Annotated in this window: 91 protein-coding genes and 1 tRNA gene (1 of these 92 cut by a window edge); 53 read left to right on the top strand and 39 right to left on the bottom strand. The window is 51.5% G+C overall.

Going from position 1 to position 115343, the window contains the following annotated elements; all coding sequences use genetic code 11:
• Nucleotides 1-15: 15 nt before the first annotated feature.
• From ABXS88_RS08120 to ABXS88_RS08130, 3 genes are all read left to right on the top strand, one after another.
• Nucleotides 16-600: a DUF3611 family protein gene (locus ABXS88_RS08120; RefSeq protein WP_353674672.1), complete on the top strand. Its 585-nt coding sequence runs from the start codon at nt 16-18 to the stop codon at nt 598-600.
• 11 nt (nt 601-611) lie between these two features.
• Nucleotides 612-950 carry a DUF565 domain-containing protein gene (locus ABXS88_RS08125; RefSeq protein WP_353674673.1) on the top strand — a complete coding sequence of 113 codons (339 nt, stop codon included), beginning with the start codon at nt 612-614 and terminating at the stop codon, nt 948-950.
• A gap of 86 nt (nt 951-1036) precedes the next feature.
• Nucleotides 1037-1654 (top strand): DedA family protein, encoded by a 618-nt coding sequence (locus tag ABXS88_RS08130; RefSeq protein ID WP_353674674.1) that lies wholly within the window; start codon nt 1037-1039, stop codon nt 1652-1654.
• A 2-nt stretch (nt 1655-1656) separates the two neighbouring features.
• Here the strand turns inward: ABXS88_RS08130 and ABXS88_RS08135 are convergent, their stop codons facing one another.
• From ABXS88_RS08135 to ABXS88_RS08145, 3 genes are all read right to left on the bottom strand, one after another.
• Nucleotides 1657-2598: a bestrophin family ion channel gene (locus ABXS88_RS08135; protein WP_353674675.1), complete on the bottom strand. Its 942-nt coding sequence runs from the start codon at nt 2596-2598 to the stop codon at nt 1657-1659.
• 80 nt (nt 2599-2678) lie between these two features.
• On the bottom strand, nt 2679-4385 hold the full coding sequence (locus tag ABXS88_RS08140; RefSeq protein WP_353674796.1) for an ATP-binding protein: 1707 nt from the start codon (nt 4383-4385) through the stop codon (nt 2679-2681).
• A 50-nt stretch (nt 4386-4435) separates the two neighbouring features.
• The gene (locus tag ABXS88_RS08145; RefSeq protein ID WP_353674676.1) at nt 4436-6976 is read right to left on the bottom strand and encodes an O-antigen ligase family protein; all 2541 of its coding nucleotides are present in this window, start codon (nt 6974-6976) and stop codon (nt 4436-4438) included.
• Between the two features lie 70 nt (nt 6977-7046).
• Between ABXS88_RS08145 and ABXS88_RS08150 the strand changes: the two genes are divergently transcribed.
• Together ABXS88_RS08150 and recF are read left to right on the top strand one after the other, a co-directional pair.
• Nucleotides 7047-8090: a thiamine phosphate synthase gene (locus ABXS88_RS08150; RefSeq protein WP_353674677.1), complete on the top strand. Its 1044-nt coding sequence runs from the start codon at nt 7047-7049 to the stop codon at nt 8088-8090.
• Nucleotides 8091-8106: 16 nt separating this feature from the next.
• Nucleotides 8107-9234: a DNA replication/repair protein RecF gene (gene recF, locus ABXS88_RS08155; RefSeq protein WP_353674678.1), complete on the top strand. Its 1128-nt coding sequence runs from the start codon at nt 8107-8109 to the stop codon at nt 9232-9234.
• Here the strand turns inward: recF and ABXS88_RS08160 are convergent.
• Entirely contained in the window at nt 9227-10813 is a 1587-nt protein-coding gene (locus ABXS88_RS08160; protein ID WP_353674679.1) for a glycoside hydrolase family 3 N-terminal domain-containing protein, read from the bottom strand. The two genes, recF and ABXS88_RS08160, sit on opposite strands and share 8 nt — an antisense overlap.
• A 336-nt stretch (nt 10814-11149) precedes the next feature.
• On the opposite strand from ABXS88_RS08160, the gene ABXS88_RS08165 reads away from it, so the two are divergent.
• Complete coding sequence (locus tag ABXS88_RS08165; RefSeq protein WP_353674680.1) at nt 11150-11422, top strand: hypothetical protein; 273 nt, start codon at nt 11150-11152, stop codon at nt 11420-11422.
• Here ABXS88_RS08165 and ABXS88_RS08170 read toward each other — a convergent pair.
• The 3 genes from ABXS88_RS08170 to pds form a co-directional block, all read right to left on the bottom strand.
• Entirely contained in the window at nt 11419-12726 is a 1308-nt protein-coding gene (locus ABXS88_RS08170; RefSeq protein ID WP_353674681.1) for a HAMP domain-containing sensor histidine kinase, read from the bottom strand. The genes ABXS88_RS08165 and ABXS88_RS08170 overlap by 4 nt on opposite strands.
• Nucleotides 12727-12814: 88 nt before the next feature.
• Nucleotides 12815-13744 (bottom strand): 15-cis-phytoene synthase CrtB, encoded by a 930-nt coding sequence (gene crtB, locus ABXS88_RS08175; RefSeq protein WP_353674682.1) that lies wholly within the window; start codon nt 13742-13744, stop codon nt 12815-12817.
• 153 nt (nt 13745-13897) lie between these two features.
• Nucleotides 13898-15316, bottom strand: coding sequence for a 15-cis-phytoene desaturase (pds, locus tag ABXS88_RS08180; RefSeq protein ID WP_353674683.1), 1419 nt, complete (start codon nt 15314-15316; stop codon nt 13898-13900).
• A gap of 417 nt (nt 15317-15733) precedes the next feature.
• Between pds and ABXS88_RS08185 the strand changes: the two genes are divergently transcribed.
• Nucleotides 15734-15886 carry a hypothetical protein gene (locus ABXS88_RS08185; RefSeq protein WP_353674684.1) on the top strand — a complete coding sequence of 51 codons (153 nt, stop codon included), beginning with the start codon at nt 15734-15736 and terminating at the stop codon, nt 15884-15886.
• Nucleotides 15887-15979: 93 nt separating this feature from the next.
• Here ABXS88_RS08185 and ABXS88_RS08190 read toward each other — a convergent pair whose 3' ends face one another.
• Nucleotides 15980-16942, bottom strand: coding sequence for an ABC transporter permease (locus ABXS88_RS08190; protein ID WP_353674685.1), 963 nt, complete (start codon nt 16940-16942; stop codon nt 15980-15982).
• 118 nt (nt 16943-17060) lie between these two features.
• Here ABXS88_RS08190 and cysE point away from each other — a divergent pair, with 118 nt between their 5' ends.
• Together cysE and ABXS88_RS08200 are read left to right on the top strand one after the other, a co-directional pair.
• Nucleotides 17061-17816 (top strand): serine O-acetyltransferase, encoded by a 756-nt coding sequence (gene cysE / locus ABXS88_RS08195; RefSeq protein ID WP_353674686.1) that lies wholly within the window; start codon nt 17061-17063, stop codon nt 17814-17816.
• Nucleotides 17817-17852: 36 nt separating this feature from the next.
• The gene (locus ABXS88_RS08200) at nt 17853-19502 is read left to right on the top strand and encodes a glycosyltransferase family 39 protein (RefSeq protein WP_353674687.1); all 1650 of its coding nucleotides are present in this window, start codon (nt 17853-17855) and stop codon (nt 19500-19502) included.
• A 53-nt stretch (nt 19503-19555) separates the two neighbouring features.
• On the opposite strand, the gene ABXS88_RS08205 is transcribed toward ABXS88_RS08200, so the two are convergent.
• Nucleotides 19556-20191 carry a peroxiredoxin gene (locus ABXS88_RS08205; protein WP_353674688.1) on the bottom strand — a complete coding sequence of 212 codons (636 nt, stop codon included), beginning with the start codon at nt 20189-20191 and terminating at the stop codon, nt 19556-19558.
• A gap of 171 nt (nt 20192-20362) precedes the next feature.
• On the bottom strand, nt 20363-21610 hold the full coding sequence (locus tag ABXS88_RS08210) for a competence/damage-inducible protein A (protein WP_353674689.1): 1248 nt from the start codon (nt 21608-21610) through the stop codon (nt 20363-20365).
• 204 nt (nt 21611-21814) lie between these two features.
• On the opposite strand from ABXS88_RS08210, the gene speA reads away from it, so the two are divergent.
• Complete coding sequence (speA, locus tag ABXS88_RS08215; RefSeq protein WP_353674690.1) at nt 21815-23833, top strand: biosynthetic arginine decarboxylase; 2019 nt, start codon at nt 21815-21817, stop codon at nt 23831-23833.
• Here the strand turns inward: speA and ABXS88_RS08220 are convergent.
• Nucleotides 23828-24463, bottom strand: coding sequence for a M23 family metallopeptidase (locus tag ABXS88_RS08220; RefSeq protein ID WP_353674691.1), 636 nt, complete (start codon nt 24461-24463; stop codon nt 23828-23830). The two genes, speA and ABXS88_RS08220, sit on opposite strands and share 6 nt — an antisense overlap.
• A 206-nt stretch (nt 24464-24669) precedes the next feature.
• On the opposite strand from ABXS88_RS08220, the gene thrC reads away from it, so the two are divergent.
• Nucleotides 24670-25770, top strand: a complete 1101-nt coding sequence (thrC, locus tag ABXS88_RS08225; RefSeq protein ID WP_353674692.1) for a threonine synthase — start codon at nt 24670-24672, stop codon at nt 25768-25770.
• A 5-nt stretch (nt 25771-25775) separates the two neighbouring features.
• On the top strand, nt 25776-26216 hold the full coding sequence (locus ABXS88_RS08230; RefSeq protein ID WP_353674693.1) for a cupin domain-containing protein: 441 nt from the start codon (nt 25776-25778) through the stop codon (nt 26214-26216).
• Nucleotides 26217-26227: 11 nt separating this feature from the next.
• Here ABXS88_RS08230 and ABXS88_RS08235 read toward each other — a convergent pair whose 3' ends face one another.
• A complete protein-coding gene (locus tag ABXS88_RS08235; RefSeq protein ID WP_353674694.1) occupies nt 26228-27355 on the bottom strand; it encodes a quinone-dependent dihydroorotate dehydrogenase in 1128 nt (375 codons plus the stop codon).
• A gap of 7 nt (nt 27356-27362) precedes the next feature.
• Complete coding sequence (locus ABXS88_RS08240; protein ID WP_353674695.1) at nt 27363-27647, bottom strand: DUF2470 domain-containing protein; 285 nt, start codon at nt 27645-27647, stop codon at nt 27363-27365.
• Between the two features lie 244 nt (nt 27648-27891).
• Here ABXS88_RS08240 and ABXS88_RS08245 point away from each other — a divergent pair, with 244 nt between their 5' ends.
• Both ABXS88_RS08245 and ABXS88_RS08250 read left to right on the top strand, forming a co-directional pair.
• Nucleotides 27892-28209: a DUF3067 family protein gene (locus ABXS88_RS08245; RefSeq protein WP_353674696.1), complete on the top strand. Its 318-nt coding sequence runs from the start codon at nt 27892-27894 to the stop codon at nt 28207-28209.
• 28 nt (nt 28210-28237) lie between these two features.
• Nucleotides 28238-28903: a response regulator transcription factor gene (locus tag ABXS88_RS08250; RefSeq protein ID WP_353674697.1), complete on the top strand. Its 666-nt coding sequence runs from the start codon at nt 28238-28240 to the stop codon at nt 28901-28903.
• Nucleotides 28904-28908: 5 nt separating this feature from the next.
• Here ABXS88_RS08250 and ABXS88_RS08255 read toward each other — a convergent pair whose 3' ends face one another.
• A complete protein-coding gene (locus ABXS88_RS08255) occupies nt 28909-29634 on the bottom strand; it encodes an ABC transporter permease (protein ID WP_353674797.1) in 726 nt (241 codons plus the stop codon).
• Nucleotides 29635-29890: 256 nt separating this feature from the next.
• On the opposite strand from ABXS88_RS08255, the gene ABXS88_RS08260 reads away from it, so the two are divergent.
• Nucleotides 29891-30202, top strand: a complete 312-nt coding sequence (locus tag ABXS88_RS08260; protein ID WP_353674698.1) for an RNA-binding protein — start codon at nt 29891-29893, stop codon at nt 30200-30202.
• Nucleotides 30203-30338: 136 nt separating this feature from the next.
• Here the strand turns inward: ABXS88_RS08260 and ABXS88_RS08265 are convergent, their stop codons facing one another.
• Complete coding sequence (locus ABXS88_RS08265; RefSeq protein ID WP_353674699.1) at nt 30339-31265, bottom strand: LD-carboxypeptidase; 927 nt, start codon at nt 31263-31265, stop codon at nt 30339-30341.
• Nucleotides 31246-32469, bottom strand: coding sequence for a bifunctional sterol desaturase/short chain dehydrogenase (locus tag ABXS88_RS08270; protein ID WP_353674700.1), 1224 nt, complete (start codon nt 32467-32469; stop codon nt 31246-31248). The genes ABXS88_RS08265 and ABXS88_RS08270 overlap by 20 nt, the downstream gene beginning before the upstream one ends.
• 203 nt (nt 32470-32672) lie before the next feature.
• On the opposite strand from ABXS88_RS08270, the gene ABXS88_RS08275 reads away from it, so the two are divergent.
• From ABXS88_RS08275 to ABXS88_RS08300, 6 genes are all read left to right on the top strand, one after another.
• Nucleotides 32673-34109, top strand: a complete 1437-nt coding sequence (locus tag ABXS88_RS08275; RefSeq protein ID WP_353674701.1) for a glycosyltransferase family 2 protein — start codon at nt 32673-32675, stop codon at nt 34107-34109.
• A gap of 151 nt (nt 34110-34260) precedes the next feature.
• A complete protein-coding gene (locus tag ABXS88_RS08280; RefSeq protein ID WP_353674702.1) occupies nt 34261-35247 on the top strand; it encodes a cytochrome c oxidase subunit II in 987 nt (328 codons plus the stop codon).
• Nucleotides 35248-35308: 61 nt separating this feature from the next.
• Nucleotides 35309-36970 carry a cytochrome c oxidase subunit I gene (gene ctaD, locus ABXS88_RS08285; protein WP_353674703.1) on the top strand — a complete coding sequence of 554 codons (1662 nt, stop codon included), beginning with the start codon at nt 35309-35311 and terminating at the stop codon, nt 36968-36970.
• Between the two features lie 87 nt (nt 36971-37057).
• Nucleotides 37058-37672: a heme-copper oxidase subunit III gene (locus ABXS88_RS08290; RefSeq protein ID WP_353674704.1), complete on the top strand. Its 615-nt coding sequence runs from the start codon at nt 37058-37060 to the stop codon at nt 37670-37672.
• Between the two features lie 58 nt (nt 37673-37730).
• Nucleotides 37731-38525 carry an MlaE family lipid ABC transporter permease subunit gene (locus ABXS88_RS08295; protein WP_353674705.1) on the top strand — a complete coding sequence of 265 codons (795 nt, stop codon included), beginning with the start codon at nt 37731-37733 and terminating at the stop codon, nt 38523-38525.
• Between the two features lie 18 nt (nt 38526-38543).
• Nucleotides 38544-39008 (top strand): ferredoxin, encoded by a 465-nt coding sequence (locus tag ABXS88_RS08300; RefSeq protein ID WP_353674706.1) that lies wholly within the window; start codon nt 38544-38546, stop codon nt 39006-39008.
• On the opposite strand, the gene ABXS88_RS08305 is transcribed toward ABXS88_RS08300, so the two are convergent.
• The 8 genes from ABXS88_RS08305 to ABXS88_RS08340 form a co-directional block, all read right to left on the bottom strand.
• Nucleotides 38944-39588, bottom strand: coding sequence for a DUF4335 domain-containing protein (locus ABXS88_RS08305; RefSeq protein ID WP_353674707.1), 645 nt, complete (start codon nt 39586-39588; stop codon nt 38944-38946). The genes ABXS88_RS08300 and ABXS88_RS08305 overlap by 65 nt on opposite strands.
• Nucleotides 39585-40193, bottom strand: coding sequence for a DUF3038 domain-containing protein (locus tag ABXS88_RS08310; RefSeq protein ID WP_353674708.1), 609 nt, complete (start codon nt 40191-40193; stop codon nt 39585-39587). Before ABXS88_RS08310 ends, ABXS88_RS08305 begins: the two co-directional genes overlap by 4 nt.
• A 483-nt stretch (nt 40194-40676) precedes the next feature.
• Entirely contained in the window at nt 40677-41006 is a 330-nt protein-coding gene (locus ABXS88_RS08315; RefSeq protein WP_353674709.1) for a DUF5615 family PIN-like protein, read from the bottom strand.
• On the bottom strand, nt 41003-41224 hold the full coding sequence (locus ABXS88_RS08320) for a DUF433 domain-containing protein (RefSeq protein ID WP_353674710.1): 222 nt from the start codon (nt 41222-41224) through the stop codon (nt 41003-41005). Before ABXS88_RS08320 ends, ABXS88_RS08315 begins: the two co-directional genes overlap by 4 nt.
• A 709-nt stretch (nt 41225-41933) precedes the next feature.
• Nucleotides 41934-42356, bottom strand: a complete 423-nt coding sequence (locus ABXS88_RS08325; RefSeq protein ID WP_353674711.1) for a FlgT C-terminal domain-containing protein — start codon at nt 42354-42356, stop codon at nt 41934-41936.
• A 23-nt stretch (nt 42357-42379) separates the two neighbouring features.
• Nucleotides 42380-42904: a hypothetical protein gene (locus tag ABXS88_RS08330; RefSeq protein WP_353674712.1), complete on the bottom strand. Its 525-nt coding sequence runs from the start codon at nt 42902-42904 to the stop codon at nt 42380-42382.
• Between the two features lie 60 nt (nt 42905-42964).
• Complete coding sequence (locus ABXS88_RS08335) at nt 42965-46957, bottom strand: magnesium chelatase subunit H (RefSeq protein WP_353674713.1); 3993 nt, start codon at nt 46955-46957, stop codon at nt 42965-42967.
• Between the two features lie 336 nt (nt 46958-47293).
• Nucleotides 47294-48676, bottom strand: a complete 1383-nt coding sequence (locus tag ABXS88_RS08340; RefSeq protein ID WP_353674714.1) for a cytochrome c biogenesis protein — start codon at nt 48674-48676, stop codon at nt 47294-47296.
• Between the two features lie 409 nt (nt 48677-49085).
• On the opposite strand from ABXS88_RS08340, the gene ABXS88_RS08345 reads away from it, so the two are divergent.
• A complete protein-coding gene (locus tag ABXS88_RS08345) occupies nt 49086-50513 on the top strand; it encodes a DNA cytosine methyltransferase (RefSeq protein ID WP_353674715.1) in 1428 nt (475 codons plus the stop codon).
• Here ABXS88_RS08345 and ABXS88_RS08350 read toward each other — a convergent pair.
• Together ABXS88_RS08350 and ABXS88_RS08355 are read right to left on the bottom strand one after the other, a co-directional pair.
• Nucleotides 50505-51257, bottom strand: coding sequence for a SinI family restriction endonuclease (locus ABXS88_RS08350; RefSeq protein WP_353674716.1), 753 nt, complete (start codon nt 51255-51257; stop codon nt 50505-50507). The two genes, ABXS88_RS08345 and ABXS88_RS08350, sit on opposite strands and share 9 nt — an antisense overlap.
• A 438-nt stretch (nt 51258-51695) precedes the next feature.
• Nucleotides 51696-52988 carry a CCA tRNA nucleotidyltransferase gene (locus ABXS88_RS08355; RefSeq protein ID WP_353674717.1) on the bottom strand — a complete coding sequence of 431 codons (1293 nt, stop codon included), beginning with the start codon at nt 52986-52988 and terminating at the stop codon, nt 51696-51698.
• Between the two features lie 48 nt (nt 52989-53036).
• Here ABXS88_RS08355 and ABXS88_RS08360 point away from each other — a divergent pair, with 48 nt between their 5' ends.
• From ABXS88_RS08360 to ABXS88_RS08385, 6 genes are all read left to right on the top strand, one after another.
• Nucleotides 53037-53285, top strand: a complete 249-nt coding sequence (locus ABXS88_RS08360) for a Ycf34 family protein (protein ID WP_353674718.1) — start codon at nt 53037-53039, stop codon at nt 53283-53285.
• Between the two features lie 9 nt (nt 53286-53294).
• Entirely contained in the window at nt 53295-55103 is a 1809-nt protein-coding gene (gene sppA / locus ABXS88_RS08365; RefSeq protein ID WP_353674719.1) for a signal peptide peptidase SppA, read from the top strand.
• A 145-nt stretch (nt 55104-55248) separates the two neighbouring features.
• Nucleotides 55249-56661, top strand: a complete 1413-nt coding sequence (locus tag ABXS88_RS08370) for an efflux RND transporter periplasmic adaptor subunit (RefSeq protein WP_353674720.1) — start codon at nt 55249-55251, stop codon at nt 56659-56661.
• A gap of 6 nt (nt 56662-56667) precedes the next feature.
• The gene (locus ABXS88_RS08375; protein WP_353674721.1) at nt 56668-59883 is read left to right on the top strand and encodes an efflux RND transporter permease subunit; all 3216 of its coding nucleotides are present in this window, start codon (nt 56668-56670) and stop codon (nt 59881-59883) included.
• The gene (locus tag ABXS88_RS08380; protein ID WP_353674722.1) at nt 59883-60056 is read left to right on the top strand and encodes a hypothetical protein; all 174 of its coding nucleotides are present in this window, start codon (nt 59883-59885) and stop codon (nt 60054-60056) included. The genes ABXS88_RS08375 and ABXS88_RS08380 overlap by 1 nt, the downstream gene beginning before the upstream one ends.
• A gap of 68 nt (nt 60057-60124) precedes the next feature.
• Nucleotides 60125-60197, top strand: a tRNA-Ala gene (locus ABXS88_RS08385).
• An 81-nt stretch (nt 60198-60278) separates the two neighbouring features.
• Here the strand turns inward: ABXS88_RS08385 and ABXS88_RS08390 are convergent.
• Nucleotides 60279-60647, bottom strand: a complete 369-nt coding sequence (locus ABXS88_RS08390; RefSeq protein ID WP_353674723.1) for a metalloregulator ArsR/SmtB family transcription factor — start codon at nt 60645-60647, stop codon at nt 60279-60281.
• Between the two features lie 14 nt (nt 60648-60661).
• Entirely contained in the window at nt 60662-61267 is a 606-nt protein-coding gene (gene pyrE / locus ABXS88_RS08395) for an orotate phosphoribosyltransferase (RefSeq protein ID WP_353674798.1), read from the bottom strand.
• 387 nt (nt 61268-61654) lie between these two features.
• Here pyrE and ABXS88_RS08400 point away from each other — a divergent pair, with 387 nt between their 5' ends.
• Entirely contained in the window at nt 61655-62290 is a 636-nt protein-coding gene (locus ABXS88_RS08400) for an iron uptake porin (protein WP_353674799.1), read from the top strand.
• Between the two features lie 74 nt (nt 62291-62364).
• Here the strand turns inward: ABXS88_RS08400 and hemN are convergent, their stop codons facing one another.
• The 3 genes from hemN to hemF form a co-directional block, all read right to left on the bottom strand.
• Nucleotides 62365-63750 (bottom strand): oxygen-independent coproporphyrinogen III oxidase, encoded by a 1386-nt coding sequence (gene hemN / locus ABXS88_RS08405; RefSeq protein ID WP_353674724.1) that lies wholly within the window; start codon nt 63748-63750, stop codon nt 62365-62367.
• Nucleotides 63751-63827: 77 nt separating this feature from the next.
• Complete coding sequence (locus ABXS88_RS08410; protein WP_353674725.1) at nt 63828-64574, bottom strand: heme oxygenase (biliverdin-producing); 747 nt, start codon at nt 64572-64574, stop codon at nt 63828-63830.
• Between the two features lie 113 nt (nt 64575-64687).
• Nucleotides 64688-65719 carry an oxygen-dependent coproporphyrinogen oxidase gene (gene hemF, locus ABXS88_RS08415; RefSeq protein ID WP_353674726.1) on the bottom strand — a complete coding sequence of 344 codons (1032 nt, stop codon included), beginning with the start codon at nt 65717-65719 and terminating at the stop codon, nt 64688-64690.
• Nucleotides 65720-65980: 261 nt separating this feature from the next.
• On the opposite strand from hemF, the gene acsF reads away from it, so the two are divergent.
• The gene (acsF, locus tag ABXS88_RS08420; protein ID WP_353674727.1) at nt 65981-67045 is read left to right on the top strand and encodes a magnesium-protoporphyrin IX monomethyl ester (oxidative) cyclase; all 1065 of its coding nucleotides are present in this window, start codon (nt 65981-65983) and stop codon (nt 67043-67045) included.
• Between the two features lie 67 nt (nt 67046-67112).
• Here the strand turns inward: acsF and ABXS88_RS08425 are convergent, their stop codons facing one another.
• Together ABXS88_RS08425 and ABXS88_RS08430 are read right to left on the bottom strand one after the other, a co-directional pair.
• A complete protein-coding gene (locus tag ABXS88_RS08425; protein WP_353674728.1) occupies nt 67113-67571 on the bottom strand; it encodes an NUDIX hydrolase in 459 nt (152 codons plus the stop codon).
• 14 nt (nt 67572-67585) lie between these two features.
• Complete coding sequence (locus ABXS88_RS08430; protein ID WP_353674729.1) at nt 67586-69154, bottom strand: diguanylate cyclase; 1569 nt, start codon at nt 69152-69154, stop codon at nt 67586-67588.
• Nucleotides 69155-69404: 250 nt separating this feature from the next.
• Here ABXS88_RS08430 and ABXS88_RS08435 point away from each other — a divergent pair, with 250 nt between their 5' ends.
• The 4 genes from ABXS88_RS08435 (at nt 69405) to ABXS88_RS08450 (ending at nt 71673) form a co-directional block, all read left to right on the top strand.
• Entirely contained in the window at nt 69405-69992 is a 588-nt protein-coding gene (locus tag ABXS88_RS08435) for a ParA family protein (protein ID WP_353674730.1), read from the top strand.
• Complete coding sequence (locus ABXS88_RS08440; RefSeq protein ID WP_353674731.1) at nt 69992-70762, top strand: TIGR00297 family protein; 771 nt, start codon at nt 69992-69994, stop codon at nt 70760-70762. The genes ABXS88_RS08435 and ABXS88_RS08440 overlap by 1 nt, the downstream gene beginning before the upstream one ends.
• A gap of 97 nt (nt 70763-70859) precedes the next feature.
• Nucleotides 70860-71393 (top strand): type II secretion system protein GspG, encoded by a 534-nt coding sequence (locus tag ABXS88_RS08445; RefSeq protein ID WP_353674732.1) that lies wholly within the window; start codon nt 70860-70862, stop codon nt 71391-71393.
• 19 nt (nt 71394-71412) lie between these two features.
• The gene (locus ABXS88_RS08450; RefSeq protein WP_353674733.1) at nt 71413-71673 is read left to right on the top strand and encodes a hypothetical protein; all 261 of its coding nucleotides are present in this window, start codon (nt 71413-71415) and stop codon (nt 71671-71673) included.
• A gap of 11 nt (nt 71674-71684) precedes the next feature.
• Here the strand turns inward: ABXS88_RS08450 and ABXS88_RS08455 are convergent, their stop codons facing one another.
• A complete protein-coding gene (locus tag ABXS88_RS08455; RefSeq protein WP_353674734.1) occupies nt 71685-77387 on the bottom strand; it encodes an Ig-like domain-containing protein in 5703 nt (1900 codons plus the stop codon).
• Nucleotides 77388-77597: 210 nt separating this feature from the next.
• Between ABXS88_RS08455 and ABXS88_RS08460 the strand changes: the two genes are divergently transcribed.
• Entirely contained in the window at nt 77598-79586 is a 1989-nt protein-coding gene (locus ABXS88_RS08460) for a DICT sensory domain-containing protein (protein ID WP_353674735.1), read from the top strand.
• A gap of 4 nt (nt 79587-79590) precedes the next feature.
• Here the strand turns inward: ABXS88_RS08460 and ABXS88_RS08465 are convergent, their stop codons facing one another.
• Complete coding sequence (locus tag ABXS88_RS08465) at nt 79591-80862, bottom strand: TonB family protein (RefSeq protein WP_353674736.1); 1272 nt, start codon at nt 80860-80862, stop codon at nt 79591-79593.
• Between the two features lie 64 nt (nt 80863-80926).
• Here ABXS88_RS08465 and hisF point away from each other — a divergent pair, with 64 nt between their 5' ends.
• The 3 genes from hisF (at nt 80927) to hisC (ending at nt 83155) form a co-directional block, all read left to right on the top strand.
• Nucleotides 80927-81697: an imidazole glycerol phosphate synthase subunit HisF gene (gene hisF / locus ABXS88_RS08470; protein ID WP_353674737.1), complete on the top strand. Its 771-nt coding sequence runs from the start codon at nt 80927-80929 to the stop codon at nt 81695-81697.
• 95 nt (nt 81698-81792) lie between these two features.
• Entirely contained in the window at nt 81793-81987 is a 195-nt protein-coding gene (locus ABXS88_RS08475) for a hypothetical protein (RefSeq protein WP_353674738.1), read from the top strand.
• A 121-nt stretch (nt 81988-82108) separates the two neighbouring features.
• Entirely contained in the window at nt 82109-83155 is a 1047-nt protein-coding gene (hisC, locus tag ABXS88_RS08480) for a histidinol-phosphate transaminase (RefSeq protein WP_353674739.1), read from the top strand.
• Here hisC and ABXS88_RS08485 read toward each other — a convergent pair.
• Together ABXS88_RS08485 and ABXS88_RS08490 are read right to left on the bottom strand one after the other, a co-directional pair.
• Entirely contained in the window at nt 83152-83727 is a 576-nt protein-coding gene (locus ABXS88_RS08485) for a glyoxalase-like domain protein (RefSeq protein WP_353674740.1), read from the bottom strand. The genes hisC and ABXS88_RS08485 overlap by 4 nt on opposite strands.
• 376 nt (nt 83728-84103) lie before the next feature.
• Nucleotides 84104-86533, bottom strand: a complete 2430-nt coding sequence (locus ABXS88_RS08490) for a phosphoketolase family protein (protein ID WP_353674741.1) — start codon at nt 86531-86533, stop codon at nt 84104-84106.
• A gap of 169 nt (nt 86534-86702) precedes the next feature.
• Between ABXS88_RS08490 and ABXS88_RS08495 the strand changes: the two genes are divergently transcribed.
• The 11 genes from ABXS88_RS08495 (at nt 86703) to uvrA (ending at nt 97643) form a co-directional block, all read left to right on the top strand.
• On the top strand, nt 86703-87098 hold the full coding sequence (locus ABXS88_RS08495) for a hypothetical protein (RefSeq protein ID WP_353674742.1): 396 nt from the start codon (nt 86703-86705) through the stop codon (nt 87096-87098).
• A 5-nt stretch (nt 87099-87103) separates the two neighbouring features.
• Nucleotides 87104-87619 (top strand): ComEA family DNA-binding protein, encoded by a 516-nt coding sequence (locus ABXS88_RS08500; RefSeq protein WP_353674743.1) that lies wholly within the window; start codon nt 87104-87106, stop codon nt 87617-87619.
• Nucleotides 87620-87718: 99 nt separating this feature from the next.
• Nucleotides 87719-88138: an STAS domain-containing protein gene (locus ABXS88_RS08505; protein WP_353674744.1), complete on the top strand. Its 420-nt coding sequence runs from the start codon at nt 87719-87721 to the stop codon at nt 88136-88138.
• A 69-nt stretch (nt 88139-88207) separates the two neighbouring features.
• On the top strand, nt 88208-88633 hold the full coding sequence (locus ABXS88_RS08510) for a ribonuclease III domain-containing protein (protein WP_353674745.1): 426 nt from the start codon (nt 88208-88210) through the stop codon (nt 88631-88633).
• Nucleotides 88634-88658: 25 nt separating this feature from the next.
• Nucleotides 88659-89600, top strand: coding sequence for a 23S rRNA (guanosine(2251)-2'-O)-methyltransferase RlmB (rlmB, locus tag ABXS88_RS08515; RefSeq protein WP_353674746.1), 942 nt, complete (start codon nt 88659-88661; stop codon nt 89598-89600).
• Between the two features lie 130 nt (nt 89601-89730).
• Nucleotides 89731-90009, top strand: a complete 279-nt coding sequence (locus tag ABXS88_RS08520) for a DUF1816 domain-containing protein (protein ID WP_353674747.1) — start codon at nt 89731-89733, stop codon at nt 90007-90009.
• Between the two features lie 189 nt (nt 90010-90198).
• On the top strand, nt 90199-92268 hold the full coding sequence (locus ABXS88_RS08525; protein WP_353674748.1) for a M3 family metallopeptidase: 2070 nt from the start codon (nt 90199-90201) through the stop codon (nt 92266-92268).
• Between the two features lie 179 nt (nt 92269-92447).
• Nucleotides 92448-92813, top strand: coding sequence for a DUF1622 domain-containing protein (locus ABXS88_RS08530; RefSeq protein ID WP_353674749.1), 366 nt, complete (start codon nt 92448-92450; stop codon nt 92811-92813).
• A 134-nt stretch (nt 92814-92947) separates the two neighbouring features.
• The gene (locus tag ABXS88_RS08535; RefSeq protein ID WP_353674750.1) at nt 92948-93193 is read left to right on the top strand and encodes a hypothetical protein; all 246 of its coding nucleotides are present in this window, start codon (nt 92948-92950) and stop codon (nt 93191-93193) included.
• A gap of 70 nt (nt 93194-93263) precedes the next feature.
• Complete coding sequence (gene accC, locus ABXS88_RS08540) at nt 93264-94619, top strand: acetyl-CoA carboxylase biotin carboxylase subunit (RefSeq protein ID WP_353674751.1); 1356 nt, start codon at nt 93264-93266, stop codon at nt 94617-94619.
• A 96-nt stretch (nt 94620-94715) separates the two neighbouring features.
• Entirely contained in the window at nt 94716-97643 is a 2928-nt protein-coding gene (gene uvrA / locus ABXS88_RS08545; protein ID WP_353674752.1) for an excinuclease ABC subunit UvrA, read from the top strand.
• A gap of 73 nt (nt 97644-97716) precedes the next feature.
• Here uvrA and ABXS88_RS08550 read toward each other — a convergent pair whose 3' ends face one another.
• Nucleotides 97717-105831, bottom strand: coding sequence for an ExeM/NucH family extracellular endonuclease (locus ABXS88_RS08550; RefSeq protein ID WP_353674753.1), 8115 nt, complete (start codon nt 105829-105831; stop codon nt 97717-97719).
• Nucleotides 105832-106467: 636 nt separating this feature from the next.
• Nucleotides 106468-106818 (bottom strand): transposase, encoded by a 351-nt coding sequence (locus ABXS88_RS08555; RefSeq protein ID WP_353674754.1) that lies wholly within the window; start codon nt 106816-106818, stop codon nt 106468-106470.
• Between the two features lie 707 nt (nt 106819-107525).
• Between ABXS88_RS08555 and ABXS88_RS08560 the strand changes: the two genes are divergently transcribed.
• The 4 genes from ABXS88_RS08560 to ABXS88_RS08575 form a co-directional block, all read left to right on the top strand.
• On the top strand, nt 107526-108611 hold the full coding sequence (locus tag ABXS88_RS08560; RefSeq protein ID WP_353674755.1) for a TIGR03032 family protein: 1086 nt from the start codon (nt 107526-107528) through the stop codon (nt 108609-108611).
• Between the two features lie 34 nt (nt 108612-108645).
• Nucleotides 108646-109749 (top strand): TIGR03032 family protein, encoded by a 1104-nt coding sequence (locus ABXS88_RS08565; RefSeq protein ID WP_353674756.1) that lies wholly within the window; start codon nt 108646-108648, stop codon nt 109747-109749.
• Between the two features lie 245 nt (nt 109750-109994).
• Entirely contained in the window at nt 109995-111599 is a 1605-nt protein-coding gene (locus ABXS88_RS08570; RefSeq protein ID WP_353674757.1) for a hypothetical protein, read from the top strand.
• Nucleotides 111600-111850: 251 nt separating this feature from the next.
• Nucleotides 111851-115343, top strand: the 5' end (the start) of a protein-coding gene (locus ABXS88_RS08575; protein WP_353674758.1) for a choice-of-anchor Q domain-containing protein. 6059 nt of this gene lie beyond the right edge of the window; only the first 3493 of its 9552 coding nucleotides appear in the window; it begins with the start codon at nt 111851-111853; the stop codon falls past the right edge of the window.

The following is a 115343-nucleotide window of genomic DNA, read 5'->3' on the forward strand; positions in this document are numbered from 1 at the left end:
CTTTTCCATGACCCTATGACTCGCAATCCCAGACGCTCAGACCTTAATGCTGACCTTGCCCCAGCGGTTCCCCAGGCCGTCCTGCGGGCCTCTACTAACCTCACGACCGTCGGTAATATCGGCTTCTGGGTACAGATCGTGGTTGGGGCCTTTGCCGTTGTGACCTTTCTCTTTGCCAGCATGGGCCTGACCTTTGGCCAAGACCGAACGACGGGCATCGAAGCAGGTATTATTTCGGCCTTTATTTCCCTGATTCTGCTCTGCGTGGGTATTTACTTTTCCGTGCGCTACCGGCAATTGGGCCGCCAACTGCAAAATGCAGACAATCATCCCCGCCGTGCCGATATCTTGCAACTCATTCGTTGGGGCCTGTTGATTAATCTAGCGGGCATGGGGATGGCCATTATTGGGGCAGCAGCCATCAGTGGCATCGTACTGGTCAAATCCTTGAGTATTCCCCAGGGCACCCTCGCCGCCAACCCCAAGCAGTTTGTCCAATCCATCGACCTCCTAGCCATCCAGGCCAACACCAATACCATCATTGCCCATTTCACCGGCCTGCTCTCCTCTCTCTGGTTGCTGGATCGTATTCACAAGTAAGGGACTAGATTATGCAACGGACTCGCCTCAATACCCTAGCAGAAATCACCAGTACCCAGGCCAGCGAATTTTTTCGCAATCCCTGGCGGCGAATCTCCCTGACTTTGTTGACTTTTTTGTTGGGCTTCTTTGTCGGGGCCGCCGTGGCCACTACTGCCGGCCAGAATGCCCAATGGGATGTGGTAGGAGCCGCCTTGATTTTGATCTTTGCAGAAGCTGTAAGTCGTTGGGTCTATGGTCGTTCTGGGAGACTGGAACAGGGGCCCTCCTTTGTCCTAGATATCCTTAACTATTTCAAGATGGGCATCCTCTACAGTCTTTTCCTAGAAGCCTTCAAACTCGGTTCCTAGGGCCATCCCTGGGCTGATTGACACCTGTCGTAACGCCACGTCAAGATAAAGGCAGATTGATTAAAAAATGTAACAAGAGTGGCGGAATGTCCTTGGAATTTTTGTCGTTAGATGACCTACAGGAATTAGCGCGTCAGTATGGCTATTGGACGGTCTTTATTGGCATTGCCCTAGAAAATACCGGGATTCCACTACCGGGGGAAACCATCACGATCATTGGGGGATTCTTGGCAGGCAGTGGCGAACTAAATTATTGGTGGGTTTTATTATCCGCTATTGCCGGGGCCGTCCTGGGGGATAATTTTGGCTACTGGATTGGCCGCTGGGGCGGTTGGCCGCTCCTCGTCAAAGTCGGCAAATTCTTTAAGATCAGCGAACACCAACTGCTGGTGGCTCGACAGCAATTTAGCAAAAATGCACCGGGCGCGGTCTTCTTTGGCCGCTTTGTGGCCCTCCTACGCATCTTTGCCGGGCCCATGGCCGGGATTGCTCAGATGCCCTACTGGCAATTTTTGGCCTGTAATTTTGGTGGGGCCACCCTCTGGGCCACGTTGATGGTGACTTTGACCTTTTTCCTGGGCCGCCTCATTCCCCTCCATCAATTAGTCTACTGGGCCACGCAATTTGGCCTGGTGGCCCTCGCCGTAGTCATCCTTGCAGTTGTTTGGTTAGTGCGCCGAGAAATCCGCAAGTTTACAACCTAGGGTTAGGCTTGGCCCCAGGGTTCTACCTGAATTAAATCCTCTAGGTTAGCCCGCATGGTGCGACAAATTTGGTCTAGCGGGAGGTCATTCGCATCATGGCCAAAGGGATTTTCAATTTCGACACCAATTTCTTCAATACCAAAGACGGTAAAGGCAATAATCCCCACCACAACAGGCGTCACCCAGTGCAAAGTATTGACCATTTGAAACGGGGTAATAAAACAATAGAGAAAAATCAACTGGCGCAGATGGATGGCATAGGCGAGGGGGATGGGGGTTTTGAGAATGCGCTCACAACTGCCTAAAACCTCTACCATCGTATCCACTAGGCGAAACATGGCGGTGAGTTGGTAGGGATTGATGTGATGCTGTTGATACTCCTGCTGTAGATAGTCGCTAATCCAAAAGGCAATTTCTAAGGGGGGATTATTCATGGTCTGGAGCTTTTGATGGCAAGAGGCGGGCATCAATTCTGCGACCTCATCGTTCAAAGGTTCCGAGCGGAGATGAAGTTTGGTGGCGACGGCGAAAGCCACCAGTAGTTTTAAAATCGCTACTTTCTCCTCGTGGGCTTGGGCCTCCTTTTCTTCTACCGCGACCCAAATAGTACGGGATAGATTACGAATGGTGTTCACTAACATCCCCCAGGCCTTGCGCCCTTCCCAAAAGCGTTCGTAGGCTGTATTCGTCCGAAATACCAGCAGTAAGCCTAAAACAATACTGGGAACAATACTTTCCTTGAGAGGGATCGAAAATTCACGCCCCCACCAATCACTCAGCGTCACCCCCAAAGCAAACAACATACAGACCAGAACCCTCGGCGCGATCGCTGGAATGACTGACCCCCGCCAGCGCAACAGAATATCTGTCCAAACCCGATAGTCTTGTTGTTTTCTGGTGGATGTATTGAGGCACCTATCTAACCACGACTGCGTAATTTTCATCAAAGTTAACGGGAGTACTTCCCCTCAGATTGGCACAGGTCGGCCCCCTTGCCCAGGATCAACGCTGGAACCAGGCCGGTCTAAAAACCCAGATCTGCTTTGGCCTGGGCGGCGGCGATCAGCACGTCTTCATCACTTTTCTCTTCCCAGGCGGAGATACCAATCTCTCGATAAAATTGCTGGTCGTAGGGCCGAGTTCTCACCACGACGGGCATCGGGACGGCATGGCCCAGAACCAGGGCCTGCTGTTTAGAATCCAATTTGGCCAGAACCGAGCGTAAATTTTGCCCCCCGGAAACCCCCGTAAAAATGGCCTCGATATCCTTCTCGTCGTTAAGCAAACAAGTAATCCGAGTACCGACCTGGGACATGACTTCGTTATCAATACCCGAGGGCCGTTGATCGACCACCAGCAGGGTCACGAAATATTTCCGCATTTCCCGCGCAATGGTGCCAAAGATGGTTTGATGAACGATGCGCGAATCGAGAAAACGATGGGCCTCTTCAATGGTGATCACCAACTGCTGGGGCCGGTCGCTGGGATTTTTGCTTTGTAGAAATCGTTCCGCTTTTTTGACGTAGGTGGCGTGGATGCGTCGGGTGATCATATTGGTGGCCAGCATGTAGGAGAGCAGATTGGATTGGGAACCAAATTCAATCACCACATTTTTGCCGGCTTCTAAACATTGCAAAACCTGATCAATATAGTTGTGGGGACAGGTTTCCCGGAGGTATTTTAGACTTTCCAGACGCTTGAGTTTCCGTTGCAAGGACATGATTGAGCCGGGATGGCCCTGCTTTTCTTCACAAAAGACTTTGATATCTTCGTTGCTCATCACCAACAGCCGTTTGATCCAATCCCGCTTATATTCCGAGTAGAGAATATTGGCATTATCCAGGGCCGCTTCCGACAGGCCCAGTTCAAAACCCACCAGCCGAATATCTTCGATCTCAATTTGCTCAAAACTGAGAAATAGCTCCTGGGAGTCTCGCACCCCCCGACGCTGGGTCGATTCTGCATCCAGGGTAAAGATTTCCACCTGGCCCGGAAAGAGTTGCCGCAGGCCTTTAACCGTGGAGACTGTCTTGCCCTCCCGCATGGCCTCCCAACCGTACTCCGAGTGCATATCAAACATCAAATTAACAGCGGCTCCTTTGCGAATAATGCCGGAAATCAGTAGGCGAGTCAGAAAGGATTTGCCGGTGCCGGATTTACCAAAAACGCCATTGCTGCGCTCCACAAAGCGATCTAGGTCTAGACAGACGGGCACTTCCATATCGAGGGGTTGACCAATGGAAAAGTTGCGCCGGGTGGGGTCGTCCTCCCAACCAAAGACCATACGAAAATCCGCTTCACTGGCCTCAAAGACTTGGCTAAAGTGGGCGGGAATGGTTTTGACGGGTTGTAACTCCAGGTCAGCACTGGTCTGGGGCGTGAAGGAGGCCAGGCCATTACTACGGGCTCCATCAGCCGGTCGGAAGGAACCCGGCTCCTTGGGAGTAAACATCAGCATCGGGGCCAATTCCAGCGTGCCGTAGGTGCCACTGCCCGCCAAAACTTCACGCATCAAATTATCCTCAACGCCCGGCGGATTGGCCAAAATGCGGGGGTTGGCTGTGCCCAGGGAGACATCGGTCAGTAGACAAAAAAAGCGGGAGCGACTGCCCTGAATAACTAAAAATTTTCCCACCCGCATTTCTTCCACGGAAACATCGGCATGAAGACGGACTTCGAGGCCCTGGCTGAGGGAACCTTGGATGACGGAACCGAGGGGAAAATCTTGCATAGTGCCCATAGCAGTACTATTGCCACTATATCGAGAAAGGACGATCTCGCCTAGGGTCGGCCTGGTGGGGAGGGTAGATTTTGTACCTGTTGCAGCAGGTGTTGCCGTTGGGGTTGCAGGGCCTGGTCTAGGGCTGGGGCCAAAATAGGGGAAGGAAGCAGGTCAGCAAACCACAGCGTCATGGGCAAATTATCCACCACCCGAAAGAAATCCTCAGGATTCGGGCCATCAATATGGCGGCTAACGATGCCATAACCTAGCCGTTGGCGTCGGTATTGCAACACGGGGGCCCCCTGCCGTAGCCATTGGGGCAAGTTCTGGGCCTGGGCCAGGGAGGTTAATAATTGCTGTTCTAAAGGTTTGGATAAGAGCGTTTGAGTCGCTTCGATCCAGGCTTGGGTTAGTAGTTGGGGTCGCTGGGCCGGAGTTTGCCAGGCCTGGAGGGCCGTCCGGGTCACTGTCGGAAGTGTGGCCAAGGTCTGAGGTGAAGGAGTCTGGTTTTGAGCCAGGGCCAGGAGAACTTGTCCCGTTGTTGTTCCGTATTGACTCAGATCAGACTGGGCTTGGGAATAGTCTCCCATCCACCAGGCCAGACCGCCCCGAATTTGATGGAGCAGGGGTTTAAGTTCGGATTCTGAGCTAGTTTTTTCCAGCAGGCGATCCAGATCTTGACGTACCTGGGTCAGCAGTTGGGGATAGAGATTAATCAGCAGAGGCGTCCGCCAGAGGGGACTGGTGATAAAAATGGGGTCGCGCAGACATTCCAAGCTAAAGGCCTGCAGGGCCAACTCCGGCTGTTGCTGAAGCAATAGGCTAAGGCCCAAACCGTAGAAGAGGCCCCGTTTAGCTGGCACGAGGGACAGGGCCTGAGCAAAGGAACGACTAGCCGCTCGGGGGTCTTGACCCAGTTGCAACCAGCCTAGATTGCTATGGGTAAATTCCTGGTAGGGAGAAACCTGAGCCGCTTTTGCGAAGGCCGTCATCGCCCGTTGTTGCAGGGCCTGCCGTTCCTGGGGATTTTCCGTCGTTAAGGCTAAATTCCCAAAATTCCAGCCCAGTTGATTGGAATAGTAGGCTTCCCAGGGGGCCAACTGCTGGGCCTGGGTGAGATATTGTTCAAAGGCCGGAATATTTTTGGCCGCCAGGGCCTGAAACCCCAGGTTGGAGAGTTGCCAGGCCCGGTGGATGGGAAATAGCCAGATACTGACGGCAAATATCAGGCCCAGACCGCCGTAGAACAGGGTAAGGGCCAAGGGATGGGTTTTGGCTTCCTGGGGAGAACAGCGACCATAACTGAGCAAAATCGCACTAACAATCACCAAAAAGCCGCTAATCCCCAGATTATCCAACTGATAATCCGTCAGGGCCATGACGACATAGGCCCAGAGTCCACTGCTAAGGCTCCAGACCCAAATAATTTCTGCCTGGGGTTTGTCGGGCTTCTGCCACCAGCGTCCGAGGCCATAGAGCAAAGCAATGATCACGGCAACCCCAAGCGCTAGGCCCCAGAGGCCCATTTCCGCAAACAGTTGGGCCGGTGTACTGTGCAATTGGTGGATCAGTTCCGATTCCCGGCCAGCCCAGATGGGTCGATAGCGTTGGTAGAGCAACGGTACACCGCCCAGGCCAACCCCCGTCCAGAGGTGGGCACTGCCCATGCGCCATCCCACCTCCATATTGAGTAAGCGATAGGTCAGTTCTCCTCCCTGACCTTGGAACAGGCCCCGCACAATGGCCTGGAAACGGTCGTTACTCGCCAGAATCAGCAATAGCAGGGCCGAGGTAGCGATCACGATGCCCAGTAACCAACGCCGGCCCAATTGGCCCCAGCGGATCAGACCCAGCAGGCCCAAAAAACAAAGAACTGCCAGGCCAAGCAGGCCCCCGCGAGAACTGGTGGTATAGAGATCCAGTAACCCCAAGCCCACTCCACTGAACCAAAACCAGCGTTTTTTACCCGACGCTGTCAGGCCTAGAGCCAAGAGTAACGGCAGAGCCAGTAGGAGATAGCCCGCTACATAATTCTGGTGGCCGATGGGGGCCCAGTTGCGCAGTTCCAGGGTGCTAAAGCTAAATTTTTCTTGGACACCGAAGCTCTGGAACTGTTGTAGTAAGTCCAATTGGGGCAGAAGGGTCTGACTGAGCCACAGGGCCAAGCTCAAGAGAATAAAGGCAGAACTTAGATACCCTTGAAACACCAAGAGGCCCTGGCGCCGGGCCGGTGTTTGTAACCAAGTATTGAGGGCATACAAAGCGCTCAGATAGCCCAAAACTGACCAGGCATACCAACGGGCTTGTTGGGGAAATTCTGCGCCCCAAGTGCTGACCACCAGGCCCAGTAAGGTGAAGCCGACCAGATAATCCCAACCCAGCCCTAATCCTTGAATCTGCCGCCGCTGGCCGATTTGCCACAGTAACCAGAGCATGGGGGCCAGTAGAGCAATTTGCCAAATAAAAACAGTGGGCCAGGCCACCATCAAACTATTGCTATTGGGCAGAAGGGTGAATAGGGCGTAGAGAGCAGCGGTTAATAGGCCGAGTAAGCGGCCTTCGTTGCTGGGCAAATCTGCCTTGGAGGAAGCAGGGGGCATCGTTTAAGATTAGAAGTCGGTTTCTCCCCAATTATGGGCTTTCTTTCGCCTGGCTCCCAAAAAATTTTCTATGACCACTGCCCCTCAATCCCCGGCCATTGCCCGTATTCTGGACGCGAATCTCAACCGCGCGCGGGAAGGCCTGAGAACGATTGAAGAATGGTGCCGCTTTGGCCTCAATTCCGCTGAATTAGCCGAGCCATGCAAAGCCATGCGCCAGGAAATCGCCCGTTGGCATCGGCCGGAATTTCGTCAAGCTCGGGATACCACGACAGACGTAGGCACTCAGTTAACCCATCCCCAGGAGGCCCAGCGGGAAAGTCTCCAGCAATTGCTCCAGGCTAATCTTGGCCGAGTACAAGAGGCCCTGCGGGTTCTAGAAGAATACGGCAAACTCCACGATCCGGCCATGGGGGCCAGTTTTAAACAACTCCGCTACCAGACCTACATCCTGGAACAGAACCTATTGGGGCAAGACCGTTTTGCCCGTCTGCGCTCGGCTCCTTTGTACCTCGTCACCTCTCCCCACGACCAACTCCTCGCCATTGTGGAAGCGGCCCTGGCGGGAGGCCTGACCCTAGTTCAGTACCGCGATAAGGACACCCCCGATGGCCAACGTTTGCCCCTGGCCCTGCAACTGCGTGATCTCTGCCATCGCTACAGGGCCTTGTTTTTAGTCAATGACCGGGTGGATCTGGCCCTGGCGGTGAAGGCGGATGGGGTCCATCTTGGGCAACAGGATTTACCCATTGCGGTAGCCCGTGAGATCCTTGGCCCTCAGGCCATTATTGGCCGTTCTACGACTAATCCCGAAGAAATGGCCAAGGCCCTGACGGAAGGAGCCGACTATCTCGGGGTAGGGCCCGTTTATGCCACCCCCACCAAGGCCGGTAAAGCAGCAACGGGCCTGGATTATGTGACCTACGCTCGGCAACATTCTCCCATCCCCTGGTTTGCCATTGGGGGAATTGAGGCTAGTAATCTCCCTGCGGTGATGCAGGCCGGGGCCGGTCAAGTGGCCGTCGTCCGGGCGATCATGGCGGCTGATAATCCCACCCAGGCCACCCAGTCCCTACTGGCGACGCTCAAAACTCCCGTCTCCCCAGGGAAATAGCGCCACTCCAGTCCCCATGCACCTGAAATCTCTCCACCTCCGCGCCTTCCGCAACTACTCCGAACAACAGCTTGAGTTTCAGGCCCCGAAAACCATTTTGGTGGGGGATAACGCCCAGGGAAAATCGAACCTCCTGGAAGCAGTGGAACTCTTGGCCTCCCTCAAAAGTCATCGCACCTTCCGCGACCGAGACCTCGTCCTAGAGGGCGCAACCAGCGCCATGATCACGGCGCAATTAGACCGTCGTTATGGCCCAGCGGAAATGAGATTACGCTTACCCGTTACCGGCCGTCGGAGTTACCAAGTCAATCAGGAAACCGTGCGCCGTCAGGCCGATTTTTTGGGGGTGCTCAATGCGGTGCAATTTTCTTGCTTGGATTTGGAGCTGGTACGGGGCGGGCCGGATAGTCGCCGTCAATGGCTGGATACCTTGCTCATTCAACTCGAACCCCTCTACGCCCATATTCTTGCCCAGTACCAACAGGTACTTAAACAGCGCAATTCCCTCCTCAAGCAGTCCCGTCAGGGCCAGGTTATTGATCCGGTGGCATTAGCACTATGGGATCAACAACTGGCGGAATTTGGAACCCATATCAGTCGCCGCCGGGCCAGGGCCCTAACCCGTTTACTCCCCTTGGCCCAGGATTGGCACCAACGCATTAGTGGCCATCAGGAAAACTTGGAAATTAACTACCAACCCAACGTTCCTTGGCAGTCGGACGACCCTGCGACTATTCAACAGGCCTTTTTAGCCAAATTTAGCCAGCGGCGCATCGCTGAACAACAATTAGGAACCTCTGTGGTCGGGCCCCACCGGGACGAAATCGTATTAACCATCAATCAAACTCCTGCCAAGGCCTACGGCTCCCAGGGCCAACAACGAACTTTGGTCTTGTCTCTCAAGCTGGCAGAATTACACCTACTGGAAACTATCATTGGGGAACCGCCCTTGCTCCTGTTGGATGACGTATTGGCGGAATTAGACCTGCATCGGCAAGGCCAATTATTGGCGGCCATTGAAGACCGTTTTCAAACCCTGATTACCACCACTCATCTCAATCGCTTTGAACCCCATTGGTTGAGGTCAGCAGAGATCTATCAAGTCCAGCAGGGCCAGTTAACACCCCTGGAATTGGCTAGATAAAAACGTCCTGACCACGCTCTAAAGAGTCAGTCATCTCCCCAAGCAGGGTATTCCAGGCCAGGGCTTGGGCCTGGGGCATCTGACCATAACTAAACACCCAGGGCAGGGCCGGATCGAGTTGGGGCAAAAACCAATCCAGAACGTAGGGACTGCCGTAGAGCAACAGGGCCTGGAGTTGGCCAGAGCGTAGAAGTTGTTTGTAGACGGCCTGGGTTGTTTCAGTGAGGCCCGCGATGCCTCGGAAGGGATTGCCTCGCACAAACAATTGCAGAATTAAAGGGCCGCTTCCCAGGGCCTCTTGTGTCAAACTGGCCTGGTCGAGCAGTCGAGGCCTCGATCCAAAACGGGCCGGTATTTTCACTGCCGGACAGGCCCGATCCAGAAAATCGCAGTTCAAGAGATCATCCACCACGATCACATGGTTGCAGGCTATTTTCTTTGACCAAGGTAGGGAGCCACCGCATCGTTGGGAGCCTTGCAAAATCTGATCAACGGTTTGTCTCGCCTCCGTCGTGGCCACCATAGCGGGAAAGGCCGGGGGATTCGGGTTAACCAGCTTGGCCTTGGCTTTTTGAATCCGCTCAAAGGACTGGTCAATTCGGTTTTCAGAAATCCGGCCCGCTAACACCGCCTGTTCAACCGCCGCAATGGTAGCAACGGGATCGGGGGGCATCAGCAAAATATCGGCCCCGGCCAATAAGGCCTGAATGGCCACTTCATCAGGGCTGGCAAACTGGGCCACCCCGCCCATAATCAGAGCATCGGTGACGATCAGGCCGGAAAAACCCAAGACTTCTCGTAATTGGCCGGTCAAAATGGCCGGGGAAAGGGTGGCGGGATGCTCTGCGTCCCAGGCCGGAACACAGATATGGGCTGTCATTACCGTATCTACATCGGTGGCAATGGCCCGTTGAAAGGGAGGTAATTCCAGGGCCTGTAAACGCTCCAGGCTATGGGAAATGATCGGCAAATGCAGGTGGGAATCGGTGCTGGTATCACCGTGGCCGGGGAAATGCTTAGCCGTCGTTAGGACAGGATAGGCCTGGGCCCCTTCAATAAACGCTTGGACTAAATGGCCGACTAACACCGGATCATCACCAAAGGCCCGGATATTAATCACCGGATTATCGGGATTGTTATTGACATCGGCAATGGGGGCCAAAATCCAATTTAAACCCAGGGCCAGGGCCTCCTGAGCGGTGAAGTAACCAAACTGTCGAGCCAGTGCCAAAGCTTCCGTTAAGTTGTGCTTAGCAATTTCGCCTAGGGCCATAGGGGGCGGAAACCAGGTGGCCCCACTGAAGCGTTGCCCCACGCCTTCTTCAATATCCGCCGCTAGGAGTAGAGGTGTTGGTGACCAGGCCTGTAACTGCTGGGTGCGCTGAACCAGGTCTGCGGCACTACCCCCCAGGAGAATCACACCGCCGAGGTTAAGGGTTTCTAGCCAATGTTGGAGAGTCTGGTTACGGGGTTCCCACTGGGGATAGCGAATCTGCTGGTCAAATAAAAACCCTGAGGCCCGAACGACAATTAACTGGCCAATTTTTTCCCGGAGGGTTGTCGGGTTTTTTCCTAGCATTTAGCTGTATTTTAACAATCAATATGAAAAGCATTGTCGCAGTTTTTTCCTTGAATTAGAAGCCCAAACCCATTGCGATTATGCTAAGGATTCAGGGGTGATTGGACAGTGCAGACCCAGCCTTTACCGTCGATGGCCGTAGACTTTCATAAGAGCACGTCTAGACTCCATAGCTACTTTTTCATATCGTTTTCCTTAGATATCGACAGCTTTCAGGCCGCTCGTTTAGTCATCAAAAAAATTAATTCTGGCCCGTCTGCCCTGAACCCCAGACAACGGTAAATCCTTATAAAATGAATAGGCGATTGCAATACACCTCCCCATTCAGGTCAGCCCATGTCCAGTCGAGAAAAAGAAGACTTTCTCTATCCTCGGAGTCGCTACCACGGCGAATTTAAGCCAGAAAAGCTCGTTTTTAATTCTAATTTGCAGGAATTTGCCCAGCGGGTCAGCTATATTTGCAACTTAGAAACGGCGGGGAAGCTAGATACCCTCGTGGCCTACGAACAAATCAAGGCCCTCTGGAAAAACCTTAAGGCCAGTAAGCATGAGCTTAAAATTGGTGAAGATCCCTTTCGGCCCGAAGATCCTCATTCCGAGGAAGATTAATCTGGAGGGCGAGCACAGGGAAGCAGGACGGTAAACTGAGTCCCCTGGCCGACGTCACTTTTAACGCTAATCTGTCCTTGGTGATGATGGGCAATGGCCTGGGCAATAGCTAATCCCAATCCCATCCCCTTATTCGCTAGAGAGGAACGAGCTGGATCTGCCCGATAGAACCGATCAAAAAGATGAGCTAACTGATCCGGGGCAATTCCCCGGCCGTTATCTGCAACGACCACCTGGAGGTAGGGTTGACGCTCCCGTTGTAGGCGCTTTAGGGTCAAACGAATCCGACTTTCTAGTGTACTCGTTTCCAGACCATGCTCTAGAGCATTGCTGATTAAATTGGTAAACAAGCGGGCCAACTGATCCCAATCCCCCATTACCGTAAATTCCGCCTCAGGTTCCTGGCAAGCAGAAGGGATTTCGAGGGATAACTGTACGCTCTGGCCGGTCGCCCCAAGTCGTTGTTCTTCCATCACTTCCAGCAATAGGGCATCTAGGGGCACGGGTTGCATTTGGGATTGGAGCGTCCCACTATCGGAGCGGGCCAAGAAAAGTAAATCATTGACTAAATTCCCTAAACGTTGGGTTAGACGCTCAATCACCTTGAGTTGTTGTTGGGTATCGCCATCGGGATAGGCCAGGGCCATTTGCACGTTGGTTTGGATCACAGCAATGGGATTACGCAGTTCGTGGGAGGCATCCGCGGTAAACTGCTTCAGACTCTGATAAGACTCCTTGATCGGCTCCATGGCTAGACCAGAAAGGAACCAACCGATGGCCCCGACGCTCCCCACCAGAAGACTTAGTCCTAAACTGAGATCAAAGAGCAATTGTTGAATCGGCTTGGTCACTTCAAACCAGGGATGGCTCACGCGCAGATAGCCTAAAATATGCTGGTTACGCTCGATGCGTTCAGTAATTTGCCGCAGGAGCCGGTCGTTGGAAAACCCAATTTTTTCCAGCTTGGGGCCTAGGGGTAAAGTAATGGGGCTGGAGTCTCCCAAGGTAGACCACAGTAGTTGGCCCTGGGGATTAAACCATTCCAGGTCGATGTGGTCGTCTTCCACCGCTTCGGCATTGGAGCGAAAACTAGCCTCGACATTCAAGCGGTAGTGGCCCTGACTCAACGGCTGGATTACCAGGGAGCGGTCGATCACCTCCACGACATGCTTGAGGGTGTCGTCGATGCGCTCCACTAGGGTATGACGGACGTAAAAATAGACCCCGCTGGCAAACAGCAACAAAAGCACCGCCGTTACTAGGGTGTACCACAGGGCCAATCGACGCCGCGTTGCTTGGAACATAGACAGGGCCTATTCTCCGTCTGAACCGGAAGCTAATACAAACTCTCTAGATTTGGGCGAGAGAATTGACTCAGACAACCCCTCGCGCTTAGAGGACTTGGGCCCGGAGCCAGGCCACGGGTAAATACAAGAGCTTTTTCGGAGTGGGAACGTAGGCCCGTTGGTTAAAGACATTGTAGTGATTGGCTTCGATCACATCCAGAATGCCTTGGTAGAGCATCAGGGCCGTCCAGACCGGCCAGCGAGAATCCCGGTTCAAGGCCCGAATGCCCCGTTCCGCATCTTCAAAGTATTGCCGAGCCCGTTGAATCTGGAATTGCATCAAGGCCCGCCAACGTTCGTCATTCACCCCGTTGAACAGATCCTGTTCACTGTAACCAAAGCGGTCTAAATCCTCTAGGGGCAAATAAACGCGGCCACGCTGAATATCTTCTCCCACATCCCGCAAAATATTGGTCAGTTGGTTGGCAATGCCGAGGGCGATGGCTTCTTCCTGGGGAATATAAACGGCATCGGGTTGCCAGGGGGGACGGCCGGCCCCCGTTTCGACCCCCAGCACTGCACTGGACATCAAGCCAACGGTACCCGCCACCCGATAACAATAGAGACTTAATTCCTCAAAGGTTTGGTAGCGGCTCCGGTAGAGATCCATCCGCTGGCCCGCGATCATATCCCGAAAGGGTTGGATATCCATCGGAAAACGTTCCAGGGTGTCCACCAGGGCCACATCGGCATCATCCAAGGGATGGCCGGCAAAAATTGACTCTAAATGTTGTTCCCACTGGTCGAGGGTTTCCGGCGTGGTTTGGCTGGCCTGGGGGCCATCCACCAATTCATCAGTGCGACGACACCAAAGGTAAATGGCCCAGATGGCCCGACGTTTAGCCGGCGGCATCAGCAACGTCCCCAGGTAAAAAGTCTTAGCGTACTGGGCCGTCACCTGACGACAAATTTCATAGGCTTCGTCAACGGAGGCCAGGGGGGAAGTGGCGGGGGTTGGCTTGGGCAGTTGTAGCATTAAAGACGGACGAGAGTCAGTCGCCAGTGACCCAGCGGAAACTGTAGTAACTGCGCGTTTAAGAGAGATTTGACCGTTAAACATTTAGCATTGTCGCATTGTAGATGCCTTTTGTCAGTGCTTGCCTGTGAGGCCATCGGAAGAAATTTTGACTTAGGCCAGGGTTGCCATGGGTGCTGGGTGTTCCTTCCGAGCCGGTTGGTAGTCTACGGCAATAGCCTGGGCACATTGTTTGCCAGAAAGAACAGCTCCTTCCATACTGCCGAGGTACTTTTGCATGGTGAAGTCCCCCGCGAGATAGAAGTTTTTAATGGACGTCCGTTGGTCGGGGCGACAGGCCTGACGGCCAGGCGTGGCTTTGTAGACAGAACGGGGGGTTTTAACAACGTGGTACTTGCGCAGTTGGGCCGGATTGTCGCCGGTAAAGTGCTGGGGGAATAATTTTTCGAGTTCTGCCATGGTGGCGGCAACGATCTCTTCCTCGGAGCGACTAATCCAATCCTGGGCGGGAGCTAAGACCAGTTCCAGCATGGAGCGGTTCGGATCACTGTACTCACGACAGGTGTTGCTCATGTCGGCGTAGACACTCAGCAGAGGAGAGCGGGAGAACAGCAGGTGGTCAATATCCGTCAGCTTGCGGTCAAACCAGAGGTGGAGGTTAATCACTGGCACTCCCTCCAGGCCTTGAATTTGCTTAAATTCCGGGAATTCACGCCAGGCGTCCGGCACCATCGTTTTTAGAGGATCCACTGGCATGGCGGAAATGTAGAGATCAGCGGTAAACACTTCATCGGGAGCGCCGTCTAGACCCCGGATCAAAAAGCCCTGTACCGTGCCATCCTCATTGAGCAAAATTTCCTTAAGGGGGGCATTGAGCCGGACTTCCCCCCCCCGTTCCGTGATGTAGTCCACGATGGGTTGGCAGAGACGTTCAGTGGGGGAGCCATCCAAAAAGGCCATTTTTGAGCCTTCTTTTTCCTGTAAAAAGCGGTTGAGGGCCGTTAACAGAATGGTGGCAGAAATTTCATCGGGATTGATGAAATTGAGGGCCTTACTCATCGCAATAAAGACCTCTTTTTCGATGCGGGGAGGAATATTTTGCTTCTGCATCCATTCCGACCAAGTGTATTGATCCATTGCTTCAACATAGCTCTGGCCCTGGATCATGGCGGGTAGGAGGCCCAGACCAAACTTGATTTTCTCCGGCCAAGTCAGCATATCGTTATTGCCTAAAATGGCCACAACGCCGTTGAGGGGGGCCGGAATATCGGGAAAATCAAAGCGAGAGTAGGTGCCGGGTTTTTCCGGTTGGTTGAAGATCATGGTGTGCTCTTTCCATTGGAGCCGGTCTTCGATGCCCAATTCTTTAAACAATTGCAACATATTGGGATAGGCCCCAAAAAAAATATGAAGGCCGGTTTCGTACCAGTCTCCTTCCTCATCTTTCCAGGCCGCCACCTTGCCCCCCAGCACGTCCCGACGTTCCAGGACTATGGGGGTAAATCCTGCATCGGCAAGGTATTTGGCACAAGCTAAGCCCGCTAATCCGGCTCCGGCGATTGCAACGCGCATGGACAACTTCTCGCTTTTGACTATCATTGATTATGGTTGCTGACATTATACTTTACAGTTCGTAATATTTTCTTAAGGATTTGTTCTCTCCCGTCACCAGAGGCTCGACGGCAAAAGCCAAAGACGGGCAATTACATTCTTTTGTATTAACTTATGCGAAGCGCTGGCAAGGCCTTGCCCCAGGGGCTAGACTGCAAAATCCGACGAGAAACTTAACAATTTGCAATAAAAAGTAACGCTATATGGGGATCAGTGCAAAGTATTGCTAAAAAGATTCACAAGATATTAATTTCCCGTTTATCCTCCTCAGATTCCTTGATAATCAGAGTAGAGGAAAAGCAGAAGTTAATCTTGATTCTTCTGAACGAATCTCTAGAAAAATACCATCATTGAGAGACAAGTAATGCGGAGGTTGGTATGAATATTCATGAGACATTACAAAATCTGGTTCAGTACTTTACAGAAGCCTTTGCTCGGATCTTTGGCCCTTCCACCGATGAATATCCCGAAGTTGGTGTTCAGCCCTTTGAAGGCGATCCCTACGCTAATGCGGCTGATGATCATCACTAGGCTGCTTTTGAAGGGAAAAATAACCCGGTTATTAGCAGCTCCAACATCAATCCTACGGTGTCATTCCCAGCGAATACACCGCTATTTTATGGCTCAATCATGATATTGAATTCTGGGATCGAGGATGCCATAGATAACATCAGCTAAGGTACTAAAAATCACGACCAAAATGGCATAAATAAAGGTGATAGCCATCACGACGGGGGTATCACTGCGATAGATAGAGTCGATCATCAAGGCCCCCATTCCCGGTACCCGGAACACCTGCTCCGTCACCAAAGCCCCAGTAAACACGGCTGGAATATCTAGAGCCACAAGCGTCACCAGCGGAATCATGGCGTTGCGCAGAAGATGCTGGCCAATTACAGCCCTGGGGGCCAGGCCCTTTGCATAGGCGGTGCGGATGTAGGGTTGGGGCAATTCTTCCAGGACAGCGGAACGGACAAACCGCAGGAGCGTAGTGCATTGGTATAATACCAGGACACTAACGGGAAGAATTAACTGTCGAATTTGCTCTCCGAGGCTAGCCGCATTCGTCACCTGGAGCGTACTGCTATAGACAAAGGGAAACCAGCGCCATTGCACCGTAAACACCCAGATGAAAATGAGGCCAGTCACGAAGGTTGGCAGAGAGAAGCCCAGTAAACTCAGGCTGGTAATACTCCGGTCTAACCAACTGTTCTGCTTAACTGCTGCCAGGATCCCCAAGGGAATCGCAATCAGGGCACTCAATAAATAGGCCGAGCCCATCAGTCCCAGGGTGGTGGATAACCGTTGAGCAATGAGATCCCTCACCGGACTACGGCTGGTAAAGGAGTAGCCCAAGTCCCCTTGCAAAAAGGCCCTGAGCCACTTCAGGTACCGGACAGGCAAGGGTTGGTCGAGGCCAAAGCTTTTGCGGAGATTTTCGCGCACGGCTTCGGGAATAGAAGGATTGGTGGCCACTTCTCCCAGGGGATTGCCCGGCGCCAGGGCCAGGAGAGTAAACAGAACCAGGCTAATGCCCAACAGGGTCAGGCCAGCAATCACTAAACGCTGAATCAGATAACGCCCCATGGAAATGTCCTAGTAAGGATTGGGTTAAGAGACGATCAACGGGGAGAGTCGCAGAAGGAAACCCCAAGGGATAGAATAATAAGGCCCACCGCCGTCTAATTAAGAGAGAATTGCTACGGTGCTATCTTCACTCCTTGCCGATTTTCGCATCATTTTTGAGCGTGACCCCGCCGCTCGCAACTGGCTAGAAGTTTTGTTCTGCTATCCTGGCCTCCAGGCCCTGCTGATCCATCGCCTCTCTCACTGGCTCCATTGCCTCCATTTACCCTTTATTCCCCGTCTACTATCCCACCTGGGTCGATTTTTGACGGGAATTGAGATCCATCCTGGGGCCCAAATTGGCCAAGGGGTTTTTATTGACCATGGCATGGGAGTCGTTATTGGTGAGACGGCGATTATTGGAGATTATGCGCTCATTTACCAAGGCGTGACCCTGGGAGGAACCGGTAAAGAAAGCGGCAAGCGTCACCCGACCTTAGGGGATAACGTAGTGGTTGGGGCCGGGGCCAAGGTGTTGGGCAATATTGAAATTGGCCATAATGTACGCATTGGAGCGGGTTCGGTCGTCCTCAGAAGTGTGCCCTCCGACTGCACGGTGGTGGGGGTGCCGGGCCGGGTTGTGCATCGTTCTGGGGTTAAGGTTAATCCCTTGGAACACGGCAACTTGCCGGATTCGGAAGCTACGGTCATTCGGTTATTGTTGGATCGGATTGAGGCCCTGGAAAACCGGGTGGAAGAACTGCAAAATTATCGCCAACGGGACTTGGATCTCCGCCGCTCTTTAGTTTGTTCAGAAATTGCCCCAGGCCGCTTGGGTCAAAGTTGTCGGCTCGGAGACCGAGAGATTGAGGAATTTTTAGGGGGAACGTTGTAGGTTCCTCTGCTCACTGACAAGGTTGTTTCCCTTGCCATGACTCAGCGGTTAACCTTGCCTCGTTTTTCTCAACTAGACCCAGTCATGCTTAAAATCCTGGGACTAGGCCTCCTGTTTCGGGCCGTTTTAGCCTATTGGGTTCCCCTGGGCTATGACGAGGGCTATTACTACCTCTATACCCAACACTTGGACTGGAGCTATTTTGATCATCCCGTCATGGTGGCCCTGACCACCGGCCTTGGCCCTTGGCTAACGGGCATTACCCATCCCTTAACTCTGCGTTTAGGGCCGCTACTTCTCTATACCGTGAGTTTAGGGTTGCTGTACCTGACCGGCTGTTACCTGTTTAATCTCAAAGTAGCCCGCTATACCCTGCTTCTGGCTTCAATTATTCCGATTTTCCAAGTTGGTTTTGGAGTGCTAACCTTACCGGACAGTCCTCTGGTCTTGTTTTGGTCGGCGACTTTGGGGTTGGCCAGCCTGGAATTTTTTCAGGCCCCCCCCTCCGACTATCGCCCCAGTTATCGCTTAGTGGGTTTAGGGTTCTTATTAGGCCTGGCTTGTCTGAGTAAGTACCATGGCTTTGTTTTGGCCCTGTCCTGCCTTGGCTTTTGTCTTACGATTTCTCCCTATCGTCGGGTCTTCTGGTCGCCCTGGGGGGGCCTGGCCCTGCTGACTTTTCTACTGACCCTTTTTCCTCTGCTCTACTGGAATAGTCAACACGATTGGATTTCCTTCCAGTTTCAATTTTTCCAACGCTTTCATCCTGTTATACCTGAGGAAAAAAGCGTCTATAACCCGCTCCAGGTACTGGCGGTTTTTGGCATGGGGGTGGGCCTGCTCTTTCCGACGTTAGGCCTGCCTCTGTGGTGGGCAATGGGCCGGAGTGTTCAGGCCCAATGGTACTTACCGAGCGCCTTGGCAAAGACTTTCACCGACATCACGGCCCTGAAAACCAAACTGGCTTTTCTGCTCTGGTTGGCCCTGCCTCTGCCCCTCGGTCTGACCCTGCTGGGGGGGAAAGAACAAATTTTAGCCACCTGGCCCATGCCAGGTTTCTGGAGCAGCACTCTTTTGCTCGGCCTCTACGCGGCCCATTGGGAACAGTTTTCTCGGCGGGGGGTCCGTCGGTGGTTGGCGGGGAGTGTCCTGGCCATTATTACTCTACTGCTTTTTTTTCTATTCCATATTCACACCGGCACCCTACTCAAAGCAGGCCAACACTCCCTGGGGGGCGGCTGGCTAGAACCGGCCCAAGATCCGGCCAGTGAACTCCTCGATATTGACCAACTCCGTCAGGGGGTAGAACGCTCACCGGCCTTGAAACAGGCCCTAGAACAGACTGACTTTATTTTTACCAATGCCTACTACCTCGGCGGGCTGATCGATCTGGCCCTAGGCCCCATTGCCCACCGTCCCGTGACCTGTTTTAGCTATGATCCCAGGGGCTTTGCTTTTTGGCCCAATTCCCAGGCCTGGCTGGGCCAAGATGCCCTTTACATCACCCTGGAACGGTTTCAACAAAATCCGGCCCTGACCCAGGAATTTAGTCAATTTTTCCGACATTTTCAAGCAATTGGTCAGGTTCCCTTAACTCGGGGTGGAGTAGTGGTCGAACGCTTCTATTTCTATCAAGCTCGACAGTTGCTCAGGCCCTATCAAGCTGGCCCTGATTCCATTCGTTAAAAAAAAGCCAGCAAGTTAGACTAGCTGGCTCAGGAATAAAGAAGCTCCAAGGCCTACTTATTAGGTTGGGGGGTCATACGCAGATAGGGCTTGATTTCCTTAACCCCTTTGGGGAATTTCGTTTTGGCTTCTTCCGTGGGAATGGAGGGCACCACCACGCAGTCATCCCCATCTTTCCAGTTAGCGGGGGTGGCGACTTGGTGATAGTCCGTCAGTTGCAGGGAGTCGATCACCCGCAAAATTTCGTCGAAGTTACGGCCGGTGCTGGCGGGATAGGTAAAGGTTAAGCGTAATTTTTTGTTGGGGTCGATGATAAAGACCGAGCGCACCGTGAGGCTATTGAGGGAGTTGGGGTGAATCATGCCGTAAAGGTCAGAGACTTTCCGGTCACCATCGGCCAAAATGGGATAGTTAACGGTTGTATTTTGGGTCTCGTTAATATCGCAGATCCAGCCCTTATGGGAGTCTACATCATCGACGCTGAGGGCAATGACCTTAACGTTGCGTTTATCAAATTCTGATTTCAGACTGGCCACAGTACCCAATTCAGTGGTACAAACCGGCGTGTAGTCGGCGGGGTGAGAAAAAAGGACGACCCAGCTATCACCAGCCCATTCGTGGAAAGAAATCGGGCCTTCGCTAGATTCTTGGGTAAAGTCGGGAACAACATCTCCGAGTTGGAGTGCCATAGGTATCTCCTAGTTATGAATCGTCTTGAGGATTGCCTTTCATTTTCCCATAAAACCATCGCCTTTGTGTAAATTCTTTAAGCCGGAGATGTTACGAGCCTGCTGGGTCGCTTTCAATGTGGTCACTAATTCCCGAAGAAGTCGCCAATCTTTAACAGTCTATAGGCCGATTCAGGCCAGTAATTGCCGACGCAATTGGTCTAGGGCCGTACAAGCACTTAGGTAGCGAACTGCTTCTCGGCCACGACGATCTCCAAAGTGATGGGCCTGGACTGTCGCCTTGCCATCGGGCCCAGCAATACCGAGGTAAACCAGTCCCACGGGTTTCTCAGGGCTTCCTCCCCCAGGGCCAGCAATGCCCGTTAAACTCAGGCCCCAGTCAGTGCCTAAGCGGGCCTGGACACCCAGGGCCATTTGTTCCGCCACCTCAGGACTCACTGCGCCGACATCGGCAATCAGCTCGGGATCAACCCCCAGCAGATCAATTTTGGCCGGGTTGGCATAGGCAATCACGCCACCCCAAAAATAATCGGAACTCCCGGCTACATCGGTGAAAAGAGCGCCCAGTTGTCCCCCTGTACAGGATTCCGCGACTGCAACAGTCTGTTGTTTTTCTCGTAACAAGGCCCCCACCACTGCGGCCAAACTGTCTTCGTTGCGGCCAAAGTAGTCGAGGCCGGCAATGGCCTGGATTTGCTGACAGACAGGTTCAATCACCGCGAGGGCCTCGGTCTCATTGGCCCCAGGGCTGGTGACTCGCAAGCGAACTTCCCCCAGGCTGGCGTAGGGGGCCACCGTAGGATTAGTGAGGTCAAAGAAAGGGGCCACTTTGGTTGCTAGGGCCGATTCACTAATACCCCGGAAGCGGAGGGTTTGACTGTAGAGGGCCTGTTGGCCCCAGCCCAGACTTTTCAAATAAGGGATCGCCGTATCCCGCCACATCCGTTTCATTTCCGACGGCACACCGGGAAAGGTTAGCAGACTTTTTCCGGGCTGAGGTTGCCAGAGCAGGCCTGGAGCCGTACCGGTGGGATTGGGTAGGATATCCGCTCCTTCTGGCAGGAGGGCTTGTTTGCGATTATTGGCCCCCATTTCCCGCCCCAGTTGTTGAAATTTTTCGCTGATGTCCGCGAGGATTGATGGTTGTTCCACCAGAGGGACTTGAAAAAAAGTGGCGATGGCCTCGGTGGTTAAATCGTCGGGAGTCGGGCCAAGGCCGCCGGTAAAAATGAGGATAGATGAGCGTTCCAGGGCCTGGGCCATGACCTGATGAATGCGAGCAATATTGTCCCCCACCACGGTCTGGAAATAGTGGGGAATCCCCAATTGCGCCAATTCCTGCGCCAGAAACTGAGCATTACTGTTCAAAATTTCTCCTAGGAGGAGTTCCGTACCCACGCAAATGATTTCTGCACTCATTATTTTTGAAAACTAATCCGCTAGGGGGTTGGGACGGGTCAGGAAGTTGCGACGCTGTCAGTGATTTCCCTCAATGCTGTCGTACCGAGACCCGTCAACACCCAAAGTATAAGGTTGACGTCCCCAGACCTCAAGACTTTTGCTGATACAACGATTCCACTTGCCGATAGGATAGGAAGAGCAACTTAAGTCTAGGCATCGGTCATGGGGTTAGAGTCTCTGCTGGATGAGAAAAAAGAAGGCAAAAAATTAAAAAAACTAGCGGCCAACTGGTCTATTGAAGAGAGTGAAAACTTGTACCGCATTTCCGGCTGGGGAGACCCCTACTTTGCCATCAATGCCGCCGGCCACATCACCGTTTCTCCCCATGGCGACCGGGGCGGTTCCCTCGACCTGCTGGAGTTGGTAGAATCCCTGCGCAAGCGGAAATTAGGTATGCCCTTGTTGATTCGCTTTTCGGATATTCTGGCCGACCGCCTAGAACGCTTAAACAGTTGCTTTGCCAAGGCCATTGCCCGTTATAAATATCCCGGTACGTACCAAGGCGTTTACCCAATCAAGTGCAACCAACAACGCCACCTGGTCGAGGCCCTGGTAAATTACGGCAAACCTTACCAATTTGGTCTAGAGGCCGGTTCTAAGCCGGAGTTAATGATTGCCCTGGCCACCCTGCCCCCCCAACTCGACCGTAACGAAAAGGCCTCCCGTAGTCTAATTATTTGCAATGGTTATAAAGACCGGGAGTACCTGGAAACGGCCCTTCTGGCCAAGCGTTTGGGGCACCGAGCCATTATTGTCATCGACCAACCACGAGAACTGGACTGGATTCTACACATTAGTCAACAATTGGGCATTAAACCCCTGTTGGGCATCCGGGCCAAACTCAGTACCAAAGGCGAGGGCCAGGATCGGACAGCCGTCGGTGACCGGGCTAAATTTGGCCTAACTGTACCGGAAATTTTAGCCGTGGTGAATCGCCTAGAGGCCGTTGATCGTCTGGATTGCCTCAAGTTACTGCATTTCCACGTGGGCTCCCAGATTTCCAACATCACTGTGATCAAGGAGGCCATGCGGGAGGCCAGTCAAATCTATGTGCAACTGGCCAAGCTAGGGGCCAAAATGCGTTACCTCAACGTCGGCGGGGGCCTAGCGGTAGACTACGACGGCTCCAATACCAATTTTCCAGCCTCGAAAAACTACAACATGCAGAACTACGCCAACGACATTGTGGCGGCCATTCAAGAGGCCTGCGAGCAAGCCAATGTCAATGCCCCGACTCTGATCAGTGAAAGCGGCCGGGCCATTGCGGCCCATCAATCGGTGTTGGTGTTTGATGTCCTTGGCACTAACCACATCCGCCACACCCCGCCAGAGGCCCTGGGCAAAAAAGACCATACCATTGTGCAAAACCTATGGGAGGCCTACCAAGGCATTAATCCCAGCAACTACCAAGAGGCCTACCACGATGCCGTGCAACTCAAGGAAGAAGCCATTAGCCTGTTTAATTTTGGCTATTTAAGCCTGACGGAACGGGCCAAGGTCGAGCAATTATATTGGGCTTGTTGTCGCAAAATCCTTAACATCACCCGCAACCAGGACTTTGTACCGGAGGATGTGCAAGACCTGGAAAAACTAATGGCCTCGATCTACTACGTCAATCTTTCGGTGTTTCAGTCTGCTCCGGAATCCTGGTCTTTGAACCAACTTTTTCCGATTATGCCCATTCACCGCCTCAATGAAGAACCCCGACAACGGGCCATTTTGGCGGATTTAACCTGTGACAGCGACGGTAAAATTGATCGTTTTATTGATTTGCGGGATGTCAAATCCTGTCTGGAATTACATGATTTCCGCATTCCTGAAACCCATGCCAAGACCCCCAAAACCGAGGAGATTGAGCCTTATTACTTAGGGATGTTTCTAGTGGGAGCCTACCAGGAAATTATGGGCAATCTCCATAACCTCTTTGGTGATATTAACGTCGTGCACATTGCCATGACCCCCCACGGCTATCAGATCGAATCGGTGGTTAAGGGCGACACCATGAACGAGGTACTGAGTTATGTGCAGTACGATGCCGAAGACCTACTGGAACGCATGCGACGCTACAGCGAAAAGGCCCTGGCCGATGACCACATCACCCTCGAAGAATCCCAACGTCTGCTCCAGGACTACGAGCAGAGTCTGCGGCGTTATACCTATCTGGTGGATGACGGCCTATAGGGCCGCGGGCAGGTACATGGCCTGGAGGACTCGCGCTGGGTCAATGTACTCGCCATTATGCTTTAACCCCCAGTGGAGATGGGGCCCCGTTGTGCGGCCGGTCATCCCCACCCGGCCAATGCGAGCACCGACGGGTAAATCCTGGCCCTCCTGAAGGATAATGCCGCCTTCTTGATCCAACAAAACTCGCTGGCCCTGGTAAACCTCCACCCGGCCCATCAGATGGCAGTAAATATGTTGCCACTCACCGGACTGGACACGAATCATGGTGCCACAGGCCGTATGATCCGACAGTTCCACAATGCGCCCGGCCCACCAATTGCGAATATAGCTCCCCAAGGGAGCCGCCAGGTCGAGGCCGTAGTGAAATTGACGGGTGCCATTAGTAGGAGAAGTGCGGTAGCCAAACCCAGAGGTATAGGTTTGAAAATTTTCGACGGGAAAGGAAGCGTACTGCCAGGGATTGTAGGAACGATTGGCAAGGGGCGCGTACTGGGCCTTCGATGCCAGGGTACCGCTCAGACTCAGACCCGTCCCAAGGATTAAACAGATAAAGCCAGGGATAACGCCACGTTGGGGGCCACCCAGGCCTGACTCGGTTGCACCGAGCCGTAGGGATTGCCAAAACATAGACTACTCCTCACACAGGGGCGAGACTCACGCCTCTATTTTAATGGTTCTGTCTACTTCAGGGATCCAGAAAATAGGCGAGCGAGGTGGGACGGTCATGGGTTGCCCCAATTTTTCGGTAAGATGGGAATTTACGCTTACTTAACCATTCCTTTTTCTAACTGTCCGGCCCCCTGTCTATGATGTCCCCAACCCTTGCAAGTCAGATGTCTTCCGCTGATATGAACCTTGTCTGTCCCCAGTCCTCTGCTTGTCGTTGGCGCGGCCTCATTGAAACCTATCGTCCCTACTTACCGGTGTCGGACAAGACCCCAGTGGTGACGCTCTTGGAAGGCAATACCCCCCTCATCCCAGCCCCGGCCATTGCCGCCCGTTTGGGTCGAGACATCAAAGTTTGGGTGAAGTACGATGGCTTGAATCCCACCGGCAGTTTTAAAGACCGGGGCATGACCATGGCCATTTCCAAAGCCAAGGAAGCTGGTGCCGAAGCCGTCATTTGTGCTAGCACGGGCAATACCTCCGCGGCAGCGGCGGCCTACGCGCGGCGGGCCGGAATGCGAGCCTTTGTTTTGATTCCCGATGGCTACGTGGCCCTGGGGAAATTGGGCCAGGCCCTGATCTACGGGGCCGAAGTGATTGCCATTGACGGCAACTTTGACGATGCCCTGGCCGCCGTGCGTCAACTATCGGAACAGTATCCGGTCACGTTAGTTAATTCCGTCAATCCCTACCGCCTAGAGGGCCAAAAAACTGCCGCCTTTGAAGTGGTGGATGTCCTGGGAGAGGCCCCCGATTGGCTCTGTATTCCTGTGGGCAATGCCGGCAACATTAGCGCCTATTGGATGGGCTTTTGTCAGTACAAAGAATTAGGTAAGAGTCGTCAATTGCCCAAAATGATGGGATTTCAGGCTGCCGGTGCGGCCCCCTTCATTCAAGGCCAGGCTGTCGCTCACCCGGAAACCATAGCCACGGCCATTCGCATTGGCAATCCTGCTAACTGGGACAAGGCCTGGGCCGCCTCCAAGGCCAGTCATGGCACCTTTAACGCCGTCACCGATGAAGAAATCCTAGCGGCCTATCGTCTCCTGGCAGCAGAGGAAGGGGTATTCTGTGAACCCGCCAGTGCGGCCTCTGTGGCGGGCCTGCTCAAAGTCCAAGACCAAGTTCCCGACGGGGCCAAGGTGGTGTGCGTCCTGACGGGTAATGGCCTCAAAGACCCGGATTGCGCGGTGCAAAATAGCGGCAATCAAGTCAAAGCTGGCATCAAGCCCGATTTAGCTTCCGTGGCCAGGGCCATGGGCTTTTAGGGCCAATGCAACCGATTATCAACCTTTGTCTCTGGTTGGCGGGGGCCTTTTGTAGTCCCAGTCCCTTCTATGTCCAAACCCCGCCTACCGTTATCCGGCCCGAGAGCAAACCCTGGTTTAGTCCCCCTAACAATCCTCTAGTCCAAGGGGCCTGGCTGATCGGGGCTGAAAACCAAGCGGGGCCCTACCTCCTGCGCGTGCGACTACAATCCGGGGGCCAGATTCCGCCCCATACCCATCCCGATGAACGGATCACGACGGTCCTGCAAGGAACGCTCTATGTCGGCTTTGGTCAACAATTTGAGGCGGAAAACATGATGGTGGTGCCGGCCGGTGCCGTTTATATCGCCCCTGCCAATACGTCCCATTACGTCTGGGCCAAGGAAGGAGAGGTGATTTATCAAGAAACGGGGACGGGCCCGACAGCGACTCATTTTCTCAAATAACCGGACGGCACCTAGGTCTTTTGCCCGATAACCGCTTGAATCTGCTTTAGGCCCTGTTGGTCTAACTTCCGACTCAGACCGGCCAAAATATCCTTCACGCACCAAGGGCCTTGGTAAATCCAGCCCGTATAGAATTGCAATAAACTAGCCCCAGCTTGAATCTTTTCCCAGGCATCCTCCGCAGAAAAAATGCCCCCAATGCCAATAATCGGCAACTGGCCTTGGGTTTTTTGATAGAGATAACGAATCACTTCGGTGGAGCGTTGGCGGAGGGGCTGACCGCTGATGCCCCCGGCTTCCTGCTGTAGGGAGCGCTGGGTCTCCGGCAGGATTTGGGTTTTCAGGCCAGTGCGTCCAATGGTCGTATTGGTGGCTACCAGGCCCGAAAGATGATAACGCTGGGCCAGGTTAATAATAGAGTCGAGATCGGGCCAATCCAGGTCGGGGGAAATTTTGACCAAGAGGGGTTTGGGTTGAGTATTGACGCTCTGCAGGGCCGCTAAGATTTTTGCTAATTCTTCCGTGGTCTGGAGGCTCCGCAAACCGGGCGTATTGGGAGAACTGACGTTAACCACAAAATAATCGGCAACGTTTTGCAGGGCCAGGAAGCTGGCCTGATAATCGTCAGCAGCCTGTTCCAGGGGGGTGATTTTAGACTTACAAAGATTAATGCCAATGGGAATTGAACGGGGATAATATTGCCAGGTGTCAGCCAGACGCTGGGCCAGAGCCACCGCCCCGCCATTATTGGCCCCTAAACGGTTCAAAACAGCTTGATCCGCCGGTAAGCGAAACAAACGAGGGGTGGGATTACCGGGTTGGGGATGCTGAGTCACTGCGCCGAGTTCTGCAAAGCCGAAACCCAGGGCTGGCCAGAGGGCCGCCGCTTCGCCATCCTTGTCACAGCCCGCCGCTAGGCCAAGGATGTTGGGGAAGGTCAAACCCCAGAGAGATTGACTCAGGCGAGGATCACGGTAGGAAAAAGATTGCTCTACTTGCTCTAGGAGCCAGCCGCCCCCGCCTCGGTTGAAGTGGTCGAGGCCCTGAAGGATTTGCAACAGTAGGCGATGGCCCGCCTCCGGTTGGTGACGGGTGATGCGGAGAATCCAAGGGTACAAAGGACGGGCAGAACTAAACATTGTTAACTTAAGAAATTCGAGTACGAGCCTGCTTCACCATAGCAATCAGAGTCTGGTGGGCATCTTCTGAATCCTGGAGGGGATGGTCAAAGGCAACTCGGACGGTTTGCGGTGTTCCTTCAACAACGGCTTGAAGATCCATCCCGTCGGGATCAATGGCTAGCATTTGGGCCGATTCAACGGAGGCTAACTGGGCAAAGACCCGGGCGTAGAGGGCCACCGCTTCGGCATGGTCTTCGTTCATGTGGCGACAGATACGGTCGCTAATTGCAGGGGAGAGAGGGTCGGCCATGGCGTTGGGGCAAAGATAAACGTTAAGGAACAGTTGAAGGCTGTCCTGGGGAATAAACAACCCAGGAAGTTAGATCTAGGGCTAATTCTAAGGCATCTCTTTCCGAGAAAAAACCTGGCCCGGCCCTGGGCCTTTCTCCCATTGCTGGGAAACGGGGTACAATTGCCTAGGCGAGGGGTCAGGCCCTGGCCCTCCTCCCCTCACTGTTTTCAGTCTTTTTATAGCAGTCGCCCAGGAAAACCGTATGACTGGCCCAGAACTTCGCCAACTTCTGCTCGATAAATGGGGGTACTCCTACGATATCCAACTCCGTAGAGTGAGGGGCCAAATTTTTTTACAGGTCATGTGGAAATACCTTGAACAGGCCTCCTTTCCCCTTTCGGAAGAGGATTACCTGGCCCATCTCAGTACTATTGCCGACTACCTCCAGGCCTGGGGTAGTGGCGACCAAGTCAAACGTTTCTGCCAGCAGACCAAAGAGCGACCGCGTTTGGGCAAAGCCGTTAATATTCCTTTGGATTTAGGGGGCCGGGCCGTGGAATGGATTCTAGAAGAGCGCTAGCATAGCAAGGCATCGGAAAGCAACCACAATGACGACAGAAAAAATTCGCTTAGTTCTCGTAGAAGATGATGACCTCATTTGCCTGGGCCTGCGGTCGGCCTTGGCGACCCACCCTGCCATTGAATGGTTGGCCGAGGCTCACACCGGAGAGGCCGGCCTAGCGGCCATTCAAGCCACCCAGCCCGATGTGGCCATTGTAGACATCGGCTTACCGGACATGGACGGCATTGAATTAACCAAACAGATTAAGCAACTGCCCCTGCCGGTTACGCCCAAGGTGCTGATCTTAACCCTCAACACCCAGGAAGAAGCCGTGTTAGCGGCCTTTAGCGCCGGGGCCGATTCCTACTGCATGAAGGATATTCGATTAGAGCTATTACTCGAGGCCCTCAAGGCCACCCACCTGGGGCAGGCCTGGATTGATCCCGCTATTGCTGGGGTGGTACTGGCCCAGGCCCGGAGTACCCGCCTGCCCTCCACCGATGCGGAGGTTCTTTCCTATCCCTTGACTGAGCGAGAATTAGAGGTCTTGCAGTTAATTGTGGATGGCCTGAGCAATGCCGCCATTGCCGACAAACTGTTTATTACTGTCGGCACCGTGAAAACCCACGTCCGCAATATCTTGAATAAACTTTGTGCCGATGACCGAACTCAGGCCGCCGTCCGGGCCCTGCGGGCCGGCTTAGTCGGCTAGGGGCCTTAGCTGGAGGCGCTGGTGTAGAAACGCAGGGCAAATTGCCAGAAGCGATGGGAAAACCAGAGTAAAAAGAGGGCAGCTCCTAAGGCCCCCCAAACCCAGGTCAGGGCCACGCGGCCCAACATGGCCTGGGATGGAATCGTGGTCAGGAAGGCAATGGGAACAATAAACGTAAAGAAGAAGCGATAGATGGCTGGATAAGCCACCACCGGATAGCGCCCTGCTTCCAATAGGCCCCGCAGAACTTCCGTGACGTTATAAATTTTGACGAACCAAATACTCGTGGCCCCCAGCATAAACCAGAGGCTGTACAACATTACAATCCCCACCAGCAACAGCCCGAGGCCCGCCAGGCCATTCCAGGGAGACAAATGAAGACGGTCGGCGGCATAGAAAATTAAACAAGAACCGAGGCAGAGATCCGGCAGGCCCCAGGGGGAAAGAATGCGAGCCGACAGCCAAAATTGACTGCTAATGGGTTTGAGGAGAACAAAATCCAACGTCCCCTTTTCCACATACTCGACGATGCGATTGAGGTTAGGCATAAACAAACTAGCCGAGGTGCCCTGGAGCAGGGTAAACATCCCCAATACCAGCAGGGCCTGCTCCCAACTCCAACCCTGGAATTGATAACCCGTCCGATAGAACAAAAAGAGACTAAACAGACTGCCTACCATGTTTGCCAGACTGCTAAAACTAGCCAGCACAAAATTGAGACGGTATTCCATCTCCGCCGCAATCGCAGTTTGCCAGAAAAGGCCGAGCACTTTAGTGTAAGTCGCAAGGTTGAGCAAGGTTAAGCCAAAATAAGGACAATTGTTGCCTCTCCTATGTTAGGATGTGAGGTGTAGTTTTGAGAGTTTGGTATTGGTTTCGGCATTGGTATTAAATATTGGCAGGCCTTACCCTGAACGTATTGGCTGGTGTGTTTCCGAAATTTTTCTTCCCCCCTCTCGTTGCTTTTCTTAATTTTGGAGATATCCCATGGCTATTTACGTTGGTAACCTGTTTTATGAGGTCACGCAAGAAGACCTCCGCGAAGTTTTCGCTGAATATGGCGCCGTCAAGCGCGTTTACTTGCCCACCGACCGGGAAACCGGACGGATGCGTGGTTTCGGGTTTGTGGAAATGAACACCGATGATGAAGAAGACAAAGCTATTGAAACCTTAGATGGGGCTCAATGGATGGGTCGCAATCTTAAGGTTAATAAGGCCAAGCCCCGCGAAAACAACAGCTTTGGCGATGGCAACAATAGCTTCCGCAAAAGCAATAGCAACAATTTTGCCCACCGTTAGTTTTTGCATTTTCTCTTCCTTCATTGTCGAGAAAACCTAATGATTCAGGCTCTAAGGGGCAACGATTAAGTTCCTAGAGCCAAGATAAATACTCAAGGAGGCCTAGTCAGTCTCTTTTTTTGTGCTTAAAGAACGGCTAAAGCCAGCGCAGGGTTCCGGCTTGACCGTCCAGTTCAACCTGCGCTCCAACGGGCAGGGCCAAATTCGGGCCATCGTGACCAAAGGGGAGGTCGGAGACAATGGAAAGCGTTAAATCGCCCAAACGATCCTGAAGCACCTGTTCGACGGGCCAACTCGAATATCCCGCTGGAGCCTGGCAACGACTGAACCGGCCCAGGGCAATGCCCGCCAGTTGGGATAATTGACCCGATAAGCGCCATTGAGTGAGCAGGCGGTCGATGCGGTAGGGAGCCTCGGTGACATCTTCCAAGGCCAAAATGGCCCCCTGGAGATGGGGTTGCAACGGAGTGGCCAAAAGATGGGTAGCGACAGTTAAATTGGCGGGAATCAGGGGCCCAGTGACCTTGTCGCCGCCCCAGCCTCGGCCTTGCAGAGGGGAGAGTTCCCGCCCTTCTAGACATGCAAACAGGTGTTCTAAAGAGTCTTCGGGTTCCTGGGCCAAGGTCGTAAGTACCGGGCCATGGAGGGCCATAATTTGATGGGTGGCCAAGCTCCACAGTAATCCCGTCACATCAGAAAAGCCGATCAGCCATTTCAGTGGGGTCGTCGCGGGCCATTGCCATTGCTCCAGCAGTCGCATACTGCCATAGCCCCCCCGACTACAAAGAATACCCTGACAATCGGGGTCTGACCAGGCCAGGGCCAGGGCCTCGCGCCGTTGGGTATCCGTTCCCGCTAGATAGCCCTCCTGGGCCTGCCAATGGGGGCCAACATCAACCCGATAACCCCGATCACGCCAAATTTGGAGGCCTGCTTCTAGGGCCTGGTGTTCCCGGAGAGCACCGCTACTGGAAATCACCACTAGTCTGGCTCCGGGGCGGAGAAATGGTGGCCGTTGCCATCCCGACCAGGGGGTAAAGCCGTTAGAGTTTGATGAAGGCACAGAGACGGAAGTAGAGGGAAACAACAAATTCCTTGACGGGGAAGGTAAGATAGGTCAAGGGATTGATGGTAACAATAATATTGCGCGTATCTCGCTGGGCCGCTTTAATCACTTGCTTAGCAACCCAATCCGCCGACATCACGCCAATGGGATTGAGATTGCTTTTAAAGGGACCAAGAATCAGCTTGCGAATCACGCAGGGAGCATCCAAGCGACGGAGGGTAATCAAATCCCCCATCGCTCGCTTACTCAGTTCGTAGAGGGGACTCAGGGCCGGCCCCACTTCTGCCTCTGACGTGTTCACCCAGACTTCCTTCGTGGCAATCTGGGCATTGGTGCGCACCGTGGCTAAAAATAATTCCAGCAAGCGCCAACCCGAAAAAGTATTCACCTCGTAGGCTTGCTGAATGGCCTCGGGGCTAGTTTGGGCATGGACATTGATGCCGTGGTTAATCACCAAAATATCGACCGTTTCCAGTAATTCTCCTAAGGCCGACTCCTGGCCGATTTGCCAGTGATAAGTAGGAATGGCGGGGGGGGCTTCCGGTGAGAGGGGACGGGAGGTGAGAGCAATGACCTTAGCCTCCTGGCGTTGCAGTTGCTGGAGTAGGGCCTGGCCAAAGGTGCCACTGGCCCCGGTGACAGCAATGGTTTTGCCCTTGAGGGAGAGGGCCGTGCCCAGCAGTTTGTCCACAAACGTAAAGGTGCCGCTATAGTAGGCTTTCTGATTATCAAAATGGTGCCGCCAATGATAGGTGCGATTCACCCGCCAGGCCGCAGGCGGCTCCAGAAAAGGCCCCGGACGGTGGGTCAGATCCGTTTTCTCATCGGCCTGAGGAAGGCCTAGGCCGCGCGCAACCGCCGCCCCTAAAAAAGAGAGGGTATAGACCAAACCGATCCCACTGGCCCCTAGCCAAGACAGGGGGGCTTGCCAGATAAGAAGTAGGCTGATGGGCAAGAGGCCGAGGGTCAGCATAACCAGGGCTTCGGGCACGTCATTATACCAATGGGCCTTGCGATAAATCTCTGGACTGACAACGGATAAATCCGGCCGAAAGACCTTATGGTGCCAAGCATGGAGGCGATAAACTGGCGTCCACACATGGGCCAAGGCATGGTAGGCATCCCGGATCACTTCGGCCCAGAGAATCGAGCCAAGGGCAATCGCCACCATCCAGAGGGGATCAGAAACAACGACGGGCATAGGAGTAACAATAGAACCTTAAAATTGAGCTTTGTTATTGTCGATAGCGGTAAGCGGTATCAAGGGTATTCCCATTAGGACAAAGAAGAACACTACCCGATCCCCAGAGGCCACCAACGCCTTTAAGACTATGACAAAAAACTTAACACTTTTTCGATAGAATAGGGGTCAAACCAGCCCCATTTCGGTCTTGAACGATTACTATGCCCCAATCTCCCTGGACTGATAACGAGTCGGAATCAAATTTTGATCCCCTGCATTCACTCCTACCGGACTGGGATGATCCCGAAGCGGAAGAAGAAGATTTTCGCAACGATTTCTTCCAATATTCTGGGGGCCGTCGTCAAAAAGCAGCCTTTGTATTGATGATGCTGTGGCTGGTGGTAATTTCTCTGCACCTGATTGCCTGGGGTAGTTTATTAGTTTTAGCGTTGATGGGCCTGTTGGCCCTCCAGGCCCTGCGCCTGATGGTGGCTCGGCCAGAAATGGCCCCTGCTCCCTTGACAGAAGAAGCGCCAGACCGCTATCAATCCCTTTCCCTGCTAGTGGCGGCTAAAAATGAAGCGGCGGTGATTCGCCAATTAGTAGGACAGCTCTGTTCCCTCGATTATCCGGCAGATAAGTACGATGTCTGGATTGTGGATGATCATAGTACAGATCAGACGCCACAGATTTTAGATGAGTTAACGCTCCAGTATCCTCAACTGCGGGTCATTCATCGGCCCGCCGGGGCCACGGGGGGAAAATCCGGGGCCTTAAATGAAGTTCTGCAACAGGCATCCGGGGCCATCATTGGGGTGTTTGATGCCGATGCCCAGGTACCGGCCAACCTTCTGCGCCAGGTCGTGCCCTACTTCGAGCAAGAACGACTGGGGGCCGTGCAAGTCCGTAAAGCCATTGCCAATCAGGATGTTAATTTTTGGACAAAGGGCCAGGCGGCAGAAATGGCTCTGGATACCTACTTTCAGCAACAGCGCATCGTCACCGGTGGCATCGGCGAACTGCGGGGCAACGGCCAGTTTGTCTCTCGTCAGGCCCTGGAGGATTGTGGCGGCTGGAATGAACAAACAATCACCGATGACTTGGATTTGACCATTCGTCTGCATCTGCAAAATTGGAAAGTGGCCGTACTCAGTCATCCGCCGGTAGAAGAAGAAGGGGTGACGTCGGCCATGGCCCTGTGGCATCAACGGAATCGCTGGGCCGAAGGTGGCTATCAACGCTACCTCGACTATTGGCGCTGGATTCGCTCTCAACCCATGGGCTGGCGCAAGAAGGTGGATCTTCTGTCCTTTATGCTGATGCAATACCTATTGCCGACGGCGGCAGTCCCCGATGCGATGATGGCCCTGATTCGTCACCATTGGCCCTTGATGGCCCCCTTGACCACCGTTGCCGTTAGTTTTTCCTTCTGGGGCATGTATCGAGGCCTGCGACGGCTCCAGCCCCGTCCCCATCTTTCCTTCTGGGATCAGGCCCAACTGCTGGCCCAAACCCTCCAGGGCACCCTCTACATGTTCCACTGGCTGGTGATCATGCCCTGTGTGACGGCCCGAATGGCGGTGCGGCCTAAACGCCTCAAATGGGTGAAAACGGTTCATGCCGGGGCCAGCGAAGAATCAGCAACCACTGCGATCTAGGTTGAAATAACACAAAGCCAGCCCGGCCAAGGAAGCAAAACTTAAAAAAAGTTAAAGATCCTTTGGGATCGCCATGGAAATACCCGACAGAAAAAGGGAATTGCCCTACCCTATTAAGGAAAAGGCAATTTTATCGTTCCCTATAACCGTCGTGAACATTCCTAGCAATATCATCACGCTCATTATCGGTATTGTCATTACCCTGATCAGCCTTTGGTATGGTCAACACCATGGCTTGATGCCTGTGGCGGCGTCAAAGGATGCCGAGCAGATTGATGGCATTTTTAACTTTATGATGACCATTGCCACGGGCCTATTTCTTCTGGTAGAAGGGATTTTGCTCTACTGTGTGATTCGTTTCCGTCGTCGTCCCGGCGACCAGACCGATGGCCCGCCGGTGGAAGGTAACGTCCCCCTGGAAATTCTTTGGACGGCCATTCCGACGGTCATTGTTTTTATCCTGGCGGTCTATAGTTTCGAGGTTTACAACAGCCTGGGCGGTTTAGACCCAGTGATTTCAGCGGATCGGCCCTCGGAAACCGTTGCCATGAAACAGCATCATGCCGGCCATGACCACATGCTCGCCATGGCCCCCCAATCAAGAGTGGCCCTGGGCATTGGCACCAGTCCTGAGAATGGCAAAGTTGAACCCTTGGTTGTAGATGTCAAAGGGATTCAGTATGCCTGGATTTTTAGCTACCCTGAGACGGGGATTATTTCAGGAGAACTCCATGCGCCCATTGACCGCCCGGTGCAGTTAAACATCAGTGCTGGGGATGTGATCCATGCGGTTTGGATTCCCCAACTGCGGCTAAAACAGGATGCCATTCCTGGCCACGATGCCACGCTCGTGTTTAAAACCGATGTCGCTGGCGAATATCCCATTATTTGTGCTGAGCTCTGTGGCTCCTACCACGGTGGCATGAAGGCGATGTTCTACGCCCAAACCCCCGATGAATTCGAGACCTGGGTTGCGGCCAATCGTCCCGCCAGTGAGAGCGGCGAAGCAGTGGCCCTGCATCTGCCCGATCCCCAGATCATGACCGATACGGAGTATCTGGCCCCCTACGCCCAGGAAATGGGCATCAACTCTGCGGCCCTGGCCCAGGTCAAAGCGGTCTCTGCCGACGCCATCTAACCAGTCAGCTTGCTCTGACTCATTCCCCTAGAACGATTCCTGCTCTTGTCTCTACTTTTCTATGACTACTGCTATTGAACATCTGACGGGCCAGCTTCCCCGGCGTAAGTGGACTGATTACTTTACGTTTTGTACTGACCACAAGGTCATTGGCATTCAATACCTCGTTACCTCCTTTCTCTTTTTCTTCATTGGGGGTTCCTTTGCTGAGGCGATGCGCACGGAATTGGCCACCCCCGACCCGGACTTTGTTTCCCCGGAACTCTACAACCAACTGATGACCTTGCACGGCACGATCATGATCTTCTTGTGGATTGTGCCGGCCGGCGCCGCCTTCGCCAACTACCTGATCCCCTTGATGATTGGCGCGGAAGATATGGCCTTTCCCCGGTTAAATGCCGTAGCCTTTTGGTTAACGCCGCCGGGAGGAGTACTGCTCATTGCTAGCTTCTTTGTGGGGGCCCCTCAGGCCGGTTGGACGTCCTATCCTCCCTTGAGTTTGATCAGCGGTAAATGGGGAGAAGAAATCTGGATTCTGAGTGTCCTTTTGGTGGGAACTTCCTCGATCTTGGGGGCCATTAATTTTGTCACCACCATTCTCAAGATGCGGATTAAGGATATGGATCTACACAGTATGCCCCTCTTTTGCTGGGCCATGCTGGCGACCTCGTCTCTAATCCTGCTGTCAACGCCGGTGTTAGCAGCCGCCCTGATTCTCCTCTCCTTTGATTTGATTGCAGGTACCAGCTTTTTTAATCCCACCGGGGGCGGTGATCCCGTCGTGTATCAACACCTCTTCTGGTTCTACTCCCACCCTGCCGTTTACATCATGATTTTGCCCTTCTTTGGGGTAATTTCTGAGGTGATTCCCGTCCACGCCCGCAAACCCATCTTTGGCTATCGGGCCATTGCCTACTCCAGCTTAGCCATTAGTTTTCTCGGCCTGATCGTTTGGGCCCACCACATGTTTACCAGTGGCACCCCCGGTTGGTTACGGATGTTTTTCATGGCCACCACCATGCTGATCGCCGTACCGACGGGAATCAAGATTTTTAGCTGGTGTGGTACTCTCTGGGGCGGCAAGATTAACCTCAACAGCGCCATGCTCTTTGCTATTGGGTTTCTGGCTTCGTTTCTCATGGGGGGCCTCACGGGCATTATGGTGGCCTCGGTGCCCTTTGATATCCATGTCCATGACACCTATTTTGTGGTAGGTCACTTCCATTACGTCCTCTTTGGTGGCAGTGCCCTGGCCCTGTTCTCCGGGGTTTACCACTGGTTCCCGAAAATGACCGGCAAGATGGTCAACGAAAATCTGGGCCGTCTCCACTTTGCCTTGATGTTTATTGGCCTCAACCTGACCTTTCTGCCCATGCACCAACTTGGCCTACAGGGAATGAATCGTCGCATTGCCCTCTATGACCCCCAGTTCCAGGGCCTAAACCAATTAAGTACGCTGGGGGCCTATTTGTTGGCGGTCTCGACTTTCCCCTTTGTGATCAACGTTATTTGGAGTCTGTGGAAAGGGGAAGCGGCGGCGCGGAATCCCTGGCGGGCCCTGACTCTGGAATGGCAAACGGCTTCTCCACCGATTATCGAAAACTTTGAAGAAGAACCTGTGCTCTGGTCTGGCCCCTACGACTTTGGTATTGACTCCGAAACCATTGATAGCGAAGAAACCGTTGCAGAGATGCTGGCGGAAGTGGGTGCCGAAGCCCGTTAGTTTTTCTCTTGGAGGGCCTTTTGCTCGGGCCCTGCCCAGGGATTGTAACTATTTTTGATTGTGACCGTAATTTAAGGCGAACTATTCATGCAAGGATCTGCTCTGCAAACTGCCCATCTCACCACTGCCGCCCCCGCGGCAGACCACCATCATGCGGGCCATCCCGACCACCGTCTTTTTGGGGTGGTCATGTTCCTAGTGGCGGAAAGTGCGATCTTTCTGGGCCTGTTTTCGGCCTATCTGATCTATCGCAGTATGATGCCCGTCTGGCCTCCTGAAGGTACCCCGGAACGGGAATTACTTCTACCCGGCATTAACAGTATTATTCTGATTGCCAGTAGCTTTGTCATGCACCAAGGCCAGGCGGCCATTAAAAGGAACGATAACGCTGGCCTACAGAAATGGTTTGGCCTGACGGCCCTGATGGGGATTACCTTCCTCGCCGGCCAGGTCTACGAATACTTTCACCTAGAAATGGGGTTAACCACCAACCTCTTTGCCAGTTGTTTCTACGTTTTGACCGGCTTCCATGGTCTCCACGTTACCTTTGGCCTAATGCTCATTTTGGCGGTGTTATGGCGCTCTCGCGCTACCGGCCACTACTCCAGCCAATCCCACTTTGGGGTTGAAGCAGCGGAACTGTACTGGCACTTCGTTGATGTGGTCTGGATTATTCTGTTTATCTTGGTCTATCTTCTCTAAACTCCCTGTGGGGTAACATCACTGTTGCGGTTCCGCCCATTTCACTCTCCTGTCCCCAATGCGTAAACAACCTGCTTTAGGTAATCCGATTAATGTTTGGTTCCAGCGCTTAATTGTGGCCTGCTTTTTGGGGGGACAGGTTTTTTGGCACCTATTGCAGGGCCGTATTCATCGACGCAACACCCTGACTCAAATGAATATTGTCGGGCCGGAGTCCACCAGTATTGCCCTGGTGACGGCAAGTTTTGTCGGCATGGTCTTTACCATCCAGGTGGCCCGCGAGTTTATCTATTTTGGGGCAACAACAACGGTGGGCGGGGTATTGGCCCTGGCCCTGGCCCGAGAATTGGCCCCGGTTTTAACCGCAGTTGTCGTCACGGGCCGGGTTGGGTCGGCCTTTGCGGCGGAGATCGGAACCATGCGGGTGACGGAGCAAATTGATGCCCTTTACATGCTCAAAACCGATCCTATTGATTACTTAGTCGTGCCTCGGGTGGTGGCCTGTGCCCTGATGTTACCGATTTTGGATCTGCTCTCGCTCTTGGTGGGCATGGCCGGGGGCCTATTGATTGCCTATAGTCTTTACGACATCAACCCCAGTGTCTTTCTGAAATCCGTGCAAAACTTTGTGGAACTCTGGGACGTGTTTAGTTCTCTTATTAAATCACTCATTTTTGGCGCGGTGATTGCGGTGATTGGCTGTAGCTGGGGCCTAACCACCACTGGCGGGGCCAAAGGAGTCGGCCAATCGACAACGACGGCGGTTGTCACCTCTCTACTGGCGGTCTTTATCCTTAACTTTTTCCTCTCTTGGCTGATGTTCCAAGGCACCGGAGATGTGAGTATTGAGTAAAGAACTCTCTTCTCAACCATGCCTAACCTTTCTAATCCTGGCCCTTTGAGCAAAATTGTGGATGACCTCGGTATTCCCCTGATCGAGCGTCATCTTTTTCTTTGTTGTGACCAAACCAAGCCCAAGTGTTGCGACCGAGAGGACAGCCTCGTGGCCTGGGATTACCTGAAAAAACGATTAGCAGAGCTGGGTCTGAACCGGCCCCAAGTCGACCGTCCTACCTGTGTTTTCCGCACTAAAGCCAATTGCCTCCGCATCTGTGCTCAAGGCCCGCTTTTATTAATTTACCCCGAAGGCACTTGGTACCATAGCTGTACCCCGGAAGTCTTGGAACGAATCATCCAAGAACACCTCTTGGGCAATCAACCAGTAGCTGATTATCTTTTAGTTACCCATGTCTTAGACAGGCCCATTCCCGCTACGGCCTCGGTGGGGAAGTCGGCGCAGTTGGAATTGTCCGAGTTGGACTCGCTGCGGGCTTAGGCTCTGGTTTTTTGACCTCAGGGATGGGCAGGAGGTAAACGCCTACTGCCGCCACAGCCAGGCCAATAAAACCAATGGTAGCTGGAACAAGTCGCTGGGCTAGGGGTTCGTCTGGAGGGCGAAAACGGCGTGAGGCCGGTGCCAGCTTAAGGGAAAAATCGGGAAGGGTTTGACTGTCAGCAATGAATTGATCTACCGCTTCCACTAAGTCAAACAGTTGCACAGTGGATAGGTCGATAGAAACCGGGGCCTGGTGAAGTTCGGAAGCGGGATGCCAGGTTAAACGATGGAGAGATGGGTCAGGTAAGGGAGTGAGTTCACAATACTCATCGTTGGTTTTCGGTGGCGGAGAATGGGGAATCCCGCTTAGACAGGTCTGGGCATAGTGGCTGACCACCTGGGCCAAACTTTCTAGGAAAGATCGTCCGCCCTCTAGGGTTTGGTTAATCCCGACAAATTGGCATTGGACGTTGACAACAATGGATAGGGGCGGCCGCAGGGACTGGGGGTCACTGCCATCACTCAAGCCTTCTAGTACCAAAGTACAATTAGGTAGATTGTATTGACGACGAATATTCATGCCACTTCTCCATCAAATAAGCTAATCCAAAACCGCTGGAGACCATTCGTGCCCGTGCAAAAAAGGAGTTGCTTGAGCAGGGCCAGGGCAAAGTCATCAAGGGCTGTTTCCGAGGCCAGGTAGACCGAGACCTTAGCCCGTCGGGGATTCATGCGACTCTGAAAGTGGGAACGAAATTGTTCTAGATATTCTGAGAGCAAAAAATGAGTCCCCACCGGTAAATCCTTTTCCCGCATCTGTTGTTCAGCGAGGAGGAGTTGGCGAATGGGGACGGTTAACTGCTTAGCCCGATAATTCGCTAGTAAAACTAACGTTTTTGCTTGATCCAGGCTCAAGGTAGTGCGCTGGTAGGAACGTCGCCAGGGATTAGTACATCGCAAACGCCATAACTCAAGGCGATTGCGGATCACCGCTTGCAATTCCAATTGTTCAATGGTTTCTAACATCCGCTCCGATGCCCCAATTTCCAACGCTTCGATGGCCAGTAAAACTAGATCGATTTGCTGTTGAATCCGGGCGACACAGCGCTGGCCAGAGAGGGGAAAATCTGGCAAGGTTTTGAGGATCAGGGGCTGATGGTCAACAGCAGTAGTGGGGTCAGGCATTGAGGCGACGACGGGACTCATCCAAAAATTTTGCTTAAACAGGACAAGGACAATAGACAGTGCGGTGGGAGTATCGACCTCTCATCTTATCACTCCCGGTATTATGGCCTCGACAAGGCAAGCGAATCTGAAGTCTTTCTCAGAGGCGAAATGAACCTTACAGCTCGTTCGGTTATTGCACAAGGGAATAGGAGAGGCTCGACACTAGGTTAGCAAGATTGCATTCGACGTGGCTTTTATATTTCCGAAAATATAAACCGATGACCAAAAATTGTAAAGGACAACATTAATTTATCTGGAAGTGTTGGAGTTCTTAGGTTGTTAGGTTGTTAGGTTTGTAATCTGCATGGATGTTTCCTCCTAAACTTGATAATCTTAATTGGGTAATCGCTGTTTAATTTTCTTCATGATGGCGATCTGCTCGCCATTAAATTTCAGAGTTTAGGTTTCTTGTGCTGGGATATTAAAAATTATTTTAATGCTTCAATATAATCGACATATATGTTTATTAATTTTATAGTCAATAATGAATTTTTCAACTTCTGGCCAAATTTTTGCTAGAAATTGATGAAAGTCTTTTCTACGCATATTGCCAAAACGCAAATGAACAACTTTAGCCGGAAATTCATCAATCATTAGTCTTTCTGAAAAGTCAGCATCTTTAGTCACAATAATTAGGTTGTTGACTTTAGCATATTCCCAAATTTGGCTACCTGTTGGACTCTTCCCCAAACTAGAGACATGATAAATTGGCAAAGATGATTGAAACGTTACGTTTGCGGGTAGATTTTCATCAAATAAATAGCCCTTCATGCAATTTCTTTTATTTGGTAGCTTCGAGCCATCAGCTTGGTGACAAATTGGAGACAGGCATAAATATCGTCTTCAGTTAGGTTAGGATATTCTTCTAGGATATCTGGGATTGAGTCTCCAGCGGCCAGAAATCCCATAATAGTTTGTACAGTAATTCTGGTTCCAGAAATTGTTGGTTTGCCGTTGCAAATATCAGGATGAATTTGAATTTTATTCATGATACTTGTCCTTGAAAAAATTGGAGTGAGAATAATAGATAAGAATCAATCTAAATCAACTCATTGGTATGCTTTCGCTGAGCTAATTGTTTCATGTTTTTTTGTCGGTTTTCACGAATTTTTATTAACTGTTGTTGTATAGTCGGTGATACTTATAATTCTAATTCTTATGGGTTAAGATAGTCGTCTAGGCTTTCAATTATAGCCAAACGAAGTAGGTCTTGGAGCTCTGGGGGGGGGTCGTTCTTTAATCTGCATTGAAATTTCCTGATGTCTACAACTTTTCAAAATAACGCAAAATTACAGTAAGGGTTGCTGTTATTTAAATGAATATTAATTTTTCTGGAACCATGTATCAATATTTAAAAGCAACCATAAAGTTCCAGGAAAAATCGCCACAACAGGTACGATTGTATTTAAAAGCTATCTACAATACAAGCTAAAGTTATCGCAAACATAAGAAGCCACAAGTTAATACCTGTGTGCAGACATAATCCTCGACGATTTGCTAATTTCGGCTCCAAGATGCTTAATTTTTCCTGTTATTGAGCAATCACAATAACGGCATGTATCAGCATTAGAGCTAACTTTTTGAGAGCAGTCTGGATATACAACAAGAGACATTTAATTTTCTTTACATACGAGTTTGAAATGACAATTCATGTTTTTGTAATGAACACAACTAATTTGGATGAACAACTTTTGAAGATTAAATGGGTTTAACAGAATCGCCAACTTGAGGGTTGTCGAATGGCCTTAAAATTACTTCTTTTGGTTTTATTACCCCAAAATTATCAACATCTCCTAAGAAAAGCTGTGCTACACGATTACCTCTTCTATTAATACTGAGTTTTTGATATGTTTTATCAGACTCAATGATCGCATATTTGTCTTCTACCTGAAAAACTTTACCAGTGCCCTTAACTAATTCTAAGTTTCCTAGCAACTTACCTGTGTCAGGATCAACAATTTGCTCTTGATCTACCTTATAAATCATGACTCTTTGTCCTTCACGAATACCATGCTCTTTGCCGCGATTAATCACCAGCTTATAATTATCAATAACTCTAGCAACTTTTGCTGGAAAAGCTCCAGGTTTAGCAATCATAGGGGCATAGGATTGATTTTCCATATTTATCTCCTTATTGTTGTCAGTTAGAAATCCCTAGTAACTCCAGGTTTAATAAATGTTTTAGCGAGGACTTGAGAATCATTATTTTCTAAACGAGCTAAAATGTCCTGATAAGTCGGCTCAGGATAATCAACCTCCACCTGAACATTGCCATCACGTTGAACATTTTTGACATAACCAATGGCAATTAAAGACTCAAAACCATTTTCGTCGGTATAGTAAAAGGACACCCGAGAATCAATCGCAAATACCTCAGAGTATTCAATTAAACAAATAATGGTTTTATTTTTGTTTTCTTTGACAACTCGCAAAATGGCAGGATGTCGAAAACGTAAATAGTCTTTATGGGTTAATTCATAGGCATTAAATAGCGTTGAAATGATTAGGATGAAGACTGTAATTAAGATAACAACAACGTAGAGGGGAATTGTAAGCTTCCCTGAGACCACAGAAAAGAGAATGGCAAGGACAATTCCGAAAAATCCATACCAAAAATTTTGAACTTCCCGGAAACTCGACCAAATACGCCCCCAAAAATTATCTTTCATATATTCTAGCTAAGTTGAAGGGGCTAGCGTTCAAACTATGCCCCTTACCCTGTGTATCTTCTACTCGACCCCCTCAATGCGGTCTTCTACTTCTTGATAGAGTTCCTGCAAGCGGTCGAGGTTTTCTTGGGAGGTTTCCCAATAGCCCCGGCCATTCACTTCTAGCAGGGTTCCAACCATCTTGCGGAAGGAGTTGGGATTGAGATCCATCAGCCGTTTACACATTTCCGGATCTTTGATAAAGGTGGTATTGGCATCCTCATAGACCCAGTTATCCACTGCGCCGGCCGTAGCACTCCAGCCCATAGTGTTGACGAGACGTTTGGATAGTTCCCGGACACCTTCGTAGCCGTGGGAAAGCATGCCTTCGTACCACTTGGGATTGAGCAACTTAGTGCGGGCATCCAGACGTACCGTTTCGGATAACGTCCGTACCTGGGCGTTGGCGGTGGTGGTGTCGGCAATGTAGGCCGAAGGTTTTTTACCATCATCCCGTAGGGTGGAGATCAACTTGGTGGGGTCGGAGTCGAAGTAGTGGGAGACATCCGTCAAGCTGATTTCCGAGGAATCTAGGTTTTGGAAAGTTGCATCGGCGGTCTTCAAGGCCCGTTCAAACATCGTGCGACTTTCGGCCATCATGCCCGGATTATCGGAGTCAAAGGCAAAGGATTTACGCTTGAGGTACATTTCCTGCAATTCCGCTTCATCTTCCCAGCTACTGTTTTCCACGGCCAGGTTGACATTGGAGGAATAGGAACCGGAGGCATTGGAGAAGACCCGCGTGGCCGCTTGGCGAACATTGACCCCCATTTCTTCGGCTTGGGCCAGGGCGTGCTTACGGACAAAGTTCATTTCCAGGGGTTCTTCGGCTTCGGCGGCCATTTTCACCGCTTGATCCAAAAGGTTCATCTGGTTAATGAACAGATCCCGGAAGACTCCAGAGCAGTTGACCACTACATCAATACGGGGCCGGCCCAATTCTTCCAGGGAGAGCAATTCCAGTTTATTGACCCGGCCCAGGGCATCGGGTACGGGCTTGACGCCGACCATCCACATAATTTGGGCCAGGGATTCGCCGTAGGTTTTGATATTGTCGGTTCCCCAGAGGACACAGGCGATGGTTTCGGGATAGTTACCGCCGTTATCGATTTTTTGCCGCTCAATCAGGCGATCCACCACAATTTTGGCCGATTGTACCGCTGCCAGGGTCGGAATCGATTGGGGATCAAGGGCGTGGATATTTTTACCGGTCGGCAGGACGTTGGGGTTACGGATGGGGTCGCCACCAGGGCCAGGGAGGACGTATTCCCCTTCCAGGGCCTTGAGCAGGCCGCCCAGTTCGTTATCGGCACAAACCTGCTCCAGACAGAATTCCAGGTATTCCATCAGGGACTTGAGTTTATCCTGATCCACGTTGGGATAGCCAGCATCGGCCAGGGCCTGTACCCAGGGGGCCTTCTTACCGATATTGAAGAAGTTTAGTTTAGAAACCAAGGAAACCCGGCCATCGGCATTGATCTGTTCATAAACCAATGCCGAAACTGCAGCGCGAGTCGCTAGGGTAATGCTCTGCTGGAGTTCGACATCAGTTAAGACTCCTTTATCGCTATTGCGGTAGATATCCTCCATCTGGCGACCAATGCTCTCGGCAATGAGCGTGGGCAGAGACCAAATTCCCTCTTCTTCCCGATCCAAACTCGAAATATTAACTAAAGTGGCAATCGCCTCTTCAGCGCTCGGAGGTTTGCCGATCACGTGGAGACCACAGGGTAATAGACGGGACTCAATTTCCATCAGCTTGCGATAGACAGAGCCAACGATGGTATCCCGTTCCTCACTGCTCAGATCCTTGGCATCGGTATCGGGCAGAGCAATATCCTGGTCTAGATTACAGAGCCGGGCCTTGTCCATAATCGTGTTGACGATAGGAACACCCCGACCCGTATCCTTGAGGGTTTGGTAGGAACCAATCAGTTCACTTAATTCCTGTAGGCCCTTGTAAAGACCGGCATTTTCCGCTGGCGGCGTCAGGTAGGAAATGGTGGCGGCGTAGCTCCGACGTTTGGCAATGGTGGCTTCGGAGGGGTTATTGGCGGCGTAGTAGTAAAGGTTAGGGATATTGCCGATCAAGTTGTCGGGATAGCAATCCCCGGACATCCCCATCTGTTTACCGGGCATGAACTCCAGGGAGCCGTGGGTACCGAAGTGGAGGACGGCATCCGCCTTCCAGATATGGTTGAGGTAGGTATAGTAGGCGGCAAAGCCGTGGTGGGGACTGGCGGAACGAGAGAAGAGCAGACGCATGGGATCGCCTTCGTAGCCAAAGGTGGGCTGTACCCCAATGAAGACATTGCCGAACTCTTTGCCGTAGATCAGTAGATTTTGCCCATCACTATTGAGGTGTCCCGGCGGTTTACCCCAGTTTTCCTCGAGACGTACCGAGTAGGGGGTCAGGTGTTCGTATTGCTCCACCGACATGCGATAGGCCACGTTCAGTTCGGGGCTGTGGTACTGGGCCTGGGCATCGTGGATGACGGCTTCCATCAGTTCCTGGGCCGAACCGGGCAGGTCTTGGACATCATAGCCGTTGCCTTGTAGGCCCTTCATTACTTCATAAATAGAGCCAAAAACATCCAGGTAGGCAGCTGTACCAACATTGCCCTTATCCGGTGGGAAGCTAAAGACGGTAATCGCGACTTTTTTATCTAATTTCGGTTTTTTGCGCAGGCTGGCCCACTTCATGGCCCGTTGGGCGATGGCCTCTAAGCGATCCTGTAACGCAATGGCCCGGCCCGTAGACCCATCTCGACCCGAAAGAATAATCGGTTCAATGGCTCCATCCAGTTCAGGAATGGCGATTTGCAGGGCCACTTGGATCGGGTGTAGGCCTAGATCGCTTTCCTCCCACTCTTCTGTGGTTTGGAAGACTAGGGGCAGGGCGCACATATAGGGCCGATTTAGTCGCTTGAGGGAATCAATGGCCTTGGGATGGTCTTGACGAGCCGGGCCACCAACAAGGGCAAACCCCGTCAAGGAAACAACGGCATCGACAATGGCCAAGGGTTCGACGCCGGGCAGGGATTTATCCCAGAAATATTCATCCACAGGTTTAGAAAAGTCCAGACCCCCGGAAAAGACAGGGATTACGCGGGCCCCCATGGCTTCTAGTTCCTGCACCATGCCGACGTAGTGAGCATCATCCCCCGTCACCAAATGGGTTCGTTGCAACACCAGACCAACGCAAGGCGCTAAGGGATCCTTGAGATCATCACTAATATCTGTGCGGCTGTTGTACCAGGCCAGGTAGGATTTCACATCCTCAAACATCTTCAGGGAGAGGGGATGCCAAATGCCCATGTCCGGATAGACTACTGGCTCTTCGTAGTTCACCAGTTTGCCCAAGCCCAGGTTTGGATAAACATATTTATCCGTCAGCATCAACAGGAAATTCTCTAAGTTTTCCGAGGAGCCCCCTAGCCAATACTGGAAGCTGAGCATGAAGTTACGGGCATCCTGGGCCTTATCCACCGGCAGGTATTTCAGCACATTGGGTAACGTACGCAGGAGTTTAAGCATGGCATCCTGGAAGCCGGCCCCGGAATTTTCCTTGCGTTTGCGCATGAATTGGGCGATCGCACTTTTGGACTGGCCCAACTGCGCCATAGAAAACGTCCCCAGCTTATTGAGGCGCATCACCTGGGGCATGGAGGGAAAAACAATGGCAGCATCCAGGCGATCCCGGTGGGGCTGAACGGCCGCCACAACTTTATCGGCCAGATCCTCAATAAAGATCAGGGAGGCAATGAAGAGATTTGCCTCGGCAATATCCCGTTTAAAGTCTTCGTAGTTCTGGGGGTCTCGCAACTCCTCAATTAAATAACCGCTAACTTGGATGACCAGATGGGGATTGGTACGGTTAATATTTTTGACGGCTGTCGAGAGAGCGCTCTGGTACTGAGACTCCAGCACGACATAGACCACCTTAAGCAGAGAACGCCCGTTAGTATCGTCTGGCTCAATGCGGCGAATGGTGGACTTGACGTGAGTGAACATAGACTTTGTGTTCTCCTGTGTGATCGTTAAGGATGACGCTCATAGGTCTTTTTAGCAGAAAACTTTCCTCCAATGGGGGTTTCAGCCGTTGTCTGACACAATTTGTTAACAAATGTGAAACAGTCTGTTACAAAGATTGACCAAATACGTGAGCGCTTACTATCAATTATTATTTACATAAGTTTACATCCTTGGTGCTTACTAAACGCTTGATTTCTGTATGCCCTTTGGAAATTAGCCTCTCAGGGAATCTAGCCCCAAAAATTACTAGGGCAAAAATATAGACAGGGCCGAAACGATTGGCCCTGCCTGAAAATGTTATTTGCTTATCAAAATTTAATTATTTACAGTTGTTGGCGAAGTGCCTGGAGTAGCCTCGGCGGTTAATTGCTTCACTAGCGCCAATAATTCTCGCTCGAAATGAACCTGGGCCCGGTTAGTGCGACCGCCAAGGTAGAGGGTGTGATCGGCTTCTTGGTAAAGGGCCCAGACTTGGGAATGGGAAAAATAGCTCATCACGACTCCCACCATCAATAGGCCAAAACCCAGATAAACCAGCGGAATTCCCGGATCGGCTTTGATTTGCAGGCCGGTACTGCCCACCAACTCAAGTATTTTAAGCGTCACGCCGTTCACCTCAAGGCTCATGCCAGGACGTACCGCACTGGAGAGATTGCCCGCTTGGTCATAGAGGATCATGGTGCCCTGGAGGTCTTTAGTGAGCAGTGCCACCCCTTCGCTCAAGTCGGGCTTGGTGGGAATCCAGGTACCCCAGAGTTTGCCCCCCTGTTCCGTCGGTAACGGGGCCATGGGAAGCTGAAAAATCGGACTGTTATTGATCTGAGCCTTGACTCCGGCAATGCCCCAATTGGTTTGATAAAAGGTGACCCCCCGATAGCGCAGGGGTTGATTCACAAAAATGGTTTTGCGGTCTAGTTCTTGGCCGTCGGTATCGACCACGGATAGGTCGGAATAGAATTGGTCGATGGCGCCGCTGGGAGTGTAGTCAATCCAAAAACGATTAACCCGAATCCCCCAGTCCTTGGGAATTTGGCCCTTGGCCAAAGGGCCAGCCTCAATGATATTTTTCACCTGAAAGGTTTCCCCACTGGCCACCATTTCTTGGGCTAGAAATCCGGCCAAGGCCCCCCAAATGGCCCCGATCAAAATAATGATCATGGCAGCATGGACAACAATCGGGCCAATTTTACCGACTAGGCCCTTGCGAGCGTAGAGTTTCGGCCCGTCTTGAAAAACCCGATAACCCCGAGTTTGTAGCGGTTCCACAATCCCACCGAGGGAGGTTTGGGGTAAGGAAAAACCCAGGGCCAGCTTCTGGAACTGTCGGGGCTTTTGGTAGTATTGCCAGCGACGGGCGGCCTTGAGGGCCGGCCATTGACGAAACCAAGTACAAGCAATCAGACTACTGCCAAAGAGAATCAGCAGAGAGAGAAACCACCAAGTTTGATAGACATGGTTCAGGCCCAGGGCCAGGATGACCTGCCAACTCAAAAAGCCAAACAGGGCCGGTTCCGTGGGGTAATTGGCCTGGTAAAAGGCCAGGGTTTCGCCCTGTTCAATGACCGTACCGCTGATGCTAAAAATCGCAATCAATAACAGTAGGACAATGGCCAAGCGCAGATCCGCAATGGTCTTGAGCAGGAAACGGGCCGGGGCAAGGCTCTCCTTCGGAGACGCAGAAGATTCGGACAGGGTCATAGATCAATCGCTGGGAGAAAAAGCCTAGGGCTTTACAGTAAAAAAGAGCAGAAGCTTGACAGGCCAAAACATCCGCGTGGGGTCAAGGCCCTCTTGCTTATTTATTCTAATGGCTTAACTGAAGGGAAAAAGATAGGGAGTTAGTAAAACTACTCTGAAAATATCCAAAACAACCCTAATCAGATTCTATGTCTAAATTATTTTGGGACTCCCAGAGGGCCTTAAACAACTGTTGAGCAGTATAACCCGCTGTTTTAGCAATGCCAGATAACCAAGCGCTCGTGTCTTGTTCCGAAAGGAAAGAGCCTTAGACGGCCTTGAGAGCTTCAGCTTGACCTATCACAATACTTGCAAGTAGGTTGCTTTGGTACTAGAATGGGTACCTGATTTTAGTTTCGTTTCCGAAGGCATGGCTACCCAGTACATCTCCGTAAAAGAGACCGCTGAAATCTTAAACTGCTCGGAGCAATATGTTCGTCAGCTACTCCGGTATGGCGAAATCAGCGGTGAGAGGATCAGCAGTCGGTGGATCGTCGCATCGGAGTCTGTTCAGAACTATGGTATTAAGAGAGAAGATACCAGCTTAAGCATTCCCGATCATGGGCGGCGAGCCCTCGGCAAACCCGATCTCAAAGCTTTGAGTTTTTTTTCTGGCTGTATGGGTTTGGATTTGGGACTAGAAAAGGAAGGTATCCATGTGTTGCTTGCTTGTGAAATCGATACAGCCGCTCGGAAAACGATTGAGACCAATCGACCAGATATGGCCCTGATCGGGGATATTAGAGACTATTCAGCAGGAGAAATTCGAGAGAAAGCAGGACTGAGTTCGAGCGATGAGATTGATGTAATGGTTGGTGGTCCGCCGTGCCAAGCCTTCAGCAGTGCAGGAAAGCGTCAAGGATTTAATGATGAGCGAGGCAATGTCTTTTTAACGTTCATCGATTTAATCATTGAGCTTAAACCCAGATTTGCAGTCATTGAAAACGTTCGAGGCTTGTTGTCCGCTCCCTTAAAACATAGACCTCATGAAATGAGAGGGAATAAATTTCCACCATTATCTCAAGATGAACAACGAGGAGGCGCATTACTTTTCATTACGCAACGGCTAAAAGATGCGGGATATAGTGTTTCTTTTAACCTGTACAATGCGGCTAATTTTGGGTCTCCGCAACAACGAGAAAGGGTGATCATGACTTGTAGTCGTGATCGCGAAAAACTTCCCTATCTCACACCAACTCATGCAGAAAAAAGTTTATATGAACTCCCAAAATGGAGGACATTAAGAGAGGCTCTTGAAGGTCTTCCTAAAGATGGACATCATTTTGTCAAATTTCCAGAAAAACGACTCAAGTATTACAGACTGCTGAAACCTGGACAATACTGGCGAAATTTGCCAGAAGAGCTACATCAAGAAGCATTAGGAGCTTCTTATCACGCAGGAGGCGGAAAAACGGGTTTTTACCGCAGGCTCGCTTGGGATAAACCGGCCCCAACGTTAGTAACCCACCCAGCTATGCCGGCAACTGATTTAGCCCATCCAGAAGAAGATAGACCGCTCAGTATTGAAGAATATAAGCGCATTCAAGAACTCCCAGACGATTGGATTATTGCGGGTACTTTACTCGAGCAATATCGGCAAGTTGGTAACGCCGTACCTTGCTCTCTAGGAAGAGCGGTCGCCAGGATGTTGCTATCTCACCTAAGGGGTGAGCCGCCTGTTAATTACCCAGATTTTCCGTATTCCCGCTACCATAAAACGGATGATGTCAGTTGGATGAGTGATATGGGGTGTTTTGAGGAATCCTCAACGAAACAACTGTCCCTTAATTTAGTTTGATGAATCCGACAACTCCTTCCAAGGATTGTCCGCTTCAATGGCTAAGGAATCTGGATTACCCATTAGAACTTGTTGAACAAAAGCAACAAAATTTTCTTCTGAAAAGCGGTCTGTATTGTACTTATCGTTAAAATAAGACCATCGATAGGAACCTGTTCTGGCATCAACTCGATACCACTTTTCAATAGGCTGGTTAATCCTTACCCTGGATGATGAACTATTTTCTGAGTTACTACGGTTTTTGACTTGTAGGAGAGAACCATCAACATTGCAAAAATCTACGTGCCGAACAGATTCTCCCCAACAACAATACCAACCATAATCAGCAAGTTGCTCAGCTAGAAAATCCTCTAGGAGTAGTCCCTGAATATTTTCAGCAGACATTGATAGACGATGGGCATATTTAATTTGCTCCAGATGCTCTGTGGTTAGTCCTGTCAGTCGAGCGTTAATGATTATATTGACAATTGGATCGGCAACGGTGCCTGGGAGTTGTGAGATCCGTCTTGAAATTCGATTTTCGTAGCTATCGTTATACTTTTTAAACCAAGCCTTGGCTAGCATTTCTGGGGTGCTGGCTTTTAGGGTTGGAGAAAGTCCTGGATTTCTGTAGCAGGCCGAGAGAATCGTTCGGTGTGCTTCAAGCAATGGCTGATCTTGTTGAGAGAACGCATCTTCAAAAATCTTTAAAAAGCTTTCTTCAGAACTTAAAGTACTAATAATGCTATCGAAATTAACAGACATCTAATGTTGTCCCCTGACCATACAAATCATGAAACAGAAATGTCCGCAATTGTACGCCACAGCGATTGTCTTGAACTTTATCCTTAAAGCTTAAACAGTTTTTCTAAAATAAGCAAGATATCAGCCACTGTTTCAGTCTAGACCTGAAGGTGGGCTATACGCTAAAGTCCTTATAAAACATCAGCTTTACTCAAAGACTCGAGCAACGTCACCGGCGTTGGTCTTTTAACGATGGATGTCACGCTGAAACGTCTACTAGAAAAGACGTTGAGCCTCCTACTTTCCTCTGGCTTGAGAACCTTATCCCAGTAAGGAATTCAGACGGCGCTCCTTCTTTTAGAGACCAGTCTCAGAGAATACAGGCAAAACAAGTCATTTTGTGCCAGTTCGAGACAGGATCCATGCCTTGTGTGGATAGCCGGTGACTGATTCCCCCCCTTACCGAGGGCCATTCTCCGCCGCTAGTTTTTGGGCATAGACTAGGGCCTCGGTAGCAGTGGTGAGCCGTCCTTCCACCTGAGCGACTTGTACTTCGATTAACAGTTGGCCAATGAAAGGGCCTGGACGGAGGCGTAGGTTTTGGATTAGGTCATTACCAGAAATGAGGGATTGCGGATGGGCAATTCTGTCCTGGGGGTCGAGGTAATGCCGGAGCAGGGCGAAAATAAGGGCCAACTGGGGACTATGGGCCAGCGCATAGAGGACAAAGGGAGCAAAATGCTTCCCCACATCGAGAAAGAAGAAGTATTGTCGTCGTAAATTCTGTTCCAGGCCCGTTTCACCTAGGGCCGGATAACTTTTAAGGATGGCCCCTACGGCCCGGATTTCATGGCGGGAGTACTTCAGGTGCTCTAGTTCCTGTTCTGCTTGTTCAGGTACTGGGGAGACCAAGCTCGCCAACTTAGCAATGGCAATGCCCTTTTTACCCAAGGCCTGGAAAAAGGCCTGGCGCTCCGTCAGACTAAGTTGGGTTTTGACCGTGGCAACGGCCAGATCGATACAGCAAATGGCACTCAGAGCATCCAAATTGGCCTGGGGAAACCAGTAACTTAGTAAGCCATCCTGCCAGGCCGCTAGGAGCCATTGACTCCCCCGAGGACTGCCCAAAAGGTAGTTAAATTCCGCTTGGACGCGCTCGGCGGCCACGGTTTTAATCTGATCAGCCAGGGCCCGCAGGGTGACACGAGTGGCGGGATCAAGGTCAAATTGAAGTTGGGCCGCTTGGCGATAGGCCCGCAACAGACGCAGGGGGTCATCGGCCAAATTATGGGCCGACACCATCCTCAACACCCCTAATTCCAAATCCTTTACGCCGCTGAGGGGATCGATCAGACATTCCTGGTGCAAATTGTAGGCAATGGCATTGACGGTAAAGTCCCGTCGTCCTAAATCCTGCTCTAGGGTGGCCCCTTCCTGCTGGGCAAAATCCACGGTGCCCTGGGCAAAGACGACCCGCGCAATCTGACGCACCTTATCTAGGATGACGAAACCAGCATGGTATTGACGGGCCAGGGCCTGGGCAATCTCGATGGCCTGCTGGGGAACGACAAAATCCCAGTCTAGATACTCCCGACGACGGCCCAAGAGAGCATCCCGCACCGCTCCTCCCACTAAACAGGCTGACTCCGGCAGTATTTCCAGATCAAAGGGAAGTTGTTGGCGCAGATGGGGGAAGGGACTGAGGGAACAGGGCATGGGCCAAGGGCTGATTTCAACGGTAATCGGGGACACCGCAGTCTTTAACTCTAAGTTAAAGTAGCAAAAAAAGGGATAACTGCCATGTGTATCTGTGTAAACTGCCAGTACGTTGACCGTTGTATCACCTATCACGCGGTCGAAACCCAGCATCAGCAACCCCACCTCACAAATAGCCCCGATTTTGATCCCCAAGAACCCAGCATTAATGTCAATATCCGTTCTCGGGATGATTACATTGAAATGGAATGGGATGTGGTCGGCTGTATCAGCTTTGTGCAAGAGATGGGAAAATGGGCCCGGCTCCGACCGGGAGAAGCCATTCCCACCTAATCACTCACCATGAAAGACTTTCTACAGCGGGCCTTGGCCAGCTTTATCGGTACCCTGGCGGCTCTGACCTTGACCCTGACTCTGGGGGCCACTGGCCTGATCCTGCTGTTGCTGTTACTTAGCCACCAGAGTGATCCCGTGGTGAAAGACCAGAGTGTCCTGGTGATGGATCTTTCCCTGCCCATCCAGGATACGGAACCGATTCCCTCCCTAACGGCAGCCCTGAGTTCAGATAGCCAAGCCGTTCTGGCCCTGCGGCCCTTGGTCGAAAGCCTCAAAAAAGCCGCTAAGGACGACCGCATCGTGGCCCTCTTGTTAGATGCTCGGCGGGGGGCCAGTCCCCTGACCGGCTATGCCACCCTGGCGGAAGTGTGTCAGGCCATCCAAGGGTTTAAAGATTCCGGCAAAAAAGTAGTCGCCTACGGGGTGAATTGGAATGAACGGGGTTACGGCCTGGCGGTGATGGCCGACCAAATTTGGATCAATCCCCTGGGAACCCTAGAAATCAATGGTTTTGGCCTGCAACCCCTCTTTTTGAGCGGGGCCTTAGAAAAATACGGCATTGGCGTACAAAGTGTGCGAGTCGGCAACTACAAATCCGCCATCGAACCCTTTACCCGCAAAGACCTTAGCCCCGAAAGCCGTCAACAAACCCAGGCCCTGTTGGCAGAACTCTGGTCGGCCTATCTGCAAAATTTGGCCAAGAATCGGCCGATCCAAACCCAAACCCTCCAGGCCCTCGCCGATCAACAGGGGTTTCTGTTGGCCAAAGCGGCCCAGGGCCAGGGCCTAGTGGACAAAATCGGATATTGGGATCAAGTGCTTGAGTCCCTTGTTAGCTTTGGGGCCAAGGTGGAATCCGACGGCGAGCAGGCCCTGCGCCAAGTCAGTATGGCTACCTATGGGGAAGTGTCTGTTCCCGCCGTCCCGGTTCAGGACTCCGACAACAAAATTGCTGTCCTTTACCTGAAGGGAACCATTGTGGATGGCAAAGGCGGCCTCGATACCGTCGGCAGTGAGCGGTTCATTCCCCTTCTGCGCCAGTTACAGAGCGATCCAAACGTTAAAGCCGTTGTGCTCAGAATTGACAGTCCTGGGGGGAGTGCTACGGCCTCCGATAATTTACTCCGGGAAATTCAACAACTGCGCCGGAAAAAACCAGTAGTGGTCTCTATGGGGGATGTAGCCGCCTCTGGGGGCTATTGGATTGCAACGGGGGGAGAGCGCATTTTTGCCCAGGCCTCGACGGTGACGGGGTCGATTGGGGTGTTTAGTCTCTTTTTTAATGTGGAAAAACTCGGCAACAACTTAGGTCTGACCTGGGATGAACTACAAACAGCCCAGTTGGCAAATCTTGGCTCTAGTATTACCCCCAAAAGTGAAGCAGAACTAGCCGTTTATCAAACCGCCGTCAATCAAGTCTATGAGAGCTTTCTCGACAAAGTAGCCCAATCGCGGGGTCTCCCCAAGGCCAAAGTAGCGGAAATTGCCCAGGGCCGGGTCTGGAGTGGCACCCAGGCCAAGCAAGTCGGGCTAGTGGATGAAATCGGCGGGCTAGAGCAAGCGATTGCCGATGCCGCCCAACGGGCCAAGCTTGGCCAAGATTGGCAAGTGAAAGAATTGCCGGCCCCCAAGGATTTAACCCTGGTTTTGTTGGAACGCCTATCCCAAACCCAGGCCTGGCAGGCTCTCCGCCCCAGTGATACCCTGGCCCAACCCTGGGAGCAATTGACGACAGAACTCCAGGCATTACAAACCTTTAATGATGCGCGGGGCCTCTACGCCCGTTTACCCCTCTTTTGGCAGTCCTGGGATTAGGGCCTGGCTCGCACGGCGTTGAACCTCCGGCTGGCCCTCTTGGTCTAAAGACACACTTGGTAGGACAAACTTTACATTTTGTTAAGATTTGACCGCTAAGATAGAGCAACGGTGCAGTGAATGACAACAGTTCCAGGTTTTGTGCATGGGTTTTTCCTCTCTCCGGTCTTTTCCCTGGCCGCTCACGCTACTGGGTTTACTGGGTCTTTCCCTCAGTGGCTGTCAACTCTGGAGTCAGGTAGAGGCTCAGACCCAACCCCGGAGTCGTCCTGAGCAGGGCCCAACCGCCGTCGATGTGGCCAGGGCCACTCCCGGTCAACTAAGGGCTGACATTGAGTATACGGGAACCACTCGTCCTCTGCGGGAAGTGTCCTTGAAAGCCCAGGTAGAGGGGCAGCTCCGAGAACTTACCGTCGATGTTGGGGATGCGGTGCAGGCAGGCCAGGTGTTGGCCCGTTTAGATGACACCCTGTTGCGAGGGTCAGTAAACCAGGCCCAGGCGGAGAAGGCTGCCCAGCGCTCAGCCGTGGCCAGTGCCCAAAGCCAAGTGGGGGATGCTCAGATCAAAGTGGATCAAGCTCGTTTGCAACTCCAGCAGGCCCAGGCGGATATCCTGCGCCTAGAAACCACCCTCAAAACCCGCATTGAACAGGCCCGTTTAGAAGCCGAACAAACCCGCATTGATGCGGAGCGGTTTAGTACATTAGCCCAGGAAGGGGCCGCCACAGCCCAGATTGCCGAACAGTCTCGCACCAAGGCTAAACAGGCCGAGCAAATCCTCCGCAACGAAAAAGTCAGTGCCGAACAGCAACTGAGTCAGGCCAGGACAACGGCCCAAACCGCCGCCAAGGTACTCCGTTCTGCAGAAGCTCAGGTCAAAGTCGCCCAACAACAGGTTACCGCCGCTGAGGCCCAGGTCAAGGCCCAGAAAGCACTGATTAGCCAGAGCCAGACCCGTCAGGCCTATGCCACCCTCCGTTCCCCCATCGCCGGTAAAGTACTCCAACGCAGTAGTGAAGCGGGGAACTTGGTTCAACCCGGCACCGAAATCCTGCGACTGGGAGACTTCAGTCAGGTCAAAGTGGCCTTAGAAATTTCAGAATTGCAACTAGCAAAGGTACGCCTCGGCCAGGCGGTAGACGTTAAGCTGGATGCCTTTCCCAACCGAACCTGGCCAGGAACGGTGAGCCGTATTTCCCCCGCTGCCGACCCCCAATCTCGCCTCATTCCCATCGAACTAACCCTGGCTAACCCCGATGGCAAAATAGGCAGTGGCCTGCTGGCTCGGGTGAGTTTTCCCCAAAGTGACCCAACGCGGGTGGTGATTCCCCAGGAAGCCCTCCAGGGCCAGAACCAAGTATTTATCCTCCAGGGCCAAAATGAGCGAACCACGGTGCAGGCCCGTACTGTTAAACCGGGAGCTAGCGCCAATGGCAAAGTCGAAATTCTGACTGGATTGGCCCCAGGAGAACGCTATGTTCTTCGCAGTAGTAGACCGCTACGCCCTGGCCAAGCTGTCCGTCTCAGTGCGCTTTCTGACTCTTCTTCCCAACTTTAGTGTCCTATGGCTTCTTCCCCTGCCTCGACTTCCTTTAGCCTGACGGGACTGTCCATTCGCCAACACATCGGTACCCTGATGTTGACGACGGCCGTGGTGGTAATTGGCATTTTCTTTGTCTTTAGCCTTCAGGTTGACCTTCTCCCTTCCATCACCTATCCCCGCATTGGCGTTCGGATTGATGCTCCGGGTATTGCCCCAGAAGTGGCCGTCGAAGAAATTACCAAACCCCTAGAAGAGGCTCTGTCGGCCACGGAAGGGGTCGTGCAGGTCTACTCCCAGACCCGAGAGGGCCAGGTAAGTCTGGATTTATTTTTTCAACCCGGCGGTAATATTGACCAGGCCCTCAACGATGCTACTGCGACCTTTAACCGGGCTCGGAATCGTTTACCGGATAGCTTAGAAAGTCCCCGGATTTTTAAGATTGATCCATCCCAATTGCCGGTATACGAATTTGCCCTCACCTCCCCTAGCTTATCAGGAACGGCGTTGCGCGTTTTTGCAGAGGAAGAACTGGCGCGGGAATTGGGAGTTTTACCGGGGGTCGCAACGGTGGATGTGTCCGGGGCGGCTCAAGAAGAAGTCCAAATCAACCTAGACTTACCCCGACTCCAGGGCCTAGGGATTGGACTGACGGATATTTTAAATGCCTTACGGGAACGTAACCTAGATATCTCCGGTGGCCGCATTCTCGGCAACCAAAGTGAACCTCTAACCCGTACTCTAGGACGTTTTCAGTCGGCCCAGGAAATTGAAGCAATTCCTTTCACAGTGCCGGGGCGGCCCAGCCAACAAGTTTATCTGCGCGACTTTGCGGAAGTAGTGGATGGCACGGAGGAAAAACGAATTTTTGTTACCCTCAATGGTGAAGAAGCCGTTAAGGTGAGCGTGCAAAAGCAACCCGATGCCAATACCATTGAGGTTGTGGAAGGGGTGAAGCAACGATTGGCCCAACTCCAAGCCAGCGGTTTGATTCCTCGGGACGCCACCCTGACCCCCACCCTGGATGAGTCTTTATTTATTCGCAATGCCATTGCCAACGTTACGGGCTCGGGATTGATAGGGGCCTTATTGGCGGCCCTGGCCGTCCTCCTCTTTTTGGGATCAATTCGCCAGACCTTAATTATTGTTCTCTCCATTCCTCTGGCGACCCTGGCGGCCCTGATCTTGATGAAACTGTTTGGGTTATCCCTGAATATCTTTAGTTTAGGCGGCCTGGCCCTGGGGGTTGGTATTGTGGTGGATAACTCCATCGTGATGCTGGAGACCATTGCCGAGGGAGTGGGGCTCACGCCGGGCCAAACAGCGGTCAAGTTAACCCCAAGTCGGGTGATAGATCAGGCCATTGTTAGTGGCCAAAGTGTTGAGTCGGCCCTGGTTGCCTCTACCAGTACTAACCTCGTGGCCGTTCTACCCTTTCTGCTGATCGGAGGCTTTATTGCCCTTATTTTTAACGAGCTAATTCTGACCATTAGTTTTGCGGTGGCTGCCTCTATTTTGGTGGCCGTTACCCTAGTACCGATGCTGGCTTCCCGTTTGTTGGCCATTCCCTACAGTAGTGGTATCGCTGGTTGGCCCTTACTCCGGGGTTTTAATCAGCGCTTTGAGCGGAGCATCCTCACCTATCGTCAATTACTGGTCTGGGTATTGCAACACAAAATCTGGGTCATCCTCGTTACCTTTCTCCTTCTGGGGGGCAGTAGCGCCTGGATGGCCGGTCAGCTCCCCCAAGAAATTGTCCCTCGCATCAATACAGGCCAAGCGAATCTGATCGTTCAGTTGCCAGCCGGGACTCCCCTCGAAACCAATCGTCGTTTGATGGCCCAGGTGGATCAAATTCTCCGCAATCAACCAGAAACCGAGTATAGTTTCATGACCATTGGTGGCTTCCTCTTTGGCAGTAATACAAATGCTAATCCCCTGCGGAGTTCGAGTACCCTCACCCTCAAACCCGATACCAAGATCGACGACTTTATCGAACGGGTCAGTGCTCAACTGGAGCAACTCAATTTGGTGGATATCCGCCTTCGTCTAGTACCAGGACAACTCCGGGGCCTGATCCTCAGCAATTCTCCCCTCCGCAACGTCGATGTGGATGTGATCTTAGAAAGCAGTGATCCAGCCGTTCTCGCTAAGGCCGGTCGTCAAGTGCTGGGAACCTTGGCCGAAAAAGTAAAACTGGCTCGCTTTCGTCCCGATGCCGACCCCCGTCAACCGGAATTACAAATTCGTCCTGATTGGCAACGTGTTGCGGAGGTCGGTTTAACAGCCCAACAAATTGGGGAAACCATTCAAACCGCTATTGAGGGAAGCATTCCCACCCAACTTCAACGGGAAGAACGCTTAGTCGATGTGCGCGTCCAGCTCGCCGATGATGTTATTCAGGATGTCTCCCAACTCGAACAGTTACCCCTCTTCATTAACAATAATCAGCCAATTCGACTGGGAGATGTGGCCAGAGTCGTCACAGGGGAGGCCCCAGCGGAAATTCAGCGCATTAACCAGCGTTTTGTCTTTCTAATTGCCGGGAACTTGGCGGAGGGAGCCCGCTTGAGTGAGGCCCTCCAACAAACGGAACAGACTTTAAAGGAGATTAAACTGCCGCCTGGGGTTACTTTCTTGCCCAGTACGGCGGCGGCTAGCAATCGTCAACTCCAATCCGCTTTGGTCCTCCTTGGGGGCCTGGCCGCTTTCCTCGTCTTTGTGGTCATGGCGGTGCAGTACAATTCCCTGATTGATCCCCTGGTGATTATGTTTACCCTGCCCTTAGCCTTAGCCGGCGGAATTTGGGGCCTGTACTTCACCCAAACAGCCATCGGCGCCACCGTGATCGTCGGGGTCGTTTTGCTGGTCGGGATTGTGGTGAATAACGCCATCATCATGGTGGAATTGGCCAATCAAATCCGCACCGAGCAGGCCCTGAGCCACCAGGCCGCTATTCTCCAGGCGGCCCCCCAACGCTTGCGGCCCATCTTGATGACCACGATTACCACGGTTTTAGGGATGTTTCCCTTAGCGTTAGGACTAGGCCAAGGGGCCGAACTTCTGCAACCCCTGGGCATCGTCGTCTTTTCTGGTCTATCCGTGGCCACCCTCCTGACCCTATTTATCATTCCCTGTTTCTACGTCCTCCTGCATGGTGGTGGCCCTCGCCGCCCGCCGGAGACGGTGTCTCCGGCCCAGACTCCCATCCCCCCTGTCCTCTCCTCTCTCCGCCGTTAATGTTGCCGCTGGTTTTGTTGGTCTTACTCCTGGGAAGTAACTGGTTCTTTGCCGACTTCCTTTTTCCTCTGCCCATTGCTTTGTTTCACTTGGGTCAGGGCCTATTGCAGTGGGCCAGTTGGCTACTGGCCCTGGCCCTGTTGGGTTGGTTTTTTGGTAATGATGGCCCCTAGCAAAGAAAATAGCCTCTCCCCCTTGACAGACCCTAGAAATTCAGGGCATAATCGAAAACGCATTGAACGGGGTTATAGCTCAGCTGGTAGAGCACTTGCATGGCATGCAAGGGGTCAGCGGTTCGAATCCGCTTAGCTCCATCTATAAAAATAAGCAGCCGGAAAGCCTGATATATTCCTGGCTTGGGAATAGGCAGTCGTTATCCGTCTGACCCGTCGTCCTTAAAGGTGCTCTAAATGGGCAATAATGGCGTGGTAAAAGTCTGCAATGTGATTGTCGTCTAAGCGATAGAAAATATGACGGCCTTGCCGACGGTAATCCACCAGGCGATTAACCCGGAGGACACGCAACTGATGGGACACCGCCGACTCACTCATCGCCAGAATTGCGGCAATATCGCCTACGCAATATTCCTGGGACACCAACAGCGACAGAATGCGTAAACGATTGACATCCGCTAGCGTCCCGAAAAAGGCGGCCATTTGTTTTGCCTTGAGCGAAGATAGCAGCGTCGGATTGGCCGCCGGCAGATGCTCAATCAGGGGAAGGCTACAGCCGTCATCGGCTTCATCAAAATCGGGTTCAGTCATAGGGGGTTGAAGATTCAAAAAGACTGATTTTGCCGGGCCTGTTCCTGAATGTCACTAATCTTAAACAGGGCCTGAAAGCGTAGGCCTTGCCCTTGGTAAAATTCCGCCCCCCCCTGTTCTCGGTCAACCATCGCCAAAATCTCTTCTACGACATAACCAGCTCCCCGCAGGCGTTCAACGGCCAACAGAGCTGATTTTCCGGTCGTGACCACATCTTCTAGAACAACGACCTTGGCCCCGGTTGCTAAATCCGGGCCTTCAATGTAGGCTTTAGTGCCATGGCCCTTGGCCTCTTTACGGACGATCAGGGCCGGAATTGGTTGCTGTTCATAGGCCGAAACAATACTGACTGCACTCACGAGGGGATCGGCCCCCAGGGTCAAACCCGCTACCGCCTGGGTATCAGCCGGAAGCAGGGCCAGTATTAAGCGACCTAACATTAATCCTCCCTCAGCGGTTAGGGTTACTTTTTTCCCATTGATATAGTAGGAACTGCTTTGGCCCGAGGAAAGGGTGAAGTTGCCCTCCTGGTAGGCCAATTGGGTAATCAGTTGCCGCAGGCCTGACCGTAACTCATCGAGGGGGGCCGTGACGACATTCGCTAAATTGAGGGATTGCAAAACCAAGGCAGGAGAAACGGGGTTAGTCATGAAGTGAGGTATAGATTAAAGAAAAATTAACCTGGACAATCGTGGTTTTGTCTAGGATTTTGGTTAGAATTGGACGACAATAGGGATAGTCAATAGACTAAGACTAATTCCATTTAAGCAAACTCTGACTCTTTCCCTGCTCCGAGCCACTCTACACTCTCCGTTAACCGCTAACATTGCTGACTTCTTTCTATTAAGTCCTTTAGACAAATTCGTGAGGAGCCTACTTTTATGAAAAAAACTATTGTGCAATCCCTCTGCTTGGCGGGGACTGGCCTTAGCAGTATTCTTCTTAGTGGCGTGGCCCAAGCCCAGGCCCTCCCCCCCCAGGCTTCCCCAACGGCCAATAACGCCCAGGTGGCCTACGACCAAAATTACAACAGCTACAGCCAATTCCTAAACCAGGTCAACAGCATCAGCCAATTGCGGGATGTCTCTCCCCAGGGGTGGTCCTACGAGGCCCTGCGCAATCTGGTGGAAAATTATGGTTGTATTGTGGGCTATCCCGACCGTACCTATCGTGGAAATCAGGCCTTGAGCCGCAATGAATTTGCCGCTGGCCTAAACGCTTGCTTAACCCAGCTAGAGCGCCGACTGCTGGACGCCCAACAACAACTGGCCCTGCAAAACCCAGGAACTGCCCAGCGGGTCAGACAATCCGTTCAACCGGGTGATATCATCCCTGATGTCATGAATCGGGCCTTCTACAACAGCACTGGCCGCTACTATGACATCACTAGTATTTCGGGCCAGGCCAACAAAATCTTCGGCTGGCGGACGTTTCCCGGTTCCTTCTTCGATAACCAAATTGCCAGTGATGCCGAAACCGTAGAAGCGGTTTACAACGAGGTTATGCGTCAACAGCAAGAGGGCACCGATATTCGGACTCGTGATCTGCCGAATCCCTTTAATACTTCATTGCAGGGCAATCCTGGCTACCTCCGTTTAGGTGGCCCTATGCCTGGCTTTCAACCTTTCCCTGTCGGCTACTAAACATCAAACCGAGGAGCTCGGTTAACGTTGGGCCCCCCGATGATGGCGCAAGTGCCTTGGGGGGTTTGTTTTTGCTAAATAGTCTGAGAAAAGGCCACGGGCTGGACAGAGCGTCGGTAAACATCAAACACCGCGGCAATATTGCGAATGAGTAAGCGTCCTTTGGGGGTGATGGTTAGGCCCTGAGATTGAATTTCTAGTAATCCATCAGCGGCGAGGGGTTTGAGGGCGGTTAATTCCTGGGCAAAGTACTGGCCAAAATTCAGGTGATATTGTCGCTCAATCTGGTGATAGTCCAGGGCAAAATGACACATTAAGCCCATAATGATCTGCCGACGCAGTTGGTCATCAGGGCCAAGTTGGACAGCTTTTTCCAGGGGTAAGCGGCCTTCCGTCACCGCTTGGTAGTAGTCCTTGAGACGTTTGTGGTTCTGGAAATAAATGTCATCCAGCATACTGATGGAGGTCAGGCCAAAGCCAAAGAGTTCCGCCTCGGGTTGGGTGGTATAGCCCTGGAAATTGCGCTTGAGGGTTCCCTGCCGTTGGGCCAGGGCCAATTCATCATCGGGTTTGGCAAAGTGATCCATACCGATAAAGACGTAGCCACTGTCGGTGAGATCAGTAATGCTTTGTTTGAGGATGGCCAGCTTTTCCTCTGGGCAGGGCAGGGCCTGGGGGTCAATCTTACGCTGAATGGCCTTGAGGCCAGGGACGTAGGCAAAGTTAAAGACGGCAATGCGATTGGGGTCGAGCTGGACGGTTTTAGCAATGGTTTCCCGGAAGCTGGCTAGGGTTTGGCCGGGTAGGCCGTAGATCAGATCGACATTGACACTGGCAAAATCAGCGGCCCGAATCCAGTCCATCACCGCAAAGAGTTTTTCTTCGCTAATTTCCCGGTTAATGGCCCGTTGTACCTGAGGGTTAAAGTCTTGAATGCCGAAGCTAATGCGGTTAAAGCCCATAGCCCGCAGAGCAAAAATATAGTTCTTATCGACGTGGCGGGGATTGATCTCAATGGAGACCTCGGCATCCTTCGTTAAATGAAAATGCTGGTTAATGCTCTGCCAGAGGTGATCCACCTGCTCCAGGTTGAGATAGTTAGGCGTTCCCCCACCCCAGTGCAGTTGCGTCACCGGCCGTTGGCAATCCATGAGTTGGGCCTTCTGTTGAATTTCCTGGTGCAGATAGCCGAGATAGTCTTGGGCAATGCGTTGATTATTGGAAACAATCACATTACAACCGCAGAAGTAACAGGCGCTGTGGCAAAAGGGGAGATGAAAGTATAAAGAAAGGGGCAATTGGCGGGCATTAGAGGCAGAAATAGCTGTTTTAACCTCCGCTTCCGTCACATGGGCGTGAAATTCCGTTGCTGGGGGATAGCTGGTATAGCGAGGCAGGGCCTGATTATATTTAATGAGCAGATCGGTATCAAATTCTAGGGGCGAGAGGGTCAGAGGCATCGTTAAAAATCCTTAAAAAATACTCCCATCACGACAAGCGGCGGGAGATATGGGCAATAAGCAAAAATTGAAAAACGTTAAACCGTCGCGAGGGGCACTTCTCTCCGACCAGGACGCCCTTCCGTACTACCCGGCCGGTCTTGGCGAGTCAGCAGATCGAAAACATGCTCTCCAACGGCAGCTTTGACATCGGGTTCGAGGTCGTGCATCACATCTCGATTCAGAGCAAAGGCTAAATTCGCTTCGGCCACAATCGCTTCTACCTGTTCTGGACTGAGGGACAGCGCATCTAACGCCTGACGATAGTTTTCCTTAAAGGCCCGTTTGGCCTCGATAGTGGGAATCTGCTCAAACTCGTAGAAAGCGGTTCCTTGGCCCTCGGGTAACTTCAGGGCCGATCGCACAATCCGGCTCAGGGCCTGGCCCCCCGACAGATCTCCTAGGTAACGGGTATAGGCATGGGCGATCAATAGCTCTGGTTGCGTCTGGGCAATTTCTTGAATACGGCTGACGTAGGTTTGGCCCGAGGGCAGGGGAGCAATCTCTGCTGGCCAGTTTTCGCCGTAGTAAAAAGCGAGGTCTTTGGCTAAGTTATCCTGACGGTTTAGTTCTGGGAAATAGACTTGACTGAGGATGGGATGATCTTGCAGACGGGCCAATTCGGCTTCGAGGGTAGTATAGACGAAGTAGAGATTAGCCAAGAGTTTACGGAAGGGTTCGGTTTCCACAATGCCCTTGAGAAAACACTTCATGTAGGCCGTATTTTCCGAAAGGGTGTGGGATTGTTGGGTGCCTTCCCGGAGGGCTTGGGCGAGGTGGGTCATGGGGTTAACTCCCGAATGAAAAATCTGAAAATTACACAGTTAAATTGGCATAGCGGATGGAACTTCGGTTTTCGCCCCCTGACTCCCCAGCCGTAGGGGGCAACTCAAAAGTATTAAACTCTCCAATTCACCCAGTCCTGGGGCTTGAGGAAGGTTTCCGCCAGGCCGGCTTCCGGGGTTCCAGGTTCTGCTTCGTAGCAGTATTGCCAGCGGGCCAGGGGTGGTAACGACATCAGGATCGATTCGGTACGGCCTTGGGTTTGCAGGCCAAAGATGGTGCCTCGGTCATAGACCAAGTTAAATTCCACATAGCGGCCCCGGCGATAGAGTTGAAAGTCCCGTTCCCGGTCGCCGTAGGGGAGTTCACAGCGTTTTTCGGCAATGGGCAAATAACTGGGCAGGAAAGACTTCCCACAGCTCTGGGCAAAGGCAAACAGGTCTTCCCAACTGCGCTGAACCGGGCCGACTTGTTGACTGTAGCGGTAGGCTTCCCCATCGGTATTGTGACCCGCATAGAGTAGGCCCCGTTGGTCTTGGTAGTCGAAGAAAATGCCTCCCACGCCGCGGGTTTCCTGGCGATGTTTCAGGTAGAAATATTCATCACACCAGCGTTTGAAGGCGGGATAGTACTCTGGATGATGACGGTCACAGGCCTGCTTAATGGTTTGATGGAAATGCACCACGTCTTCCACAAAGGGATAGTAGGGGGTTAAATCCACCCCGCCGCCAAACCACCAGATGGGGCCGGCTTCAAAATAACGATAATTCAAATGCACCGTGGGAACGTAGGGATTGCGGGGATGGAGCACCATCGAGGTTCCCGTCGCATAAAAGGTATGGCCCGCCGCTTCCGGCCGTTGGGTCAGGATCGATGGGGGCAGGGTTTCGCCCCACACTTCCGAAAAATTGACGCCGCCCTGTTCAAAAACTCGGCCGTTTTGGATCACCCGCGTCCGACCTTCACCGCCTTCGGGCCGTTGCCAGGTATCTTCCCGAAATTTGGCCTGGCCATCCAGGGCCTCTAGGGCGGCACAAATATTGTCTTGGAGGCCCTGCACAAACTGCTTGGCTCGGGCCTTGGCATCGCTAGGAGGAGCAACTACCGCTGGAACAGTGGAGGATGGGGTCAGAACTGAATGACTCATGGGTAACGTACAGCAGATTTGATCAATCGTTTTTGTCCTTTGATAACCATATAAGAATAAAAACGAAATTAGGAAGTGCTGTTACAAAAGTTTATATCTCCTAGGGGACAAGCTTCTTTAAATCTTGCAGAATAAGCACTTTCAAGTATTTCTTTCGCACTGATTCCAGCTATCGTCAAAAAACGTTACAGAGAGAAAGACTCTCTTTCTCAGAATACTGTTTATAATTTCACATAGCCATTTAGTTATCAAAGGAGTTTTATGGTTAACACCCTACCGAAGCCCTCTGCCGTTAGTGTCCCTGCGGAGCCGATGATGAAGGAGAGCTTGCTGACGCCCCGGTTTTACATCACGGATTTTGAAGCGGCTGCCAACCTCGACCTCTCCCGCCAAGAGGAGGAGCTTCAGGCCATGTTGACCGAAATGAAAAACGACTATAACCGGGATCATTTCGTCCGGGATGCGGAATACCAACAGGCCTTTGATAACCTCGACGAAGAGGCTCGCCAGGCCTTTATTGATTACCTGGAGCGTTCCTGCGTTTCCGAATTTTCCGGCTTTTTGCTCTTTAAGGAACTGTCCCGCAAGCTCAAGGGCCGTAATCAAATTCTGGCGGATATTTTCCACCTTATGGCCCGGGACGAGGCTCGCCACGCGGGTTTCCTCAATAAAGCCATGGGGGATTTTAATGTTTCCCTGGATCTGGGTCGCCTGACTAAAAGCCGCACCTACACTTTCTTTCCCCTGGAATGGGTGATTTATACCGTCTATCTCTCGGAAAAGATCGGTTACTGGCGCTACATCATTATTTTTCGCCACCTGGAAAAACACCCAGAACACCAATTTTCCCCCCTCTTCAATTACTTTGAGAGCTGGTGCCAGGATGAAAACCGCCACGGCGATATTTTTAAGGCGCTCCTGCGTTCCCAACCGACGATGTGGCAGACCTGGCAGTCTCGTCTCTGGAGTCGTTTCTTCCTACTGTCCGTCTTTGTGACCCATAGCCTCACCGTCCATGAACGCTCTAATTTCTACGTCACCCTGGGCCTAGACCCCACGGAATTTGATCAGGAAGTGATCCGTAAGACTAACGAAACCTCAGCTCGGGCCTTCCCCACTGTATTGAATACCGAGCATCCTGACTTTTTCCCTCGCCTGAACCGTTGTGCCCAACATAACCTGGCCGCTAGTGCCATTAACGAGGATAAAGGCCCCTTTAAGTTTTTGCGGAAATTGCCCCACTACACGGCCATTTTCTGGAATTTCTTCCGTTTATTCCTGATTTCTCCCCTCGATGCGGAATTAGACCGGGGAACCGTTCGCTAAGGCCCTGTTGGATGGGGGGATACCAGGCCCTATACCCCAATGGGGAGGATTGGTATTAGGAATTTGCTTAAGCAATAATAGTTTTACCAGCAAAGAAGTCTTGTAACTGACGGTCATGGTCGTGGGCTAAATTGCCTAGGGGCAACTGCTCTCGCGTAAAGGCCGCTACGTCTTGGATCTCCGCTGTGTCTCCAACGGTCATGGGCCCAGATGCTTTCACGGCTAGGAAAATACAAATGGAGTGAGTTCTGGGGTCACGCTCAGGAGCAGAATAAACCCCCACCAGGCCCTCGATCGCCACTAGATTTAGGCCGGTTTCTTCCTGAAGTTCTCGCTCCGCCGTTTTCTCAATGGTTTCTCCCCAATCGACCAGGCCACCGGGAAGCCCCCACTGGCCCGTATCACGGCGTTGCACCAGTACGAATCGACCATCCGGAAGAATTGGAATCAGACTCACGCCAGTGACGGGATGTCGTAGCAGGAGGCCCAAAACCGTTTTACCAATCTGCCAAAGACGAGTTAGCACAGCGCATTAACCTTCTAAAGTTGTGTACAGCCATCGGCCTGACAGGCCACCGAACAATTGCGGCCCCTTTTCTTGGCTTCGTAGAGGGCCTGGTCGGCCTGAGAGAGGAGGTCTGCCCAAGAGTCTTGAGGCTGGGGAATCTGGCTACTCATGCCAATACTCAGGGTGACTCGGCTACTCACCAAGGATTGGGGATGGGGAATATTTTGCTCAAACATGGCCTCATGGATTTTGTTGGCCACGGTCATGGCCCCGGCTAGGTCAGTATGGGGCAAAATTACCACAAATTCCTCCCCACCATAGCGTGCCAGAAAGTCTTCTGAGCGCTGAATCACGTTTTGAAGGGTGCGGGCGATGTCTTGCAAACAACGGTCTCCCTGGGGATGGCCGCAGTCATCGTTGTAGCGCTTGAAATAGTCAACATCGAGAAGAAGCAGAGAGAGGGGGGCCTGGAGCCGACTGAGACGCCGCCACTCTACCCCAATGCGCTCATCAAAGGAACGACGATTGGGAATTCCCGTTAAGCTATCCAAGTGGGCCTTCGATTCCAGCTCTCGATTTACAGCCAGTAATTGTTGTTTAGCCTCTGATAACTCTTGGGTTCTGGCTTCTACCAAAGATTCAAGGTTGCCGTAGAGGGCCAACAATTGGCCTTGGGCCTGGCGACGTTCCTGGAGAATCACCGACAGGGCCAAGGTGGTGATGGATAGGGTCAAAATATAGCTCTGCAGTAGAAAATAGGCCACATAGCTATGGATTAATAGGGCTGACGCTCGGGGAGCAATCCAAAAAAGAGCACCATCGCTTTTGCTGGTATAGAGGATAAACAGCACAGATATCAAGGCTGTTAGCCCGAGGGCACTGCGTTGACTGAGACGAAACACCGACCAAAGCACTGTTAAAAAGAGCAAATACTCGAGATGCAATTGGTAGATAAAAATCAGGCCCAGAATCAGGAAAACGATTGTGAGTAGTAGGGAACTTTCCCAGGGATGACGACGGGGAGGAGACGCATCACTCCGCCACAGAAAAATCATAGGTGAAAAAACAATGTGGGCCATGACGCTGGCAATCCACCAAAATAAAAAAGAATAGGTGAATTCGGCCCAGGTAATCACCTGAAAACTGGCTAACAGGCCAACGCCGATCAAGGCAGAGACCAAGGGAGAAACCAGAGCCGCCAGCAGAAAAACCCCCAGGGATTGACTCTCCGCAAACAGCAACGGATTTTTGGCCCATCGTCGTAGGATCCGAGTTGCTACCCAGGGTTGGAGACAATTCCCCAAGGCACAGCCCCCTTGAACCACAATCCAAGACCCGAAGGACTGGTGTAGATCTAGTTCCATTAAGGAGGGGATTAGACCCATGAAGGAGCCGATAACAATCCCCCCAAACACCTTCGGCCCCCAGCGATATACCAGGGGAAAGGATAGGGCCGACGGCAACCAAATAATGGCGACATTCCCTGGCAGAGTCGCTAGATGCAAACTAATTTGTACTGCAATGGCATAGGCAATAGCCAGACCGCCATTGATGAGGAACAGAGTCTCCCACGGGGGGAATCGTCCAGAATTGGGTGACATGGGCGTTATATTCTCTCGTTACCTTCGGGCAGAACGGTATGCTAGCAACCCATAATAAATGAATGTTTAAAAAGTATTGCTCTTGTCAATACCACGGAAATAACTTGGCTCTCCTCCAGAGTAATTCTCCCAAAAAAATGCCTAGATCCCCTAAAATCAGCGATAGCGAGAAAAACCAGTGCGCTTTTCCCGGCCTAGGCTGTTGGGGGCCTGATTAGCCCAGTTCTAGCCCTTTTTCCAGGAGGTTCCGATGATTATTGCAATCACTGCGCTCAAGGGCGGGGTCGGCAAAACCACCACTGCCATTCATCTGGCGGCCTATCTACAACAAAAGGCCCCGACGCTCCTGATTGATGCTGACCGCAATCGCTCGGCCCTGATTTGGTCTCGGGAGGAAAAGCTTCCTTTCTATGTGGCGTCCCAGGCTGGTGCCACCAGTTTAATCCGCAAATATCCCCACATCATTATCGACACTCGGGCCCGGCCAGAGGCAGAAGAATTCCGGGATCTCGCCGATGGCAGTGATCTTTTGATTGTCCCCACTACCCCCAATCACCTTGACCTGGATGCAACCTTTAAGGCGGTTGAACAGTTGTCCTCCTTAAAAGTGAATTATAAAATTCTGCTCACCAAGGTTGATGCCCGAACCAAGGGCGGCCAGCAGGCCCGGCAGTTACTCGAAGCTGAAAACCTACCGCTCTTTAAGACAGAAATTCCTCTCCTAGTGGCCTTTGAGCGAGCTTCCCACAAAGGAGTCATCATTCGTGATTATTCCGATCCCCGCTCGGCCCTGGCCTGGGGGCGCTACAAGGCCGTTGGCCAAGAAATTCTACCCTAATGCGTTCCCTCCCAATGTTCGACTTTATTCAAGACCTTAATCCGTGGTTGTTGGCCCTGGCCCTGAATAGTGTCCTGCTGGCTCTGGCCCTAGCCCTGCCGAAAAAATTATTGACCCCGGCAGGCTACGGCCATGCCTGGCTCCTGGGCGTGATCATTTGGGGCGGGCTAGGTTGGCGGGGCTATGTTCTGGTCATGGTCTATTTCCTAGTGGGTTCCGCGGTCACTAAAATTGGCCTCTCGCAAAAGACGGCCCTGGGTATTGCCGAAAAACGCTCCGGCCAGCGAGGGCCTGAAAATGTTTGGGGGTCTGCCTCCACGGCCGCCCTTTGTGCTTTGTTGATCCTAGTGGTGGCCCCGGTATGGCATCCCCTGCTCTGGTTGGGTTATACGGCTAGTTTTAGCACCAAATTAGCGGATACCTGTGCGAGTGAAGTGGGCAAGGCCTACGGCCAACGGACTTTCTTAATTACAACCTTTAAACCGGTTCCTCGGGGAACAGAAGGAGCTGTGAGCCTGGAGGGAACCTTGGCGGGGATTATCGGTAGTTTCATTATTGCGAGTTTGGCCTGTGGCCTGGGCGTGATTACGGTCTGGGGCTTCCTCTGGACGATACTTGCCGCCTTTATTGCCACTAATCTGGAAAGCGTCCTGGGGGCGACTCTGCAAAGCCGTTGGCCCTGGCTGACCAACGAAGTAGTAAATGGGATTAATACTCTGCTTGGGGCCGTGATTGCGGTGGCCCTGGCCTGGTATGGGGCAATAAGCTGAAAATCGGCCAAACTAAGGAGAACCCCTCCCCCCGGCCTGATCGATTTACCTATTCCGGGGGGCATGCTGGCTTCATTCAACTGCAATCCCCGTTGCTATGCTATCTCGCTCCTCCCTTCACTTATTAATTGCCCTTAGCTATCGGCCAAGTCGTCTAAGGCAGTCTGGGTCAGGGTTTACTCTGCTGGAAATCCTGATCGTTAGTGTCGGGCTCGGTATTCTAGCGGCCCTTGCTTTTCCCAGCTATATGGGAGCCGTTGATAAGGCCCACTACGCCGAGGCCAAAAGTCAAATGGGTTGTTTAGCCAGAGAATTACAAGGGTTTCGGCTAGAAAACGGTCATTTTCCCGATGACGTCAATCGCAACATTCGGCCAGTAGGAATTAATTGTTTTTACACTCAGGCTAGTGGCCAAGTCCCCTTCGATTCCCGCTATGACTACGATGTTAGTCCTGGGGCCAACTGCTATGTCCAGATTGTTTTTCTGGGTAAAAATAATGAGAAAGAGGCCCCCCATGCCGGTACGCGACGCTATCCTCAAGCCGGCCTCTACGATTACTCCGAGGTCAGTTCTGGTGCTGATGATTTAGTCTATAGTTTGGGGGTTAACCCCTTCGATCTGCCCTGTTAAGGTTATTGCGGAATTTCCTATGCCACGTTTCGACCCCTATAATCTCCGCCTTCAGATTAGTCGCATGTTTGAGCAAGGCCAGTCTGTCTTCTGTACCTTCAAAGTCCAGGACTGGCTACGGGAGCGCGGCCTAGACCCCAACGATTATGAGATTTTCTTTCATCCCCAAGCGGCTGTTCCACCGGCCCAAGGAAAAATGAGCGTCGAAATTGAGCTACGGCGCAAAGATGGCCAACCCGTTGACCCCGACCTCCAGGCCGACATTAATTACTTTGCCTAGGCTGGTTGAGCTTAGGGCCTGACCTCCAGTTGAGTCGTGGCTGTCCGGCCAAAGTTCTCTGGGGCATAGCGCAGAGAAACCTCGGCCCCGGGCCAATCAAAAGTCCCTGGTGTAACCGAGCGGACAAGGTAATGGAGATGGTACACCCCCGGCCCTAGTCGGTCGCCGTAGGCAGTGACTTGATCCCGATGGATCTGTTGGTAGGTAATCTGCCAGCTACTAGACGTGGCCTGTTGGTAGCGGGGGGCTGTCTGAAAACTCGCATCCACGGCTTCGAGGCCAGCGGGTAGGGGGTCTTGGATAAGCAGATGGTGAACGGGCCGGTCAGCAATGATTTCCAATTCCAGATCAAAGACTTGGCCGGGTTGGAGGGTAATAGGCTTAGCCTGGCCAAGGCCCTGTTGGGCCAGGATGTCTTTTTGATTGGCGGGCCGGAGGAAACGGGTGACCCGCAGGCCTTGGAAACGCCCCGGCGCTTGGCCCGACAGACGGTAACGGTAGGCGACTAGGTAGTAGAGAGTTCCCGGGCCGGTTTTTTGGAGTTTCAGGGTCGTGTCTCCAGAGGGGAGTTGCTGGGGAGAGAGGTTGATTTGCTGAGCCGTTGAGGTCGGCGAGAACTTCAGGCTATCTAGGGCCTTGCCGCCTAATTGGGCCGTTACCTTAAATGTCTGGGGCGGGCCACTGGCCTGGCCGTAGGCGACCAGCGCACGGAGAGCCTGGGCGGTATCATAATCCGTTGGCCAAAGGCCCTGGCGTCGCTGGGCCAGGAGACCCTGAACTAATTTGCCGAGGTCTTCTGGGCTAAATTGACGGGCCAGACCCAGTTGCAAGGCCTCGGCTTGAGCCGTGGTTTGGGAATGGAACCAGCGCCAGCTTTCGGGGAGATTCACCGCCAGCTCACGTCCGGTCTGATAAATCTGACTTTGCAGGGCCTGGTTCAGTTGTCGAGCTTCCCGTTGCCAACCGGGTAGTTGGGTCAGGAGACGGGCCAGGCGCAGTTGATCCACTAAATCCAACTGTTGGCGTTGTTCGTAGAGGCTACCCAGAAAATCGGAACGGGTTTCCCCCAGGGAGTTCAAGGCCTCTAGGGCCCCGAGACGCAATTGGTTTTTACAGAGAGCCGTAGAACAATAATCACCTTGACGAGGATTGGCCAAGAGATTGCTGAGGTACTGCCGCAGGGATTTCAGGAGCGAAGCCGGAATTGGAATATTGGCCTGCTGGGCCTGGGCTAGACTTTGGGCCGCGTAGGGCGTTAACCACGGATCGCTGGTATCGACACCGGGATAGGCCGCAAATCCCCCATCGGCCCGTTGCAGACTACTGATGGTTTGGATGGCGTTCTGGGCCTGAGTTGTCAGGGATATGGTTGTCGAGACGGTAAGGCCCTGTTCCCTGAGTTGTTGCAAACTGGCCACCAGGCTAAGACGGGTTGCACTGTCTTCAAGGAAGGGGAGCGGCTCGGTTTGGAGCCGTTGGTCGATGGGCAGGGCCAGGCCTGCCAGTAAATTATTGCTCAGCGTGATCTCTAGACCCCCAACTTCCGTCATGGCCTGGGGATTGATCTTGAGGGGAATGCTGACGCTCTGGCCACTGGCACCGCTGGTAATCACCTGTTCCGTCACGATTAAGGCCTCAATCGGGAGGGGCACTTCAAAGCCATCCTGGAGTGCGCCCAATTGACTGCGGAAGCTAACTTTGCCGTCCCCCACTTTTTCTGCCCGTAGGGGAAAACGATAGGCCTGGGTTCCCGACTGGGCATGAGTTGTCTGCTGGTTAGCTTCGGTAAATTTCAGCTTGTCATTCACAGTGCCCCGAATACTTAATTCACCGCTGGCATTATCGCTATTGGTGACAGCTACCCCGCCGGAAAATTGGTCGCCTCGACGGGCAAATTGAGGTAACAGAGGATTGGTGACTAGGGCCTTGCGACTGATGAAGGAATTTTCCGCCTGGCCAAAATGTAGCTTGCCGTCATTGGCCACGGCCAGTACCCGCCAAGTGGTTAAATCATCGGGTAGGGTAAAGCTGACCCGAGCCTGGCCCTGGGCGTTAGTCAGTACGGCACTTTCAAAGAAAGCCAGGGGTTGGAATTGGCGGCGGATGGCATCCCCCAGAGCCGAGGAATTACCGCCCCCGTAGCCCCAGCCCTTGGCCAGGGGAGAAGCTGCTTGGGCCAGGACAACATCGGCCCGGTTATCCCCCAGGCGCGTTGCAATTGGTTGATCGGCATAGGCCTGCTTCACCAGGTCGGGGGGACGATAGCCCGTCAGTTGCAGGATGGCTTCATTCACCACCATTACGGTGACCTGGCTCTGGACGGGTTGGCCCTGGGCATTGTTGAGTTGCAGATTAACCGTCTGGGTTTGGCCCGGTTGAACCTCGGTCTTGTCGTTACTCAGTTTTAGCTGGAGATACTGATCCTTTAGGTCAATATTGAAGGGTTGGAAGCCGATTTTGACCAATTTTTGTCGTTTTTCCGTCGCCAGTTCCTGAATTGGCTGGCCCCGGCGAACAAGGACGGCCTGCACCGCCGCATTAGGTAGTATCTCCGCCGTGATCGGGAACTGAATTTTGGGCCCATTACCCTGAACCCTTTCCCAGCGCTCGTACAAGGGCCGGTCTCGCACCACAGCAAAATAGAGATCCGCCTCGGCGTAGGGGGATTCGATCAGCACTGTTGCCGTCTCTCCGACCTGATAGGTTTCCTTATCCAGGGTCAAGCTCAGGCGTTGGTCATCGTAGCGGTCGGCCCAGGTAATTTCTCCGGCTCCTGCAACCCAGATCTGTTGCTCCGTTGCTGTCGCGGTGTTATTGCTATCTTCAAGGGTGGCCTGGAGTCGATAACTGCCGCCCTGGGGAACGTTGAAAGTAAGCGTCTGGGGCTGTTCTCCACTGCGGAGAGTTTCCGTCGCCACCTTGATATATTCCACCTGGGGCCGGTCGGTGGGACTGCCTTCCTGAAGTTGAGTCACGGAATTGTAGTCCATGCGTTGGAGTTCTAGACGCACCTTTTGCCCTGGAATCGCTTTGCCATCCGGATCTGTAACAATCACGGCCACAGGAAAGGCCTGGCCGGCCGTCGCCACAAAATCATGCTTTAGGCCAATCAGTTTAGGACTGGGCAGGGCCAGGAAAGTTGTCGTTTGGGCCACCGCGAGATTCGAGACATCCTTCACCTGGGCCTCGACTCGGTAGGTCATGGCAAAGGGCAGATCATCGCTAATTTTGAAGCTTTGTTGGTCTTGGCCCTGGTCATTGAGACTGGCTTCGGCCTGATACACATCGCTATCCACACTGGGAGGTTCTTCGGGCCAGAACCATTGGCGACCAAAGTAAAAACCGGGCCAACCGGGAGGAATAAACTCTGTTTTTTCGCGGGTCACGTAGTAACGAACCTGGCCAGCCTGGACGGGAGCCCCAAAGAGGTAACGGCTCTTGGCCTGAATCTCGATGGTTTGACCGGGCTGGGCCGGGGCTGGTGGCGTTGAGAGGCTGACTTCAAAGGTGGGGGGACGAAACTGAGCCACCCGGAATTCCCCCGTGATACTCACCCCGTTCTTGGCCTTGGCGGTAACGCTATGAAATCCCAGTTCCTGGTTTTTGCTCAATTCCACCGGCAAACTAAAGGTGCCAAAGTCATTGGTGGTGACGGTTCCCAGGGCCTGAACTTTACCGCTGGGGGCCGTCAGAGTCACATCGTAGAGAACGCCCTGATCCTGCTCTAGACGGCCCTCCTGGAGATAGACTGCATTGCCTGTGAGTTGGACGGTTTCCCCTGGTTGGTAGAGTTGCCGGTCAGAGAAAATAACACCACGACTCTGGGGTTGGGCGTCGGGCCAATCACCATTTAAGCCGTACTCATAACTGCCGCTGTACTCGTAAGTACGGGTAAAGGCCCAATCGTCACCGTCGTAGGCAATGGCCAATAATTCCGGGGCCTTGCCCGTGGTGACACAGGCCTGCCAATTTTCTCCCTGAAAACGAGCTGTGCCATCGGCCCCAGTTATAGCCACCGCACAGGGCCGGACGGGCCGCCGCTCCTTCGCCGTTAATTGGGAGCGGTAGAGTTCGACGCGGGAGTCCACCACGGGTTTCCCCGTATCTAAATGATTGACCTGTACCCGGCCCTGGTCAGGAAACCATTGAGCTAGCAGACCCAGATTGGTTAGCTGAACCAGACCATAAAATTCTGGCTCTCGGTACTGCGTCTTGCCGTCACTGTCGTAGGTGTTGGCCCTGGCCCGGATACCGTAGGCCAACAGTCCCGTGGCTGAGCCTAATCGCTCTGGTAGGGAGACCGTCACCTCCTGGGTTTGGTTAAGGGCCTTGGTTAAGGGATAGCGTTTCCAATCGGTCGCCGGGGCCAGTAAATCCTTAGGTTCGCCGTTGGGAAAAGCCGAATCCACAAAAACCAGATCCGTCGGTGCGACGCGACGAAAATCGGCCTGGTACTCCTCCTCCGGTAAGTTAACGGCGCTGAGGTGCAGGCGGAGATCTAATCCGGCCGGAAAAATGCTCAGGCCGGTTGGGGCCCAGAGATCCGGTGCGATGTCCCCCGTGCGATATTCCAGGGTTTGGCCCGCCTCCAGCACTTGGCCAAATTGGTCTTTGATGCCAGGTTTAATCTCAATCTGGTAGTTAGTATTCGGTTCCAGGGCCCAGGGGTTAATACTCACTACCGAATCCCCGTCGTAGGCCCGGAAGACCTTCACCTCTGCCTTGGGAGCCGGACTTAGGCTCAGGGCCTGGGCCACCGAGTCCGCCACTAGGGGATTATTAAACTTGAGTTGGGGACTGCCATTGACAAAACGGCCGTAGGCCCCGCCGGCATCGGGTTGGCCATAGGCTTCGACCCCTTCTAACTGGAGCGGCCCGTAGGTTCGGATTTGACTCTGATAGGTAAGGTTGGAGGGAAGATTCCCCTGGGCCGGCAAGACCCCTTCCGCAATTTTAAACTGGTAGGTCTGGCCTTTAGCCAGGTCGTACTTAGGCTGGAGTTCGTAGCGCCAGGCCCGGTTGCTGGCATCATATTCAGCTTCGGGGTCAAGAACTTCGTCGTTCTCCAACAAACGAATATCAAGGGCAACGGTTTGGTCTTCTCCACTGGGGCTGAGGCTAAGGTGTTGCTGCAGAGAAGGCAGGTCTAATTCGACGTTGGAGCGAAAGCTAAGTTTGGGATGGAGGATCATCGGTTCCGGTGGGTTCTCATCCCCTTCGATCACTCCCGGTAGTTCACTAATTTCAATATTGCCAGTGCTAAAAGTCCAGGCTAAATCACTTTCTAAACGATGACGCTTGAGATCCTGGAGTCCTGCCTTGAGGGTCACTTGAAAACGACTGGCCTTGGGCAGGGCCTGTTCAGGTTGAAAACCCACCATCGTCGGGGTCAGGAAGCGAAATTGACCGGGAATAGCCGGTTTCAGTTCAAATTTTTGGAGCAGGCCCTGTTGTTGAGCGCTTTCCAAGGCCTCTAGGGGAATCAGGGGTTCTTTGAATCGGATCAAGATTTGGGCCAGGGGTTGAACCTCACCGACGGGACTCACCTGTTCAATCCAGGCGGGTAATTGGGGGGCCGGCAGAGGTTCCACAAAGGGCCAGGTGTTGCTGAGGGCCGGCAAATTGAGGCCCTGACAGGCATGGAGACTGGTGAGCAGGCCTAGAAAAAAGAAGAGCCCTAACCAGTACCGACGCCACCTGCGACGAGTTCCCATAACCGTACTTCCCCAACACTTCCTTTCTGTCTTAGCTCAGGATGCCCAAGGAACGAGCCCTTTGCCCACAATTCTTAATTCTTGGGGATGAACACCCCCCGACCGCCTAAAATAAACTGATGGTGGGCTAACCCGACCGCCAGACCGTCAAAGCCATGCCCGGGCCCCTGAATTGTCTTGCCTCCTAGGAATTCCCCCAGTACAGGATCCATGCGCAACTCCACGTCTGTTCTGACAGAGCTGTTGCCGGTCTTCCCCGAGTGGCGACCGCAAATGTATTTCAAGTCTTCCCTCACGGCCCTTTCCCATGCAATGGAAGACCAGGTACTGGCAGACCAAACGCCGCCCCTGATTATTGCCAGCTTTCAGCGAGAGCGCTTTTATCGCCAGGAGGCCCACCGCTACCGACGCATTGCCGAGCGAACTTCCCAGGTCTATGTCCTCTCGGCCCCAGAAACCGACTTTAAACATAGCTCCGATATCTACGAAACCATTGCCTTTGATCCCGAGGATGCCCTGGCCAAGGAATGGCATCTAGTGGTCATTGGTCAGCATTACGCCAGTTGCCTCATCTGTCGGGAGCGCTTAACCCCGACCAATATTGACAACAATCGCCGCTTTGAGGGCATTTGGACTTTTGACCGTCGCGTTAGTCAGGTGGCGGCAGAACTGCTCCTCAAACGCATTCTAGGCTACCGGCCCGAACTAGCTACTAAGATACAACAAGCACAACAAATCTATTTAGAGCCAGCCCAACCTCGGTTGGTAGAGTCTCCCTTTGCTAATCCCGACCCCTTTGTGCAACGGCTGGTCACCTACCTCCAGGCCGGTCAGTATAAGTTGATCAAAGCCAACCGTTCTCTCCTGCTCAAGGAACAAAAGGAACGTTTGCTCAATTCCGTGACCACCGCCATTCGTCGTTCCCTCAACCCGGAGGAAATTCTCCAGGTGGCCGTCGAAAAACTAGGCGAAGGCCTAGGGGTCTGTCGGGCCGTGATCTATCGCTGTGCGGAAACCGATGCTGCCGCCGTCATTAGCCACGAATTCCTCAGCCAGAATATTTCTTCCCTCAAGGGCCAAGCCTGGCCCCTGCAAACCAATCCCCTTTTCCAGAAAGTGGTGGAATTGCGGGACTCCCTGGCCATCGATAATGCCCTGGAGGACGCTAGTCTAATTAACCAAGCCCAATCGATCCAATCCCTGGCCCGGAGTTGCTCGATCCTATCCTGGATGCTGGTGCCGATCTTTTACCGAGACCGCCTGTTGGGGATGATGGAACTGCATCACTGCGGCCCGGCGCCGACGACTTGGCACCAGGATGATGTGGCCCTGGTGGAGGCCATTGCCACTCAAGTGGGGGTGGCCCTGATCCAAGCCGAGGCCTATGCCAATCTCCAGGAACTCAACGAACAATTGGAGGCCCTGGATCGTACCCGCTCTAACCTGGTGGCCATTACCGGTCATGAGTTGCGAACCCCCCTTTCCACCATTCAAGTCTGTCTCGAAAGTCTGGCCACCGAGCCGGATATGCCCGCTGAACTGCGCCAGGTGATGCTCAATACGGCCTTGGCCGATGCGGAGCGGATGCGAAAATTAGTACAAGATTTTTTAACCCTGTCCCAACTCGAAAGTGGGCGCATTGAGTGGAATACGGAGCCCATTTCCCTGACGGAATGTGTTGAATTGTCCCTGAGCCATATCCGGGCCCATAATCGCAACCAGGCCCTGCCCAAAATTCTCAACCGGGTCACTGACGATCTCCCCCTCGTTCAAGCAGATGGGGAATGGCTGGTGGAACTGCTGGCCAAACTGTTAGATAACGCTATTAAATTTACCGGTTCCGAGGGCCAGATCACCCTAGCAGTTAGTAAACACAATGCCTGTCTCCTAGAGGTAACAGTCGCCGATACGGGGCGGGGCATTGAACCCAATCGCCTGGAGACGGTGTTTGACCGCTTCTACCAAGAAGAAGGGGCCCTGCGACGGAGCACAGGGGGAACTGGCCTAGGCCTAGCCATTTGTCGCCAAATCGTGACGGGCTGGGGGGGAGAAATTTGGGCCGAATCCGCTGGCAAAAACCAAGGCAGTCAATTCCATTTCACCCTGCCGATTGTTCCCGCTCCCGTCAAGGAAACATCGCCAAAGCCATCACCGTTAAAAACGCCAAACCGTTCTCCCCGTCGCAAAAAATTAGCTTAAGCCTCTAGTAGTACAAAAGTTTGAAGCGCTGGTCAACCGGTAGGAACTCACGGGAATAACAGGCTGGAAAAGGGACAAAATTTTGTTCCACGCTACGGACATGGGCCAGGGCCGCTTGGTCGAGGGGTTCGTAGCCACTGGACTCCACCACCTGTAGATTTTGGACTTTTCCTTCACGGGTGATGGCGTAGGTTACAAGCACTTGCCAGACGCCTCGGTGGGGGGGCTTGGGTGGACTCCAGGTATTGCCGAGGGTCGCCTTGAGGTTGGCGAGGTAGGTATTGACCTGATTTTGGCAAGCGATAGTAACGACGGGTTGGTGGGTGGGAGTCGTTGGTGGTGGGGTTGGGGTTGGCCCTGGTGGGGAAGTTGGCCCCGGTGGCGGTGGGGTGGGCCCCGGTGGCAGCGAGGACGGAGGCTGAGGAAAACCCTCGGGGGAGCAGTCGTAGCCCGGCAATAGGCTTCGACACAGATTTTGCATTTCGCTAGGAGGGCCGAGGGGAATCTGAAAACCCTGGAAGAGTTGGCTATTGAGGAGGGCCGCTATTTCCGCTGGAGTCATGGACATCACCGGCCCCAATTGATTATTAATAACGCTAACCTTTTCCCCTGCTTTGACCCGGAGGGGCTGACCAGGATTATTGGGAAGGTTGACTGTGACTACACCGGACAATACCTTGACGGTTCCCCCCTCTGCCGTTGTCCCTTGGGCCTGGGTGGGCGGGGTTAGGCCCTGGCCGGAGGAGAGTTGATTTTCCAGGGCCGCTAAACGGGATTGCAAGCCCTGGAGTTGGGCCTCTAGACCCATAGCCGCTGGGGCCTCATTTTTTTGCAGAACGTAGAGCGTCCCCAGCACCGATACTGTTAGATTAGCCACACAGCCGTTAACTGGCCCACTAATCAATAGTTCTCCGTTAACGACATCCACGCACTGACCGACGGTGACGCGGGTTTGCCGTCCAAGACGGCCCTGGGCTCCATTATTAAAGGCCAAACCGGCCCGGGACTCCTGGGTGAGAACAATTTGACCGAAGTTGGCCTGATCCTTGACCTTCGCCGGTACATTCTGGATATAGACCTGGTTACCGTCAATGATTTCTTGGATCGTGGCCTGGGTAATCTGGGTCTGGCTTGGTAACGCCGTCAATAACCATCCCAGCAAGGCCCCCCCAGCGGTGAGGTATGGGCTTTTTCTCCCGCCCGTGGCCCTGCGGAATTGACTTAAGGGTTGACTGGGCGAGGCCGGTTTGCGTTTTTTCCATCCTGGGTACTGCATAGTTTTGCCCCCCACAGTAATCCACTAGAATATTGACTGCATCCTGATCTTCTGAAAACGTCCTATGCTAGCCAAACGAATTCTTCCCTGCCTCGATGTTAACGCTGGACGGGTCGTCAAAGGTGTTAATTTTGTTGACCTTAAGGATGCTGGCGACCCCGTGGAATTGGCCCGCCGCTATAACCAAGCCGGAGCGGATGAGTTGGTGTTTCTCGATATCACTGCGACCCATGAGCAACGGGACACGATCCTAGATGTGGTGTATCGGACAGCCGAAGAAGTCTTTATTCCCTTAACGGTGGGAGGCGGCATCCAAAGCTTAGAACAAATTAAAGCTTTGTTAAGGGCCGGGGCAGACAAGGTCAGTATTAATTCCTCAGCGGTGCGAAATCCTAGCTTGATTAATGCGGCCAGTGACCGCTTCGGTTCCCAGTGCATTGTAGTGGCTATTGATGCCCGACGACGCTTAGATCCCCACAATCCGGGTTGGGATGTCTATGTCCGGGGGGGGCGAGAAAATACGGGACGGGATGCCCTGGCCTGGGCCGAGGAAGTGGCTCAACGAGGGGCCGGAGAATTGCTGGTGACCAGTATGGATGCTGATGGAACCCAGGCCGGTTATGATTTGCCCTTAACGGCTGCCATTGCCGAACGGGTGGAAATTCCGGTGATTGCTTCGGGGGGTGCGGGCAACTGTCAGCATATCTACGAGGCCCTGACGACGGGAAAAGCCGAGGCGGCCCTGCTAGCATCCTTACTGCACTACGGTCAACTTACCATCGACGAAGTCAAGACCTATCTCCAGGGTCAGCAAATCCCGGTACGCATCGTCTAGGGGAAGTCCTGGAGAAAAGCTTAAGTTTCTCGTGATTGACCTTGCCATCTGCATAGGGTGCATTAAAATAAAAATAAGTTAACAATTTTTAATATATGTTGGTGCCCATTCTTATTTTTGATGTGGCTCTGGTGGCTTGGTCGCTACATTTGATGCAACAAGCAGTAGTCGAGCAAGAGTTTTCGTTAATGCTAGCCGGAACCCTCGTGGCCCTGGCTGCTGCTGCCATGCTCGTCGTCTATTTCTTAATGGGCCACTGTCTTTCCTACCTGTCCCAACTTCCCTACTAGGAAGCAACGAATTCCGCCCCTCCAACGTAAACTGTCCTGGCCGGAGACCATCCCAGCTTGAGTGGAGGCAGGTTGAAAAAGCGGTCTATGATGGATCACATTTGGCCTAATCTAAAATTCCATGCTACCGATTCGTGATTGTGTCCGCCAAACGGCAGGCTATGTTCCTGGTGAACAACCCCAGACCAGTGATTACATCAAGCTCAACACCAACGAAAATCCCTACCCCCCTCCCGCTGCTGTTTTTGAAGGGTTAACCGCAGAACTCGACAAGGTTCGCCTCTACCCCGACCCCCGCTCTACCCAGCTACGTCAGGCGGCAGCTCAGGTTTTTGGTGTCACACCCGAGCAAATTTTGGCGGGAAATGGGTCAGATGACATCCTCAACATTGCCCTCCGCACTTTTGTTAGTCCCGGAGAAACCGTTGCTTTTTTGGACTTGACCTATTCGCTCTACCAAACCCTGGCGGCGGTACACGGGGCCACCATCGAGAAATTTCCCCTCAATGACCAGTTTCAGATGGCAGGGCCCCTCCTCTGTCCCCAGGCCAAATTAATTTTTCTGGCCTCTCCCAACGCCCCCATTGGTCAGCACCTACACCGGCAATTTTTGCTGGAAACCTGTCGCCAGGCCCAGGGAATTGTCCTGATCGATGAAGCCTACATTGATTTTTCCGACGAAGACCATTGGGACTTTTTGACCCAGTTCGACAATGTGGTGATTTCTCGTACCCTTTCCAAAAGCTATAGTTTAGCGGGGATGCGGGTGGGCTTTGGCATCAGTTCCCCGGCCATCATTACGGAAATGGATAAAGTCCGCGATTCCTACAACCTCGATCGTCTCGCCCAGACCCTGGGCCATCAGGCCTTGGCGGCCACAGCGAAATTTAAACCCCTCTGGCAGAAAATTCGCGCCACTCGTCAACGTCTAAGCCAGGCCCTAGAGAAGCTAGATTTTCAAGTTCTTCCCTCTGATGCTAATTTTGTGCTGGCTTCCCCGGCCTGGATTGGTGCAGAACAGCTCTACCAAGAACTCAAACAACGGAAAATCCTCGTCCGCTATTTCCATCAGCCCCGTATCCAGAATTATGTGCGGATTTCTATTGGCACGGATGCCGAAATTGATCAACTCCTGGCAGCGGTTACTGCCCTGCGAGGCCAGCCCTAGTTTTTGACTTCTGTTAGCTCGATTACCCGTTCATCGTAGTCCTTAACCAAAAAGTTGAGGGGTTTATTGCGGCGGACTTTGTAGCGGAGACGGCGGGCCTGAACCTTGAGCAAAATTTGTTCTAAGCAATCGTGGTCAAAGCAGACATGACGTTGCTGATTTTTATTGCCGAGGCTGGCCCCGCCGATGATATGGAGTTGAGTATTCTTTTTAAGCTGATACCACAGGCCTTCGTTTTGACTAAAACGGGTGGTAGGGGATAGTTGGGGATTGGAGGCCATATAGAAGGAGTCCATGCCTGCCGTACCCAGGGTCTGCTCGTAGTTGTAGTAGTAATGCAGAGGGACATCGGCCACGTTGAGATTCAGCAAATTCTCATAGAACTGACGGGCCACTTCGAGATCGGAAACCATGATGGTGTGAACCTTAGGCGCACTGGTCAGAAACATCCACATGGCTAGGGCATAGGCCGCCAGCAGCATGACCATAATGCCTTGGGTCGAAAATAGGCTGTCGATGGGCACAAAGGCCCCCAAAACCAGGGGAAAATTTAGAGAGACACAGAGCATCATTTCAATTGTTCAGTTTTGGGTGAACGACCTAACGCTAACCATTAGTACAGCGTGGGCTTCCCAATTGATTGGTAACTGCCGCCAGAATTCCGTAATTCTTTTGGTCTTATATTGCTTCCAAGGGCAGGGGTTCTTCCCAAGCCCCACAATTTTTTTCTTGGGCCACGAACCGTTTCGCTTGGTTTGTGCTTAGGGCATGGGTGGGCAAGACAAAGATATCCTAGCAGAAATTATTCATTTCCTCATCCCCCTTGTACCCTTGATGGCTTTGCTTATCAATTCGTGCAGAGGAAAATCGCCCTAATGCTGACAGAACCGTGGGTCAACGTCAGGGCAAAGCGGTAAATCCTGTTTAGGGAGGGTCAAGTCTGGCCATCTAGAAGGGCCAGCGCCAATTCATGACTTCAGGTTTATCAATGCCATGCTCGTAGGCATAGTTAGTACAGTCAATTTGGGCATCTTTTAGTTGCTCCTTGATATGGGCGCCAGCCACCCGCAGTTGGGGCAGACGGTCGATCACATCAATGGCAATGCTAAAGCGGTCGATCTGGTTTTGAATGGCCAGATCCATGGGCGTATTGATATTGCCCTTTTCCTTATATCCCCGGACATGCAGATTTTTGTGATTGGTACGGCGGTAGGTCAGCCGATGAATCAGCCAGGGATAGGCATGAAAATTGAAAATAATTGGCTTATCTACGGTGAATAGGGAATCGAAGTCCCGGTCACTCAGGCCATGGGGATGCTCTGATTCTGACTGCAACTTCATCAGGTCAATCACGTTGACAAAACGAATTTTGAGGTCAGGGAAATATTCTCGTAGCATAGCCGTGGCGGCCAGGGCCTCCTTGGTGGGAATATCTCCGGCACTGGCAATGACCACATCGGGTTCAACGCCCGCATCATTACTGGCCCATTCCCAAATATCAACACCTTTGGTGCAATTGCGGATTGCCGCTGTCATGTCCTGGTATTGCAGGTGCAGTTGCTTATCACAGACGATGATGTTGATGTAGTTTTTGCTCTGGAGGCAATGGTCGGCGACAGAGAGCAGGGAATTGACATCAGGGGGCAAGTAAATCCGCACGACATCAGGGCTTTTATTAAGGATGACATCTAGAAAACCGGGGTCTTGGTGAGTAAAGCCATTGTGATCCTGCCGCCACACCGTCGAGGTCATCAGGATGTTGAGGGAAGAAATATCCGCCCGCCAGTTCAGATGACGACAAATATCCAGCCATTTGGCGTGCTGGTTGACCATGGAGGTAATCACATGGGCAAAGGATTCGTAGGTGGCAAAAAAGCCGTGGCGGCCCGTCAGCAGGTAGGCCTCGAGCCAACCTTCCAGGGTATGTTCACTTAGCATTTCCATCACCCGACCGTCGGGGGAGAGTTCGCCGCCGTCGTGGTCTTCTTCAAAATACTCTGCTATCCAGAATTTCTTGCTGACTTCGTAAACCGCATGAAGTTTATTAGAACTATTTTCGTCTGGGCCAAAGACGCGGAAATTGGTCATGTTATCCCGCATCACATCCCGTAGAAAAATGCCCAGGGGCGTGGTGTTGGGGGCCTCGATGATACCGGGTTTTTCTACTTCAATGCCGTACCGGCGAAAATCCGGCATTTTCAGGCCGCGCCGCAGGAGTCCGCCGTTGGCGTAGGGGGTAGAACCCAGGCGTTTATCCCCGCTGGGGGCCATGGCCTTGATTTCTGGTTTCAGGGTGCCGTTTTCATCAAACAGTTCCTCTGGTTTGTAGCTCCGCATCCAATGCTCTAGCTGATGGCGATGTTCGGGGTTTTCGTGCATCCCACCCATGGGAACCTGGTGGGCCCGCCAGAAGCCTTCCACTTTGTGATTATCAACGTAATCAGGGCCAGTCCAGCCCTTGGGAGTCCGCATCACGATCATCGGCCAACGGGGGCGAGTCGCCACACCCGTGCTCCGTGCTTCGGCCTGAATTTGGTGAATTTCCGAAATGCAATGGTCTAGCGTCGCAGCCATGGCTTGGTGCATGGATTCTGGCTCGGAACCTTCGACAAAGTAGGGAGTATATCCATAGCCTTCAAAGAGGGCCTTTAATTCCTCGTGGCTGATGCGAGACAGAATGGTGGGGTTGTTAATCTTATAGCCGTTGAGGTGCAAGACCGGCAAAACGGCCCCATCCCGGATGGGATTGATGAATTTGTTGGAATGCCAGGAGGTAGCCAGGGGACCCGTTTCCGATTCTCCATCTCCGGCCAGGCCCACAACAATCAAATTAGGATTATCAAAGGCCGCGCCGTAGGCGTGGGAGAGACAATAGCCCAATTCTCCGCCTTCGTGGATCGAGCCGGGGGTTTCCGGGGTGCAATGACTACCAATACCGCCAGGAAAAGAAAACTGTTTGAAAAAGCGTTGCATGCCATCGGCATCTTCACTACATTCCGCAAAGAAACGGGAATAACTGCCCTCTAGGTAGCAAGGGCCGAGAAAACCAGGAGCCCCATGGCCCGGCCCCACCATGTAGAGCATATCCTGGTCAAATTTTTTGATAACGCGGTTGAGGTGGGTATAGAGAAAACTGATGCCAGGACTGGAACCCCAGTGCCCCAGGAGACGGTGCTTGATATGTTCTGGTTGGAGCGGTTCGCGTAGAAGGGGATTGTCGCGGAGATAGATCATGCCCGCGGCCAGGTAATTAGCGGCCCGCCAAAAGGCATGGAGATTTTTAAGTTCTTCTGGACTGAGGGGATTGCCGTTGACGGTGGCTCTAGCCGGGCCAAAAGCACTCAGGCTTGGGGTGGAGAGAGAAATTGAGGCAACCATACGAGGAGACTCCGATTGGGCGAAGGGGTCTCCTTAAGAATATAAGCAGGAAGTGATTAGAGGCCTTAAGCAATGGTTAACCTCTGGGGTAAACCCCTTGGCCAAGCCGCTCTGGCCCTGTCACAATGGCCTAGGAACTGCTCTACCCTAACCCCTTTTTCACCCTGCCATGGCCTTTTTTCAGCAATTGATGGCTCGACCCAAAAATCGTAAGCTGGCCATTGCCATTGCTTTGGGGTCTACCCTCCTGCCGGTTCCCATCGCCGGTATCCACAAGTTTTATCTTGGCCAGCCTCTCTGGGGGGCCATCTATTTTCTACTCTGGTACACGCCAATTCCCCGTATTGCCTGCGCCATTGATGCGGTCTGGTACTTGGTTCAGGGAGATAGCGAATTTGAGCGTCAATTTAATGCCCATCTACCAGGAGCCAATACGTCTGCCGGCACCTCGGTAGAAAGTCTGGCCCAGGCCCTGCGGGAATTAGAACAACTGCGGACGGAAGGCCTGGTGTCCGAGTACGAGTTTGAACAAAAGCGGCGACAATTGGTGGATCGTCTTGCCTAGGGGCCATGTTTAATCTCTCCCGTCAGGCCCTCAAGCGTCGTTTGACCAGTGACCCGCTGTATCGCTTTCAGTCCTTAGCGGAAGTGGCCCTGGCAGCAGAGTTGGGGGTGCGGATTGAAGCCAATCAGGCCACGGTGGACGACTGGTTACGCTTACCTGGATTATCCATCCACCAGGCCCGTAATTTAGTCGCCTTGGTCGATGCCGGGATGCAATTTCTCTGTCTAGAGGATGTGGCGGCGGCCCTCAGTCTGCCCCTCCCGCGGCTCCGTCCCCTGGCCCCGATTCTTGCCTTTACCTACCATGACCCCGACAGTTCCCTGGCTCCCGCCCTTTGCAATGTTAACGTTGCTACCCTAGAACAATTGCGCGCTATCCCCTTTATTGATCAAACTCTAGCGGAATTAATGATCAGTAACCGACAACAATACGGACAATTTCGTCATCTGGCGGATTTACAGCAACGCCTTGGGCTAGAAACAACCTTGACTTCTCAACTAATGTACTATCTTCGCTTTTAGGGGGCTGAAAGCAGAGCGAAATATTTTCTTTTCCTTGGCCCTTGTAAAATATAAAAGTACGTAAAATAGCAAACTTGCAGGCGAACAAAGTAAGCTACAATGTTTTCCTGCTCTGTCCTAGGAAGAAAACTAAAGGAGGCTATTATTGCTGAGCCACTAAGCTTGACCGTGAGTTTGCGCGGCACTCGCGAGGTCAAGGATACCCACCAAACCTTTCGCTTAACGGGCCTGCTAGACGCGTTTTCCGAGCCCACGTTTCGTAAAGTTGTCAGTGACCATATCACTGATGGCCCCAGCCATATTGTGCTTGATTTATCCAAAATTGATTTTCTTGATAGCTCTGGCCTAGGGGCCTTAGTTCAATTGGCCAAACAAGCTAAAAACCAACAGGGAAGCCTGCAAATTGTCACCAATTCTCGGGTAACCCAAACTGTCAAACTGGTGAGATTAGAAAAATTTCTCCCCTTACACAACACCCTCGACGAAGCCATTGCGGCGGTAACGGCGGGTGAATCCTAGATTGATGGGAGCATCTGTTCCTGACCAAGCCACGACGCTCAGCGTTTTGATAATCGGCCAATACCAACGATGTTCCCTAGTAACCAGGCCTGGAGCCGTCTTTACTCCAATCCAGCGGCAATTTCCTTTGGGCGATTGTCTCCCGCCGCTCTAGCCTATCTCGGTGATGCCGTTTTTGAACTGTACGTCCGGGCTTCCTTGTTGTTGCCGCCCCGACGGATTGCGGACTATCATCAGCAAGTGGTCTCCCAGGTACGAGCCGAAAGTCAAGCCTTATTTCTAAAGTCCCTCGCAGCAGAACTCACAGACCAAGAACAGGATATTGTCCGTCGGGGACGAAATGCGGCGGGCTCTGGCCCCCGTCGCTTGGCCCCTGAACTTTATCAGCAGGCCACAGGTCTCGAAACCTTACTGGGCTACCTCTATCTCCACAATCCAGAACGTCTGGAGGCCCTGCTGGCCCGTCTCCCCCTGCCCCCACTCTCTTCTTCCTAGTCCTTACGCTTCCTCGATCATCACCATGGATAACGCTTCCCAGGGCCCTAAGCCCCGCCGTAAACCCACCCGCCCCGTCGGCAAAGGCCCCAGAGCAAGCAGTGCTCGTTCCCTGCAACCGATTAAAAAGTATCGGGGAGAGCCTAAAAAATTACCAGCGCCTCTAGCTCATCAATCGTTGCCTTCCCTGGATGAAACCGCGACGGCTGAGGAGGACAACGATTTGATCTACGGTCGCCACGCAGTTCTAGCGGCCCTAGAAGCAGAACGGCAATTAAACCGGATTTGGGTCGTCTCCAATCTGATGTACGATGCTCGCTACCGCATCCAGTTAATGGCGGCCAAGGCCCGAGGCACGGTGATCGATGAAGTGAATAACCTCCGCCTTAACCAACTAACCCACGGCGCGAGTCATCAGGGAATTGTCGCCCAGGTGGCCCCCTACCACTACCAAGACTTTGATGAATTAATTGCCCAGGCCAAGGCCCAGTGTGCCGACCCTGTATTGGTGATTATTGATAGCATTACCGATCCCCACAACTTGGGGGCCATTATCCGCACCGCAGAGGCCTTTGGCGCTCAGGGCCTGATCCTGCCCCAGCGTCGTACCGTCGGAGTCACCTCAACCGTGATGAAAGTGGCGGCCGGGGCCCTGGAGCATTTTGCCATTGCACGGGTGGTTAACCTCAGTCGGGCCCTCGAAGATTTAAAAAAAGCGGGCTTTTGGATCTATGGCACCGCGGCGGGCCAGGGCCAATCCATCGAGCAGACCGACCTGCGCGGCCCAGTCGGTTTGGTGATCGGGTCTGAGGGAGAAGGGCTGAGTCTGTTAACCCAGCGTCACTGTGACCACCTCCTCTCGATTCCCCTGGCCGGCAAAACCCCCAGCCTCAATGCCTCGGTGGCTGCTGCCATTAGCCTCTACGAAATCTTCCGCCAGCGCGGATTTCAGAAATTGCATCTGTGAACTGTATCGCGTAAGACTACTTTCAGCCAGAATTCAGGCCTATAACTAAGTCAGAGTTTGCTAAATATTAAGAAATATTTCAAACTCAGGGTTAAAATAACACCGGCAATCGTAAATCTAGGCTAAATCCATGAAAGAGCTTGTCTTGCAATTCCTGAATTTGTTGGGCCTGGCCCACTGGGTAGAAATCGTCACCACAACTCCCCGTTGTACCTACTACTTCGGCCCCTTCCTCAGTCGTGAAGAAGCTGAAACAGCTCAGCGGGGCTACCTAGAAGACCTCCAAGGAGAAGAAGCCCAGGGCATCGCGATCACGATTAAGCGCTGTAAACCACAGAATTTGACTATTTTTGAACAGTCCCGAGAAGAACGCCTACAATTCCAGCGTTTGATGCCCATTGGTAGTTAGTCGCCAAGTTTTATCTGGTTGACAGGGCCATCCTGGGGCCAAGTTGTCTCAAGGGGACTGAGATGGCTTGACCTAACCCAAGTCTTTTGTGGGTTTTGAGAAGGGCAGTTAGGAAAGCTAGAAGGCTCCAACCTCTCTAGCAAAGCTTTTACAATGGTTAACGGTATTTATTCTTCGTTAACGTAACCTATGACCTCTCCTCTCCTCCGTGGCCAGGGACTCCCACCTTTTTCCGAGATTTCGATCGATACCATTGTGCCGGCCATGACGGAACTGCTGCAAAGTCTAGAGCAAGACCTGAGCCAACTGGAAGCTCAGCTCACCCCAACTTGGTCAGGGCTGGTGGAACCCCTGACGGCCCTGGAGGAGCGCCTCACCTGGAGTTGGGGCATTATTGGGCATCTGATGGGGGTTCAAAATAGCCCGGAACTGCGCCAGGCCTACGAGGCAATTCAGCCCCAAGTCATTCAGTTTTCTAACCGTTTGGGCCAGAGCCAGGCCCTGTACCAAGGCTTTAAGGCCCTGCGGCAGAGTCCTGACTGGTCAACCCTAGAACCCGCCCAGCAGCGCATTGTCGAAAGTAATCTGCGGGAAGCCGAACTCGCTGGGGTTGGTTTAAGCGGCGAAAAACGAGAACGCTTCAACGCAATTCAACTGGAATTGGGAGAATTATCTACCCAATTTTCCAATCATCTCCTGGATGCCACCAAGGCCTTTAGCCTCACCCTGACAACCCCGGAAGAAGTAGCGGGCTTACCCCCCAGTTTGTTGGCCTTTGCGGCCCAAACCGCCCGTAGCCAGGGCCAAGAGACGGCAACGCCTGAAGCCGGGCCTTGGGTGATTACGCTGGATTACCCCAGCTATTTACCCTTTATGAAGTACAGTGAGCGGCGTGACCTGCGAGAACAGCTTTATCGGGCCTTTGTCCGTCGCGCTTCCGAGGGAGAGTGGGATAATCAACCCCTGATCGAAAAAATCCTGGCCCTGCGCCTAGAGCAAGCCCAACTCCTCGGGTACTCGACCTATGCCGAACTCAGTCTATCCCGCAAAATGGCTCCTAGTGTGGAAGCGGTGGAAACCCTCCTAGAAGAACTGCGCCAGGCCAGCTACGATGCGGCGCAACAAGAACTAGACCAACTCAAGGCCTTTGCAAACCTGGAAGATCTCAAACACTGGGATGTGGCTTTCTGGTCGGAACGTCAGCGGGAAGCCCTCTTTGACCTTAATAGTGAGGCCCTGCGGCCCTATTTTCCCTTACCCCAAGTATTAACCGGCCTATTTCAACTGGCCGAACGACTTTTTGACGTGACGATTACCGCCGCCGATGGTCAGGCCCCTGTTTGGCACACGGATGTGCGCTATTTCCAGGTCAGTAATTCCCAACAAGAACCCCTTGCCTACTTCTACCTCGACCCCTACAGTCGGCCCGCGGAAAAACGGGGCGGGGCCTGGATGGATATTTGTATCAATCGGGCCAAGCTCCAAAAAGAGGGCCAGCCGATGCTACGCTTACCCGTTGCCTACCTCGTCTGCAACCAAACGCCGCCCGTGGATGACCAGCCCAGTCTGATGACCTTCGATGAAGTGACCACCCTCTTCCATGAGTTTGGCCATGGCATTCACCACATGCTGACCCAGGTGGACTATACTGGCGCGGCAGGGATTAATAATGTGGAATGGGATGCGGTGGAGTTGCCCAGTCAGTTTATGGAAAATTGGTGCTATGACCAGGCGACCCTCCTGGGCATGGCACAGCATTGGCAGACGGGGAAACCTTTGCCCGAAACAGAATACCAGAAACTCTTAGCGGCCCGGAACTATATGACGGGCTCGGCCATGCTCCGCCAGATTCATCTGAGTTTATTAGATCTCGAACTACACCATCGTTACCGGCCCGATGGCTCGGAAACCATCCGCGAGATGCGTGACCGCCTGGCGAAAACCACCCTGATTCTGGCCCCACTACCCGAGGATGCCTTCCTTTGTTCCTTTGGCCATATCTTTGCGGGAGGATACGCGGCCGGCTACTACAGTTACAAATGGGCGGAAGTGCTGAGTGCTGATGCCTTTGCCGCCTTTGAAGAGGCAGGTTTAGAGGATGAGTCCGCCGTCCAGACCGTTGGCCAACGCTTCCGGGATACGGTCTTGGCCCTGGGAGGTAGTTTGCACCCGCTGGAGATTTTCCGTCGTTTCCGGGGCCGCGAACCTCAAACGGAGGCCCTCCTGCGGCACAATGGCCTGCTGCCCCAAGCGGTCTAGGTCATAGTACTGGTCTCCAAAAGAAGAATAGGCCCCTGAAGTTCTCGCCAGAAATAGGCTGTCAAGGGAAAGGGAACTAAATTTTCCAAATCTTTTCCAGTCAGCCTTTTGGGACGATATCCATCCGTAAAAGACCAGTACTAGCAACAGCAAAGACCTTACCGTTATAGAGGCCATTTATGGAATTCATCGAACTAGCAGAGCAATTACTCCATCAAGTGGCCCTTGTTGCTAAGGTGATTTTAGAATTTCTAGCCGTTCTGATTACGTTAATCGCCTCTATCAATGCCCTTAAACTATTGTTAACGGCCAATCGTAAAATCTCTAAGGCCAAATTGACGGCGGATCTGCGTTTAGATCTAGCCCGTTCCTTAGCGCTGTCGTTGGAATTTCTTCTCGGAGCAGATATTGTCGGCACAGCAGTTTCCCCTGATTGGAATGCCCTGGGGCAATTAGCAGCAGTCGCTGTCATTCGTACTTTTTTAAATTACTTTTTGGCAAAGGAAGTCAAAGAATTACAGACGGAACATTTGCCAGAATCGTAATAGCGATCAAGAGGCTAGGTGATAGGCTGCTCCTGTTGTCTCACCCACAGGGCCTTATTGAGCGATCCCCCAGGGCCCGTAAGCGATGACGTCCCAGAGGCCCTAGACTAGGAAAGGTTTTACTCACGCTTGCCATGGATGCCTTTAGCCCCCTTCCCCCCGACTGGATCCAGTCAGCGACCCACGCCTATCGCTTCTGCTGTCCCCGTTGCCAGGCCTCGGCCAAGCAGGCCCAACAGGCCTGGATTAACCGCCGTTCCCCAGTAATTACGGAAGAGTATCGCCGCAAATGGCAAGAATTTTATCAGTGTGAATGTGGTCAAAGCTGGTGGGCCTGGAGTAGCGACCGCCCCGCTCCACCCGAGCCCTGCCAGGAATAACCGTTGTTCAACAAAACCGGATATTCTACATAGAGAACTCTTTGATCATTCTTTAACGTTCGTGGAGCCAATGCAATTTAATAAAATCCTAATTGCCAATCGGGGAGAAATCGCCCTACGCATCCTACACAGTTGCGAAGAACTCGGCATCTCTACCGTGGCAGTTCACTCCACTATCGACCGCCAGGCCCTGCATGTCCAACTGGCCGATGAAAGTGTCTGCATTGGCCCACCGCCTAGTGGCAAAAGCTACCTCAACATTCCCAACATTATCGCGGCGGCCCTGACCCGCAATGCCACCGCTATTCACCCCGGTTACGGATTTTTAGCAGAAAATGCCCGCTTTGCTGAAATTTGCGCTGACCACCAGTTGACCTTTATTGGCCCTTCCCCCGAAGCCATTCGGGCCATGGGAGATAAATCCACCGCCAAAAAAACCATGCAACGGGCTGGCGTTCCCACCATTCCCGGTAGTCCGGGCCTGATCGATAGTGAAGGAGAGGCCCTACGCATTGCCGCCGAGATTGGCTATCCCGTGATCATTAAGGCCACAGCGGGGGGCGGCGGCCGGGGGATGCGTTTGGTGCGTCAAGAAAGTGAGTTTTTGCGACTGTTCCAAGCGGCCCAGGGAGAAGCCGAAGCGGCCTTTGGGAATCCGGGGGTTTATCTCGAAAAATTTATTGAAAAACCCCGCCATATTGAGTTTCAAATCCTCGCAGACAGCTACGGCAACGTCGTCCACCTGGGAGAACGGGATTGTTCGATCCAGCGTCGTCACCAAAAACTGCTAGAAGAGGCCCCGAGCCCCTTCCTCACGCCCCAACTCCGCAAAAAAATGGGAGAGGCGGCGATTAAGGCGGCCAAATCAATTAAGTATGTCGGGGCCGGTACTGTTGAATTCCTGGTGGATGCCTCCGGGGCCTTCTACTTTATGGAGATGAATACCCGCATTCAAGTGGAACATCCCGTCACAGAAATGATCACCGGGCTAGATTTAATTAGCGAGCAAATCCGCATTGCCCAGGGGGACAAACTACGCTTCAACCAGTCCCAAATACATTTTTCTGGTCATGCCATCGAATGCCGCATTAATGCTGAAGACCCCGATCAAAACTTCCGGCCTCATCCCGGCAAGATCAGTGGTTATCTGCCCCCTGGCGGCCCTGGGGTTCGTATCGACTCCCACGTTTATACCGACTACGAAATTCCACCTTACTATGATTCGCTGATCGGCAAACTGATTGTTTGGGGTAGTGACCGAGAAATGGCTATTAAAAGGATGCAACGGGCCTTAAGGGAATGTGCCATTACGGGTATTCCCACCACCATTAATTTTCATCAACGGATTTTACAAACCCCAGCCTTTCTTAAAGGGGATGTTTATACTAATTTCATTGAAGAACATTTAATGAATAACCCCAAATAGGCCCCATGATTGGTTAGTTTTGGTGTTCTGAACCGCAAGCTGGTACCCGCAAGGTTAAAATTGTTAAGAAACATGAAGTATCCTTCTTAACAAGCCATGGCCGAGCACCAGAGTATTCGCATCCGGGGCGCCCGACAGCACAATCTCAAGAATGTGAATCTCGATTTGCCGCGTGACCGCTTGATCGTCTTCACGGGGGTATCGGGGTCAGGCAAGTCCTCTCTGGCCTTTGATACAATTTTTGCGGAAGGCCAACGGCGCTACGTGGAATCCCTGAGTGCCTACGCCCGTCAGTTTCTCGGCCAACTGGATAAGCCGGATGTGGATGCCATTGAAGGGTTAAGTCCGGCCATTTCCATCGACCAAAAATCCACCTCCCATAATCCCCGCTCCACCGTCGGCACCGTCACGGAGATCTACGACTATCTCCGCCTGCTTTTTGGCCGGGCTGGAATACCCCACTGTCCCCATTGCCAGCGCAGTATTGCTCCCCAGACCATCGATGAAATGTGCGACCGGATTATGGCCCTGCCGGAACGGACGAAATTTCAGATCCTGGCCCCAGTGGTACGGGGTAAAAAGGGTACCCATCAGCAGTTACTGTCGGCTCTGGCCGCCCAAGGTTTTGTGCGGGTGCGTATCAACGGGCAAGTGCGGGAATTGTCGGACAATATCGAACTGAAAAAAAAACAGAGCCATCATATCGAGGTGGTGATTGACCGTCTGATCCGCAAAGCAGGCCTGGAGGAACGTCTGGCCGATTCTTTAAGTACCTGTCTCAAACAAGCCGAAGGTACGGCCATTATCGAAATTCTGGACACCCCGACGGAGAACAAGGCCCCGACCCCTCTGCAAGACACTAGCCCTTTAGCGGCAGAGGCCAGACAGGTTTATCAGCTTCATGCCCCTAAAGAGTTAGTCTTTTCCGAAAATTTTGCCTGTCCTGAGCACGGGGCCGTGATGGAGGAACTGTCTCCCCGTCTGTTTTCCTTTAATTCCCCCTACGGGGCCTGTCCCGACTGCCATGGCCTGGGGTCGCTACGCACCTTTTCCGAGGAACTGATCGTTCCCGACCCCAGTAAACCCCTCTACGCCGCCATTGCCCCTTGGTCAGATAAAGACAACGCCTATTACCTCTCCCTGCTCTACAGCGTCGGCCAGGCCTTTGACTTTGAACTGCAAACCCCTTGGCAGGGCCTGACTTCCGACCAGCGTCAGGTATTGCTCCACGGCACGGAGGAACAAATTTGGATAGAGGAGGAATCCCGCTTTCGCCAAGGCAAAGGCTACTACCGCAAATTTCCAGGGATTTTGGCCCTTCTGGATCGGGCCTACGAAGAAACCAACTCGGAAACGGTTAAACAAAAGCTAGAAACCTATCTGGTCAATCAACCCTGTGAAACCTGTCAGGGCCAACGCCTCAAACCCGAGGCCCTGGCTGTCAAACTGGGTCAGTACAATATCTGTGACCTGACCAGTGTTCCCATTCGGGACGGCCTCCAGCGCATCGAGCAATTAGACTTAACACCGCGTCAACGCTTGATTGGGGAACTGGCCCTGCGGGAAATTAAGGCCCGCTTGCAATTTCTCCTGGATGTGGGCCTGGATTACCTCACCCTCGACCGGGCGGCCATGACTCTTTCCGGCGGCGAGGCCCAACGCATTCGTCTGGCAACCCAGATCGGTGCTGGGTTAACAGGGGTGCTCTACGTGCTGGATGAACCGAGCATTGGCCTGCATCAACGGGATAACGAGCGACTCCTCAATACCCTGCATAAACTGCGGGATTTGGGTAATACCTTGATTGTGGTGGAACATGATGAAGATACGATTCGCCAGGCCGACCATATTGTCGATATTGGCCCCAAAGCCGGGGTGCATGGTGGTGAAATCGTCTGTCAAGGCGGCCTACAAACTCTGCTGGAACATCCCAAATCCCTGACGGGGGCCTATCTTTCAGGGCGGGCGGTGATTGCGACTCCGGTGGAGCGTCGTCCGGGTAATGGCCTAAGCCTCAAGCTTCAGGATTGTCACCTAAATAATCTGCGTCACATTGACGTGGAAATTCCCTTGGGCAAACTGGTCTGTGTGACGGGGGTTTCGGGGTCAGGTAAATCCACCCTGGTGAATGAATTGCTCTATCTGGCCCTGCAACACCATCTTTCCCGCCAAGTCCCTCTTCCTAAGGGCCTGGGGGCCATAGAGGGCCTAACAGCCATTGATAAAGTGATCGTGATTGATCAATCCCCCATTGGCCGGACTCCCCGCTCCAATCCCGCCACCTATACCGGCGTCTTTGACCCGATTCGAGAGGTCTTTAGCCAGACGGTCGAGGCCAAGGCCCGGGGCTATAAACCCGGCCAGTTTTCTTTTAACGTCAAAGGTGGTCGTTGTGAGGCCTGCGGGGGCCAGGGGGTGAACGTGATCGAGATGAATTTTCTACCCGATGTCTATGTCCAGTGCGATGTCTGCAAAGGAGCCCGCTATAACCGGGAAACCCTACAAGTGAAATACAAGGGCCATTCTATTGCCGAAGTTTTGGAACTGACGGCTGAAGAGGCCCTGGTCATTTTTGAAAATATTCCTCGGGCCGTAAATCGCCTACAAACGCTGGTCGATGTAGGCCTGGGCTATGTGAAATTGGGCCAACCGGCCACCACCCTTTCTGGGGGAGAAGCCCAACGGGTGAAACTAGCTACCGAATTATCCCGGCGGGCGACAGGAAAAACCCTCTACCTGATTGATGAACCCACCACTGGCTTATCCTTCTACGACGTGCATCAGTTACTGAATGTGCTACAGCGCCTGGTGGATAAGGGCAACTCCATCCTGGTGATCGAGCATAACCTAGACGTGATCCGCTGTAGTGACTGGATTGTCGACCTTGGCCCTGAGGGGGGCGACCGAGGCGGCCAGATAATTGCAGAAGGAACACCAGAGGCCGTGGCCCAGCATCCCAGTTCCTACACCGGGCATTTTCTGGCTCAGGTGTTATCGCCAATTCCCGTAAAAGTAGAACCCTAGTTTGCATAATATTCAAGGATTTTGTGGCTTAGAGTCGGGGATATGTGGAATGAGGGTTAGCGAACTCTCTTTACTACAGAAAACTAAAGATGCCCCCGGTTAAGGCCTTGCTGGCCCCGACATCTGCTGAAGTAAAACCAGTAGTTCCTGTCAGTGTCATCAGCAAGTTATTGGCCTGGTCTCGCAACTCCGTATTACTTCCCACTGTCTGCACATTGATGTTGGCTATGCCACTGAAAATTATCTGGTCATTGGCCCGATTAAACTGGAACACGGTATCCATTCCATCCCCTGGGTTGTAATACACTTTATCCCTTGCACTATCATTACCGAGGTAAACCATATCGTTGCCCAGGCCACCAGTTAACTCATCGGCCCCGAGTCCACCATCGATTAGGTCATCTCCTCCTAGACCCAAGATGCGGTCTGCGCCACTCCCTCCCTTGAGGGTCTGACTCAGATTACTGCCGGTCAGATTGAGATTGCCAGTAAAGCCACTGGCATCCACATTCTCAAAACCCTTAACAGAGGATTGACTCCAAGGAACGGGGAAAAAGAGGAAAGGAATAGGCAGCCCAATAAAGTTAGGTTGAACTAGTACCTGGGAAGCATTGCTAAGGTTAATTTCTAGGGGAGTGGTACTACCCAGGCCATTCAAGACGAGAGTATCGTTGCCAGCGCCGCCATTGATGCTGTCTCGTTGGCGTAAGTTATCGAGAGTGGTGGTGACAAAGTCATTCCCAGGGCCGGTGTTGATGGAGTCTCGATTGGGAGTCGTAACTTTTTCAGCGGCATCTAGTACTTTAATACTAAATTCCTCTTCGTAACTGAGGCCGCCTTGATCTGTCGTTTTGACCCGGATACTGTAACTTGATTTTGTTTCAAAGTCAGGCGAATTATTAATTTTGAGTTGATTACCATCAATCGTGAAGGCTGAGTTATCAGTGTCTCCTAGGCCTGTAACCAAGCTGTAGGTAAAGGTGTTGCCGGTATCCGGGTCAGTGGTACTGAAGTTGCCGATGATGGTATTGGCAGGGACATTTTCATTAATGTTTCCATTGCTTAGGTCAATATCTGTCGGGGCATGATTTAAAACATTAAGCGTCACTACTTCACTGCGGAATTTTTGCTGATTGGTGGCCGGTAAATCCTTAGAAATAGTGCCATTGTTGTACCAAATCGTATCACCATTATCTACCAACAATTGCACGCTAGGTGTACTGGCTAACGAGGCAGGGACTTCAACAATGGATTCAAAACTACCACCACTGATCAGGGCGGTTAAATCGACACCGCGATCTACCGGCGACTCATTGACGTTGCCACTCCAGCTATAGATACGAAAATCATTGCCTGCCCCCGCAGTTCCGGCCACAATCAAATAACTGCCGTCGTTACTGCGCTCGATACTCCGAATTCCCCGGCCGCCTAAATCTAGGAAAATAGGAGAACCAAAGGTCGCTGAACCAGTTGTGCCTCCATTGGCAGAAGCCGCAATAGTGGTGAAGTTGGTAACAGGAACAATCAAGGCCTGAGTGCGGTTGCTAGTGGGTTCAATGGGAGCACGGAAGCCGAGATAGGCTATGGTACCACTTACAAACGTTAGACCTTCGATATTGAAGCCGTTGCTTTGTTCCGGGATAACTCCATTGGCGGCGCTGGCCGCTAGACCAAGGAAACCAGACCCTAGGCCATGGCCATTATTGTTATCCCAAGCAATTAAATCATCTTCAAGGAAGGAATAATAACCATTAAAGGTGAGGGCCGTGTTTACACCAGTACTAGAGAGCGTTGTAGAGAAAATGCGTTCACGATTGGGACGGTCATCACCACTACTGTTATTACTATGGGAACCCATCCAATAAATGGTATTACCGTTACGAGTAGAAGCTTCAATATCCACTTCACTGCTACCACTAAGACCAAGAGAACTGGTGAAATCAAACCCTTTCAAAGGTAGGCCAGAATCGTTGCGGTCGTAGAGACGAATGGTTTGGTCTTCATCATCGGCCACCAACATATAGTCGGCGTCAATGGCAAGGGCCGTCGAAGCATCACTAGCGCCGGTGTGGAAACGGGTTGTACTGGGGTTAACCGAGGCCGCTGAGGCCCCATAATTAATGGTGTAAGTAGTAGAATTCAGGCCATCGCTAACGGTGACGGTAATATCAGTCAAGCCGACGTCCGTGGGCGTGATTTTCAGATTGCGATCACCATTACTTCCCGTTAGATTCAAGTTGGCATCAAGAACAACACTTTGGTTACTACTGGTGGCTGTAACCGTTAAGTTGCCTAGGGGCGTATCGCTATCGGCTAAGTCAAAGTCAAGGCCAATTGTGCGAGCTGGATCGGTTGGATCGTTGACTACACCACTGATAGCCAGAGGACTAGTAGGTGCGACTAAAACACCACCGTCCAGGAAGTTAGTTGTCGTTGCAATATTGAGGCTAATGGTGGGAATGGCACCGGCACTGGTGGTAAAGTTCCAGGTTGTTTTGTCGGCAATGCCGCTGAAGCTATCAACATTAGCAACATCTTTAATGGCCGTGCTAGCAATTTGCACGTAATAACCAGTAACAAGTTCTAGATCGCTAGTCGGGTTAATCGTCAGTCGGCTATTGGAAATAGTGGTGTCGGGATTTGTGGCCAAACTAACGAGGGGACTAGTCGCAATATCAAAGGTTTCCACCACTGAGTCATCCGATGTGCGATAAATCGTGATACTCCCCGTCCCCTTCTGTACCTGTTCAGTAAAGTCGATCACAAGATTGTTAGCAGGGGCAAAGCCAGTCCCATTATCATCAGGAGTGAGGTTGTAGATAGCAGGCTGGCCAAAGGTAGAAACCCCCGGACTACCTAAAGCCGCTGTTGTTGCGGTGTTACTACGGGATTTTTCTGCATCGCCTGTAGTCGAAAGTGTCCACTGACTCGCATTATTGGCCCCTAACGCGGTTAGGCTCGGCCAAGCACTGGCGTTTTGAGTCCGCGGCCCCTGAACGTTACCTGACCCCTGATCGTTATAAGTCAGACGATCAACTAGGTTCCCACTAGCATCATAGAGATTAATTTCATCATTACGGCCTAGGTTTTGAGTTAAACCGCCAATGATTTTCGCCTCACTGGGGAGATTCCAGGCGGTGCGGAAAGCGGTGGCATTGGCCTCGGTTAGGATGACGGATTCACCGGGTAGGACAATCCCAAAGGCGCTTAGATTAAAACTACCCGATGCGCGAGAGCTATCATCAAAACTCCAGCCGGTGAAATCAACAGCTGTACTTCCTTCATTGGTGAATTCTACAAACTCTCCAGGCTGGCCATCGTACATATACTCCGTAATATAAATTGAGGGCCTGAGATCTAGACCAATGATTACTGGGTCATGGTCTGACGTACGAAAGGGATCAACATTGTAGAAACTGTCGATTTGTCCAGCAGTTTTGAACTCTGTGTTATAGTCCAGAACGATTGGCTCATCCGCATTGATATGCCATTTAGCGGCTCCTGTGACTTGACTATTCAAGCTGTTACTGGCAAGGGCATGATCTAATGACCCCCACTGGCCATCAAACTGATAGGAGTAAGATGCAGAATCAAACAGGCTTGTATAGCCAGCATTAATCAAGGTCGTAATGGGATCTTCCAAGCGGTAGGAGTTGAGATCCCCCATGATTAGATAATCTGAGTCTGTTGTTCCTGTCGGCTTAGTTGCCAACCAAGTCGCCAACTCTTGCGCAGCCTGGGTGCGAGTAGCGTTAGACAGGCCTTGACCATCGCCTTGATCAGCGTCACTTGGCAGGTTTGCAGCTGAACCCTTGGATTTGAAGTGATTAATAACAGAGGTGAAGGTTTCATTGGTAGGAGTTCCATTTGCCAAACGTTCAAAGGTAACGGCTAAAGCCGGACGCTGAACTCGATTGGCTGAATCTTGCGCAAAAATGCCCGTTGTCAGAGCTGCAACACTAGTGCCTGGAGCAACCCGAACGGCATTGGTTTTGTAAATGAAGCCAACGGTAATTTCGTCACCACCAAAAGCATCACTAACACCATTAGCTGTCATGAGTGCCGAAGCAGGAGGCGTAACAAAGGCGTAAGTACCAGGAGCGGTGGCGGCATTCAGAGCATTTACTAATTGCTGGACTGCACTGTTTGTACCATAGCCATCGTTCTCCATTTCGTTGTAGCCAAAGACATCCGCATTTGCACCCAGAACTGCTTGAACTGTCTTGTCAATTTGGCGCTTGAACTCAATGGCTGTGTCTGCCCCGCGAGAAGTGGGGAAGCCGCCATCTACCAAGCCATCACTATTGGCGTCAATGCCATTGCCATTGAAAAAATTGAGCAGGTTGGCGCTGGCAACTCGGAGGGTGCCACCCACGCTTGGAGGTGTCGCTGGTCGAGGATTGGAATCGGTAAAGATGAGGTTGCTGAGATCGGTGGGGGTGGGGCGCACACGGTAGGCATTGGGACTGGCGGCGTTGCCGCCCCAGGTATAGGTCAGCACGCCTGCTAGGTTGGATACAGTGGTACCGCCGCGTAGGGTGTTACTGGCGCTCAGTCCACTGGGGATCGGGAAGATGACTGGATCAGGGTTTTGGTTTTGCAGTGAGTCATCGATCAAAATACGGTTGAGGTTATTGGCCACCTGCAAGGTATTGGCTGTAGCGCCGGGTGATGCAACCTGGGTGGGCTGGAAAAGGCGATCGCCCGACGACACCTCAAACGTCCCAAAACGACCTAGCGGGAAGTTATTCGTGACGATGAGGTTCTGTGGAAACGTCACGCGCATGCCCTCGAAACGTTCAAGGTAGTCGGTTGTTGCGAAAGGCAGGCTGACGGATGCTGCAGTAGGCAAAAGGTTGCCGCTGCTGACGATGGTGACAGTGGTGGTGGTGACTTGAGTTTGCCCTTGGAACTCTGCAACCGTTCCTGTTAGCTGTACTTTGTCACCGATCGCCACAGAGTTGTTGTTGTTATTGAATACAAAAATGCCCTCAGATGTAGCCGGATCGGCGTCAGCATCAGCATCTTCTTCTTGAACGTAGAAGCCGCGCAGGGCTGGCGAAGCCCCCTCGAAGTCACCCACCACAATGCCTTCAATGGTGACAGTTGCATTGGCAAGAGGACTGCTAGAGCTACTACCCTGAATGTCGTGGATTTTGGTGATGGGGGTTACAGCAACATCCCCAGAAACAGAATTGGAGGTGCCATTGATCGGCACATTGGGGGTGTTCTGGTCTTCATAGGTGGCGTTGGCATTGTTACTGAGGGTCAGAGTCTCTGAAGGTTCATTAACTTTGCGCTGGAAGATCAATGTTCCTAAAGCCCCTGGCGCAACTATTCCCGTCAGAGTGTTTATGTATTTAGTTACATCACTATTGGCTGTCGTACCATTTTGTTCGCCCCCCAAAAGATTGGTTGCAGGGTCGCCACTAAAATATTGAATAACTCCCGCTCCCTGGGCCGAACCTAGAACGTGACTGGTATCAATGACACCATTACTATCACTATTTCTTGCCCAATTATTGGGAAGCGTCGTACCATCTTCGGTAATGACGACATTGCCAGCATTCAAAATGACATTACCACTTCCAGACTGAACCTCAGAAACGTTTTTGTATTGAACAACATACTCAATGATATTGCCAGGGGCCGATTGTTTTGGTGTCGTCGAGAGCGTACCATCTGTGCCTTGAACGGCGGGCCCAGTTCCCTGCAAAATCCGTGATTGCTTTACCTGTTGTAGGAAGCCGGTGTATACACGATTAATTGTGCTGTTGTTTACCGAATCATCCGCAATTCCATTACTGTTGCTATCAACAAAAGCAGTAATAGGAACGGGGAAACCTCGTTCGATGCCCACATCCGTAGAAAGCGATGTTCCAGCCGGCAGATCCACCGTCACCCCATAATTTGCTGTTCCATTGACAGCGATGCTATCAATTCGTACTGGGTTACTACCACTAACGGGATTCCCGCCCACAACACCGGTTCCACCAGTAAAAACAAATTGACTACCGTTATAGTTGTAAGTAGCAGAGGTAGCGACATAGGATACAGTAACTATCGTACCGGTAGGTAGACTAGACAGACTACTAGGAATGCTAGGTAACAGAGAAATATTCGTGACTGCACCACCAGTATTTTGAACAGTATTGGTGAATGTAACCTCGTTCGGATTAAAGGTTGAGCCAGGGACTAAACCAGCGGGAACATTGGATGATTTGTTAGTAAAATCATCATTATTGTTTGTCGGCCCAACGGCATTGGGAGAACCATTGGGACCATTGAGAATACCAGCCGTAAAATCATCATTTTGAATGGTGCCTTGGCCTTGGCCATCTACGACATTAGCGCCAATAACATTCGTGACATTGACAAAGAATGTTTCGTTCGACTCAATCGTCGTGTCACCGTTTACGAGTACGGAAAAGGAATAAGTGCTTGAGCCGGCTGGAATGGTTTGGCTTGTGAGGGACCTAGCTATATAGTCGCTACCAGAATTTGCTGTGTTATCAGAAGTTGCAATGTCAAATGTTACTCCACCAGGCCCTGCAGGAGCGCTCAAGGATACGGTAAAGGTGTAGGTGGTTGTATCAGCATTTCCTTCACTGAGAGATACATCATTGATAGATAGGTTTATCGTGGGATTCGGTGGCGCAACTGGCGCAAAGGCAACCCCTCGGAAAGCGGTATTATTTGCTGCTGTTGCGATCGTGGTAGCAGTGCCCGAAGCCGTTGCATTGTAGCCGGTACTATCAACAAACTTGTATAAAGAACCGCCACCAGTCGCGCCAGAACCTCCCGTTGTACCGTAGAGGGTTACTGTAGTACCACTCACACTTCCCGTTAAGCCGCGCACCGCCGTGGCAGTAATTATGCCGTTAGCAGCCCAGCTACCTGCTACTAGAGCGTACTTCTGAATTTGGTTTGCCGTGTCATCGGCAACGTAAAGGGTATCTAAGCCAGGAGCTCCGTCTAGATCGGCAAAGAAAAAGCCGTAGGGGCTGCCAGTATTAGTAGGAAATCCGGGCAGGTTTGTGATTGTTTGTCCGGAGGTTGTAGGAGTTCCAGTTCCCACTGTTCCTAACCGAACCGTAGAACCAGAACTAGTGGAAATATAAAGTTGACCACCCAAAATATTGGCGGCGCGGATATTAGTAACAGTTGTACTTAGTTGAGTCGATGTTGTGCTTCCAAGAGTCGTATAACGTACCCCTCCAGCACCTCCTGCAACCCATAAATCAGTTCCGTTTGTACTGGCAACACTTCTAGGATTATTTCCAGAGGCAAAATCAGTTAAAGCCGTTGAAGTATCAATATTTCCACTAGCATCAACTCGCGCAACAACCCGTGAAACTGATGTACCCAACGTACCAGAGAGAGATGAACCTCCAGTTGTTGTCCCATAACCAGTTAGAAGAAGGTATTTCCCATCTACAGATAGGGTCAGTAAACCCTCAGAAGTAGCTGTACCACTGGCAATTAGAGGTTGCATAGTACCGCTAGTGGTAGTTGGTAAGGCAATTGACTGAACTAATGCGCCGGCGGGAGTGTATTCGTCGAGGAATACTTCATTTCCTGTATTGACTAGAGAACCAGATCCAGTACCTACTCGATAAATTACTAAATTTCCAGCGGTAAAGGCAGCAGTTTCAACGGTGAGTTTTTGATCGGCAATGGTAATAGTTTGCCAATCGTTTTCAGACTTGATTGCCGCTAACTGCTCGTCACGTAAGATGTTACCGCGCACTAATTCCGAAAAAAGTTGCCCCTCATCGCCAGGGGTATCACTAGTATTAATTTGAGCATCAATCGAGTGACCAATTTCTTCTAACAGAACATTAGCGAGGGTGGCGGATTGCCCTTGATCAATTACCCATTGTGCTAAGTAAATACGATTGATTTCACTGGAATAAGCACCCAAAATTACGCCTGTGCCACCGCTCCAAATTTCGATCGCGGGAGCTTGACTAAAATCACCACTTGCCCATTGGGTACGAATCGATTCTGCAACTACTCCATCAAAATGACTACCGAAGGCTTCTGTAAGAATACTATAGTATCTCTCTTCTTCCTGAGCCAACTCTTGCAGTAACGTTTTTAGTTCAATGACGGCGGTTTTTACAAGAGCCACCTCTGCCGGTAGGAGGTTAATCAGGGATGTAGGCAAAAGCAGTTCAGTATTCATGGCAAGAGAGAGCAAAGGCGATTAAATAAAGATTAGGGTGTGTAAAACGACTACTATTCAAGTAGCTTAAATCACCCCGATCAGATTAAGACTTTTGCATTAAGTAAACGTAAACAAAAGCTTAAAACTTCTTCTCATCTCTTAACTTGACGCCCTGGGCCATTATTAAAACCGGACAGGGCCAGGAAACATTCAACCCCGATGGAATCTTTGAAATACCATCTCCACAACGACCCCATGACTTAGCGCTGAATTCAATCACGCCAATTAGCAGTCCACCCCAACTACACCCAATAATTCCTTGAACATCACCTATCGCAACTACAGATGGACGCATCACTGACTTTATTGGCTTATCAAGTAATATTCTTATGTCGTTATATAAAAAAAAGAGTAGCTACTAATTTCAATATTTTTTTGGTTGTTAAACTGAGTAACAGTCATTACTCTAATTCTCAATACAAACTTAATTCATACTTCTAGATATTTGAGAATGTTATTTCTAGCCAGAAATATTAAATATTGACATAAAGCTTAACATTTAAAAAACCAAGGTCTGGGGTAGAAAGTCATACCTCAAATGAACAAAGGAGCGATACGGTTCAAGGACAGGTTGTAGCTATCGAAACTTATCAATCAATTTCTCTCATATATTTTAGATATTTCTAGAAGTTTTAAAATGAGATAAGAAATGAGTAATACTATAATTTTTATCATCACTCTGTTATGATTGTTGTTAATTAGTTCGTCTAGCTTAAGATAGGATTTTAAGAATTTCCATGATAATTCTATTTTCCATCGAAAACGATAGGCTTTAGCAATTTCGACATTAGTCATTGTCTTAACATTCGTAGCTAAATAATACTCGCTCTTATTTTCCAAATTACAAAAATAAGCTACCCTAAAACGGTTATGGTAAAATTGATTTTTTATGTCGTTTTTAACCCGGATAATAAATAGATTTTTTAAACTCAGATATTTGCTCAATAAAGTACTAATTTACAAAGCCTCTATTCGTTATTGCTAACATGTTACCAGGGATAAAGATACTGGCTTGTTCTGGGAATTTAGCGTCATTAGCTTGACCAAAATTAATCAAGAAATCCACAGTGTTATTACTTGCAAAATTAATACTAGTTAATTGCTTTGCTTGGTAGTGCTTCTTTGTCTAGAGTAGTTTAATAATCAGAGCCATGACGGTTATTATTCAATTTATAAAATAAATATCTCATGCTTGTTAAAGAACGACCTAAGACAAATGTAAGCCATATTTCAAAAAGTAGCCTGAAATTCAAAACTGAATGATCTGCGCTGGGTAATAAACCAAGAATAGGCTTGATTATTTTTCTCAGAGAGTCTATTATAGCAAATAATATTTAATTTTTTGAGGGGAACGATTTGTCTATTCTATCCCTCTTTTCTTGTTCGTTTACCTATTTTTAAACACTTCCAGCCTTAAGATAATTTGCTTATTTTCTAGGATTATGATAAAAACAATAGAGACAATGCTAGTGGTAGTAGTGTGGATTTTTTGCAACGTAACATTCAATAACTTTGTCGGATCTTTATGCTATCCAACATCAGTCAAAAATTTTCAAAATCACCAATCTTGACTGCTAGACAAAGGAGCTAACTAAACTTTAATAGAATTCCTGTGCTTATAACCAATAGTTATTTTCGGAAATAATTTAAGTATGTTGATTCCTGAACAATCATTGCCACAAGAATTAGAGATTCCTGATCAAACTCAATTTGAAGTTAAAGCTTCACGAAATTTAGTACAATGGCTCAGGGAACAGAAAGTAAGTTTAGCTTTTACAACACCTCCATTAAAACTATTTTTAATTGGCGTTAAAACTGATAATCGTCTCTCTATTTTTGAGCGCACATTTAATCGTTGTCTCGGAATTGCTACAACTCAAAACTCTCTATACTTAAGCACTCGGTACGAAATTTGGAAACTTGAAAATGTTTTGCCTCAGGGGCAAATCATGAATGATGGTTATGATAAACAGTATGTGCCCCGTATCGTTTATAGGACTGGCTTCCTTGGTATCCATGATGTTGCGGTGGACAACAGCGGACGAGTAATCTTTGTTAATACTCGATTTGGTTGCCTAGCTACGCTGAGTGAACGCTACAGCTTTATTCCCCTCTGGCATCCACCTTTTTTATCTGGTATTCGCCCTGGAGATCGTTGTCATTTAAATGGTTTAGCAATGAAAGACGGGAGTCCTGCTTATGTTACAAGTGTTAGTCAAACAGATGAGTTTGACGGATGGCGGCAACATCGTGCCAATGGAGGGTGTATTGTGGATGTTAAAACTAATGATGTTATTGTTACAGGGTTATCCATGCCCCATTCTCCTCGTTGGTATCAAGATCGCCTATGGCTAACGAATTCTGGAACGGGAGAATTTGGTTACGTTAACTTTGCCACGGGCCGTTTTGAACCGATTGTTTTTGCTCCTGGATTTTTACGAGGATTATGTTTTGTCGGTGATTATGCAGTAGTTGGCTCATCTAAACCACGCCACGGCGATATTTACTCTGGCTTAGCCTTAGATGATGCGTTAAAAAAGCATGGAGAAGCTCCTCGCTTAGGTTTTTTCATCATTAATTTACGAACAGGTGAGATTGAAAACTGGCTTCTTCTGGAAGGAAATCTACGGGAACTTTATGATGTTGTTGCTCTTCCATTAGTTCGCCAGCCTATGGCATTAGGGTTGATTTCAGAGGAAATTCAAAATCAAATTTGGTTTAATCCTTTCCCTAGCTAATTAATACGAATTCACTATATCGATAGATAAATAAATGAACGACTTGATGTTACCAGTTTCAGGTTCTCAATTAGAGAACTCTCAATTCTTAGAGCTAACTAACTATCAAATTTCAGTGACGCCTTATTTTACTCAATGGTTGGCAGAGCAACAAGTAAGTCTTGCTTTAACTAATACACTAGGTCATAGTCTGTTTTTAATTGGTTTGAAACCAAATGGAGAACTTGCTGTTTGTGAATGTAAGTTTGATCGGTGCATGGGACTTACTGTCGTTAATAGTAATACTTTGTATATGGTGACCCGCTTTCAAATCTGGCGTTTAGAAAATGCGCTCTCTGCCGGTCAAATTGCTGAAACGGGGGCGGATCGCATATATCTTCCCCAGATGGCCTACACTACAGGGGTTTTAAACATCCATGATATTGCTGTGGATGCAGAAGGCTCAGTTGTCTTTGTCGCAACTCGTTTTAACTGTTTAGCCAAAGCCAGTACAACCAAAAACTTTGAGCCTCTTTGGTGTCCACCTTTTATTTCTCATATAATGGCCCCCGATCATTGTCATCTTAATGGATTGGCTCTACACAATGGTAAGCTAGCTTATGCCTCTAGTTTTAGTCAAACTAATACCCATGAAGGTTGGCGTCAATGCCAGCGCCACGGTGGAACTATCACAGATATCGCTACTAATGAAATTGTCGTGAGCGGCTTATCCATGCCCCATTCCCCTCGAGTTTATCAAGGGCAATTATGGGTAGCGCAATCAGGAACCGGTGAATTTGGGAAAGTGGATATTAAATCTGGAAAATTTGAGCCTATTGTTTTCGGCGCTGGTTTTCTGCGGGGATTAGCTTTTTGGGGCAATTTTGCGATTGTAGGTTCATCCAAGCCACGCCACAGTGATTTTTTTAATGATCTTGTCTTGGGGGAAAGACTCGCTGCTCAATCCCTAGAACCCTTACGGGGTCTTCATATCATCGACCTCAAAGCCGGAGAAATTATTCATTCTCTCAGTTTAGAAGGAGTTCAGGGGGAAATTTACGACGTAGTTGTTTTACCGGGGGTACGCCGCCCTGTTGCTATCAGTAATCCTGATGATATTCAAAAGTATATAACAGTGGGTTTTTCTCAGTCTTTATAGTAAAACCATAGGCTTGACAATATAGTTAATTGTTGTTGGGTGATTTTGCTCCATTGTAGTGCTCTATCCAATTTGATAAAAATGAAATAGTTGGTACTCCAATTAGGGGAATAGTGATAATGTACACTAGACAGCTAGTGTTTGCTGGAATAGAGGTCTGTCGATAATGCCTTGAAAGTTTTGGCAAGTCCCAGGCTGTGCCAGTACACTGGTTCCTGGTCGCATACAATACAAAGTACAAGCTTATGTTTGGTAAATTTAAATCTGAGTCTTACTCGATTAATCAGTCCGATATTGCTGGAGACGGCTTTTCTATTCAAGGCACAGGCTCTATTGCACTTGTGGACGGTAGTGGATTCAAGTGGTTTGCAAATACGAACATTACCTTTGCTACGACCTCTTCTGCTAGTGCCGCAGTTTCGGAAGCTAGCTTTACCCACGCAGTGAATGCTACGACGGTGAACGGTGGTAATGTCGCAACGACTCTTAACGATGGTTTTGATGGCTACAATTCCCTTTTGGTCAATGGTACGCCTAATACTGAGGCAAACTACAATCAACTCGGTTCTTCCCCGACCACTGAAGATAATGGACGTGAGCTAGTTTTTCCTGTTAAAGTGCTGGGCGATATCCAGGTCTCACGGAAATTATATGTGCCAACCGATGATTCCTTTGCTCGTTGGTTAAACATTGTGACCAATACCGGCACAACAACCCAGACAGTTACCTTGGATATTCAAAATAATCTAGGTTCTGACTCTAATACACAGATTGTAAGCAGTAGTGATGGAGATACCGTAGGAGAATTAAGTGATACGTGGGTTACCACCTTTCAAAACTATAGTGGTACTACTTCTTCTGATCCTCGCTTAGGGCATGTTCTTCAGGGCCCAAATGCGCCAACTCCCCTGGCTCGTATTTCCTTTGTGAACGGAGATGATAATCCTACTTGGGGTTATACGCTTACCCTTGCGCCTGGTGAAACGCAAATTATTATGAACTTTGCCACTGGTCAACCCTCCAAAGCAGAGGCGGCGGCGAAGGCAGAAGAATTAGCAAATCTATCACCAAATGCCATCGAGGGTTTAAGTGCACAGGAACTGTCCCAAATTGTTAACTTTCAAGTGAACCCCGTTACGGTTACGACTCCCAATCGAGACTCCATCAACACCGGCCCTGGGAATGACTTTGTCACCACCACTCTCGATAACTTGCGCCAACGAGATAGTATCAATGGCGGTGCTGGCAACGACACTCTTGTCTTGAATGGCCCAGGTGATTCCACTCCCTTGAAAATTAACCTCAGCAATGCTTCCCAAGTGCTGGTTCAACCTAACTTTATTGGACTGCCAATTCCCTTCCTCTTTTTCCCTGTTCCTTGGAGTCAATCCTCTGTTAAGGGTTTTGAGAATGTGGATGCCAGTGGTTTTACTGGCAATCTCAATCTGACGGGTAGTAATCTAAGTCAGACCCTTAAGGGAGGGAGTGGCGCAGACCGCATCTTTGGCTTAGGAGGAGATGACCTCATTGATGGTGGCCTCGGGGCCGATGAGTTAACTGGGGGCCTGGGCAATGATATGGTTTACCTTGGCAATGATAGTGCCAGGGATAAAGTGTATTACAGTGCTGGGGATGGAATGGATACGGTGTTCCAGTTCAATCGAGCCAATGACCAGATAATCTTCAGTGGAATTGCCAACATCAATGTGCAGACAGTGGGAAGTAATACGGAGTTCCGAAACCAGGCTAATAGCCAATTGCTGATGACGCTGACGGGCACCACCGGCTTTACCTCAGGTGATGTCGGGGCCAGCAAGGCCTTAACTGGGGGCATCTTTAGTTTTCTTTAGAGCAGGGTGAAAGGGATGGCCTATTAGGTCTTAATTAAGGCCATCCCCCTCAGCGACGAATTGCTGTGATAGAGCGACCGGCCAGACTCAGGGCCTGTTCAGATGCTAAGGACAAGAACCGAGTCAGGATAAGGGGACTTCTGCGGAAATTACGGATCCATTGTCTATACTGATACAGAGGAGCAAATACCAAAAACATCAAGGGTTTAACACTTGAGCCTTATCGGCATTCCCAAATACTCACTGCCAACATGAATCCATTTCCCCTAGAATTCGCCATAGTCTACGAACAACTTACTGCCTTTGCTGGCCTGGAGAGTTTCTGGGCCTCTTTCAATACAGCCTTTGGCAGTGAGTACGATTTCGCCAAGGTGGAGAATCTGCGAATCCAGTGGTTGAACCAGGATTTTAGTCAACTACCAACCATCCAGGTCTTGGGCAGTGGACTAGGGCTAATTGTCGGGGCCTATGCCCAATCCACCAATACCATTTATCTGTCCCAGTCCTTTTTAGCAACGGCCACACCAGAACAGATACAAGCCGTCCTGCTCGAAGAAATTGGTCACTATGTTGATAGTCTTGTTAACTCTGTTGATAGTGAGGGAGATGAAGGGGAGATTTTTTCAGCTTTAGTTTCTGGAGTTGGCTTAAATAAACTAGAGCTACAGACAATAAAAGCCCAAAACGATCACTTTACGATTTTTGTCGATGGACAATCTTTACAAGTCGAAGCGGCAACTATAACTGTTACAAACACGAATGATAGTGGTGCAGGTTCTTTACGGAATGCGATTGCCTCTGCGGCTTCCGGAGATACGATTAATTTTAGTAGTCTTTTTAATACTGCTCAGACGATTATTTTAACCTCTGGGCAATTAGTGGTTAATAAATCTTTAACTATCCAAGGCCCTGGCGCGAATTTATTAACGATTAGCGGCAACAACGCCAGTCGGGTCTTCGTAATCGACGATAACAATGAGAATAATGCCGAAACGGTAGAAATCTCCGGTCTGACCATTAGCGGTGGCCTGGTAACCACTGGCAGTGGAGGGGGAATTTTCAACTTGGAGAATCTCAGTCTCCGCAACAGTACCCTCAGTGGTAACTCCGCTGACTCCTTCGGCGGCGGGATTTTCAACCGTATAGGAACAGTGACGGTCAGCAACAGCACCATCAGTGGTAATTCTACTACCGTGTTCGCCGGCGGCGGGATTTTCAACGACATGGGGACAGTGACGGTCAGCAACAGTACCATCAGTGGTAATTCTACTCGTTTCGGCGGCGGGATTTTCAACGACATGGGGACAGTGACGGTCAGCAACAGTACCATCAATGGTAATTCTGCTAACCTCACCGGCGGCGGGATTGTTAACAACGCGGGGACAACTTCTCTAACCACTACTATCGTCGCCAACAACATCGCAGGTAATGGCGATGGTAATAATCTTCTGTTGTCTGACGGAACGATCAATGCCAGCAATAGCCTAATTGAGAGTAACGCTGACCTAATCAATGGAACCAATAGCAACAATATCTTCGGTGTAGATCCCTTGCTAGGGTCTTTACAAAATAATGGTGGTACAACCTTAACTCATGCGCTTCTACCGGGTAGCCCTGCCATTGGAGCAGGCAATACGACTCCAAGTACAGATCAGCGGGGGATTAGTCGCCCCCAAGGAACTAATGGTGACATCGGGGCCTTTGAGTATGTTCCCCCCATCGTTAACATTACTGCTACTGATAATACCGCTACAGAACAATCAGGAAATACTGGAACTTTTCAATTAACTCGTGATCTTCCCACCGGTGCAACTAACACGGCATTACCTGTTCAATTAACACTTTCGGGAACGGCTAGTGCTAGTGATTACAATTTCTCCGCTTCTGGGGGTACGGTTAATGCCAGCAACAATACCGTTACGGTAACTTTTAATTCAGGTTCCAACACTGTCAATGTGACGGTTACTCCTGTGGATGATATCCAGGCCGAGGCTAATGAGACAGTTATTTTAACGCTCAATGGTGGAAGTCTAAATTATGACTTAGGAGCTAATACCAGCGGCACCGTCACCATTAGCCAAAATGATTTTGTTGTTATCAATACGAATGATAGTGGCGAAGGCAGTCTGCGTCAGGCCCTTCTCAATGCCAATGACATCAGCGGAGCCAATACCATTACCTTTGCTGGAGTTTTCACCGATGCAACGCCCGACACCATTACCCTGACCACTGGGCAACTCAGTATTACGGATAGTGTGACCATCCAAGGCCCTGGCGCTAACTTGTTAACGATTAGTGGTAATAATGCGTCTCGGATTTTCTCTTTTGGGAATACTGGCCCTCAAACCTACAACATTTTGGGGCTAACACTTACAGGCGGTACTGTTGATCGTGGTGGTGCAATTGCCATGAGTGATGACAATGACATATTAAACATCGATCGAGTAGCTATCACTGGTAATACAGCAACGGCATACGGATCAGGAATAGCCATTGCAGGGGGTAGTACCCTAAACCTGACTGATAGTGGCATTTACTATAACAATGCCAGTGGTGGTGGCGGAAGCAGTGTATATATTGAGAATAGCAAGGCTAATTTAAGCAATGTAACGGTGAGTAATAATACGGGTAATGTGTTTTGGGGAGGAAGTATTCTCAATTTTTCTGATGCTTCTGACAGAACCAGTACGGTGACATTACTCAATACCACGATCGCTAATAATCAAAATTATGGTCTATATAATTATGGTCAAAGTGGAGGCAGCCCTACCACCAATTACAGCAACAGTATTTTTAGCAATAACTCTATAGAAAATTTTAATGGGCAAGCCATTTCCCAAGGCAATAACATCGAGAGCGGTACAAATGCTTTGTTAGGGCCTTTACAAAACAATGGTGGTACAACCTTAACTCGTGCCCTTCTACCTGGTAGCCCAGCCATTGGGGCCGGTAATACAAGCCTCACCACGGATCAACGGGGCATTAGTCGGCCCCAGGGAACCAATGATGACATCGGGGCCTTTGAATATGTCTCCCCAACAGTAAGCCTAACAGCAACAGATAATACAGCGACGGAAGCGGCAGGCAATACAGGCAATTTCCAATTAACTCGTGTCATTCCCTCTGGAGGACTGAGCGATGCTCTCCCGGTTCAATTAACGCTTTCGGGAACAGCCAGTGCTAGTGATTACAATTTCTCTGTCTCTCCCTCTGAAGGAACAGTTAGTGCTAGTAGCAATACGGTAACGATTACCTTTAATGCCGGTTCTAACACTGTCAATTTAACGGTAACGCCTGTTGACGACATCCAGGCCGAGGCTAACGAGACGGTTATTTTAACGCTCAATAGTGGAACTCCAAATTATGACTTAGGAGCGAATACCAACGGCACCGTCACCATTAGCCAAAATGATTTTGTTGTTATCAATACGAATGATAGTGGCGAAGGCAGTCTGCGCCAGGCTATTCTCAATGCCAACGCCATCAGCGGGGCCAATACCATTACCTTTGCCATTCCAGGTGGTGGGGTGAAAACTATTAACTTACTCTCAGCGTTACCGAATATTACGGAGCAAGTCACTATTGATGGCACTAGTCAAACCGGTTTTACCGGTACTCCCCTAATAGAGTTGAATGGAACGTCTGCCGGAAGTGGTGCGAATGGTTTGACCTTGACTACCGGTTCTAGCGGAAGTGTTATCCAAGGCTTGATCATTAATCGTTTCAGTAGCGGAGCAGGCATTT

Source organism: Synechocystis sp. LKSZ1 (assembly GCF_040436315.1).
In the GTDB taxonomy this organism is placed as follows: Bacteria; Cyanobacteriota; Cyanobacteriia; order Cyanobacteriales; family Microcystaceae; genus Synechocystis.

What these genes read in the sequence shown, in the direction of transcription:
- ABXS88_RS08120 (WP_353674672.1), top strand. Translation starts at nt 16, where the DNA reads ATGACTCGCAATCCCAGACGCTCAGACCTTAATGCTGACCTTGCCCCA.
- ABXS88_RS08125 (WP_353674673.1), top strand. Translation starts at nt 612, where the DNA reads ATGCAACGGACTCGCCTCAATACCCTAGCAGAAATCACCAGTACCCAG.
- ABXS88_RS08130 (WP_353674674.1), top strand. Translation starts at nt 1,037, where the DNA reads ATGTCCTTGGAATTTTTGTCGTTAGATGACCTACAGGAATTAGCGCGT.
- ABXS88_RS08135 (WP_353674675.1), bottom strand. Translation starts at nt 2,598, where the DNA reads ATGAAAATTACGCAGTCGTGGTTAGATAGGTGCCTCAATACATCCACC.
- ABXS88_RS08140 (WP_353674796.1), bottom strand. Translation starts at nt 4,385, where the DNA reads ATGCAAGATTTTCCCCTCGGTTCCGTCATCCAAGGTTCCCTCAGCCAG.
- ABXS88_RS08145 (WP_353674676.1), bottom strand. Translation starts at nt 6,976, where the DNA reads ATGCCCCCTGCTTCCTCCAAGGCAGATTTGCCCAGCAACGAAGGCCGC.
- ABXS88_RS08150 (WP_353674677.1), top strand. Translation starts at nt 7,047, where the DNA reads ATGACCACTGCCCCTCAATCCCCGGCCATTGCCCGTATTCTGGACGCG.
- recF (WP_353674678.1), top strand. Translation starts at nt 8,107, where the DNA reads ATGCACCTGAAATCTCTCCACCTCCGCGCCTTCCGCAACTACTCCGAA.
- ABXS88_RS08160 (WP_353674679.1), bottom strand. Translation starts at nt 10,813, where the DNA reads ATGCTAGGAAAAAACCCGACAACCCTCCGGGAAAAAATTGGCCAGTTA.
- ABXS88_RS08165 (WP_353674680.1), top strand. Translation starts at nt 11,150, where the DNA reads ATGTCCAGTCGAGAAAAAGAAGACTTTCTCTATCCTCGGAGTCGCTAC.
- ABXS88_RS08170 (WP_353674681.1), bottom strand. Translation starts at nt 12,726, where the DNA reads ATGTTCCAAGCAACGCGGCGTCGATTGGCCCTGTGGTACACCCTAGTA.
- crtB (WP_353674682.1), bottom strand. Translation starts at nt 13,744, where the DNA reads ATGCTACAACTGCCCAAGCCAACCCCCGCCACTTCCCCCCTGGCCTCC.
- pds (WP_353674683.1), bottom strand. Translation starts at nt 15,316, where the DNA reads ATGCGCGTTGCAATCGCCGGAGCCGGATTAGCGGGCTTAGCTTGTGCC.
- ABXS88_RS08185 (WP_353674684.1), top strand. Translation starts at nt 15,734, where the DNA reads ATGAATATTCATGAGACATTACAAAATCTGGTTCAGTACTTTACAGAA.
- ABXS88_RS08190 (WP_353674685.1), bottom strand. Translation starts at nt 16,942, where the DNA reads ATGGGGCGTTATCTGATTCAGCGTTTAGTGATTGCTGGCCTGACCCTG.
- ABXS88_RS08200 (WP_353674687.1), top strand. Translation starts at nt 17,853, where the DNA reads ATGACTCAGCGGTTAACCTTGCCTCGTTTTTCTCAACTAGACCCAGTC.
- ABXS88_RS08205 (WP_353674688.1), bottom strand. Translation starts at nt 20,191, where the DNA reads ATGGCACTCCAACTCGGAGATGTTGTTCCCGACTTTACCCAAGAATCT.
- ABXS88_RS08210 (WP_353674689.1), bottom strand. Translation starts at nt 21,610, where the DNA reads ATGAGTGCAGAAATCATTTGCGTGGGTACGGAACTCCTCCTAGGAGAA.
- speA (WP_353674690.1), top strand. Translation starts at nt 21,815, where the DNA reads ATGGGGTTAGAGTCTCTGCTGGATGAGAAAAAAGAAGGCAAAAAATTA.
- ABXS88_RS08220 (WP_353674691.1), bottom strand. Translation starts at nt 24,463, where the DNA reads ATGTTTTGGCAATCCCTACGGCTCGGTGCAACCGAGTCAGGCCTGGGT.
- thrC (WP_353674692.1), top strand. Translation starts at nt 24,670, where the DNA reads ATGTCTTCCGCTGATATGAACCTTGTCTGTCCCCAGTCCTCTGCTTGT.
- ABXS88_RS08230 (WP_353674693.1), top strand. Translation starts at nt 25,776, where the DNA reads ATGCAACCGATTATCAACCTTTGTCTCTGGTTGGCGGGGGCCTTTTGT.
- ABXS88_RS08235 (WP_353674694.1), bottom strand. Translation starts at nt 27,355, where the DNA reads ATGTTTAGTTCTGCCCGTCCTTTGTACCCTTGGATTCTCCGCATCACC.
- ABXS88_RS08240 (WP_353674695.1), bottom strand. Translation starts at nt 27,647, where the DNA reads ATGGCCGACCCTCTCTCCCCTGCAATTAGCGACCGTATCTGTCGCCAC.
- ABXS88_RS08245 (WP_353674696.1), top strand. Translation starts at nt 27,892, where the DNA reads ATGACTGGCCCAGAACTTCGCCAACTTCTGCTCGATAAATGGGGGTAC.
- ABXS88_RS08250 (WP_353674697.1), top strand. Translation starts at nt 28,238, where the DNA reads ATGACGACAGAAAAAATTCGCTTAGTTCTCGTAGAAGATGATGACCTC.
- ABXS88_RS08255 (WP_353674797.1), bottom strand. Translation starts at nt 29,634, where the DNA reads ATGGAATACCGTCTCAATTTTGTGCTGGCTAGTTTTAGCAGTCTGGCA.
- ABXS88_RS08260 (WP_353674698.1), top strand. Translation starts at nt 29,891, where the DNA reads ATGGCTATTTACGTTGGTAACCTGTTTTATGAGGTCACGCAAGAAGAC.
- ABXS88_RS08270 (WP_353674700.1), bottom strand. Translation starts at nt 32,469, where the DNA reads ATGCCCGTCGTTGTTTCTGATCCCCTCTGGATGGTGGCGATTGCCCTT.
- ABXS88_RS08275 (WP_353674701.1), top strand. Translation starts at nt 32,673, where the DNA reads ATGCCCCAATCTCCCTGGACTGATAACGAGTCGGAATCAAATTTTGAT.
- ctaD (WP_353674703.1), top strand. Translation starts at nt 35,309, where the DNA reads ATGACTACTGCTATTGAACATCTGACGGGCCAGCTTCCCCGGCGTAAG.
- ABXS88_RS08290 (WP_353674704.1), top strand. Translation starts at nt 37,058, where the DNA reads ATGCAAGGATCTGCTCTGCAAACTGCCCATCTCACCACTGCCGCCCCC.
- ABXS88_RS08295 (WP_353674705.1), top strand. Translation starts at nt 37,731, where the DNA reads ATGCGTAAACAACCTGCTTTAGGTAATCCGATTAATGTTTGGTTCCAG.
- ABXS88_RS08300 (WP_353674706.1), top strand. Translation starts at nt 38,544, where the DNA reads ATGCCTAACCTTTCTAATCCTGGCCCTTTGAGCAAAATTGTGGATGAC.
- ABXS88_RS08305 (WP_353674707.1), bottom strand. Translation starts at nt 39,588, where the DNA reads ATGAATATTCGTCGTCAATACAATCTACCTAATTGTACTTTGGTACTA.
- ABXS88_RS08310 (WP_353674708.1), bottom strand. Translation starts at nt 40,193, where the DNA reads ATGCCTGACCCCACTACTGCTGTTGACCATCAGCCCCTGATCCTCAAA.
- ABXS88_RS08315 (WP_353674709.1), bottom strand. Translation starts at nt 41,006, where the DNA reads ATGAAGGGCTATTTATTTGATGAAAATCTACCCGCAAACGTAACGTTT.
- ABXS88_RS08320 (WP_353674710.1), bottom strand. Translation starts at nt 41,224, where the DNA reads ATGAATAAAATTCAAATTCATCCTGATATTTGCAACGGCAAACCAACA.
- ABXS88_RS08325 (WP_353674711.1), bottom strand. Translation starts at nt 42,356, where the DNA reads ATGGAAAATCAATCCTATGCCCCTATGATTGCTAAACCTGGAGCTTTT.
- ABXS88_RS08330 (WP_353674712.1), bottom strand. Translation starts at nt 42,904, where the DNA reads ATGAAAGATAATTTTTGGGGGCGTATTTGGTCGAGTTTCCGGGAAGTT.
- ABXS88_RS08335 (WP_353674713.1), bottom strand. Translation starts at nt 46,957, where the DNA reads ATGTTCACTCACGTCAAGTCCACCATTCGCCGCATTGAGCCAGACGAT.
- ABXS88_RS08340 (WP_353674714.1), bottom strand. Translation starts at nt 48,676, where the DNA reads ATGACCCTGTCCGAATCTTCTGCGTCTCCGAAGGAGAGCCTTGCCCCG.
- ABXS88_RS08345 (WP_353674715.1), top strand. Translation starts at nt 49,086, where the DNA reads ATGGCTACCCAGTACATCTCCGTAAAAGAGACCGCTGAAATCTTAAAC.
- ABXS88_RS08350 (WP_353674716.1), bottom strand. Translation starts at nt 51,257, where the DNA reads ATGTCTGTTAATTTCGATAGCATTATTAGTACTTTAAGTTCTGAAGAA.
- ABXS88_RS08360 (WP_353674718.1), top strand. Translation starts at nt 53,037, where the DNA reads ATGTGTATCTGTGTAAACTGCCAGTACGTTGACCGTTGTATCACCTAT.
- sppA (WP_353674719.1), top strand. Translation starts at nt 53,295, where the DNA reads ATGAAAGACTTTCTACAGCGGGCCTTGGCCAGCTTTATCGGTACCCTG.
- ABXS88_RS08370 (WP_353674720.1), top strand. Translation starts at nt 55,249, where the DNA reads ATGGGTTTTTCCTCTCTCCGGTCTTTTCCCTGGCCGCTCACGCTACTG.
- ABXS88_RS08375 (WP_353674721.1), top strand. Translation starts at nt 56,668, where the DNA reads ATGGCTTCTTCCCCTGCCTCGACTTCCTTTAGCCTGACGGGACTGTCC.
- ABXS88_RS08380 (WP_353674722.1), top strand. Translation starts at nt 59,883, where the DNA reads ATGTTGCCGCTGGTTTTGTTGGTCTTACTCCTGGGAAGTAACTGGTTC.
- ABXS88_RS08390 (WP_353674723.1), bottom strand. Translation starts at nt 60,647, where the DNA reads ATGACTGAACCCGATTTTGATGAAGCCGATGACGGCTGTAGCCTTCCC.
- hemN (WP_353674724.1), bottom strand. Translation starts at nt 63,750, where the DNA reads ATGCCTCTGACCCTCTCGCCCCTAGAATTTGATACCGATCTGCTCATT.
- ABXS88_RS08410 (WP_353674725.1), bottom strand. Translation starts at nt 64,574, where the DNA reads ATGACCCACCTCGCCCAAGCCCTCCGGGAAGGCACCCAACAATCCCAC.
- hemF (WP_353674726.1), bottom strand. Translation starts at nt 65,719, where the DNA reads ATGAGTCATTCAGTTCTGACCCCATCCTCCACTGTTCCAGCGGTAGTT.
- acsF (WP_353674727.1), top strand. Translation starts at nt 65,981, where the DNA reads ATGGTTAACACCCTACCGAAGCCCTCTGCCGTTAGTGTCCCTGCGGAG.
- ABXS88_RS08430 (WP_353674729.1), bottom strand. Translation starts at nt 69,154, where the DNA reads ATGTCACCCAATTCTGGACGATTCCCCCCGTGGGAGACTCTGTTCCTC.
- ABXS88_RS08435 (WP_353674730.1), top strand. Translation starts at nt 69,405, where the DNA reads ATGATTATTGCAATCACTGCGCTCAAGGGCGGGGTCGGCAAAACCACC.
- ABXS88_RS08440 (WP_353674731.1), top strand. Translation starts at nt 69,992, where the DNA reads ATGCGTTCCCTCCCAATGTTCGACTTTATTCAAGACCTTAATCCGTGG.
- ABXS88_RS08445 (WP_353674732.1), top strand. Translation starts at nt 70,860, where the DNA reads ATGCTATCTCGCTCCTCCCTTCACTTATTAATTGCCCTTAGCTATCGG.
- ABXS88_RS08450 (WP_353674733.1), top strand. Translation starts at nt 71,413, where the DNA reads ATGCCACGTTTCGACCCCTATAATCTCCGCCTTCAGATTAGTCGCATG.
- ABXS88_RS08455 (WP_353674734.1), bottom strand. Translation starts at nt 77,387, where the DNA reads ATGGGAACTCGTCGCAGGTGGCGTCGGTACTGGTTAGGGCTCTTCTTT.
- ABXS88_RS08460 (WP_353674735.1), top strand. Translation starts at nt 77,598, where the DNA reads ATGCGCAACTCCACGTCTGTTCTGACAGAGCTGTTGCCGGTCTTCCCC.
- ABXS88_RS08465 (WP_353674736.1), bottom strand. Translation starts at nt 80,862, where the DNA reads ATGCAGTACCCAGGATGGAAAAAACGCAAACCGGCCTCGCCCAGTCAA.
- hisF (WP_353674737.1), top strand. Translation starts at nt 80,927, where the DNA reads ATGCTAGCCAAACGAATTCTTCCCTGCCTCGATGTTAACGCTGGACGG.
- ABXS88_RS08475 (WP_353674738.1), top strand. Translation starts at nt 81,793, where the DNA reads ATGTTGGTGCCCATTCTTATTTTTGATGTGGCTCTGGTGGCTTGGTCG.
- hisC (WP_353674739.1), top strand. Translation starts at nt 82,109, where the DNA reads ATGCTACCGATTCGTGATTGTGTCCGCCAAACGGCAGGCTATGTTCCT.
- ABXS88_RS08485 (WP_353674740.1), bottom strand. Translation starts at nt 83,727, where the DNA reads ATGATGCTCTGTGTCTCTCTAAATTTTCCCCTGGTTTTGGGGGCCTTT.
- ABXS88_RS08490 (WP_353674741.1), bottom strand. Translation starts at nt 86,533, where the DNA reads ATGGTTGCCTCAATTTCTCTCTCCACCCCAAGCCTGAGTGCTTTTGGC.
- ABXS88_RS08495 (WP_353674742.1), top strand. Translation starts at nt 86,703, where the DNA reads ATGGCCTTTTTTCAGCAATTGATGGCTCGACCCAAAAATCGTAAGCTG.
- ABXS88_RS08500 (WP_353674743.1), top strand. Translation starts at nt 87,104, where the DNA reads ATGTTTAATCTCTCCCGTCAGGCCCTCAAGCGTCGTTTGACCAGTGAC.
- ABXS88_RS08505 (WP_353674744.1), top strand. Translation starts at nt 87,719, where the DNA reads ATGTTTTCCTGCTCTGTCCTAGGAAGAAAACTAAAGGAGGCTATTATT.
- ABXS88_RS08510 (WP_353674745.1), top strand. Translation starts at nt 88,208, where the DNA reads ATGTTCCCTAGTAACCAGGCCTGGAGCCGTCTTTACTCCAATCCAGCG.
- rlmB (WP_353674746.1), top strand. Translation starts at nt 88,659, where the DNA reads ATGGATAACGCTTCCCAGGGCCCTAAGCCCCGCCGTAAACCCACCCGC.
- ABXS88_RS08520 (WP_353674747.1), top strand. Translation starts at nt 89,731, where the DNA reads ATGAAAGAGCTTGTCTTGCAATTCCTGAATTTGTTGGGCCTGGCCCAC.
- ABXS88_RS08525 (WP_353674748.1), top strand. Translation starts at nt 90,199, where the DNA reads ATGACCTCTCCTCTCCTCCGTGGCCAGGGACTCCCACCTTTTTCCGAG.
- ABXS88_RS08530 (WP_353674749.1), top strand. Translation starts at nt 92,448, where the DNA reads ATGGAATTCATCGAACTAGCAGAGCAATTACTCCATCAAGTGGCCCTT.
- ABXS88_RS08535 (WP_353674750.1), top strand. Translation starts at nt 92,948, where the DNA reads ATGGATGCCTTTAGCCCCCTTCCCCCCGACTGGATCCAGTCAGCGACC.
- accC (WP_353674751.1), top strand. Translation starts at nt 93,264, where the DNA reads ATGCAATTTAATAAAATCCTAATTGCCAATCGGGGAGAAATCGCCCTA.
- uvrA (WP_353674752.1), top strand. Translation starts at nt 94,716, where the DNA reads ATGGCCGAGCACCAGAGTATTCGCATCCGGGGCGCCCGACAGCACAAT.
- ABXS88_RS08550 (WP_353674753.1), bottom strand. Translation starts at nt 105,831, where the DNA reads ATGAATACTGAACTGCTTTTGCCTACATCCCTGATTAACCTCCTACCG.
- ABXS88_RS08560 (WP_353674755.1), top strand. Translation starts at nt 107,526, where the DNA reads ATGTTGATTCCTGAACAATCATTGCCACAAGAATTAGAGATTCCTGAT.
- ABXS88_RS08565 (WP_353674756.1), top strand. Translation starts at nt 108,646, where the DNA reads ATGAACGACTTGATGTTACCAGTTTCAGGTTCTCAATTAGAGAACTCT.
- ABXS88_RS08570 (WP_353674757.1), top strand. Translation starts at nt 109,995, where the DNA reads ATGTTTGGTAAATTTAAATCTGAGTCTTACTCGATTAATCAGTCCGAT.